This is a genomic window from Kitasatospora sp. NPDC089797 (genome assembly GCF_040684795.1).
Lineage (GTDB): Bacteria > Actinomycetota > Actinomycetes > Streptomycetales > Streptomycetaceae > Kitasatospora.
In genome coordinates this window covers 1-112,171 of the sequence record NZ_JBFBGS010000027.1, presented here as the reverse complement: position 1 = coordinate 112,171, position 112,171 = coordinate 1, and the positions used below count along the sequence as shown (strand labels likewise).

The 112,171-nt window shown below is 74.0% G+C and carries 104 protein-coding genes, 1 pseudogene and 1 riboswitch (1 of these 106 cut by a window edge); of the genes and pseudogenes, 43 read left to right on the top strand and 62 right to left on the bottom strand.

All coding sequences use genetic code 11. From position 1 onward, the window contains the following. Positions 1-57: the 3' end of an MFS transporter gene (locus AB0O91_RS22855; RefSeq protein WP_363436018.1), read on the top strand. The gene continues 1,152 nt to the left of window position 1, outside the view; the window shows 57 of its 1,209 coding nt (coding positions 1,153-1,209); its start codon lies beyond the left edge, outside the window; its stop codon occupies positions 55-57. A gap of 122 nt (positions 58-179) precedes the next feature. On the opposite strand, the gene AB0O91_RS22850 is transcribed toward AB0O91_RS22855, so the two are convergent. From AB0O91_RS22850 to AB0O91_RS22835, 4 genes are all read right to left on the bottom strand, one after another. Then, positions 180-1,169, bottom strand: a complete 990-nt coding sequence (locus AB0O91_RS22850; RefSeq protein WP_363436016.1) for a LacI family DNA-binding transcriptional regulator — start codon at positions 1,167-1,169, stop codon at positions 180-182. A 203-nt stretch (positions 1,170-1,372) separates the two neighbouring features. After that, positions 1,373-1,720, bottom strand: a complete 348-nt coding sequence (locus AB0O91_RS22845; RefSeq protein ID WP_363436015.1) for a DUF4229 domain-containing protein — start codon at positions 1,718-1,720, stop codon at positions 1,373-1,375. Positions 1,721-1,832: 112 nt separating this feature from the next. Then, positions 1,833-2,360 (bottom strand): GNAT family N-acetyltransferase, encoded by a 528-nt coding sequence (locus AB0O91_RS22840; RefSeq protein ID WP_363436013.1) that lies wholly within the window; start codon positions 2,358-2,360, stop codon positions 1,833-1,835. 59 nt (positions 2,361-2,419) lie between these two features. Continuing rightward, on the bottom strand, positions 2,420-3,781 hold the full coding sequence (locus AB0O91_RS22835; protein ID WP_363436011.1) for an MFS transporter: 1,362 nt from the start codon (positions 3,779-3,781) through the stop codon (positions 2,420-2,422). Between the two features lie 137 nt (positions 3,782-3,918). Here AB0O91_RS22835 and AB0O91_RS22830 point away from each other — a divergent pair, with 137 nt between their 5' ends. Then, positions 3,919-4,890 carry a helix-turn-helix domain-containing protein gene (locus AB0O91_RS22830; protein ID WP_363436009.1) on the top strand — a complete coding sequence of 324 codons (972 nt, stop codon included), beginning with the start codon at positions 3,919-3,921 and terminating at the stop codon, positions 4,888-4,890. Positions 4,891-5,470: 580 nt separating this feature from the next. Here AB0O91_RS22830 and AB0O91_RS22825 read toward each other — a convergent pair. After that, the gene (locus tag AB0O91_RS22825) at positions 5,471-5,944 is read right to left on the bottom strand and encodes an ATP-binding protein (protein WP_363436008.1); all 474 of its coding nucleotides are present in this window, start codon (positions 5,942-5,944) and stop codon (positions 5,471-5,473) included. 670 nt (positions 5,945-6,614) lie between these two features. Between AB0O91_RS22825 and AB0O91_RS22820 the strand changes: the two genes are divergently transcribed. Both AB0O91_RS22820 and AB0O91_RS22815 read left to right on the top strand, forming a co-directional pair. Next, positions 6,615-7,196 (top strand): sigma-70 family RNA polymerase sigma factor, encoded by a 582-nt coding sequence (locus AB0O91_RS22820; protein ID WP_363436006.1) that lies wholly within the window; start codon positions 6,615-6,617, stop codon positions 7,194-7,196. Next, positions 7,193-8,512, top strand: coding sequence for a zf-HC2 domain-containing protein (locus AB0O91_RS22815; RefSeq protein WP_363436005.1), 1,320 nt, complete (start codon positions 7,193-7,195; stop codon positions 8,510-8,512). Before AB0O91_RS22820 ends, AB0O91_RS22815 begins: the two co-directional genes overlap by 4 nt. Before the next feature lie 83 nt (positions 8,513-8,595). Here the strand turns inward: AB0O91_RS22815 and purU are convergent, their stop codons facing one another. Together purU and AB0O91_RS22805 are read right to left on the bottom strand one after the other, a co-directional pair. Then, positions 8,596-9,462 (bottom strand): formyltetrahydrofolate deformylase, encoded by an 867-nt coding sequence (gene purU / locus AB0O91_RS22810; protein WP_363436003.1) that lies wholly within the window; start codon positions 9,460-9,462, stop codon positions 8,596-8,598. Positions 9,463-9,683: 221 nt separating this feature from the next. Continuing rightward, positions 9,684-10,199: a hypothetical protein gene (locus AB0O91_RS22805; RefSeq protein ID WP_363436002.1), complete on the bottom strand. Its 516-nt coding sequence runs from the start codon at positions 10,197-10,199 to the stop codon at positions 9,684-9,686. Between the two features lie 174 nt (positions 10,200-10,373). Between AB0O91_RS22805 and AB0O91_RS22800 the strand changes: the two genes are divergently transcribed. Beyond that, positions 10,374-11,675, top strand: coding sequence for an ABC transporter substrate-binding protein (locus AB0O91_RS22800; protein WP_363436000.1), 1,302 nt, complete (start codon positions 10,374-10,376; stop codon positions 11,673-11,675). Positions 11,676-11,731: 56 nt separating this feature from the next. On the opposite strand, the gene AB0O91_RS22795 is transcribed toward AB0O91_RS22800, so the two are convergent. Then, entirely contained in the window at positions 11,732-12,979 is a 1,248-nt protein-coding gene (locus tag AB0O91_RS22795; protein ID WP_363435998.1) for a hypothetical protein, read from the bottom strand. A gap of 164 nt (positions 12,980-13,143) precedes the next feature. Continuing rightward, on the bottom strand, positions 13,144-14,520 hold the full coding sequence (locus AB0O91_RS22790) for a transcriptional regulator (protein WP_363435996.1): 1,377 nt from the start codon (positions 14,518-14,520) through the stop codon (positions 13,144-13,146). A 314-nt stretch (positions 14,521-14,834) separates the two neighbouring features. Between AB0O91_RS22790 and AB0O91_RS22785 the strand changes: the two genes are divergently transcribed. Next, positions 14,835-15,530, top strand: a complete 696-nt coding sequence (locus AB0O91_RS22785) for a bifunctional DNA primase/polymerase (protein WP_363436055.1) — start codon at positions 14,835-14,837, stop codon at positions 15,528-15,530. Between the two features lie 533 nt (positions 15,531-16,063). Here AB0O91_RS22785 and AB0O91_RS22780 read toward each other — a convergent pair. Beyond that, positions 16,064-16,756 (bottom strand): metal-dependent transcriptional regulator, encoded by a 693-nt coding sequence (locus tag AB0O91_RS22780; protein WP_363435994.1) that lies wholly within the window; start codon positions 16,754-16,756, stop codon positions 16,064-16,066. Between the two features lie 221 nt (positions 16,757-16,977). Between AB0O91_RS22780 and AB0O91_RS22775 the strand changes: the two genes are divergently transcribed. The 3 genes from AB0O91_RS22775 (at position 16,978) to AB0O91_RS22765 (ending at position 19,709) form a co-directional block, all read left to right on the top strand. After that, positions 16,978-17,742 (top strand): SIS domain-containing protein, encoded by a 765-nt coding sequence (locus AB0O91_RS22775; protein WP_363435992.1) that lies wholly within the window; start codon positions 16,978-16,980, stop codon positions 17,740-17,742. Between the two features lie 190 nt (positions 17,743-17,932). Next, positions 17,933-18,832 (top strand): DUF4231 domain-containing protein, encoded by a 900-nt coding sequence (locus AB0O91_RS22770; protein ID WP_363435991.1) that lies wholly within the window; start codon positions 17,933-17,935, stop codon positions 18,830-18,832. Between the two features lie 22 nt (positions 18,833-18,854). Then, positions 18,855-19,709, top strand: a complete 855-nt coding sequence (locus AB0O91_RS22765; RefSeq protein WP_363436053.1) for an alpha/beta hydrolase — start codon at positions 18,855-18,857, stop codon at positions 19,707-19,709. 24 nt (positions 19,710-19,733) lie between these two features. Here the strand turns inward: AB0O91_RS22765 and AB0O91_RS22760 are convergent, their stop codons facing one another. The 3 genes from AB0O91_RS22760 to AB0O91_RS22750 all read right to left on the bottom strand — a co-directional run bounded on the left by AB0O91_RS22760 (position 19,734) and on the right by AB0O91_RS22750 (position 26,320). Further along, a complete protein-coding gene (locus AB0O91_RS22760; protein WP_363435990.1) occupies positions 19,734-20,708 on the bottom strand; it encodes a D-glycerate dehydrogenase in 975 nt (324 codons plus the stop codon). Between the two features lie 69 nt (positions 20,709-20,777). Continuing rightward, entirely contained in the window at positions 20,778-24,635 is a 3,858-nt protein-coding gene (fxsT, locus tag AB0O91_RS22755) for an FxSxx-COOH system tetratricopeptide repeat protein (protein ID WP_363436052.1), read from the bottom strand. Between the two features lie 140 nt (positions 24,636-24,775). Beyond that, a complete protein-coding gene (locus AB0O91_RS22750; protein ID WP_363435988.1) occupies positions 24,776-26,320 on the bottom strand; it encodes a TIR-like protein FxsC in 1,545 nt (514 codons plus the stop codon). 199 nt (positions 26,321-26,519) lie between these two features. Between AB0O91_RS22750 and AB0O91_RS22745 the strand changes: the two genes are divergently transcribed. Then, positions 26,520-26,717 (top strand): DUF397 domain-containing protein, encoded by a 198-nt coding sequence (locus AB0O91_RS22745; RefSeq protein WP_363435986.1) that lies wholly within the window; start codon positions 26,520-26,522, stop codon positions 26,715-26,717. Between the two features lie 42 nt (positions 26,718-26,759). On the opposite strand, the gene AB0O91_RS22740 is transcribed toward AB0O91_RS22745, so the two are convergent. Then, positions 26,760-27,734, bottom strand: a complete 975-nt coding sequence (locus tag AB0O91_RS22740) for a YafY family protein (protein ID WP_363435985.1) — start codon at positions 27,732-27,734, stop codon at positions 26,760-26,762. Between the two features lie 56 nt (positions 27,735-27,790). On the opposite strand from AB0O91_RS22740, the gene AB0O91_RS22735 reads away from it, so the two are divergent. Further along, positions 27,791-28,267 carry a hypothetical protein gene (locus tag AB0O91_RS22735; RefSeq protein WP_363435983.1) on the top strand — a complete coding sequence of 159 codons (477 nt, stop codon included), beginning with the start codon at positions 27,791-27,793 and terminating at the stop codon, positions 28,265-28,267. Further along, complete coding sequence (locus tag AB0O91_RS22730; protein WP_363435982.1) at positions 28,264-28,821, top strand: NIPSNAP family protein; 558 nt, start codon at positions 28,264-28,266, stop codon at positions 28,819-28,821. The genes AB0O91_RS22735 and AB0O91_RS22730 overlap by 4 nt, the downstream gene beginning before the upstream one ends. 45 nt (positions 28,822-28,866) lie before the next feature. On the opposite strand, the gene AB0O91_RS22725 is transcribed toward AB0O91_RS22730, so the two are convergent. The 15 genes from AB0O91_RS22725 to pdxH form a co-directional block, all read right to left on the bottom strand. Then, positions 28,867-29,220 carry a hypothetical protein gene (locus AB0O91_RS22725; protein WP_363435980.1) on the bottom strand — a complete coding sequence of 118 codons (354 nt, stop codon included), beginning with the start codon at positions 29,218-29,220 and terminating at the stop codon, positions 28,867-28,869. Positions 29,221-29,294: 74 nt separating this feature from the next. Beyond that, entirely contained in the window at positions 29,295-30,158 is an 864-nt protein-coding gene (locus AB0O91_RS22720; protein WP_363435979.1) for an alpha/beta fold hydrolase, read from the bottom strand. 129 nt (positions 30,159-30,287) lie between these two features. Further along, positions 30,288-30,815 carry a hypothetical protein gene (locus AB0O91_RS22715; protein WP_363435977.1) on the bottom strand — a complete coding sequence of 176 codons (528 nt, stop codon included), beginning with the start codon at positions 30,813-30,815 and terminating at the stop codon, positions 30,288-30,290. Positions 30,816-30,923: 108 nt separating this feature from the next. Beyond that, the gene (locus tag AB0O91_RS22710) at positions 30,924-31,592 is read right to left on the bottom strand and encodes a GDSL-type esterase/lipase family protein (RefSeq protein ID WP_363435976.1); all 669 of its coding nucleotides are present in this window, start codon (positions 31,590-31,592) and stop codon (positions 30,924-30,926) included. Between the two features lie 155 nt (positions 31,593-31,747). Further along, a complete protein-coding gene (locus AB0O91_RS22705) occupies positions 31,748-31,897 on the bottom strand; it encodes a hypothetical protein (RefSeq protein WP_363435974.1) in 150 nt (49 codons plus the stop codon). 161 nt (positions 31,898-32,058) lie between these two features. Beyond that, a complete protein-coding gene (locus tag AB0O91_RS22700; protein WP_363435972.1) occupies positions 32,059-32,589 on the bottom strand; it encodes a GNAT family N-acetyltransferase in 531 nt (176 codons plus the stop codon). A gap of 94 nt (positions 32,590-32,683) precedes the next feature. Further along, on the bottom strand, positions 32,684-33,454 hold the full coding sequence (locus AB0O91_RS22695) for an AAC(3) family N-acetyltransferase (protein WP_363436050.1): 771 nt from the start codon (positions 33,452-33,454) through the stop codon (positions 32,684-32,686). Between the two features lie 66 nt (positions 33,455-33,520). Further along, a complete protein-coding gene (locus tag AB0O91_RS22690; protein WP_363435970.1) occupies positions 33,521-35,908 on the bottom strand; it encodes an FxsB family cyclophane-forming radical SAM/SPASM peptide maturase in 2,388 nt (795 codons plus the stop codon). 71 nt (positions 35,909-35,979) lie between these two features. Continuing rightward, positions 35,980-36,165 (bottom strand): hypothetical protein, encoded by a 186-nt coding sequence (locus AB0O91_RS22685; RefSeq protein WP_363435969.1) that lies wholly within the window; start codon positions 36,163-36,165, stop codon positions 35,980-35,982. A gap of 346 nt (positions 36,166-36,511) precedes the next feature. After that, positions 36,512-37,591, bottom strand: coding sequence for an HEXXH motif-containing putative peptide modification protein (locus tag AB0O91_RS22680; RefSeq protein ID WP_363435967.1), 1,080 nt, complete (start codon positions 37,589-37,591; stop codon positions 36,512-36,514). A gap of 276 nt (positions 37,592-37,867) precedes the next feature. Continuing rightward, the gene (locus AB0O91_RS22675; RefSeq protein WP_363435965.1) at positions 37,868-39,133 is read right to left on the bottom strand and encodes an FxsB family cyclophane-forming radical SAM/SPASM peptide maturase; all 1,266 of its coding nucleotides are present in this window, start codon (positions 39,131-39,133) and stop codon (positions 37,868-37,870) included. A 53-nt stretch (positions 39,134-39,186) separates the two neighbouring features. Continuing rightward, positions 39,187-43,200, bottom strand: a complete 4,014-nt coding sequence (fxsT, locus tag AB0O91_RS22670) for an FxSxx-COOH system tetratricopeptide repeat protein (RefSeq protein ID WP_363435964.1) — start codon at positions 43,198-43,200, stop codon at positions 39,187-39,189. Continuing rightward, the gene (locus tag AB0O91_RS22665) at positions 43,197-44,591 is read right to left on the bottom strand and encodes a TIR-like protein FxsC (protein WP_363435962.1); all 1,395 of its coding nucleotides are present in this window, start codon (positions 44,589-44,591) and stop codon (positions 43,197-43,199) included. The genes fxsT (AB0O91_RS22670) and AB0O91_RS22665 overlap by 4 nt, the downstream gene beginning before the upstream one ends. Before the next feature lie 122 nt (positions 44,592-44,713). Further along, positions 44,714-44,908 (bottom strand): FxSxx-COOH cyclophane-containing RiPP peptide, encoded by a 195-nt coding sequence (gene fxsA / locus AB0O91_RS22660; RefSeq protein ID WP_363435960.1) that lies wholly within the window; start codon positions 44,906-44,908, stop codon positions 44,714-44,716. 132 nt (positions 44,909-45,040) lie between these two features. Then, a complete protein-coding gene (gene pdxH / locus AB0O91_RS22655; protein ID WP_363436048.1) occupies positions 45,041-45,673 on the bottom strand; it encodes a pyridoxamine 5'-phosphate oxidase in 633 nt (210 codons plus the stop codon). 417 nt (positions 45,674-46,090) lie between these two features. Here pdxH and AB0O91_RS22650 point away from each other — a divergent pair, with 417 nt between their 5' ends. After that, positions 46,091-47,191, top strand: coding sequence for a citrate synthase 2 (locus AB0O91_RS22650; RefSeq protein WP_363435959.1), 1,101 nt, complete (start codon positions 46,091-46,093; stop codon positions 47,189-47,191). Between the two features lie 162 nt (positions 47,192-47,353). Then, positions 47,354-48,472 carry a phosphoserine transaminase gene (gene serC, locus AB0O91_RS22645; RefSeq protein ID WP_363435957.1) on the top strand — a complete coding sequence of 373 codons (1,119 nt, stop codon included), beginning with the start codon at positions 47,354-47,356 and terminating at the stop codon, positions 48,470-48,472. A 274-nt stretch (positions 48,473-48,746) separates the two neighbouring features. On the opposite strand, the gene thpR is transcribed toward serC, so the two are convergent. Further along, the gene (gene thpR / locus AB0O91_RS22640; RefSeq protein WP_363435956.1) at positions 48,747-49,361 is read right to left on the bottom strand and encodes an RNA 2',3'-cyclic phosphodiesterase; all 615 of its coding nucleotides are present in this window, start codon (positions 49,359-49,361) and stop codon (positions 48,747-48,749) included. A gap of 46 nt (positions 49,362-49,407) precedes the next feature. On the opposite strand from thpR, the gene AB0O91_RS22635 reads away from it, so the two are divergent. Beyond that, positions 49,408-49,926 (top strand): GNAT family N-acetyltransferase, encoded by a 519-nt coding sequence (locus tag AB0O91_RS22635; protein ID WP_363435954.1) that lies wholly within the window; start codon positions 49,408-49,410, stop codon positions 49,924-49,926. A 200-nt stretch (positions 49,927-50,126) separates the two neighbouring features. Here the strand turns inward: AB0O91_RS22635 and AB0O91_RS22630 are convergent, their stop codons facing one another. Both AB0O91_RS22630 and AB0O91_RS22625 read right to left on the bottom strand, forming a co-directional pair. Continuing rightward, positions 50,127-51,416 carry an MFS transporter gene (locus AB0O91_RS22630; protein ID WP_363436046.1) on the bottom strand — a complete coding sequence of 430 codons (1,290 nt, stop codon included), beginning with the start codon at positions 51,414-51,416 and terminating at the stop codon, positions 50,127-50,129. A gap of 347 nt (positions 51,417-51,763) precedes the next feature. Next, complete coding sequence (locus AB0O91_RS22625) at positions 51,764-52,198, bottom strand: MarR family transcriptional regulator (protein WP_350517158.1); 435 nt, start codon at positions 52,196-52,198, stop codon at positions 51,764-51,766. A gap of 140 nt (positions 52,199-52,338) precedes the next feature. On the opposite strand from AB0O91_RS22625, the gene AB0O91_RS22620 reads away from it, so the two are divergent. Together AB0O91_RS22620 and AB0O91_RS22615 are read left to right on the top strand one after the other, a co-directional pair. Further along, positions 52,339-52,794: a VOC family protein gene (locus AB0O91_RS22620; protein ID WP_363435951.1), complete on the top strand. Its 456-nt coding sequence runs from the start codon at positions 52,339-52,341 to the stop codon at positions 52,792-52,794. A 338-nt stretch (positions 52,795-53,132) separates the two neighbouring features. Then, positions 53,133-53,963 (top strand): MHYT domain-containing protein, encoded by an 831-nt coding sequence (locus AB0O91_RS22615; protein ID WP_363435950.1) that lies wholly within the window; start codon positions 53,133-53,135, stop codon positions 53,961-53,963. Positions 53,964-54,071: 108 nt separating this feature from the next. On the opposite strand, the gene AB0O91_RS22610 is transcribed toward AB0O91_RS22615, so the two are convergent. Together AB0O91_RS22610 and AB0O91_RS22605 are read right to left on the bottom strand one after the other, a co-directional pair. After that, a complete protein-coding gene (locus AB0O91_RS22610; RefSeq protein ID WP_363435948.1) occupies positions 54,072-55,781 on the bottom strand; it encodes a hydrogenase maturation protein in 1,710 nt (569 codons plus the stop codon). A 238-nt stretch (positions 55,782-56,019) separates the two neighbouring features. Further along, on the bottom strand, positions 56,020-56,943 hold the full coding sequence (locus AB0O91_RS22605) for a DUF4231 domain-containing protein (RefSeq protein ID WP_363435947.1): 924 nt from the start codon (positions 56,941-56,943) through the stop codon (positions 56,020-56,022). 131 nt (positions 56,944-57,074) lie between these two features. Between AB0O91_RS22605 and AB0O91_RS22600 the strand changes: the two genes are divergently transcribed. Further along, positions 57,075-57,524 (top strand): VOC family protein, encoded by a 450-nt coding sequence (locus AB0O91_RS22600; RefSeq protein ID WP_363435945.1) that lies wholly within the window; start codon positions 57,075-57,077, stop codon positions 57,522-57,524. A gap of 8 nt (positions 57,525-57,532) precedes the next feature. On the opposite strand, the gene AB0O91_RS22595 is transcribed toward AB0O91_RS22600, so the two are convergent. The 3 genes from AB0O91_RS22595 to AB0O91_RS22585 form a co-directional block, all read right to left on the bottom strand. Further along, positions 57,533-58,798 carry a VanZ family protein gene (locus AB0O91_RS22595; RefSeq protein ID WP_363435944.1) on the bottom strand — a complete coding sequence of 422 codons (1,266 nt, stop codon included), beginning with the start codon at positions 58,796-58,798 and terminating at the stop codon, positions 57,533-57,535. Between the two features lie 79 nt (positions 58,799-58,877). Further along, positions 58,878-59,309 carry a hypothetical protein gene (locus tag AB0O91_RS22590; RefSeq protein WP_363435943.1) on the bottom strand — a complete coding sequence of 144 codons (432 nt, stop codon included), beginning with the start codon at positions 59,307-59,309 and terminating at the stop codon, positions 58,878-58,880. 633 nt (positions 59,310-59,942) lie between these two features. Beyond that, a complete protein-coding gene (locus tag AB0O91_RS22585) occupies positions 59,943-61,403 on the bottom strand; it encodes an NCS2 family permease (RefSeq protein ID WP_363435941.1) in 1,461 nt (486 codons plus the stop codon). Positions 61,404-61,642: 239 nt separating this feature from the next. Here AB0O91_RS22585 and AB0O91_RS22580 point away from each other — a divergent pair, with 239 nt between their 5' ends. The 3 genes from AB0O91_RS22580 to AB0O91_RS22570 all read left to right on the top strand — a co-directional run bounded on the left by AB0O91_RS22580 (position 61,643) and on the right by AB0O91_RS22570 (position 64,819). Continuing rightward, entirely contained in the window at positions 61,643-61,951 is a 309-nt protein-coding gene (locus AB0O91_RS22580; RefSeq protein WP_363435939.1) for a DUF2530 domain-containing protein, read from the top strand. Positions 61,952-62,003: 52 nt separating this feature from the next. Continuing rightward, positions 62,004-64,520 (top strand): HAD-IC family P-type ATPase, encoded by a 2,517-nt coding sequence (locus tag AB0O91_RS22575; protein ID WP_363435938.1) that lies wholly within the window; start codon positions 62,004-62,006, stop codon positions 64,518-64,520. Positions 64,521-64,609: 89 nt separating this feature from the next. Further along, positions 64,610-64,819, top strand: a complete 210-nt coding sequence (locus AB0O91_RS22570; RefSeq protein WP_363435937.1) for a hypothetical protein — start codon at positions 64,610-64,612, stop codon at positions 64,817-64,819. A 30-nt stretch (positions 64,820-64,849) separates the two neighbouring features. Here the strand turns inward: AB0O91_RS22570 and AB0O91_RS22565 are convergent, their stop codons facing one another. After that, complete coding sequence (locus AB0O91_RS22565) at positions 64,850-68,146, bottom strand: molecular chaperone Hsp90 (RefSeq protein ID WP_363435935.1); 3,297 nt, start codon at positions 68,144-68,146, stop codon at positions 64,850-64,852. Between the two features lie 555 nt (positions 68,147-68,701). Continuing rightward, positions 68,702-69,583, bottom strand: coding sequence for a DUF3027 domain-containing protein (locus tag AB0O91_RS22560; protein WP_363435933.1), 882 nt, complete (start codon positions 69,581-69,583; stop codon positions 68,702-68,704). A gap of 664 nt (positions 69,584-70,247) precedes the next feature. Between AB0O91_RS22560 and AB0O91_RS22555 the strand changes: the two genes are divergently transcribed. From AB0O91_RS22555 to AB0O91_RS22540, 4 genes are all read left to right on the top strand, one after another. Next, positions 70,248-71,585, top strand: a complete 1,338-nt coding sequence (locus AB0O91_RS22555; protein WP_363436045.1) for an MFS transporter — start codon at positions 70,248-70,250, stop codon at positions 71,583-71,585. Positions 71,586-71,679: 94 nt separating this feature from the next. Then, complete coding sequence (locus AB0O91_RS22550; RefSeq protein ID WP_363435931.1) at positions 71,680-72,210, top strand: hypothetical protein; 531 nt, start codon at positions 71,680-71,682, stop codon at positions 72,208-72,210. Between the two features lie 10 nt (positions 72,211-72,220). Further along, complete coding sequence (locus AB0O91_RS22545; RefSeq protein ID WP_363435930.1) at positions 72,221-72,973, top strand: futalosine hydrolase; 753 nt, start codon at positions 72,221-72,223, stop codon at positions 72,971-72,973. Then, positions 72,966-73,817, top strand: a complete 852-nt coding sequence (locus tag AB0O91_RS22540; RefSeq protein ID WP_363435928.1) for a 1,4-dihydroxy-6-naphthoate synthase — start codon at positions 72,966-72,968, stop codon at positions 73,815-73,817. The genes AB0O91_RS22545 and AB0O91_RS22540 overlap by 8 nt, the downstream gene beginning before the upstream one ends. 10 nt (positions 73,818-73,827) lie before the next feature. Here the strand turns inward: AB0O91_RS22540 and AB0O91_RS22535 are convergent, their stop codons facing one another. Then, positions 73,828-74,211: a cold-shock protein gene (locus AB0O91_RS22535; RefSeq protein ID WP_363435926.1), complete on the bottom strand. Its 384-nt coding sequence runs from the start codon at positions 74,209-74,211 to the stop codon at positions 73,828-73,830. 500 nt (positions 74,212-74,711) lie between these two features. On the opposite strand from AB0O91_RS22535, the gene AB0O91_RS22530 reads away from it, so the two are divergent. Continuing rightward, complete coding sequence (locus AB0O91_RS22530) at positions 74,712-74,948, top strand: hypothetical protein (protein WP_363435924.1); 237 nt, start codon at positions 74,712-74,714, stop codon at positions 74,946-74,948. Here AB0O91_RS22530 and AB0O91_RS22525 read toward each other — a convergent pair. Beyond that, on the bottom strand, positions 74,945-75,580 hold the full coding sequence (locus AB0O91_RS22525; protein ID WP_363435922.1) for an HAD hydrolase-like protein: 636 nt from the start codon (positions 75,578-75,580) through the stop codon (positions 74,945-74,947). The genes AB0O91_RS22530 and AB0O91_RS22525 overlap by 4 nt on opposite strands. Positions 75,581-75,678: 98 nt before the next feature. On the opposite strand from AB0O91_RS22525, the gene AB0O91_RS22520 reads away from it, so the two are divergent. From AB0O91_RS22520 to AB0O91_RS22505, 4 genes are all read left to right on the top strand, one after another. After that, positions 75,679-76,710, top strand: a complete 1,032-nt coding sequence (locus AB0O91_RS22520) for an iron ABC transporter permease (RefSeq protein ID WP_363435921.1) — start codon at positions 75,679-75,681, stop codon at positions 76,708-76,710. Then, positions 76,707-77,753 carry an iron chelate uptake ABC transporter family permease subunit gene (locus AB0O91_RS22515; protein ID WP_363435920.1) on the top strand — a complete coding sequence of 349 codons (1,047 nt, stop codon included), beginning with the start codon at positions 76,707-76,709 and terminating at the stop codon, positions 77,751-77,753. Before AB0O91_RS22520 ends, AB0O91_RS22515 begins: the two co-directional genes overlap by 4 nt. Continuing rightward, positions 77,753-78,622, top strand: coding sequence for an ABC transporter ATP-binding protein (locus AB0O91_RS22510; RefSeq protein WP_363435918.1), 870 nt, complete (start codon positions 77,753-77,755; stop codon positions 78,620-78,622). The genes AB0O91_RS22515 and AB0O91_RS22510 overlap by 1 nt, the downstream gene beginning before the upstream one ends. A gap of 68 nt (positions 78,623-78,690) precedes the next feature. Next, complete coding sequence (locus AB0O91_RS22505) at positions 78,691-79,674, top strand: iron-siderophore ABC transporter substrate-binding protein (protein WP_363435916.1); 984 nt, start codon at positions 78,691-78,693, stop codon at positions 79,672-79,674. Positions 79,675-79,732: 58 nt separating this feature from the next. On the opposite strand, the gene AB0O91_RS22500 is transcribed toward AB0O91_RS22505, so the two are convergent. Then, on the bottom strand, positions 79,733-80,515 hold the full coding sequence (locus tag AB0O91_RS22500; protein WP_363435914.1) for a helix-turn-helix domain-containing protein: 783 nt from the start codon (positions 80,513-80,515) through the stop codon (positions 79,733-79,735). Between the two features lie 73 nt (positions 80,516-80,588). On the opposite strand from AB0O91_RS22500, the gene AB0O91_RS22495 reads away from it, so the two are divergent. Continuing rightward, positions 80,589-81,185, top strand: coding sequence for a TIGR03086 family metal-binding protein (locus tag AB0O91_RS22495; RefSeq protein WP_363435913.1), 597 nt, complete (start codon positions 80,589-80,591; stop codon positions 81,183-81,185). 129 nt (positions 81,186-81,314) lie between these two features. Here the strand turns inward: AB0O91_RS22495 and AB0O91_RS22490 are convergent, their stop codons facing one another. Then, positions 81,315-82,298 carry a ricin-type beta-trefoil lectin domain protein gene (locus AB0O91_RS22490; RefSeq protein ID WP_363435911.1) on the bottom strand — a complete coding sequence of 328 codons (984 nt, stop codon included), beginning with the start codon at positions 82,296-82,298 and terminating at the stop codon, positions 81,315-81,317. Between the two features lie 163 nt (positions 82,299-82,461). After that, a complete protein-coding gene (locus AB0O91_RS22485) occupies positions 82,462-83,337 on the bottom strand; it encodes a LysR family transcriptional regulator (protein ID WP_363435909.1) in 876 nt (291 codons plus the stop codon). A gap of 71 nt (positions 83,338-83,408) precedes the next feature. Here AB0O91_RS22485 and AB0O91_RS22480 point away from each other — a divergent pair, with 71 nt between their 5' ends. Beyond that, positions 83,409-83,777 carry a nuclear transport factor 2 family protein gene (locus tag AB0O91_RS22480; RefSeq protein WP_363435907.1) on the top strand — a complete coding sequence of 123 codons (369 nt, stop codon included), beginning with the start codon at positions 83,409-83,411 and terminating at the stop codon, positions 83,775-83,777. A gap of 99 nt (positions 83,778-83,876) precedes the next feature. On the opposite strand, the gene AB0O91_RS22475 is transcribed toward AB0O91_RS22480, so the two are convergent. After that, on the bottom strand, positions 83,877-85,016 hold the full coding sequence (locus tag AB0O91_RS22475; protein ID WP_363435906.1) for a serine hydrolase domain-containing protein: 1,140 nt from the start codon (positions 85,014-85,016) through the stop codon (positions 83,877-83,879). Between the two features lie 200 nt (positions 85,017-85,216). Between AB0O91_RS22475 and AB0O91_RS22470 the strand changes: the two genes are divergently transcribed. Further along, a complete protein-coding gene (locus AB0O91_RS22470; protein ID WP_363435904.1) occupies positions 85,217-85,924 on the top strand; it encodes a carbon-nitrogen hydrolase family protein in 708 nt (235 codons plus the stop codon). Between the two features lie 130 nt (positions 85,925-86,054). Here the strand turns inward: AB0O91_RS22470 and AB0O91_RS22465 are convergent, their stop codons facing one another. Beyond that, positions 86,055-87,146 carry an acyl-CoA desaturase gene (locus AB0O91_RS22465; protein ID WP_363435902.1) on the bottom strand — a complete coding sequence of 364 codons (1,092 nt, stop codon included), beginning with the start codon at positions 87,144-87,146 and terminating at the stop codon, positions 86,055-86,057. Positions 87,147-87,253: 107 nt separating this feature from the next. Then, positions 87,254-87,859 carry a TetR family transcriptional regulator C-terminal domain-containing protein gene (locus tag AB0O91_RS22460; RefSeq protein ID WP_363435900.1) on the bottom strand — a complete coding sequence of 202 codons (606 nt, stop codon included), beginning with the start codon at positions 87,857-87,859 and terminating at the stop codon, positions 87,254-87,256. 67 nt (positions 87,860-87,926) lie between these two features. On the opposite strand from AB0O91_RS22460, the gene AB0O91_RS22455 reads away from it, so the two are divergent. Continuing rightward, on the top strand, positions 87,927-88,799 hold the full coding sequence (locus AB0O91_RS22455) for an alpha/beta fold hydrolase (protein WP_363435898.1): 873 nt from the start codon (positions 87,927-87,929) through the stop codon (positions 88,797-88,799). Positions 88,800-88,841: 42 nt separating this feature from the next. Here the strand turns inward: AB0O91_RS22455 and AB0O91_RS22450 are convergent, their stop codons facing one another. Then, the gene (locus tag AB0O91_RS22450) at positions 88,842-89,741 is read right to left on the bottom strand and encodes a hypothetical protein (protein WP_363435896.1); all 900 of its coding nucleotides are present in this window, start codon (positions 89,739-89,741) and stop codon (positions 88,842-88,844) included. Positions 89,742-89,932: 191 nt separating this feature from the next. Between AB0O91_RS22450 and AB0O91_RS22445 the strand changes: the two genes are divergently transcribed. Next, positions 89,933-92,434: a helicase C-terminal domain-containing protein gene (locus AB0O91_RS22445; protein WP_363435894.1), complete on the top strand. Its 2,502-nt coding sequence runs from the start codon at positions 89,933-89,935 to the stop codon at positions 92,432-92,434. Positions 92,435-92,462: 28 nt separating this feature from the next. Here the strand turns inward: AB0O91_RS22445 and AB0O91_RS22440 are convergent, their stop codons facing one another. Continuing rightward, on the bottom strand, positions 92,463-92,714 hold the full coding sequence (locus AB0O91_RS22440) for a hypothetical protein (RefSeq protein WP_363435893.1): 252 nt from the start codon (positions 92,712-92,714) through the stop codon (positions 92,463-92,465). Positions 92,715-92,856: 142 nt separating this feature from the next. On the opposite strand from AB0O91_RS22440, the gene AB0O91_RS22435 reads away from it, so the two are divergent. Beyond that, a complete protein-coding gene (locus tag AB0O91_RS22435; RefSeq protein ID WP_363435891.1) occupies positions 92,857-94,494 on the top strand; it encodes a DNA repair helicase XPB in 1,638 nt (545 codons plus the stop codon). A 6-nt stretch (positions 94,495-94,500) separates the two neighbouring features. Here the strand turns inward: AB0O91_RS22435 and AB0O91_RS22430 are convergent, their stop codons facing one another. Continuing rightward, positions 94,501-94,665, bottom strand: a complete 165-nt coding sequence (locus AB0O91_RS22430) for a hypothetical protein (RefSeq protein WP_363435890.1) — start codon at positions 94,663-94,665, stop codon at positions 94,501-94,503. Between the two features lie 289 nt (positions 94,666-94,954). Between AB0O91_RS22430 and AB0O91_RS22425 the strand changes: the two genes are divergently transcribed. Continuing rightward, a complete protein-coding gene (locus AB0O91_RS22425; RefSeq protein ID WP_363435888.1) occupies positions 94,955-97,036 on the top strand; it encodes an ATP-binding domain-containing protein in 2,082 nt (693 codons plus the stop codon). 76 nt (positions 97,037-97,112) lie between these two features. On the opposite strand, the gene AB0O91_RS22420 is transcribed toward AB0O91_RS22425, so the two are convergent. The 3 genes from AB0O91_RS22420 to AB0O91_RS22410 form a co-directional block, all read right to left on the bottom strand. Further along, a complete protein-coding gene (locus AB0O91_RS22420) occupies positions 97,113-97,799 on the bottom strand; it encodes a copper homeostasis protein CutC (RefSeq protein WP_363435886.1) in 687 nt (228 codons plus the stop codon). 157 nt (positions 97,800-97,956) lie between these two features. Further along, complete coding sequence (locus tag AB0O91_RS22415) at positions 97,957-98,901, bottom strand: hypothetical protein (protein WP_363435884.1); 945 nt, start codon at positions 98,899-98,901, stop codon at positions 97,957-97,959. Beyond that, a complete protein-coding gene (locus AB0O91_RS22410) occupies positions 98,898-99,257 on the bottom strand; it encodes a PadR family transcriptional regulator (protein ID WP_363435882.1) in 360 nt (119 codons plus the stop codon). The genes AB0O91_RS22415 and AB0O91_RS22410 overlap by 4 nt, the downstream gene beginning before the upstream one ends. Before the next feature lie 64 nt (positions 99,258-99,321). Here AB0O91_RS22410 and AB0O91_RS22405 point away from each other — a divergent pair, with 64 nt between their 5' ends. After that, positions 99,322-99,969, top strand: coding sequence for a hypothetical protein (locus tag AB0O91_RS22405; protein WP_363435880.1), 648 nt, complete (start codon positions 99,322-99,324; stop codon positions 99,967-99,969). Here AB0O91_RS22405 and AB0O91_RS22400 read toward each other — a convergent pair. The 6 genes from AB0O91_RS22400 to thrC form a co-directional block, all read right to left on the bottom strand. Then, positions 99,966-100,145 (bottom strand): hypothetical protein, encoded by a 180-nt coding sequence (locus AB0O91_RS22400; RefSeq protein WP_363435878.1) that lies wholly within the window; start codon positions 100,143-100,145, stop codon positions 99,966-99,968. The two genes, AB0O91_RS22405 and AB0O91_RS22400, sit on opposite strands and share 4 nt — an antisense overlap. 9 nt (positions 100,146-100,154) lie before the next feature. Continuing rightward, the gene (locus AB0O91_RS22395) at positions 100,155-100,511 is read right to left on the bottom strand and encodes a hypothetical protein (protein WP_363435876.1); all 357 of its coding nucleotides are present in this window, start codon (positions 100,509-100,511) and stop codon (positions 100,155-100,157) included. A gap of 112 nt (positions 100,512-100,623) precedes the next feature. After that, entirely contained in the window at positions 100,624-102,246 is a 1,623-nt protein-coding gene (groL, locus tag AB0O91_RS22390) for a chaperonin GroEL (RefSeq protein ID WP_363435874.1), read from the bottom strand. A 368-nt stretch (positions 102,247-102,614) separates the two neighbouring features. Beyond that, a complete protein-coding gene (locus AB0O91_RS22385) occupies positions 102,615-102,818 on the bottom strand; it encodes a cold-shock protein (RefSeq protein WP_030289665.1) in 204 nt (67 codons plus the stop codon). A 554-nt stretch (positions 102,819-103,372) separates the two neighbouring features. Further along, positions 103,373-103,651: a MoaD/ThiS family protein gene (locus tag AB0O91_RS22380; RefSeq protein WP_363435872.1), complete on the bottom strand. Its 279-nt coding sequence runs from the start codon at positions 103,649-103,651 to the stop codon at positions 103,373-103,375. Between the two features lie 26 nt (positions 103,652-103,677). After that, positions 103,678-104,973 (bottom strand): threonine synthase, encoded by a 1,296-nt coding sequence (gene thrC / locus AB0O91_RS22375; protein ID WP_363435870.1) that lies wholly within the window; start codon positions 104,971-104,973, stop codon positions 103,678-103,680. Positions 104,974-104,990: 17 nt separating this feature from the next. Continuing rightward, positions 104,991-105,126, bottom strand: a riboswitch (SAM riboswitch). A gap of 149 nt (positions 105,127-105,275) precedes the next feature. Here thrC and AB0O91_RS22370 point away from each other — a divergent pair. Continuing rightward, positions 105,276-106,280, top strand: coding sequence for a glucosyl-3-phosphoglycerate synthase (locus AB0O91_RS22370; RefSeq protein ID WP_363435868.1), 1,005 nt, complete (start codon positions 105,276-105,278; stop codon positions 106,278-106,280). A 49-nt stretch (positions 106,281-106,329) separates the two neighbouring features. Continuing rightward, complete coding sequence (locus AB0O91_RS22365; protein ID WP_363435867.1) at positions 106,330-107,796, top strand: trehalose-6-phosphate synthase; 1,467 nt, start codon at positions 106,330-106,332, stop codon at positions 107,794-107,796. On the opposite strand, the gene otsB is transcribed toward AB0O91_RS22365, so the two are convergent. Both otsB and AB0O91_RS22355 read right to left on the bottom strand, forming a co-directional pair. Beyond that, entirely contained in the window at positions 107,783-108,622 is an 840-nt protein-coding gene (gene otsB, locus AB0O91_RS22360; protein WP_363435865.1) for a trehalose-phosphatase, read from the bottom strand. The genes AB0O91_RS22365 and otsB overlap by 14 nt on opposite strands. Positions 108,623-108,723: 101 nt before the next feature. Continuing rightward, positions 108,724-108,957 carry a DUF3263 domain-containing protein gene (locus AB0O91_RS22355; protein WP_363435863.1) on the bottom strand — a complete coding sequence of 78 codons (234 nt, stop codon included), beginning with the start codon at positions 108,955-108,957 and terminating at the stop codon, positions 108,724-108,726. Positions 108,958-109,050: 93 nt separating this feature from the next. Between AB0O91_RS22355 and AB0O91_RS22350 the strand changes: the two genes are divergently transcribed. Then, positions 109,051-109,401 (top strand): cupin domain-containing protein, encoded by a 351-nt coding sequence (locus AB0O91_RS22350; RefSeq protein ID WP_363435862.1) that lies wholly within the window; start codon positions 109,051-109,053, stop codon positions 109,399-109,401. Positions 109,402-109,423: 22 nt separating this feature from the next. On the opposite strand, the gene AB0O91_RS22345 is transcribed toward AB0O91_RS22350, so the two are convergent. After that, positions 109,424-110,635: an extracellular solute-binding protein gene (locus AB0O91_RS22345; protein ID WP_363435860.1), complete on the bottom strand. Its 1,212-nt coding sequence runs from the start codon at positions 110,633-110,635 to the stop codon at positions 109,424-109,426. Between the two features lie 374 nt (positions 110,636-111,009). Between AB0O91_RS22345 and AB0O91_RS22340 the strand changes: the two genes are divergently transcribed. Continuing rightward, positions 111,010-111,957, top strand: coding sequence for an ROK family protein (locus AB0O91_RS22340; RefSeq protein WP_363435858.1), 948 nt, complete (start codon positions 111,010-111,012; stop codon positions 111,955-111,957). Continuing rightward, positions 111,954-112,171, top strand: a pseudogene (locus AB0O91_RS22335) (N-acetylglucosamine-6-phosphate deacetylase); the annotation flags it as partial. The gene AB0O91_RS22340 and the pseudogene AB0O91_RS22335, both read left to right, overlap by 4 nt.

Below are 112,171 nucleotides of genomic sequence, written 5' to 3'. Positions count from 1 at the left end.
CGCTGGTTCCACGGCGCACCGGTGGCGCCGCTCGCCGAACCCGTCCCGGTGGGCTGAGCGCCCACCCCACAGACGACTGCGCCCGCCGGGGGTCTGGCCGGCGGGCGCAGTCACCCGCGGACAGCGGTCACGCCCGGGACAGCGGTCACACCTGGACGGCAGTCACGCCCGAACGGCAGTCACGCCCGGGCGGTCGAGGAGCGCTGCACCAGCGAGGTGGCCAGCGGCGCGACCGGCGCCACCCGCTCACCGCGCAATAGTCCGGCGAGCGCGGCCGCTCCCGCCCGGCCCAGTTCCTCGCCCGGCAGGTCGACGGTGGTCAGCGGCGGGGCGAGCAGCCCCGCGACCGCGATGTTGTCCATGCCGACCACCGACAGGTCGTCCGGCACCCGCAACCCGCGCTCGGCGGCGGCCTGGTAGACCCCGGAGGCGACCACGTCGTCGTCGCAGATCACCGCCCGCGGACGGTCCGTCCGCTCCAGCAGCTCCCCCGCCGCACTCCGCGCGGCCGTGTACCCCTCGTTCAGGCTCACACCCAACTCCACGACCTCCAGGCCGAGTTCGCGGACGGCCTGCTCGAAGGCGGCCTGCCGGACCCGGAAGGTGTACGCGGCATGGGTGGAGCGCAGGTGCCCGATCCGGCGGTGTCCGAGGGCGGCCAGGTGCTCGACCGCCGCCCGCATCCCGCCGGCCACGTCGAGTTCGACGGTCGGGCGCGCGCGGTCGGTGCCGGGGTCGGCGTCCAGGAAGACCGCGGGGGTGTCCGGCGGCAGTTCGCCGAGCTGGCTGTCGTCCGGGGAGCAGATCAGCAGGCCGTCGAAGCGGCCCGCCGTGGCGGCCTCGGCGAGCGTCCCGCTGCCCCAGCCGGAGCTGACCACGACCGCCAGTCCGTGCCGGCCGGCCTCGTGGTGGACGCCCTCCAGCACCCGGCCGAAGAACGGGCCCTGGAGGTTGGGCACGGCCAGCATGATCATCCCGCTGCGGCCCAGCCGCAGTTGCCGGCCCGCCGCCTGCGGGCGGTAGCCGAGGCTGCGGGCCGCCTCGCGGACCCGGTCCCGGGTCGCCTCGGACACCCGGCGGCCGGCCTCGGCGCCGGAGAAGACCAGGGAGACGGTGGCCTGGGAGACCCCGGCCAGCCGGGCCACGTCCCGCCCGGTGGGCCGGCGCACGGGGGCCGGCCAGGTCCCGGTCGGCCGCCCGGACACCGCCGGACCGACACCGGTCGACGGACCGGCATCGGCCGACGGACCCGCCCCGGTCGACGGACCGCCGCCAGTCGGCGCATCGGCTCCGGCCGACGGATCGGCCCCGGTCGGCAGCTGCGGGTCGGCGGGCGTGGCGGGCACGGCGGGCACGCGGGCGGCGCCGGGGGTCAGTTCTGCTGCCCGGAGGCGGCCGCGCGGGCGGCGTCGTCCACCGCGTCCTCCTCGGCGTTCTGGGCGGCGATCCGCTCCGCGGTGCGGCTGCGCATCCCGGCGACCTTGGTGGAGATCTGCGAGGACATCTCGTCGCGCTGCCTGCTCAGCAGCACGTAGCTGAGCGGCGCGGAGACGACCGCGGCCAGCAGGACGAGGAAGATCACCCCGGCGTCACCGCTCACCGGGATGACCTGGAAGTGCCCGAGCAGCAGGGCCACCAGCAGGCAGCCGAGGAAGATGCTGGCCCGCATGGAGGTGTAGCGGAGCGTGGCGTGCGACTTCTGCGGGCCGTTGCTGCTCACTGGGACACATCCTTCTGGATCGGGCCGGGGACGGGTCTTCCAGTCAAGCATGCCTGACACCCGGCGCGGGTCAGGGGGCCGCCGTCCCCTCCCCGGGGCGCGGCCGGCGGGGTCAGCGCAGGTCGAGCCAGAAGGTGATGTCGTCCCGGTCGTCCCCCGGGGCGACCCGGATCGCGGCCGGCACCCGGCCGACCTCCCGGTAGCCGCAGCGGTGGTAGAAGCGCTCCAGTCCCTGCCCGCCGCGGGCGGTGAGCCGCAGCGACTCCAGGCCCCAGCCGCGGGCGACCCGCGCGGCCTCGGCGAGCAGTTCGGCGCCGTACCCGAGGCCCTGGGCGTCGGGGTGCACCATGACCCGCTTGAGCATCCGCCAGTGCTCCATCAGCTCGAAGCGCATCGAGGCGAAGAACAGCACCCCGACCAGTCGGCCGGTCGCGCTCTCGTGCGCGACCAGCAGCCGGTCGGGGCCGTCGGGGGCGGCTCCGGCGAACTGCCGGTCGGCGGTGGCCCGGACCTGCTCCTCGGTGACCGGGGCCACGAAGCCGACCGCACCGCCGGCGTTGGTCACGTCCGTCCACAACCGGACGACGGCGGTGCGCAGGTCGGAGTCCAGCTTCGGGTCCAGGGTGAAGGTGAGCGCCATGAAGCGGAGCCTAGACCTCCGATCGGACAGCCCCTCGGGGGAGGGCGGGCACCGCCCGGTCAGGAGAGCGCGGGCACCACCCGGCCCGCCGGCCGTCCGCCGCGCAGCGCCAGGCAGAGCCCGACCGCGATCACGCACAGCACCCCGGCGCCGTACCAGGTGAGGTCGTAGTTGCCGAGCGCGTCGCGGGCCAGGCCGGCCAGCCCGGCGACGACGGCGGCGCCGATCTGGTGGGCGGCCAGTACCCAGCCGAAGACGATCGGGGCGTCGTCGCCGAAGTGCCGGCGGCACAGTGCGACGGTCGGCGGCACGGTGGCCACCCAGTCCAGGCCGTAGAAGACGACGAAGGCGAGGATCGGCGGCTGCAGCGAGCCGGCCAGCAACTGCGGCAGCAGGAACAGGGAGAGGCCGCGCAGCCCGTAGTAGACGGTGAGCAGCAGCCGGGAGTCGACCCGGTCGGTGAGCCAGCCGCTGAACACGGTGCCGAGCACGTCGAACAGGCCGATCAGGGCGAGCAGGCTCGCGGCGGTGGTGACGGGCATGCCGTGGTCGTGCGCGGCCGGGATGAAGTGGGTGCCGACCAGGCCGGCGGTGGTGGCGCCGCAGATCGCGAAGGAGCTCGCGAGCAGCCAGAACGGCCGGGTGCGGGCGGCGTCGCGCAGCACCCGCAGGGTGCGGGCGAGGGCGCGGGCGTCCCGCACCGGCGCGGGCGGGGGCTCGGTGGCGCCGTACGGGAGCAGGCCGAGATCGGCGGGGCGCTCGCGCATCAGCAGCAGGACGGGCACGGCGACGGCGCTGGCGGCGAGCGAGACCACGACCACGGCCGAGCGCCAGCCGTGCTGCTCGACCAGCCAGGCGCCGACCGGCAGGAAGACCAGGTTGCCCGCCGCCCCGGCGGCGGTGAGCACGCCGGTGACCAGCCCCTGGCGGGCCTGGAACCAGCGGCCGGTGATGGTGGTGGCGAAGGCGCCGGCCATCGAGCCGCTGCCGAGGCCGACCAGCACGCCCCAGCAGAGGATCAGCTGCCAGGGCTGGCGCATGAGCATGGTCAGGCCGGCCCCCACCGAGATGGTGAGCAGCGCGCAGACCACCACCAGGCGCACGCCGAAACGGTCCATCAGCGCGGCGGCGAAGGGGGCGGTGAGGCCGTAGAGGGTGAGGTTGACGGAGGTGGCGGCGGAGATCGTCGCGAGCGACCAGCCGAACTCGTTGTGCAGGGCGTCCATCATCAGGCTCGGCGTGGAGCGGAAGCCGGCCGAGCCGAGCAGGACGACCAGGGCGACGGCGGCCACCACCCAGGCGTAGTGCACCCGGGGGCGCCCGGGGGCGGGCCGACCGGACGGGGCGTCGGAAGAAGAGGAAGAGGAAGAGGAAGAGGCAGCGGAGGGGGCGGAGGCGGCGAGTCCACGGCGTTCGGTCACGTGGACGAGTCTCCCGAGCCCGCAGCACCCGGACGAGTGGCCTGAATGACCGTTTTCGCAAGGATCGGGCCAAGCACCGACGTATCCTGACCCGGAGCGGCGAACGGGCGGAACGGTCGGGGACGGGACGGAACGGCATGGCGCACCTGGTCGCGGTACTCGCCCTGGAGGGCGTGATCGCCTTCGAACTCGGCATCCCCGCAAGGATCTTCGGCAACGCCAAGGACGACGCCGACCGCCCGCTCTACCAGGTGGCCACCTGCACCCTGGACGGCGGGCCGGTCGCCACCAGCGCCGACTTCCGGATCTCGGTCGACCACGGCCCCGAACTGCTGGAGCGGGCCGACACGGTGGTGGTCCCGGCCAGCCACGACGCCCTCCCGGGCGGCGTGGACGCCCCCTTCACCCCCGAACTGGCCGCCGCGCTGGGGCGGATCCGGCCCGGCGCCCGGGTGATGTCGATCTGCACCGGCTCCTTCCTGCTGGCCGCCGCCGGACTGCTGGACGGCCGCCCGGCCACCACCCACTGGCGCTACACCGAGCTCTTCGCCCGGACGTTCCCCGAGGTCCTGCTCGACCCGGACGTGCTCTACACCGACGACGGCGACGTCCTCACCTCCGGCGGGGTGGCCGCCGGGGTGGACCTCTGCCTGCACGTGGTGCGCCGCGACCACGGCAGCGCGGTGGCCAACGCGGTGGCCCGCAACTGCCTGGTGCCGCCGTGGCGCGACGGCGGCCAGAAGCAGTACGTGGTGGCCCCGAGCCCGGTCGACACCGGCGGCGCCGGCACCGCGGCGGTCCGCGCCTGGGCCCTGGAGCACCTGGACGAACCGCTGCCACTGCGCCAACTCGCCGACCGGGCGGGGATGAGCGTACGGACCTTCACCCGGCGGTTCCGGGAGGAGACCGGCGCGAGCCCCGGCCAGTGGATCACCACCCAGCGCACCGAGCGGGCCCGGCAGTTGCTGGAGCGAACCGACCTGACCATCGACCAGGTCGCCCGGGAGTCCGGCTTCGGCACCGCGGCCTCGCTGCGGCTCCAACTGCGCGGGCGGCTGGCCGTGGCGCCGAGCGCCTACCGGCGCACCTTCCGGACCACCCCGGTCTGAGACCCCGCCCGCCCGCTCCGGGAAGGCCAGGGAGCGCCGGGAAGTGCCGGGGATTCCCATGAAGCTGAGTGGGCCCTGGGAGAAGACTGGCGCCCGGCCGAAAACCGTCCCTCCGGGGCGTCCCGGCGGACGACGGCCGACCGCGTGCGCTCCGAGCGCAGCGTGCCGGGCCGCCGTCCGATCGCGGCGCACGGGCCCTGAACCCGCGCCACTCCCTCCGCACTCGCCGAGGAGCGGGCCGCGCCCGGCCCGCCACGATCCCCCCTGCTGACGCGATCCCCCTGGACAGCAGCACCGTGGCGGCGGACGGAAAGTCCCCTCGGCGTCCCCTCGCAACGGAGCGCCGCACCCAAGCGTGATCAGTCGGATACGTCACGTCAATGGGTAGTCCGAAATTCGGAATGGTTGCGTCAGCTTTCGGCCGGTGATCGCCACCGCCCGTCACAGCACCGGGAACCGGCCCCCGGGACCCGTCCGGCGCCCGTCCGGCACCCGTCCGGAACCCGACCGCCCACCAACGACCCCCGACCGAACCCGACCGAGCCCGACCGGACCCGACCGGGTCCGCCACCGGAAGCCGCTATTGCGCCAAAGCGGCCCAGTCCACACCGGCCAGCGGATCGACCGGGCGGGCCCCGCTGCCGATCTCGCACCAGACCCGCTTGCCCGAGCCGTCCGGGTACCAGCCCCAGCGCTCGCAGAGCAGCTCGACCAGCTCCAGCCCGCGCCCGTTGGTCGCGTCCTCGTCCGGCCCGGCGTGCCGGGGGGCCGGGGCGATCCGGCTCGCGTCGGCCACCTCCACCCGCAGCGGTCCGGGCGGACCGGCCTGCGCGCAGTCCTCGGACACCGGCAGACAGAGTCTCAGCACGGCCGGACAACCCGTGTGCACCACGGCGTTGGTGACCAGTTCGGAGACCACCAGCACCACCGTCTCGGCCATCGGCGCATCCGGGTCGACCCCGTGGTTCAGCAGCCGTGAGCGCACCCACCGGCGGGCCCGGCCGACTTCGGCAGGGTCCGCCCGCACCGCAAGCTGTACCTGAAGAACCTGCACCGCTCCACCACCCGCACTCGCAGTTCGGCCAACGTCCCGATCGGGCCGGATCAGCCGGCCGGCGGGGCCCTCGTCCCGGTTGCCACCCGGGGCTCACCCGGGCGCTCGCCGACCCGTCCGCCCGCGCCACTCGCCCGTGCCAACTCGTCAGTCGCGCACTGGCCGCGACACGAATACGCCTCAGGATGGGTGGGCGGACGGGCCGCAGCAAGCGCTTCGGGCATATTCCGGCGATCGGGGGACGGGGCAGTGCATACTGTCCCGTTCACTCTCACGAGCCTCGCACCGGCACTCGGCCGGCCCGGGCCGACGCCGGTGGGGCGTGTCGGACACGCCCTGGGCGGGAACCTACCGCCGGACACCCCCGACTCCCGGCCCGCCACTCGCGAACCACCCGTGCGACATATGTCCAGGGGTCCTCGAACAGCGGCATCGGCGGACCGTCCCACCAGCGGACCGTCCCACGATGTGACGATCCACAGCCCGCCCCGGCCGAACCGGCCGAACCCCCCGCATCCGCCGAACCGGTCGCAAGCCCGAACCTGCCGAGCCCCTCGCATCCGCCGAACCACGAGACGGCGTTCCGTTCTTGCCGGTTTACCTCCCGCCGCCGACCGACCACGGGATACCGTTGGGTAACGCCAAGGACCGGGCAGGAGGGTGGTTCTCGATGGCCGCCCCGGACCGGATCCCGCGCTGGGACGAGCAGTTGCAGCGACGCATCGCCCGCGGCGAGGAGACGGCGCTCGGCGAGCTCTACGACCGGCTCGCGCCGATGGTGCACGGCCTGGCCGGGCGGATACTCGCCGACCAGGCGGCCGCCGCCCAGCTCACCCGGGAGGTCTTCGCCCACGTCTGGGAGCACCCCGAGGAGTTCGACCCCGCCCAGGGCTCGCTGCGCTCCTGGCTCGGCTCGCTCACCCACCGCCGCGCGGTCGAACGGCTGCGGGACCGGCGCGGCGCCGAACCGGCCCCGGGCCGCGACGGCGGCGCGACCGAGGAGGAGATCCGCGCCGTGGCGACCGCCGCGCGGATGCAGTACGTGGTCGACTCCCTGCCCCAACCCCTGCGTGAGACCATCGCGGTGACGTACTACGACGGCCGCACCTACCAGGAGACGGCCCGGCTGCTCGGCATCAGCGAGCAGGCCGCCAAGCAGCGGATGCGGCTCGGCCTGGAGCTGCTGGCCACCGAACTGGCCGACGAACGCGCCCGGCAGGAGCACGACGGGGATGGGGGCGGGGGCAGGTGAACGGTTCGGGGGCACGGCCCGGCGACCAACGGGGCGAGCGGTACGACGAGCAGGACGACCGACAGCACGACGAACACCACGACGAGCAGCCCGCCGGACAATCCGCCGAGCAGCACGACGCGCTGCGCTCACTGCTCGGCGCGTGGTCGCTCGGCGCCTGCCCGCCGCGCGAGGCCGCCGAGTTGGAGCGGCACCTGCGCGCCTGCCCGGAGTGCGCCGAGGAGGCGGCCCGGCTGCGCGAGGCGGCGGGCTGGCTCTCCCTGGACGAGCCGCTGGACCAGCCCGGTTCGCTGCGCCGGCAGGTGCTGGACTGGTGCCTGTCCCGTCGACCGGCCGAACTGCCCGTCCCCGCCTGGGGAATGCCGTACACGGCGGAGACCGCCAAGCTGGACGCCCTGTTGCGCGACCTCGGCCCGGAGGAGTGGCAGGAGGTGGCCGAACTGCCCTGGCACGGCGGCGCCGAGCGGCTGCGTCCGGCCGAGGTGCTGGGCCGGCTGACGGCGGTGGACGGCGTGCTGGCTCTCGCCCTCGGCCTGCCCGACCCGGTGCCCGGTGCGGGCGGGGCGTCGGTCCCGGCGCGGCGGGTGCCGCCGCAGGAGCCGGCCGGTGTCCCGGCGCCGCGGGTGCCGCCGCAGCGCGGCCGGTACGCGGCCGTGGCGGCGCGGACCGCCCGGCTGCTGGCCGACCAGGCCGGGCTGCCGCCGCAGTCGGTGCGTGCCCGGTGGCGCCAGCAGACCCACGACCTGGTGCGCAGCGCGGCACTGGCCCCGCAGGGCGGCACCCCGGTCGACCTGGGCTTCGCGGTGGTACCGCTGCGGGACGCCTTCGTGGAGCGGGCGTTGGAGTGCTTCGTGCACGGCGAGGACGTGGCCCGCGCGGTCGCCTACCCGTACGCCCCGCCGTCGCCGCGGCACCTGCGGCAGATGGTGGAGCTGGTGGTGCGGCTGCTGCCGGGGGCGCTGGCCGGGCTGCGCGCGGCGCGTCCGGCGCCGGCCGGGGTGCCGGGGACGCCCGGTGGGCCGGCGACCGGGCGGCGGCTGCGGCTGGTGGTGGACGGCCCGGCGGCGGGCGAGTGGCTGGTGCCGCTGGACGCCGGACCGACCGGGCCGGCCGGGTCCGGCGGGTCGGTCGGGTCGACCGCGCCCACCGGTCCGGCCGACGGCGAGCCGGTGGCCTCGATGGTGCTGGACGGCCTGGAGCTGTGCCAGTTGGCGGCCGCGCACCGCGATCCGGACCGGCTGCCGGTGGGCGAGCACGGCGACCGGGCCGCGGTGCGCGAGGTGCTGCACGCGCTGCCCCTGCTGGCGCGCCCCTGACCGCGGGCCCGCCTGCCGCCTCACCGCTTGCTGCCCCACCGCCGGGCGCCCCGGCCGCCCGCCCCCCCCCCGGCGGAGCAGGCCTACGCGAAGACGACCGTCCTGGTCCCGTCGAGCAGCACCCGGTGCTCGCTGTGCCACTTGACCGCGCGGGCCAGCGCCTGGCACTCGACGTCCCGGCCGAGCGCGACCAGCTGGTCCGGGCTGATGTCGTGGGTGACCCGGGCCACCTCCTGCTCGATGATCGGGCCCTCGTCGAGGTCGGCGGTGACGTAGTGGGCGGTGGCGCCGATCAGCTTCACGCCGCGGGCGTGCGCCTGGTGGTACGGCTTGGCGCCCTTGAAGCTCGGCAGGAAGGAGTGGTGGATGTTGATCACGCGGCCGGAGAGCTCGGTGCAGAGCTGGTCGGAGAGCACCTGCATGTAGCGGGCCAGCACGACCAGTTCGACGTTCTCCTTCTCGACCAGGTCGAGCAGCTCCCGCTCGGCCTCGGCCTTGGTGTCCTTGGTGACCGGGATGTGGCGGAACGGGACGCCGTGGCTCTCGGTGAGGTCGCGCAGGTCGGTGTGGTTGGAGACCACCGCTGCGATCTCCACCGGCAGGGCGCCGATCCGGGTGCGGTAGAGCAGGTCGTTCAGGCAGTGCCCGAACTTGCTGACCATGAGGACGATCCGCATCCGCTGCTCGGTGGGGTGGATCTGCCAGTCCATCCCGAAGGAGGCGCCGATCGCGGCGAAGCTGGCGCGCAGCTTGTCGGCGGTGACCGGCTCGGGGGCGGAGAAGTGCACCCGCATGAAGAACAGGCCGGTGTCCCCGTCGCCGAACTGCTGGCTGTCGATGATGTTGCAGCCGGTCATGAAGAGGTAGCTGGAGACCGCGTGGACGATGCCCTGCTTGTCGGGGCAGGACAGCGTGAGGACGTACTGGGCGCTGGCCGGCTGCTGTTCCACTGGGGGTATCCCGTCCTGAGGTCGTGGGCGTGCGCGAGCGGTGGAGCGGTCGCGTGCTGAATGGTCCAGCGTGTCACATTCCGGACGGTCGCCGCCCCGCTGCCCGTACTGCGGGACGGCACCGACCGCCGCCGGGGCGGCTGCGGGCCGGGGGCGCCCGGCCCGCAGCAGGAGCACCGGACCGGGAGTGCCGGGACCGGGGGCGCCCCGCCCCGGGGCCCTCAGACCTGGGTGAGGATGCGCAGCACGTCCAGCGACTTGGGGGCCGCGTCCGGGTCGTCCCCGTCGCCGACCGCCAGGGCGACGTGCGCCTCCCGGGCGGCCCGGACGGTCTCCGGCCAGCCGGGGTGGCCGAGGTAGGCGGAGGCCGGGGCGTCGGCGCCGACCTCGTGCAGCATCTGCACCGCGCGCAGCACCGCGCCGTCCACCAGGGCGGCCTCGGCGGAGTCGCGGAAGATGGTGCCCACGTACTTCTCGGCGGACCAGCGGTCCAGCCAGGTGTCCTCGACCAGCCGGTAGACGGCGTCGGTCACGTCTCCGTAGCCCTCCCGGCCGGAGAGCCAGGCCTCGTGCTGGAAACCGGGGTCGGACAGCATGTGCAGCGCCGAGCGCAGTCGGGCTCGCCAGCGCCACCAGGGCAGGTCGTTGAGCGGCATGCCGCCCATGGTGCTGGAGCGGTGGCCCGGACGAGAAGGGTTTCGGGCGGACCGGTGCGAAGAATCTGTGCTGGCGGACATGGTGAACGATCGTACGTTCCCCGTCCGTTCGTGCTCCACTCGCGATCTACACGCGTCCCGCCCCGGATTTCAGTCGGCGTTTTCCGGGCGTTCGCTTCGCTGCCCTCTCGGCTTGCGGCTCCGGGGCTTGGCTGTCCCCCGGTGCGCCGGATGGCGCCCAGAGAGGGAAGACCGATGACCAGCCGAAGGGACTCCTTCCGGGCCCGTCCCGTGATCGCCGGGCGCCGCCGGCGGCGCCCGATCGCCGCCGCGGCCACCGCCGCGGTGTTGCTCCCCACCCTCTTCTCGGCCTCCGCGTGCGGCGGGTCGGCCGGGGCCTCCGGCAACACCGACGAGCTGACCGTGATGACCTGGGCCCCGTCCGGCACCGGCTCGGCGGACCGCCCCGGCATGACCTCGCTCGCCGAGTCCATCGGCCGGGACGTCAACGTCAAGGGCGGGCTGAACGGGCACCGCCTGCACGTGATCACCTGCAACGAGCACAACACCGCGGACGGGGCCAAGGCCTGCGCCCAGCAGGCGGTGGACGCCAAGGCGGTCGCCGTGCTCGGCTCCTACAGCCAGTGGGGCGACGCCTTCATGCCGGTGCTGGAACGGGCCGGCATCCCGCTGATCGGCGGCTACGGACTGTCCCAGCCCGAGTTCTCCAGCCCGCTGTCCTACCCGGTGGACGGCGGCATGCCCGCGCTGATCGCCGGCAGCGGCCGCCAACTGGTCGACGCCGGCTGCAAGGCCGTCGCACTGATCCGCCCGGACACCCCGGCCGGCGACAACCTGCTCGGCTACCTGGGCAACGCGCTCAAGCCGGCCGGGATCAAGCTGCTGGACGTCAAGGCCCCCGAGCAGTCCTCCGACTACACCCAGGTGGCCCGCAAGGCGATCGGCAGGGACGAGCCGGGCAACTGCCTCACCAGCGCGCTGGCCGCCGAGCCGACCAACAACCTGCTGGACGCCTACCGGCGGCAGAACGCGAGGAACACCCGGATCGCCTCGGTGATCGGCAGCGTCCAGCAGTCGGTGGTCGACTCCACCGGCGGCGACTCCGGCCCGCTGGCCGGCGCGTTCGTGACCAGCTGGTACCCGCCGGAGTCGGCCAAGACCTGGGACGGGCTGCGCGCGGTGGTGCGCTCCCAGGCCACCGACGGGCACAGCATCGACGTCTCCGACCCGGGTGTGCAGACCACCTGGGTCGCCTACGAGGTGTTCCGGGTGGTCGCGGACAAGCTGTCGGCGGCCGGCAAGACGGTCACCGCGAAGACCATCGACGCCCTGCTGGACAGCGGCGAGGGCATCGACGTCGGCCTCACCCCGCCGCTGAACTGGGGCACCACCAACATGCTGCCCAGCACCGAGTCGCCGCGGCTGGTGAACACCTGGGTCACCTACCAGGTGGTCAAGGGCGGCCGGTTGACCCTCCAGCAGCCGGGCTTCGTGGACGTCCGCTGGGTGCTCACCGGGGCCCGGTCACCGAGCTGAGCCGCCCCGGCGCCGGACCAGCCGGACCCGCCGGGGTCACCCGGGTCGCCGGGTCGCTACAGGTCGCCGTCGCCGCGGGTGGGCAGGCCGGTCTGCGCGGCGATCACGCCCCACAGGGTGGCGGCCTGCTTCTTCGCGGTGGTCGCGGTGCCGCTGGCCTGCACGGCGTTCTTGTAGTGCTGGTTGCCGGTGTCCGGCTTCTTCGGGTCGCAGGAGGACTGCGCGTCGGTCGCCCAGGCCGCGTACTCGTCGTCGGCCTGGGCCGAGGCCGTCCAGGCCGCGTTGAGCTGCTCGACCAACTGCTGTCCGCCGGGCAGCTTGTCGGTCTTCAGCTGGCCGAGCTTGGTCTGCAGCTCGCGCCGCTTGCCGGCCGCGGCGGCCAGGGCCTGCTGCGAGTCCGGGAGCTTGTCGCACTTCTGCACCGAGGCGACCGCGGAGACCACCGCGCTGCGGCTGTCGCTCGCGGTGCCCAGCAGGTCGGACAGCGGCTGCGCCTGGGCCTTGACCTCCGGGTCGGCCGCGGCGGCGGTGCCGGAGGCACCGGACGTGCCGGGGGCGGTGCTGCCGGTGGCGGCGACCGGGGCGGTCTTCTGGTCGGCCTTGGTCTTGTCGTCGCCGCCGCCCACCAGCACGGCGACCAGGACGCCGGCGACCGCGAAGGCCGCCACCACGCCGCCGATCACCAGCTTGTTGGACGGCCGGCCGCCGCGGCCGCCGGCCCCGGCCTGGGTGGCGTCCGCGCCCGACCCGTAGCCGTCCTGGCCGTAGCCGTCGGAGCCGTAGCCGTCCTGCCCGTAGCCGTTCTGCGGGTGACCGCCCTGCGGGTAACCGTCCGGCTGGTAGCCGCTCTGCGGGTACGCGTCCGGGCCGTGGCCCGGCGCCGGGTAGCCCGGCTGCTGCGGCTGCGCGGCCTGCGGGTAGCCCGGCTGCTGGCCCGGGTAACCGGGCGCGGCCTGCGGCGGGATCCCGTAGCCGGGCTGCGGGGCCCCGTACCCGCCCTGCGGGTCACCGGCCGGGTAGGGCGGCAGGTGCTGGGTCGCGGGGGCCGGTTCGGCCTGCGCCGGCCCGCCGTAGCCGGGCTGCGGCGGGGCACCCCACGGGGGCTGCTGGGCGGGCACGGCCTGCGGCGGCAGCGCGTGCGCGCCGTCGCCCAGGTACTCGGGCTGGCCGGACGGCTGACCCACCGGCGGCACGGCCGTGGGGCCCTGCGGCTGGCCCGGCTGGCCCTGGGGCTGGCCGGGCTCGGGGCGGAACAGGTCGTCCAGGTTGAAGTCACCCGAGTTGTACGAGCGGCGCTGACTCAACGCGATTCCTCACCTGTGCAGGACCGCGCACAGGCGGCGGACCACATCTCGTCGGTTCTTGGGAGCATCTCAGTTCCTTGGACGTCGCGCCCACGCTACCGGTTCGCCTCACCGGGTGACCACGTGGGCGGGACATTCCCACACGCTCCCTGCACAGACGGACCTCAGGCGGCCTCCGCGTCCGCCCGCGCGTGGAACTCGCGCACCACCCGCTGCTCCCGGTAGGGCTCCAGCCGGCGCCGGAACTCGTCCAGGTACTCCACGCCCCGGTTGGAGCGCAGCCCGCTCAGCAGCCGCACCGCCTGGGTGCCCGTCTCGCAGGCGCGTTCCAGGTCGCGCTGCTGGAGCTGGGCGGTGGCGAGCAGCACCAGGTCCACCGCGCGGCGGCGGACCCGGGTCGGCGGGTGCAGGTCGAGCGCCCGGCGGGCGTAGTGCTCGGCGGGGCCGGCCTGCTCCAGGTCCCGGTGGCAGTGGGCGAGTTCGTCGGCGAGGTAGGCGTCGTCGAAGTGGGCGATCCAGTCCGGATCGTCCTCGGGGCGGCGCTTCTCCATCATCTCCAGCGCCTTGGCCGACACCGCCTCGCAGGAGCGGGCGTCGCCGAGCAGGGCGTGGCCGCGGGCCTCGGCGGCGTAGAACATCGCCATCGCCGTCGGGGTGGCCACCGTCCGGGCGCCCTCCTGGGCGGCGCGGGCGAGCTGGGCGATCTCCCGCGGGTTGCCGAGGGTGGCCGCCAGGTGGCTCATCGAGGCGGCCAGCACGTAGCCGCCGTAGCCGCGGTCGTCGGCGGCCTGGGCCAGCCGCAGGGCCTGGATGTAGTAGCGCTGGGCGAGGCCGGGCTGTCCGGTGTCGACCGCCATGTAGCCGGCCAGCTCGGTCAACCGGGCCACCGCGGCGAACAGTTGGCGGCCGGTCTCCTCCCGGTAGGCGCCGCCGAGCAGGCCGGAGACCACCGAGTTGAGGTAGTGCACGACGACCGGGCGGACGTGTCCGCTGCCGAAGCGGTGGTCCAGGTCGACCAGCATCGCGGTGGTCGCCTTGATCGCGGCCACGTCCGTCGGGCCCACCCGGGGGCCGCCGGCCCGGGCCACCACCGGGTCGGGCGGGGTGATCAGCCAGTCCCGGCTGGGCTCCACCAGCGCCGAGGCGGCGACCGTCGCCCCGGTCAGGAAGTCCCGCCGGCCGACGTCACTGCGCCACAGCTCGCACACCTGCTCCAGGGCCGCGTTGAGGGTCGGCGCGAACTGCAGCCCGATGCCGGAGCTGAGGTTCTTGCCGTCGGCCATGCCGATCTCCTCGACCGACACGCTGCGGCCGAGCTTGCGCCCGAGCGCCTCGGCGATCACGGCCGGCGCCTGACCGCGCGGCTGCTGACCGCGCAGCCAGCGGGCGACGGAGGTCTTGTCGTAGCGCAGGTCCAGCCCGTGCTCCGCGCCGCACAGGTTGACCCTGCGGGCCAGGCCGGCGTTGGAGCAGCTGGCCTCCTGGATCAGTTGCTGCAGGCGCTCGTTGGGCTGTCGTGCGACGAGTGGTCTCGCGGCCATTGGGCTTCGCCTCCCCACACCCTCCGGTCCCGGCCGGCGGGCGACGATGTGCTGATCTGTTGCCGACTGTCCGACCGTCCAAGGAATCTGACACCAGGTTAGCGATCAGCAACGTCAGCGGGATACCCACGGTGACGAACCGCACCCCCCGCGCGCCCTGGGTAATGCATCCGTGCGCCCCCGCTGCGCCTGCCTCCGCCCGCCCCAACTCGCTTGAGTCACCGGTTCGGGTGACATTGCGGGGATGCGGCCGACCGGGGCCCGTCGGGCCGTAACCAGCCTCACACACGGTAGTTGAGCAGCCCGTGGAAGACATCCCCGACGCCCCCGGCCAGGACAAGAACGCCGGCCTGCCCCCGCTGCTGATCGAAGCCGTCGGCTACGCCGAGAACCGCCACTGGGAGGTGGCCCCCGGCGCCTGGCTGATCGACGGCGACGGGCCCGCCCGCTGCTCCTGCGGCGACCCGCGCTGCGCGCAGCCGGGTGCCCACCCGCTGGACGCGGACTGGGCGCGCAAGGCGAGCGCCGGGCCGGGCGCGGTGCGGCGCTGGTGGACCGAGCGGCCGAAGGCCTCGATCCTGCTGCCGACCGGCCGGTCCTTCGACGTCCTGGACGTGCCGGAGACGGCCGGGTGCCTGGCGCTGGCCCGGATGGAGCGGATGGACCTCCAGCTCGGCCCGGTCGTGGTGCTGCCCACCTCGCCCGGGCGGGTCGGGCGACGGCTGCACTTCCTGGTGCTGCCCGGGGTGGCGGCCAAGCTGCCGGAGATGCTCCGCAAGCTCGGCTGGCCGCCCGGGCGGCTGGACCTGGTGGCCCGCGGCGAGGGGGACTGGACGGTCGCCCCGCCCTCGCGGATCGGCTCCACCGGCTACGCCCAGTGGGCCCGCTCCCCCTCCGAGTCCAACCGCTGGCTCCCGGACGCCGCCGAGCTGATCAGCCCGCTGGCGTACGCCTGCGGCCGCGAGTCGCCCGTCCAGACCGTCCAGGCCGCCCAGCCGGCCGGGGTCTGACCCGCCCGGCCCGGCTGTCGCCCGGCCCCCGGAACCTGCCGCCCTGCGCCGATCGGGTGAGGGCGCGCAGCGCGCGACACCACGCGCGCGAGTGACGGGCCTTGTCCCCCACCGGGGACGGGGCCCGTCATACGCATGTGCGGATAAGGCCTCGGTCTACCCGCTGGTCAACCGGGAAAGCCCCTCGTACGAGTGACAGCGCTCAAGGATTGCCATGATCGGCCGAGGGGAGGAATGGCGTTGTGTGGGGACGCCGGAAGGGTCGCTCGGACGGGGAAGCCGGGCGAGGCGGTGGCGGGGTCGGGAGGGAGCGGGAGGGACAGGAGGGGACGGGAGGGAGCCGGGGAGGGCGAGCGGGGCCCGCTGCACGGGGAGCAGCGGGCCTCGCTCGTCGGCGTGTACGGAGCGTGGCGGTCGCCGGACCGGGGCCGGGCGCGCACACCGACGGCGCCGGCCGCCGGCGGGGTCACCGGCGTCCGGCGGGGCCGGGCCCATGAGCCCCGGCCGACGGGTGCGGGCCCCGGCCGGCGGGCTCAGGCCTGGGCGACGAAGACGTGCTGGGCGATGTCCTTGCCCAGCTCCGCCGCGTTGTCCCCGGTGCCGACCAGCACCCCGCCGGCCCCGGCGGTGACCTTGACCGTGGAGCCCGGTCGGATGCCGGCCCGGCGCAGGGTGCTCATCAGCTCGCTGTCGGTCTGGATCGGCTCGCCGATCCGGCGGACCACCACGTCGGCCCCGGCCTCGCCGGGGCGGACGGTGTCCAGCGGGACGAGCGCGGAGTCGAAGCCCTCGCCCTCGGCCTTGGTGTCGCCCAGCTCGTCCAGGCCCGGGATCGGGTTGCCGTACGGGGACTGGGTCGGGTGGCCGAGCATGGCGAGCACCTTGCGCTCGACCGTCTCGCTCATCACGTGCTCCCAGCGGCAGGCCTCCTCGTGGACCTGCTCCCACTCCAGGCCGATCACGTCGACCAGCAGGCACTCGGCGATGCGGTGCTTGCGCATCACCCGCACCGCGAGCCGTCGGCCGTCCTCGGTGAGTTCGAGGTGGCGGTCCCCGGCGACCTGGAGGAGGCCGTCGCGCTCCATCCGGCCGACCGTCTGGCTGACCGTGGGGCCGCTCTGTTCCAGCCGCTCCGCGATCCGGGCACGCATCGGAACGATGCCCTCTTCCTCCAGCTCCAGGATGGTGCGAAGGTACATCTCAGTGGTGTCGATCAGCCCAGACATCGCCGCTGGCTCCGTTCTTCGGTGTCCTCACCGCCAATTCTGACGTACTGCACCGACAAGCGGGCCCGCCCCGGGGTTTCCGGCACCGGTTTTCGTTCCTGTTGACAGCGGTGCCGCCGGGGGGCGACCGTGCTCGCCGTAGCTTTCTCCACTGGCGGCCCGGCCCATCCCGGCCGCCCCACCCGGCCGGCTCCCCCACCGGCAGAGAGCGAAGGCAACCGATGAACGACCTGGTCGGCAGGTACTTCGACGCCGCGATCGCCCACCTGGAGCGGGTCCGCGCGGAGGAGGCCGACACCATCGAGGCGGCGGCCGCCCTGCTGGCCGACGCGATCACCGAGGGTCGCCGGGTCTTCACCTTCGGCGCCGGGCACTCCTCGCTGCCGGCCCAGGACGTGGTCTACCGGGCCGGCGGGCTGGTCCCGATGAACCTGCTGAACGTGCCGGGGATGGCCGGGGTGACGATGATGCCCGCGCCGCTGGCCAGCGCCCTGGAGCGGGTCTCCGGGCTGGCCACCTCGACCCTGGACCTGACCCCGGCGACCAGCGGGGACCTGCTGTTCCTGATCTCGCTCTCCGGCCGCCAGGTGATGCCGGTGGAGCTGGCCCGGTACGCCCGGGACCGCGGGCTGCGGGTGATCGGGGTGACCTCGCTGGCCTACCCGGAGGAGGTGCCCTCCGCGCACCCCTCCGGCAGCTACCTGAAGGACCACTGCGACGTGGTGCTGGACAGCAAGGTCGCGGTCGGCGACGGCGAGCTGACCCACCCGGGGGCGGAGACCTCCTTCGGCCCGGTCTCCACCATCGTCACCAGCGCGCTGATGCAGGCCGTGGTCGCCTCCGCGGTCGGCCGGCTGGCCGACCGGGCCGCCGCCGGGGACGCCCCCGCACCGCCGCTGTTCCGCTCCGGCAACGTCCCGGGGGGCACCGAGTGGAACGCCAAGCAGATGGCCGACAACGCCGAGCGCATCCTCTACACCTACTGAACCGCCGATGACGGTGCGTACCGGTACCGCTACCCGACGTACCGGACAATCCACCGGGCCTTCCCGGCCATTGCGCGCCGCCCCGCCCACCGCCAGGCGTACCGGGAAGCCGCCCGGGGCAGGAGAGCCGAGGGACCGGAGCGACGGGTGGGGGCCGAGCATGGCGTCTGGTGCGGGACGGACCGCTTGGGTGCGCGAGCGGGAGCTGCTGCCCGAGTTCTTCTGGGCCGCCGACGCGGCCTCGCTGCGCGGCCAGCGGCGTTCGGTCCTGCTCTCCGCCTGGGAGCTGGCCCTGCTGCTGGCCGCCGCCGCGACCGGCTCGGCGGACGGCGAACCGTGGGCCTGGTCGGCGGCCGCGGCCTACCTGGGCGCGGTGGCGCTGGCGGTGGTGATCGGCCGGCAGAACCCGCAGGGCCTGTGGTACGAGGGCCGGGCGGCCGCCGAGTCGGTGAAGACGCTGGCCTGGAAGTTCGCCGTGCGGGCGGACGCCTACCAGCCGCCGCCGCGCAGCCTGCCGGACGCCGAGGGGCTGTACCGGTTCCAGTTGGAGCGGGTGCTGGGCGCCTTCCGGCACAGTCCGGTGGCGGTGCCCGCGCACGGGGTGGAGATCACCGAGGCCATGCGCGACCTGCGCGGGCAGCCGCTGGCGGTGCGCCGCGAGGTGTACTTGAACGAGCGGATCCGGGTGCAGCACGAGTGGTACCGGGGCAAGGCCCGCTACTGCGCCCGCGCCGGGTACTGGACCGGCGTGCTGGGCGTGCTGCTGCCGGCCCTGGGCCTGGTGCTGGCGGTGCTGCGGGCGCTCGGCGCGTTCGGCTACGACGCACTGGGCACGGTCTCCGCGGTGGCCGCCTCGGTCACCGCCTGGGCGCAGCTGCGCCAGTACCGCCCGCTGGCCGCCGCCTACGCGCTGGCGGCCGAGGAACTGGAGCTGATCCGCCTCCAACTCGCCCGGCTGGACCTGGAGTCGATGGACGCCGAGGAGATCTGGGCCCGGCTGGCCCGGGACGCCGAGGACGCGGTGTCCCGCGAGCACACCACCTGGCAGGCCCGCCGGGAGGTGCGCACCACCACTGACCGGGAGCACTGAGGAGGAACGCGTGGCGTTACGGATGGTCAAAACGGCGGACGGCCGCGCCCTCGCCGTCGAGTCCCTCGGCGACCCGCGCGGCCGTCCGGTGTTCCTGCTGCACGGCATGCCGGGCAGCCGGGTCGGACCGCATCCGCGCAGCACCGTGCTGTACCGGCTGGGGGTGCGGCTGATCTCGTACGACCGGCCCGGGTACGGCGACTCGACCCGGCTGTTCGGCCGCCGGGTGTCCCACGCGGCGGCCGATGTGCGCACCATCGCCGACGAGTTGGGGCTGGGCGGCTTCGCGGTGCTGGGCCGTTCCGGCGGCGGCCCGCACGCGCTGGCCTGTGCCGCGCTGCTGCCGGAGCGGGTCAGCCGGGTGGCGGTGCTGGTGGGCCTGGCGCCGCGCACCGCGGCCGGTCTGGACTGGTACGCGGGGATGACGCCGTCCAACGTCCGCGCCTACCGGGAGGCGGACCGCGGCCACGGGCGGATCGCCGACGCGATGGAGTTCCGCTCCCGGCAGATCAAGGACGACCCGGTCCGGCTGCTGAACGGGCTGCGCACCGAACTCTCCCCCGCCGACCGGGAGGTGGTGGCGGACAGCGGGCTGCGCGGGATGCTGCAGAGCAACTACCGGGAGGCGTTCCGGCACGGCGCGGACGGCTGGATCGACGACATGCTGGCCTTCACCGCCGACTGGGGCTTCGAGGTCGGCTCGATCGGGGTGCCGACCTGGCTGTGGCACGGCGCGGACGACCAGTTCTCACCGGTCGACCACTCCCGCTGGCTGGCCGACCACATCCCGGGCGCCGAGCTCTTCCTGGAGCCCGGCGCCGCGCACTTCGGGGCGTTCCGGGTGATGACCACCGCCCTGGCCTGGGCGGCCGGTTGACCCCGGACGGGGGTGGGCGGCCGGTCAGCCCCGGACGGGGGTGAGCGGCGCCGAACCGTCCAGCACCGCCAGGATGTTGTCCACCGCCAGGCCGCCCATCGCCTGCCGGGTGTGCACGGTGGCGCTGCCCAGGTGCGGGACGAGCACGGCGCGTTCCTGGGCCAGCAGCGCGGACGGCACGCTGGGCTCGTGCTCGAAGTTGTCGACGGCGGCGGCGAACAGCGCGCCGGACTCCAGCGCGGCGGCCAGCGCCTCCTCGTCCACCACTCCGGCGGTCATGCTGATCACCACGGCCCCGGGCGGCAGCAGGGCGAGCCGGCGGGCGTCCAGCAGGTGCCGGGTCTCCTCGGTGCAGGGGCAGGTGACGACCAGCACGGTGGAGGTGGCGAGCAGTTCCTCCAGCGGCTTCCACTCGGCGCCCTCGGCCTCCTCGGGCGGCAGCGGGCGGCGGTTGTGGTAGCCGACCGGCATCTCGAAGGCGCGGGCCCGGCGGGCCACCGCCTGCCCGATCCGGCCCATGCCGAGCACGCCGAGCGGGGTGCCGGCCAGTTCCAGGCCGAGCAGGAAGTTCGGCCCCCAGGTCCAGGGGGTGCCGGAGCGCAGCAGGCGCTCGCCCTCGCCGAGCCGGCGGACGGCGGCGAGCAGCAGCGCCCAGGTGGTCTCGGCGGTGGCGGTGGTGAGCACCCCGGGGGTGTTGGTGACCACCACGCCGCGTTCGGCGCAGGCGGCGAGGTCGATGTTGTGGTAGCCGACGGCGTGGTTGGCGACGATCTCCAGCTGCGGGCCGGCGGCGTCCAGGAACGCGGCGTCGACCCGGTTGTTCAGGGTGGTGAGCACGGCCCGGCGGCCGCGGACGGCGTCCAGCAGCTCGGCCCGGTCAAGCTCCCGGTCGGTCTCGTTGAGGGTGACGGCGTACCGGTCGGTGAGCCGTGCCAGGACGCCGGGGGCGGGGTGCCGGGTGACCAGGACCGGGGGCGGGGGCGGGGGCGGGGTGCTCATGCGCACCACCCGGTGACTCGCTCGCTGCGCTCGCTCATGGCTCGGCAGCGTACCCCGCCCCCTCCCGGATCACACCGGCTGCGGCTCCAGGTCGCGGTTGATCCGCTTCCAGCCGCGGGCGGCGACCGTGTTGGGGTGCTCCTCGCCGAACTGCCGGATCAGCTCGGAGATCGCCCGGGCGCGCAGTTCGGCGGCCTGGGTGTGCCGGCCGGCCGCGCGCAGGGTGATCGCCAGGTTGGCCTCGCAGGCCACCGCGTCCGGGTGCTGGGCCGAGTAGCGGTCGCACAGCCCGGCGTACGCGGCCCGGCCGAGCCGTTCGGCGACGTCGCTCTGCCCGTCGTCGCCGTAGGCGTTGGCCAGGTTGATCATCGCGTTGAGGGTGTAGGGGTGTTCCGGTCCGACCGATTCGGTCAGGCCGTCCACGGTGAGCCGGCCGCGGTCGATGGCCCCGGGGACGTCGCCGCTGCCGCGCAGGTAGATGCCGAGGTTGTTGGCGCAGGCCAGGGTGAAGGGGTGTTCGTCGCCGAACAGCCGGCGGTGGCCGTCGAAGACGGTGGAACAGAGGTCGCGGGCGGCCTCCTTGTCGCCGAAGGCGCTGTGGTCGGCGGCCAGGTTGAGCGCGCAGGCGAGCGCGTCGGGGGCGTCGGCGCCGTAGCGCTCCAGGTAGCGCTCGTAGGTCTCCTTGGTGATCCGGCGGGCCTCGGCGAGCTGGCCCATCCGGCGCAGCGAGACGGCCAGGGACTTGGCGTTGCGCAGGCTCTCCGGCAGGCCCGGGTCCAGCTGGCCGTCGCCGAAGTCCGTCATCACCTCCTGGAGGAGGTCCACCGAGCCCCGGTAGTCGCCGAGTTCGCGCAGGTCCCGGGCGAGGGCGGACTTGGTGATGAGGGTGTACGGGTGCTTGGGCCCGAGCACGGCGGTGCGCCGGTCCAGGGTCTCCTGGTCGAGTTCGCGGGCGGCCTCGCTCTCGCCGACCAGCCGGTAGTCGATCGCCAGGTTGTTGGCCATCGAGAGGGTGCGCGGGTTGTCGTCCCCGAACAGCTCCCGGAACTGGTCGAGGATCTCCCGGTCGAGGTCGAGCGCGGCCTGGAACTTGCCGAGCGCCCGGCGGTCGGCGCCGAGCGAGCCGGCGGTCATCAGGGTGTACGGGTGGTGTTCGCCGAGCAGCACCCGCTGGCGCTCCAGGGTGGACTCGTCCAGGGACAGCGCCTCGGCGTAACTGCCCTGTGAGCGGAGGACGTTGGCGAGCTGGAAGCGCAGCAGCAGGGTCTGCCGGTCGTCCTCGCCGAGCTTGCGGGTCCATTCGTCGTCGAGGGCGTGGCCGAGGTCGCGGGCGCGGTCGAGCTCGCCGCGCTTCCACAGGTAGCGGACCCGGTCGATGAGCAGCTGGCGGGTGTCGGCCTCGTCGCAGTTGTGCGCCTTGGAGGGCGACAGGTGGGGCCAGATCTCGTCGAAGGCGGGCCAGTTGGCCGGGTCGTCGGTGTCGCCGAGGACGGGCCGGGCGCCGGTGAGGATGCGGTGCACCTCGTGGACGGCGATCTCCTGCTCGTCGTCGGTCATCCCGGCCCGGATCACCGCCTGGACGAGACGGTGCACCTGGAAGCTGTTGCTGCCGGCGTCGACCTTGGCGAGCGCGTACCGGCCGATCGCCTGGATGACCTTGCCGAGCATGAACTTGTCGCTGAGGTCGGCGTCGAACTTCACCAGCGCGCGGATCATCTGGTCGCTGTAGAACAGGTTCATCGAGATCGGCTCGGGCGCGAAGAAGGCGCACAGCTGGAGCAGCCGCACGGCGGCCGGGGACTGCTGGCGCAGCCGTCCGATCGAGACGTTCCAGGTCGCGGCGACCGGGGTGGGGTAGTCGGTGGGGTGGTCGACGGCGAGGGCCCGGGCGGCCTCGGCGTGCAGTTGGGCGACGTAGGTGTCGACCGGGGTGCCGGTGGTGTCCAGCCAGGCGGCGGCGACCTCGACGGCCAGCGGCAGGTCGCCGACGGCCTCGGCGACCCGGTCGGCGTCCGGCCGGGAGAGGCTGCGGGCGCGCCGGCACAGGTGCTCGACGCTCTCGCCGCGGGTGAAGACGTCCACCTCCAGGGCCTCGGCGTGGCCGGTCCAGGCCTGGTTGCGGGAGGTGACCAGGATGTGGCCGGAGCCGCCGGGGAAGAAGCGGCGGATCTCGGCGGGCTCGTCGGCGTTGTCGAAGATCAGCAGCCAGCGCGAGGTGGGCACGCCGCGGCGCAGCGCCTCCCGGGCGGCCTCGGCGGCCTCGGTGACCGAGTCGCCGACCCGCAGGCCCAGCCGGCGGGCGAGTTCGGCGAGTGCCGGGGCGACCAGTTCGGTCTGTTCGGCGTCGATCCACCAGACCAGGTCGTAGTCGGACATGAAGCGGTGGGCGTACTCCAGCGCGACCTGGGTCTTGCCGACGCCGCCGAGCCCGTACAGGGTCTGCGGGGTGGGCAGGACGGCCGCCATGCCGCCGCGCAGCTGGTTGCGCAGCTGCTCCAGGACGGCGGCGCGGCCGGTGAAGGAGGGGTTGCGCGGCGGGACGTCCCAGACCGAGGGCTTGCTGCCGGGGAACCGGGGGCCGCCCGCGGGGGCGTCGTCGAGCACCGTGTCGCCGCGGCCGAGGGCGCGCAGCAGGCTCTGGATGGACTGGTTCTCGTCGCGGCCGACCAGGTCGACCGGGTTGCGGTTGCTGAACGGCGCGGTGAGCCGGACGTCGCCGACGCGCACCGGCAGCAGCTGGCGCCGGGTGCCGGAGGGGTCGGAGTTGACCACCGACTCCCACAGCGCCCGGGCCTGCGGGGAGCGCTGGTAGGCGGGCGAGAGCACGGCGACGGTGCGGAAGGCGGAGTCGATGCCGCGCTCGGTCTCCCCGCGCGGGTCGGTGCCGGCGCTGAGGTCGCGCGGCAGCACCCGGAAGCCGGCCCTGGTCAGCACGGACTCGATCCAGTCCGCCCACATCCGGTCCTCGGGCACGTAGGACAGGTACAGGTCGGCGGGGACGGACGGGCGGCGGCGGGTGAAGGCGTCCACGTAGCGCAGCCGCACCTCCTCGTCGACCGTCGGCAGGCCGCTGACCCGCCCCTCGGTGATCATCGAGGTGAGCCGTTCGCAGGCGGCCAGCATCGAGGTGGGGGTGCCGGTCTGGTCGCCGAAGGTGGCGAGGATCTCCTCGTAGGCGTAGAACGGCCGGTACGGGATCTCCACCGAGCCCCAGTAGCCGGCCAGTTCCTCACCGCTCAGGCCTGCGGGCAGGCCGTCGAAGCGGACCCGGGCGAGGGCCCGGCCGGCGTCCGCCTTCTCCTTCTCGCCCTCGTCGATGCGCATCGGGACGGGCAGGATGCGGATGCCGCGGTCGCGGTAGCGGTCGTGGATGTGCTGGGCGATCCGGGAGGCGCCGTCGATCGACTGGTCGCTGAGGGTGAAGCAGACCACGAGGTCGTCGGGCATCTGGACGGTGCAGATCTCGGCGATGTCGGACAGGCCGGTGCGGGAGTCGATCAGCACGTAGTCGTAGCGCTTGGCCATGTCGGCCTTGAGCGCGTCGAAGAACTGCCCGCCGTCGAAGCGGTCGTAGAAGATGTCCCAGTCGAGGTGGGTGACGGCCTCGGAGTAGTCGCGGTTGAACTGGCCCGCGGAGAGGAAGTCCAGGCTGCCGCCGGACGGGAAGTGCGGCCAGGAGAGGGAGAGCGCGTGCGGGTGCACCCGGGCGAAGTCCAGGTGCCAGCCCTCGGCGTGCTCGACCGGGCGCAGCGCCTCCTCGCGGTACTCGGCGATCAGGTCCATCATCCCGGTGGTGCCGGCGAGGGAGGCCGGGTCGAGGAAGGGGTGGAAGAACTTGGCGAGGCCGGGCGCCTCCAGGTCCCAGTCGACGGTGAGCACCCGGAAGCCGTTGGCGGCCAGGATCCAGGCGGTGTTGGCGAGGGCCATGGTCCGGCCGGTGCCGCCCTTGTACGAGTAGAAGGTGATGATCCGGCCGTTGCGGTCCTGTTCCGCGGCCTGCCGGGCGGCCTCCCGGGCCGCGGCCAGTTCGGCGGCGCCGATGCGGAAGTTCCTGGTGGTGTTGTCGCTCATCGGTTCGGTCCTCCCAAGGGCGCCATCCCGTCATCGGGGTCATCGCCGTCGTCACGGTCGTCGCGGTAGTGGCGGTCGTGCCGGTCTGCGTGGTCCGGATCGTGCTGGTGGTCAGGATCGTGCCCGTGGTCGGGGCCGCGGCGGGGAGCGCGGTCGGGATCTCGGTCGGAGTCGCGGTCGGGGGTGCGGTCGCGGTCGGGGGTGCGGCCGTAGGGGTCCGGTCCGTCCGGCTCGTCCGGTTCGTAGGGCTCCGAGTGGTGCCCACCGAAGCCGTCCGTCCCGTACGCCGCCGGGCCGCGACGGAAGGCCTCCCGCAGGCTCGGCCGGGGCGTGGGCGGTTCCTCCGGTTCGGCTCTGGTGCGGCCCTCGAAGGCGTACTTGGCCTTCATCGCCGCCCGGGGCAGGGCGTCGTCGAAGTCCTCCAGGGTGTTCAGCCCGGTCGGGCCGGTCACCCCGAGGAAGCTGGGCCGGCTGGCGCGCCGGGTGATCCGCAGTATCTGGTCGCTGAGTTCGACGAGCTCGCGGCCGCTGTCGTCGCAGTCCGGGTCGTCGCTGTTCCACGGCTCCAGCACGCTGACCCAGGTGGCGTCGCAGCGGTCGAAGCGGCGGACCAGCTCGCGCCGGTGCGGGTCGCGCAGCGCCCACCGGTCCAGCAGCAGCAGCCCGGGGGCCTCGGCGTTGCCCTCGATGATCGACTCGACCTCTTCGTCGAACTCGTGCACCGTCGGCTGGAACCCCAACTGCCGGGCCAGGCGCACCGCGTGCTGGGCGATCGGCGAACCGGCCGGGCGGTAGGGGTGCCAGTCGGTGCGCCGGGCGCCGTAGAAGTCGGGGTTGCGGTCGGTGGGCAACTCGCCCTGGTGGTAGGCGAGGACGGAGATCCGCAGCTGCTTGGTCGGGGCGGTCACGTTGAAGGCGCTGGGCAGCCCGTTGAACTCCAGCCGGCGCCCGACCGGGATCACCGTCTCCTCCGCCACCTGGACGATCCGCGCCGCCAGCCGGTGCACGGCCAGTTCGTAGGCGGCCCGGAAGTAGCTGAGCTTCATCAGCGCGTACAGGCCCTCGGTGGCGTAGTCGGGCCCGAACCCCGCGTGGTTGAACTGGAGTTCGCTGGCCACCTTGGGCAGCCGGTAGCGGCTCATCGGCGCCCACAGCACCGGGACGATGCCGCTGGTGCGTTCCGCGTCCATGGTCGCCGGGTAGACCGGGCGGCGGGTGAAGGCGTGCCACTCCTGGCCGCACGGGACGCTGTTGAAGTACCGCGGGGAGTACAGCGGCACGAACACCCGGCAGGTCGCCAGTTCCTCGGACAGCCGCTCGGCCCACAACTCGCCCTGGTGCATGGACTCGTCCATGAACCCGACCGGCACCCCGGCCGGAACGGTGGTGAGTTGGAGCACCGCCTCGCACAGGTCGCGGTACAGCTGCCGGACCCAGTGGTTCGGGTCGCCGGCGCCGCGCGCACCGGACTTGGGGGTGTGCGCGTAGGAGAGGAAGAAGTACGGCCGGGCCTCGTCCTCGTCCCAGCCATGGTCGTTCACACGCGCCTCCCCCGGGCCCGTCGGCAACCTGGTTCCCGCAGCCCCCGTGCGGCGGGGTCTCAGTGTAGGAACGACTGACACCCCAATGGAATAGCACAACGACTCGCACGAATTGACATGACCGAAACGATGCCGCCGCCGTACTCGCGGACCAGTACCCTCGTTGCGGCCGCGCCACGCACAACGGGAAGAGGAAGAAATGGACCACCTCACCTGGCAGAAGTCCAGCTTCGTCGAGGACGGGACGAACTACCTGGAGATCGCCTCCGACGGGGACCTGGTCCACATCCGCGAGTCCGACAACCGCGAGCTGGTCGTCACCACCACCCGCGCCAAGCTCAACGCCTGGATCCTGGGCGCCAAGGACGGCGAGTTCGACCACTTCGTCGGGCTCTGAGCGGATCGGTCCGGGTTCTCTCCGGCCGGGGTCCGGACCGGGTCAGTCCGGGTAGCGGGCGGCCAGCGCCCGCACGGTGGCGACGATCCGGTCGCGCAGCTCGGCCGGTTCGAGCACCTCGACCTCGGCGCCGAGGCGCAGGAACTCCCCGTGGGCGTGGTCGATCGACTCGATCGGGATCCGGGCCAGCGTCCAGCCGCCCTCCCCGTCCTTCCCCGCCTCCCCGTCCTCCCCGGCATCCAGGCCCTCCCCGGCGTCCGGGCCCAGGCGCCGGGCGCCCTCCGGGCTGAGCCGCACCAGCGCCTCCCCGGTGTGCAGCCGGGCCCGGAAGTCCGCCAGGTACGCCTGCCAGTACGCGTCCAGCGCGAAGCCGTCGGGCAGGGCGAACTCCTCCTCCAGCACGTGGAGTTCCAGCACCTGGTCGACCCGGTAGGTGCGCACCCCGGACGCCCCGCCGGCCACCAGGTACCAGCGGCCCGCCTTGAGCACCAGCCCGTACGGCTCGACCCGCCGCTCGATCTCCTCCGGCGCCCGCCAGCGCCGGTAGCGCAGCAGCACCGCCCGCCGCTCCCACACCGCCGCGGCGACCGCCGCCAGGTGCGGCGTCCCGTCCGCGCGGCCGTACCAGCCGGGGGCGTCCAGCAGGAAGCGCTCCTGGATCCGTCCGGCGTGCTCGCGCAGTTCGGCGGGGAGCGCGGCCCTCAGTTTGAGCTGGGCGGTGGCGAGCGCCCCGCCGAGGCCGAGGTCGGCGGCGGTGCCGGGGAGCGCGGCGAGGAAGGCGGCCTGCGCCTCGTCGGCGGTCAGCCCGGTGAGGCGGGTGCGGTAGCCGTCGACCAGCCGGTAGCCGCCGGCGTGCCCGGCCTCGCCGTACAGCGGGATGCCGGCGGCGGCGAGCGCCTCGACGTCCCGGTAGACGGTGCGGACGGAGACCTCCAGTTCCTCGGCCAGCTGCCGGGCGGTCAGCCGGCCGCGGTTCTGGAGCAGCAGGAGCAGGGTGACCAGTCGACTCGCGCGCACACCCGGCAGTATCCACTGACAGAGGATGTCAGTGGAGTGCCCCTAGCCTGCACCGCATGAACGACTTCGACTTCCTGCACGGCTCCTGGGACGTGGCCAACCGCCGCCTCAGTGCGCCGCTCACCGGCGGCGGCACCTGGGAGGAGTTCCCCGGCCGCGCCGTGGTCCGGCCGCTGTTCGGGGGCGCGGGCAACATCGACGAGATCCGCTTCCCCACCCTCGACCGCCGGGGCGCCACCCTGCGGCTGTTCGACCACGGGACGCGGCAGTGGTCGATCTTCTGGTCCGACAGCCGCACCGGCCGGCTGGACCCGCCGCTGGTCGGCGGCTTCACCGGGGACCGGGGCGACTTCTACGGCGAGGACGAGCACGCCGGCCACCCGATCCGGGTGCACTTCACCTGGCACCGCCTCGGCCCGGACACCGCCCGCTGGGAGCAGGAGTTCTCCGCCGACGGGGGGCTCGACTGGGAACCGAACTGGACGATGGACTTCACCCGCACCGGCCCGGCCTTCGAGGGGCTGGCGGCATGAGCCTGATCGTCGAACTGCGCCGGTACACCCTGCACCCCGGCGCCCGGGAGACCCTGATCGAGCTGTTCGAGCGCGAGTTCGTGACCGGGCAGGAGGCCGTCGGCATGACCCTCGGCGGCCGCTTCCGCGACCTGGACGACCCGGACCGCTTCGTCTGGCTGCGGGCCTTCCCGTCCATGTCCGAGCGCCGGCGCGCCCTGGAGGCCTTCTACGGCGGCCCGGTCTGGCGGGCGCACCGCGACGCGGCCAACGCCACCATGGTCGACAGCGACGACGTCCTGCTGCTGCGCGGCCCGAACTACCTGCCGCCCGCCGGGGCCCGCGAGGTGCTCGCCACCGTCTGCCATCCGGCCCCGGACGCGGACGCCTTCGACGCCTGGGCCGCCCGCCACCTCGGCGCCGGGCAGGCGCTGCACCGCACCGAGCACGCCGAGAACGACTTCCCGGCACTGCCGGTGCGCACCGGCGAGGACGTCCGGGTCTGGTTCGGCCCGGCCCCGGCACCCCCGCCGGGGGCGTGTCAGCTGCTCCGGCTGGAGCCGGTGACGGGCTGAACCACCGGGCCCGGTTCCCGGTGCGCGGGAAGTCGGCCGGGCCGGTCAGGCCTCCAGGTCGACCGGCGGGCCGTACCAGTACGTCCTTCCCGGCCGCGCGTCCTCCGGTTCGCCCGTGTCCAGGTCGATCTCCGCCCCCGAGGCCGTCCACGCGGCCATCGTGCCGCCCCACCCGGCACAGGCCGAGGCGTAGTCCGGCCGGTACTCGACCCCGCCGGGTGCACCGGGCCGGGACCTGAACACGACCGTCAGCCGCTCCCCCGCGGGCACCTCGTAGCGGCTCCCCATCGGCTCGAACACCACCGTCAGCGGCTCGTCGGCGCCCGCCGCCACCACGACGCGCTCCTCCACGAGCGCCGCCGCCCGGCGTCGCCACCTGTTCCTCGCCCACGTGATCACAGGACCGATTGTGCCGCGGCCGCTGCACAGGAAGTCGGCCGGACCGACTTCCCGTGCAGCGGCAGCCCGAAGGGTCAGGCCCCTTCGGGCAGCAGCGCGGCGACCTCGGCCAGCACCCGGGCCGCCGGGGCCGGGTCGACCAGCCACTTCAGGTGGCTGCCGGGCAGCGTGCGGACGTCGTAGCGGTTGTCCGGCGTCAGGGCGTCGCCCTCGCGGATCATCCGGTCCTGCATGGCGGGCGGGATGCTGGCGTCCTCGGCCAGCCGGACGTACGTCCGGGGGATGCGCCCCCAACTGTCGCGCTGCGCCCGGTCCTCGGGCGTGCCGGTGTCGAGGTTCTCGTCGGGCTGGAAGGTGTTGAGGAAGGCCAGGAACTGCTCGTCCGTCCCGTCCGCCAGGAACGCCGCCTTGAAGCCGGCCAGGACGGCCGGGTCCGCGGTGCGGAAGTTGCAGCGCAGCAGCCCGAGTTCGACCGGGTTGCCGGCGAGCGCCGCCGCCATCGCCGCGGCGTCGACCGTGGCCATCTCGGGCTCGGCGTAGTAGCCGCCGACCGGGAGGTCGACCGGCGCCCAGGCGGAGACGTAGACGATGCGGTCGATCAGATCGGGCCGCCGGTTCGCCGCGACGGTGGCCGTCAGGCCGCCTCGGCTGTGCGAGACCAGGACGACCGGCCCGTTCCGCTTGGCCCGCTCCAGGATCCCGATCAGGTGCGCGACGTTGTCGGCGAGCGTGACGCCCTTGATCACCCCCGGCGCGACGGCGAGTTCGGCGAGGTCCTGCGGCGCCTGGTAGGCCCGCGGGTACGTCGCGGCGAAGCCGTGTCCCGGGAGGTCGACGGCGACCGAGCGGTGCCCGAGCAGACCCAGCTCGGCCTGGAGCGGCGCGAACGAGAAGGAGTTCGCGAAGGCTCCGTGGACCAGTACGAACGTCGGCTGCATCTGTTCCGTCTCCCTGCCCCCAGGGGACGGCATGCGAACGACCGGCCCCGACCTGCGGCCCACCCTACTGACGCAAGATCAACCGCGCCAGGGTCGACGACCCCTCGCCTGCGCACTTCCCTGGGCGACTCACGGACCGACGAGCGCCGCCAGTTCACCGGCCGACTCCGGGGTCAGCCGGTAGAAGCCCTGGAGGCTGACGAACCGTTCGAGCCGCCCGTCCACCACGTACTTGAGGCCGCGGACCCTGCCCCGCTGGTTGCGCCAGGTGAGCTCCCCCAGCCGCTCCCCCGGGATCGGCAGGTCGAAGCGCACCGGCGTCGCGTCCACGTGCACCGCCGTGGCACCGCAGCCGCCCGCGCCGAGGGCCGACCACTCCAGGTGCCCGGGAAAACCCGGGTCGCGCCACGACTCCGGGGCCGCGCCGCAGCAGTCGCCGCGCTCCAGGTCGACCACCCGCATCCGGCTCACCACGAACACCTCGCAGCGGTCGACGTTCAGGGCGTACACCTCGTCCCCGACGCGGGCGCCCGACCAGGCGGGCAGCGACTGGTGCGTCCCGCTGAAGGCGACCGGCGGGCGCTCGCCCTCGCGGCCCGCCTGGCGCAGGGCGCGGCAGGTGTTCTTGGTCCAGAGGACGGTGAAGGCATCGGACATGGCGCCGATCGTAGGAGCGTGGTCCGACAGGCCGGACCCGGATCCCCGCCTCCGTTGTCCGCGCCCCTTCCATCGGTCACGCCGTCACCCCATCGCGTCGTCACCCCGTCACGCGACCAGGCGCAGCCAGGCCGCCGCGAGCGCGGCATGACCGGCGGGGGTCGGGTGGACGCCGTCCGCCGACCAGTGCTCCGGTGTGGCCGTCGCGGCGAGCGCGGCGAACATGCCGTCAGCGGCCAGCAGTTGGGCGCCGTACCGGCCGGCAAGCCGGCGGACGGCCTGGATCTTCGGGTCCAGGTCCGCGCGCCACGCCGCGCGCTCCCGCGCGCCGATGAGCACCGGGCCGACGCCCGCCTCGACGACACCGCCGACCGGCAGCAGGAACGGCTCGATGAGGACCAGTTCCGCGCCCGACTCGGCGAGGGGTGCGAGGAGGCGGTCGTAGCCCGCCTCGAACCGTTCGGCGGAGATCACGTACCCCTGGGGGTCGAGGGTGTGCCAGCCCATGTCGTTGGCCCCGACGAGGACCGACACCACGTCCGGGCGCGCGTCGAGGACGTCCTGCCGCCAACGGGCCTCCAGGTCCATGACCTTGTCGCCCGCGTTCGCGGTGTTGCGCCAGACGACCGGCCGGTCGGGGTGCCGCAGGCCCCACTCGCCCGCCACCCGCAGCGGGTAGCCGGACCCGAGGCCGTCCGCGCTGTCCCGGCGCCCGCAGTCGGTGATCGAGTCACCGGCGAACAGCACGGTGCTTCCCGGCCGGATGGTGATCGTCATGCGGGTGCTCCTCTGGAATCGGGGAAGGGCGAGAGACGGCGCGCTACCTCTCGAAGGTGCCAGGCCGCACTGTCGCCCGACCGGCAGCGCACCGGCAGGCGGCCGTCATCGGGCCGCCGCCAGGCCACCGTCGGACCGCTGTCGCCGGGACCGGCTCAGGAACGTACCCCGGCTGCGGTCAGCCAGTCGTCGATCGGCACCCGGCAGGTGTTGAGGATCCCCGCGACGGTCCGGTACGTGCCCACCAGCGCCAGGGCGATCAGCAGCTCGGGGTGGTGGCCGATGACGGCCGGCACGTCGGGCATCGGGCGCCCGTCCAGCACCTCGGGCCGACCTCCGTGAGCCGATTCATGCCAACGGCAATTCGGGAAGGCCTGGTTCACGGCAACTGCTCCGGCATCACGGCGCGCGCAGGAAGTCGACGGGATCGACTTCCTGCGCGTAGGCAGCGAGCGCCCGGCCCGCCCTAGCGAACCGGCGCCCGCATGCCGAGCCACTGCTCGGCGTCCCAGGCCTCGAAGCGCTCGACCTCCACGAACCCCAGCCTCTCGGCCAGCCGCATCGACGCGACGTTGGCACTCTGCGTGGTGAGCACCACCGGCTCCCCGGGGAGCGCGCCCGCGAGCCAGTCGAGCGCCGCCGTGCACGCCTCGGTGGCGTACCCGCGCCCCCAGGCCCGCGGCAGGAACAGGTAGCCGAGGTCGGCCTTCCCATCGGCCGCCGGGCGCCGGTGGCCCGTCGCCCGCCGCAGCAGCACCTGCCCGATCATCGCGCCGTCGAGCTCGACCACGAAGTTCCCGGGCCACCCCTCGGGCTCCTCGGGCACCACCCGCTCCAACTCGTCCCGCGCCCGGGCACCGCCGAGGTAGGTGTGCACCTCCGGCGAGGCGTGCAGGTCGATGAACGTCGCCCGGTCCCGGGCCTCGGGTACACGGAGCACCAACCGCTCGGTCCTGATCGGTTCGGGCGGCCAGACCACACCTTCAAGATCGTCCATCCGTCTACGCTAACAGCCGCCATCGGACCAACCCACCGGTACCGGAGACGAGTTGAGGAACCCCGGCCACCGGTCGCGCGGCGGACCGCCCGCGCTACCCGCGGCCGCGCAGGAACCCGTCGGCGAGGTCGACGGCCTCCCGGACCGGCACCAGCCGGCAGTCCGCCGCCCCGATCCGCCCGACGCCGACCCCCGCGGCCGCGCCCAGCACCCGCTCCCCCAGTTCGGCGAAGTGCAGGTCGTCCAGGTCCGGGGCCTCGAAGACGGTCCAGCCGTCCGGCCCGACGCAGCGGTACTCCCGCAGCCGCACGTCCGGCTGCCGCAGGTCCGCGAGGTGGAAGGCCGTGAAGCGGGCCATCCCCACCCCGAGCATCAGCGTCCGGCCGTCCAGCTCGTACAGCCGCCCGAGCGGCGAGTCCGGGCCCAGGTGGGAGGTGAGCAGGTGCCGGGCGGTGATCTCGCCCGCCCGCGGCCCGAGCGCCGCCCAGGAGGTCTGCGGGTGGCCGCTGCGCAGGGCGCCGGGCCGGGTCCGGACGGCCTCCGAGAGCGCCCCCATGGTGGGTGAGGCCGGGGTGGTGCGCGGGTCGAACCGCGGCATCCGCGCCCGGTACCCGGCCACCTCCGGCGGCGACATCCCCGCCACCGCGGCCTGGTAGATCCGCGAGGTCGAGGAGTTCTCGGGGGTGGCCGTGTACGCCACCAACGTGCCGTCCGGGCCCAGGACTTCGAGCAGCGCGTCGACCACGCCGCCCGCCCCGCCCGCGACCGGCCCGAGCGCCCGCAGCGACGCCTGGACGTGCAGCACCATGCCCGCCCGGACGCCCAACCGGGCGAACCCGTCGGCGAGATCGGCACCGGAGATCATCGACAACCCCTCCTCCTCGGACCGCACACCCCTACACCCCTACCCGCTGCGCCCCGACCCCGCGCCTCAGACCTCGGCCGGGCTCTCCCGGCGCGCCCGCTCGGCGTCCCGTTCCGCCGCCGCCGGCAGCGCGACGGCGAGCCACGGGGCGACGCTCTCCCCCATGCCCTCCGCGAACCGCAGGCCGAGCCCGGTCAGCGCCCCCGACCCCGCCAGCCGCTCGACGGCCTCCGCCGTGTACCGCCGCCAGAGCGCGAACTGCGCCCGCGCCCGGTCCGCCGCCTCCCCCGCCAGGCCGTCGTACGCGGCCGTCCGGGTGCCCCAGTACTCGGTCACCGCCAGGTGCGCGTACGTGCCCTGGAGCAGGCCCTCCAGCGGGCGCGGATCGGGCCGCCAGGGCGCGAAGTACAACCGGTCGTCGGCCCGGTCGTACAGGTCGAACAGGTCGAGCACCGCCCCGAGCTTCACGTGCTGGAACTCGTGCGCCAGCAGCAGCGCCAGCGTCGGCGCCGTCGCGGGCCGGGCGATGCCCACCGCGCCGTACGCCTGCCGCGCCGCCGAGCTGACGTCCCGCCCGGCCGGCCCCGGCCGCAGCGGGGTGACCGTCCCCAGCCCGGCCCGGATGCCCTCCGCGTAGCCCGGCAGGTCCCGCCCGAGCAGCTCCCAGGCTTCCCGCAACGCGCCCGTCCAACCCAGCAGTTCGGCCTCCGGCAGGCGTTCGGCGACCGGGTGGTCATGGCTGTCCCGCAGCGGGTCGAGGTCCTCCAGCGCGACCGTCCAGCCCCCGGCCAGCCGGACCCGCCGCACCGCCCGGTCCAGCCCGGTGCGGACCGACCCGTCGGCGGCGCGCACGGTCGGCCCGTCCGCCCGCCCGGTCACCACCGCCTCGCCGTCCGGCACCCCGACCCACCCCAGCGTCGGCAGGTACAGCCCCCGACCCCGGGCCGGCACCGCGACCGCGTCCCCCCGCCCGGCCCGCACCGCCGCCGCGGCGGCCAGCGCCGCCATCGGCCCCAGCCCGACCGACAGGTCCCCGGCCAGCCGCCGCGCCGCCCACGCCCGCGCGTACGGATGCCCCAGCACCGCGTCCACCGCCGCCGGTGCCGCCACGTCCAGCTCCGACAACAGCTCCCACGCCTCCGCCCGCCCCTGCCCGGAGGCGTCCCAGGCGGCGGCCAGCATGGCCCGGGTGAGCGAGAGTTGGGACGTCCCGAGCGCGGCGACGGTGTCGGCGCCGCCGTAGCCCCGGGCCAACTCCCCGAGTTGGGCCGGAGTGAGCGGGGCCGACAGCAACGGCTCACCGCCCTGGGCGGGCACCGGGGCCGCCCCGGAGGGCGAGCCGGCGGTCGAACCGCCGCTCCCCGCAATACCGTTGATGAGGGTCATGAGGTCCCCGCAGTAGACGGAGGGATTGTCGAAGGCGTTGTCCGCCCGGTAGCGGTGGGCGTACAGCCCGCCGCCGCAGGCGCGGACCACCGGGCAGGCCCGGCAGGTCGCGCTCAGTCCGGCCAGGCCGGACTGGCGGGCGGCGATGCCGGGGTGCCGGGCGAGGTCGTCGAGGCTGTGCGCGAAAACGTTCATCCCGGTGACGGGCGCACCGTCGTACGCCGTCTTCAGGCTGTCGGCCTGCTCGAAGGTCCCGTCCGTCTCCAGCACCGCGAGGTCCGAGGGCTCCAGCCCGAGCGACTCGGTGAGGCTGGAGAGGCCCCGGACGGTCCGGTGCACGGACTCGAACGTGCGGACGGCGAAGGGCCGCCGGTCCGCCTCCCACAGCCGGTGGACGGCGAGCAGCCAGTCCGCGTACGGCGTGTCCGCGGAGCCGCCCGGAAGCCGCTTCGGCGGCTCCTCCCAGGTGGCGTGCGGGAGCAGGAAGTCCACGGCGGGAGGCTGGAGTTCGGCCAGCGCCCGGTAGACGGCCACCGGGTCGTTCTCGATGTCGATGGTGCACAGCAGCCCGGCGTACAGGTGCCGGTACTCGGGGCGGTTCAGCAGCGCGACCGCGCGCAGGACCTGGGGGTGGCTGCTGCGCCCGTCGGCGAAACGCCGGTGGCGGTCGTTGGCGACCTTGTCGCCGTCCAGCGAGATGCCGACCTTGAGGTCCAGCTCCGCGAACAGCGCGCAGAAGGCCTCGCTGAGCAGCACGCCGTTGGTGTGGATGCGGAGGTCGAGGGAGCAGCCCGGCGGGAGCGCTGCCCGGAGCGCCTCGGCCGCGCGGCGCAACCGGTCCGGGCCGGCGAGCAGGGGTTCTCCCCCGTGCAGGACGACCCGGACGGCGGACAGCCGGTGGGCGACCGCATGCTCGCCGATCCGCTCGGCGGCCTTGGCCAGGATCCCGTCCCCGATGACCTTGGGACGGGAGCGCCAGCTGCTGTCCGCGTGCTCGTAGACGTAGCAGTGGTCGCAGGCGAGGTCGCACCGACTGTGCATCTTGACGACGAATTGCGTCAGGGGCACGGGAATTCGCGTCATCATGGGTGTGGCAGGTTCAGCTCGGCCTGGGTTCCGTTCCGGTGTTCCGGAGCCGGTCAGATCGAGGAGTTGAAGGCCGCGACCGGCACGAGGCCGGATTCCGCGCCGGGGAGGGCGCGCTGCAGCCGAGCGGCGAGTTCCTCCGCCCCCAGGGCGGCGAGCTCGGCGAGGGACGGGCGTTCCGGCGTCTCCTGAGTGTCAGTGAGGTTGCCGGCCGGCCTGGTGCTGATTACCGGAGTCATATTCGTTTCCTTAGGCGCGGTTAGGACCTGCCGAGTCCGGGTAGGTCACCCGGTTGCGACCAATGTAGTGCCCGCGAGGACTCCGCGCGGCACCTTGCCCCCTCAAGTTGGTCTGCCCAGCCAGTCGACGCCGTACCACGGCGCGCGAAAGCCTGAGAATTCACCCGTTCAGCGGTCGCGCGCTTCGCCTTCGCGCCCGCCGAAACGCGTTGACCGGAGCAGGCGTTCGAGCCCTTCGACCGTTCCCGCACGGGCGCACGCCGGGCGCGGCGGTGGCGGCTCCGGGTCTACCGCCGGGGCCGGTGGCACCACCGGCCGTGGGCGGCGACTCCCGGGATCCACCGGCTCAGCCGCCCAGCGCGGCCAGCGCGCGCACCAGCTCCTCGGTGAACTCCACTCCGCGCGGGGTGAGTTCACCACATCCCAGCAGGGTCCCGGCCGCCGTCAGGGTGTGCGCCCGCCATCGGGCGAACTCCCGTTCCGCACGCTCCGGTTCACTCACCCCGGCGGCCGCCTCGGCGGACCAGAACGACGCCACGCCGAGGTGCGCGTACGTCCCCTGGAGCAGCGCCCCGGCCGGGCGCAGGTCGGGGCGCCAGGGGGCGTGGTAGACCGCCGGGCCGTTGGGGCGGTGCAGCGGCACCAGGTCCATCAGGGCGCCGAGTTGGAGGTGCAGGAACTCGTGCACCAGGGCCAGTGCCAGCAGCACCGGATCGGCCGGCAGCGAGGCCGCCACCGTGCCGTACGCCCGCCGGGCGGCGGCGCTGACCGCCGCCCCGTCGGGGGCCGGCCGCAGCGGCACCAGGACGGCCACGCAGGCCGCCACCGCCTCCGCGTGGCGCCGGTGGCGACGCACCAGGACCTCCCAGGCGGCCGCCAACCGCTCCTCCCACGCGCGCAGTTCGGCCGCGGACAGCGGGCCGAGCGGGGGCCTCCCGTAGTCCACCCGGCGCGGCCCGCGGTGGTCGACCAGCGGTGCCCAGCGCAGTCCGTCGCACTCCAGGTCGAGCACCGGCGAGGCGTCGGCCCGCAGGAAGTCGCCCAGCCCGTCCAGCGGCGCCGGCCCGCCGAGCGACAGCGCGCGCAGCCGGTCCGCCGCCCAGGCGTCCAACTCCGGCCGCAGCAGCACCTCTTCCCAGCGGGCCCGGTCGGCCCGCTGGAGCGCGCACACCTCGCCGTACACCGCCCGGTAGCCCTCGTCGTGCGGAGCCGCCCGGCGCAGCGCCAGCAGCAGCAGCGCCCGCTTGCTCAACTGCCCCCCGCGCAGCAGTCGCACGGCCTCCGGACCGCCGCGCGCGCCCGCGATCGCCCGGAAGGTCGCCCGGTCCAGGGCGTGCCGCGGCAGCCCCTCGGCGGCCTGTCCGTCAGCCGAAGACCCGCGCGCGCCCGGCACCCCGGCCGCCACCGCCTCGCCCGTATCCGTCACCGATCCGTCCTCTCCTCGCAGCCCGAACGACCGGACCCCGGTCGGCCCGATCGCCGGGAACCTCGTGCCCGCGGAGCCGCGCACCCCGACCACCGGCGCCCCCGGACCGGACGTGCCGGAGTCCGGAACCGGCCTCGACGCCCACCCGGTCCGCCCACCCGGTCCGCCCGCAGTCTCCCCGCCCGGCGGCGGCTCAGCCGGTCCCCGCCCGCGCATGACCCGGACGGGTGAACCAGGCCCGGCCCACGGCCGCCCGGAGGGCACCCGGTGGCCCCGCTACCGCCGCCGCCCGGCCCCGGCCAGCTCCGCGACCCCGGCCCGCAGTCTCGCCGCGATGTGCCGGATCAGCCGGTCCAGGTCCGCGCAGTACACCGACGGGTGGGCGAACCCCCCTCCGACTCCCCCGTCGAACCTGCCGTCGAGCCCACTGCCGAGCCCGCCGCCGAAGCCTCCGCCGTCCCCGCCGGTGCCCACGTCCCGGCCCTCGTCACCCGCCCAGCGGTGGGCGTAGAGACCCCCGCCGCAGACCCGCACCAGCGGGCAGGCCCCGCACACCGGCCCGAGCCCGGCCAGGCCCCGCTGGCGGGCCCGGAAGGCCGGGTGGACGGCCGCCTCCGCGAAGGCGTGCCGCCACACGTCCAGCCCCGTCCCGGCGGCCCCCTGGTAGGCCACCTTCAGGCTGTCGGCCTGTTCGATCGTGCCGTCCGCCTCGACCACCACCAGGTCCACCGGCGCCAGGCCCACCGACTCGCTGGCCGCCCGCCCGCCGAGCAGCAGCACGGACAGCTCCTCGAACAGCCGCACCCCGGTCTCCCGGTACGGCGCGTCGTACCAGCGGTCGAAGGCGGCGATCAGCCACTCCCCGTACGGCGCCGGCTCGCCCCCCGACGGCGGGCCGAGCGGCAGGCCGCGCCGCACCCCCGCCGGCTGCGCCCGCCAGGTGGCGTGCGGCAGCAGCAGGTCGAGCCGGGGCGGGGCGAACTCCAGCAGCGCCTCGTAGGTGGCGACCGGGTCCGCGGCCAGGTCGACCACGCACAGCAGCCCGGCGAACAGCTCCCGGTGCCGTTCCGAGCCGAGCAGCCGCACCGCCGCGGCGGTCCGCTCCCAGCTGCCCGCCCCGGAGGGCAGCCGCCGGTGCCGGTCGTGGTCGGCCGGCGTGCCGTCCAGCGAGACCGCCACACCGACCCGGTACCGGTGCAGCACGTCGAGCAGCACGGGTTCGTCCAGCAGCCGCAGCCCGTTGGTCTGCAGGGTGAACCGCACCCGCGGCCCGGCTGACGCCAACTCGGCCAGCAGGAAGTCCAGATGGGCCGCTCCGACGAGCAACGGCTCGCCGCCGTGCAGCACCACCGACACCTCGTCGAGCCCCTGCGCGGCGGCGTGCTCGGCGATCCGCCGGGCGGTGCGGCGGACGGTCGCCGGTTCCATCCGCCGCGGCCGGTCGCGCCAGCTCTGGTCGGCGCCCTCGTACATGTAGCAGTAGTCGCAGGCCAGGTTGCAGCGGCTGTGGATCTTCAGCAGGAACTGCCGGAACGGCACCATGCGCGTGAACCTAGCACCGCCCGGCAGGATCGCTGACCGCCCGTCACCGTCCCTCACACGTGCGGAGGCTCCACGTCCGAGTCCAGCCGGGTGCCCGCCTTCACCGCCACCGTGGTCGGGTGCTCCTCCCCCAGCGTGACCCGGGCCCGCCGGATGCAGTCCGCCCGCAGCTCGGCGGCCCGTTCGGTCTCCCCGAGCGCCGCCAGCGTCAGCGACAGGTTGGAGTTGATGCCGATCGAGTCGTAGTGGTCCGGGCCCAGCGTCTCGGTCATCAGCGGCGCGGCCTCCTGCTCCAGTACGAGCGCGGCCCGGGTCTCGCCGCCCAGCACCAGGTCGTTCGCGTGGTTCATCATCGCGATCGGGATGTACAGGTGGTGCGCGCCGAGGGCGGTCCGGAACTGCGCGAGCGTGCGCCCGGACAGCTCGCGCGCCTCCGCGGCCCGCCCGGACAGCCGGAGGTAGACCGAGAGGTTGTTGGCGCCGGCCAGTGTGACCGGGTGGTTCTCGCCCAGGTAGTCGCGGTACCGCGCGAGCGCCCGCTCGGCCAGCGGGATGGCCCGGTCGGTGTCGCCGAGCGCGTTGTAGTCGCTGGCCAGGTTGGTCGCGGCGGCCAGGGTGTCCGGGTGCTCGGGGCCGTTGATGTCCAGGTAGCGCTGGTAGATGTCCTCGTCGATCTCCACCGCCTCCTGGTAGCGCCCGGCCCGGCGCAGCGCCACGGCGAGGTTCTTGCGGGCCCGCAGGGTGTCGGTGTGGTTGTCCCCGATGGTCTGCTGGTAGATCCGGACGGTCTCCTCCAGCAGGTCCAGGGCCTCCCGCAGCCGCCCGGTCTCGCGCAGGTCGCGGGCGTAGTTGGAGGCGGAGGAGAGCGCGTACAGGCTGTGCGCGCCGAGGGCTTCGCGCTGCTGGAGGTAGTTGCTGCGGTGCCGTTCCAGCGCGGCGTAGCGGTCACCGGCCAGGTAGTCGGAGACGGCCAGGTTGTTGGTGATCATCAGGGTGCGCGGGTGGTCCGGCCCGAGGGTGCGCCGGGCGGCGTCCAGGGTCTTCCGGTCGAGCGCCCGGGCCTCGTCGTAGCGGCCGAGGAAGCGCAGGTCGGCGCCGAGGCTGTTGGCGACGGCGAGGGTGTGCGAGTGCTCCGGGCCCAGGGTCGCGGTGAACCGCTCCAGGATGTCCCGGTCGGTCTCGTACGCCTCCTGGAGGGCGCCCTGGGAGCGGCGGATGTTGCTCAGCTGGGTGCGCAGCATCAGCGTCTGGGCGTCGTTGTCGACGTCGAAGTCGGGCCCGCCGTAGCCGTCCTCGCGCCAGTGGTCCAGGGTCCGCTCGGCCAGTTCCCGGCCGGACTCGTGCAGGCTGCGCTTCCACTGGTAGCGGACCGAGTCGATGATCCACTGCCGGACGTCCTCGTCGGCGCTGTCGACGGCGCCGGACGGCCAGAGGTGGGGCAGGAGTTCGGCGTACTCGGCCCAGTTGGTCGGGATGTCCGGGTCGCCGGGGTTGGCGGTGGCCAGCGCCGCGTGCACCACTCCGCGCAGTTCGGCCTGCCGCTCCTCCTCGACCTGGTCCCGCAGCACGGCCTGGACCAGCCGGTGGACCGTGATGGTCTCGCTGCCCTGGTCGGTGCGGGCCAGCCCGAACCGGTTGATGGCCCGCAGGAACTCGCCGATCGCCAGCTTGTCGCGCGGGGCACGCGGGGGCAGCCGCAGGGCGCGGGTGACGGCCCGGCTGTAGAGCAGCTTCATCGGGATGGCGTCCGGGCCGAAGAACGCGCAGATCTCCAGGATCTGGGCGGCCGGGGCGTTCATCCGGCGCAGTTCCTCGACCGAGATGCGCCAGGTGGCGGCGGCGGAGTGCGGGTACTCGGCGGGGCGCAGTCGGGTGCGCTCCAGCATCTCGGTGAGCTCGTCGTCGAGCAGTTCGAGGTAGGTCGCGATCGGCATCGACGTCTCCTGGAGCCAGACGGCGGCCTGGCCGACGGCGAGCGGGAGGTCGCCGAGCCGGTGCGCGACCTGGTCGGCGTCCTCCGGCGAGAGGCCGCTGTTGAAGCGGCGCAGCAGCCGGATGGACTCCTCGCGCAGGAAGACGTCCACCTCGACCAGGCCGGCGTGCCGGGCCCAGCCCTGGTTGCGGGAGGTGATCAGCACGTGCCCGCCGGCGGAGCCGCCGGGCTGCCAGGGGGCGAGTTCCTCGGGGGTGCCGGCGTTGTCGAAGACCAGCAGCCAGCGGCGGTACGGGTGGCCGCGGCGCAGCGCGTCCAGCACCGCGGCGGCGGTGTGCGCGACGTCGTCGCTGGTCGGCACCCCGAGCCGGGGGGCGAGTTCGGCGAGCTTCTGCGGGATGTTGGCGGGCTCCTCGGCGGGCACCCACCAGATCACGTCGTAGGCGGACTTGAAGCGGTGCGCGTACTCGGCGGCGATCTGGGACTTGCCGGCACCGCCGAAGCCGTACAGGACCTGGCTGAGCACGGCGGCGGGGCCGCCGGTGAAGCGGTTGCGGAGCAGTTCCAGCAGTTTGCCCCGGCCGATGAAGGCGGCGTTGCGCGAGGGTGCCTCCTGGACCGGCGGGGCGGTGCCGGGGAAGCGCGCCGGGGCCATGAACTCACCGCTGTCGGAGTCGAACTGGCGGTTGCTGCCGGGCGGCGGGCCGAGCTCGCCGTACAGTTGGGCCTCCGCTCCGGTCGCGGAGGAGCGGATCAGGTCGGGCACCGCCTGTCCGACGAACGGCCGGGGCACCGGCTCGTCCGAGTCCTGCAACCGCAGGCCGACCAACGCCGAAGCACCGGAGGCGAGTTCACGCCCCTGGAGGAGCTGCCAGACCTCGCCGGCCCGGGGCAGCGCGGTGTACTCGGGCGAGAGCAGCGCGAGCAGCCGGCCCTGGCCGTCGAGCGGGCCGGCGACCTCCGGCGGCCGCGGCCCGGGGTGCGGCTCGGCGGCGTTGTGCAGGGAGGTCTGGTAGCCGAACCGGGTGAGGGTGGCGGACGCCCACTCGGCCCACATCCGGTCCTCGGGCGCGTAGCTGACGAAGACCTGGCGGGGCACCGCCCGGGCCGAGCGCAGGTAGGCGGCGTACAGTCGGCGGCGGGCCTCGGAGCCGAGCGGGCGCAGCGAGCGGACCCGCCCGTCGGTGATCCACTCGGCCAGCCGCTCGAAGGCGTTGAGCAGGCTGCGCGCCTCCTGCGGCCGGTCGGCGACGGTGGCCGGCACCTCCTCGTAGGCGTAGAACGGCTTGTACGGCACCTCGACGTCGGCCCAGTAGGCGGCCCTGCGGTCCCCGGGCAGCCAGCGGCCGAGGTAGGGGGCGAACGCGTCGCGGGCGAAGTCCCGGCCGGCTTCGAGGCGTTCCTGTTCGGCGTCCTCGACCCGCATCGGCACCGGCAGCACCCGGATGGCCCGCTCCTCGGCCTCGGCGATGGCCTTGGCGGCGTCCACGCCGCCGCGGATGTTCTGGGCGCTGAAGGTGAAGCAGTCGACCACGGTGTCGGGCATCAGGACGGTGCAGATGCCGGAGGTGTCGCTGACGCCGGTGCGGCTGTCGATGAGCACGTAGTCGTACGCGCGCGCCCAGCGCTCCCGCAGCTCGCGCAGGAACTCGCCGCCCCGGATGTCCCGACCGTGGTAGAAGCTGCGCCAGTTGAAGCTGGTGACGGCGGCCGCGTAGGCGGCGTTCTGCCGGCCGGCGGGCAGGAAGTCGAGCCGGCCGCCGGCCGGTAGGTCGAGGGCGAGGCCGCAGAGGTAGCCGTCCAGCCGTCCGGGTTCGTCCAGCCAGGCTCCCGGGGGGCGGCCGGTCGGGCCGGTGGCGGAGGGCAGCGCCTGCTTGACGTACGAGCGCAGCAGGTCGATCAGGCCGTCCGTGGAGTGCAGTTCGGGGTCGACGAGGAGCGGGTGGTAGTAGCGGTGCAGCCCCGGCGCCTCCAGGTCCCAGTCGACCACCAGGACGCGCAGGCCCCGACTGGCCAGGATCCAGCCCACGTTGGCGAGCGCCATGGTCCGGCCGGTACCGCCCTTGAACGAGTAGAACGTGACGACCGAGCCCGGCCCGCCGCGCCCCGGCTCCGCACCGGGCTCAGTGTTCATCGTCCGTCTCCCCTCGACGGGACAGGGCCGTCGTGGCCGCCCGGGCGCGGCCCGGGTACGTCGTTCGGCGCCGGATCCGGATCACGGCGCGCGGACGGGCTCCGCGGCGGACCGGAGGGACTCGGCGGGCCGGCCGGGATGGCCAGGCCGGGCATCACCGAGCCGCCGCCCGGACCGAAGCCGAAGGCGTCGCCGCCATCGTCCCCCCAATCCAAGTTGTCGTCCATGAGCTTGTTCTGAGCGACCGTCACCATGATGGCGAGGTCGCTGTCGAAGCTCTCCTGGCTCACTTTCACCCGGAACAAGTGCTCCGGATCGCGCCGGCGCAGCCAGTTGCGGCGGAACACTCCGCGCACGCCCGCCCAGGGCGCTTCGCGCTCCCCGTCCGGGTCGCCGCCGCCGATCGGCACCATCACTCCGGTGACCGGGTGGTTCTGGTCGTCGTACTCGCGCAGGGCGCCGCGGTAGCGCTCGTGCCCGGCCGCCCACGGGTCCACCAGCAGGACGCTGACCTGACTGTCCTCCCGGGCCTGGTCGAGCTTCTCGCCGAGCCCGGCGCCGATCTCCTCCAGCGTGGTGGTGTGCCCGGCGTTGGTGATCACCCGCTGGGCGCGGGAGGCCAGCGAGGGCTGGGACGGCGGGTAGAACGGCGCCCAGTGCCAGGGCTTGGCACCGTACCGGCCCTCCGGGTACGAGCCGCCCTCGGCTGCGGCCTCGGAGGCCCGGCCGGCCGCGATGAAGAGCCGCACCATGCCGGGCTCGGCGGCGGGCGCGGGCACGGCCGGCCCGGGGAAGTAGCCGCGGACGGCGTCGAGGTCGAACTCGGGCAGCTCGGCGAGCCGCCGCACGGCCGCGTCCCGGATCCGCCCGGCGACCACCCGGACCACCTGCCGGTAGGCGTCCTGCTGGGCGGTGCGCAGCAGGGCGCGCAGGCCGTGCCGGGCGTAGGCGTCGCCCATGTCCGGCTGGGCCCACTGGATCTTGGTGACCTCGGGGACGAGGTCCCCGTGCGCGACCGGCTCCCAGAGCACCGGGATCAGCGCGGCGACCGGCTCCGCGGTCTCCTCGTGGTGGCGCCGGACCCTGCCCCGGAAGGCGGTCCACTCCTTGCCGCAGTACACGCTCGCGAAGTAGGCCGGCGAGTAGAGCGCGACCATGGTCCGGCTGCGGCCGAGCATCAGGGCCAGCTTGTCCGCCCACTCGTCGCCCAGGCGCAGCCGCTCGGTGTCCCGGAAGGCGAGTTCGTCGGCGTGGACGGCCGAGCCGAGGACGCGCCCGAGTTCGTCCCTCAGGTCGTTGAAGAACTGGTCGACGAAGGCGTCCTCCGCCTCGAAGTCCCGACGCGCGTAGCTGAAGAAGAAGTACGGCCGCTGCTGTTCCCGCTCACTCACCTGTTCCCCCCGACCCCGACGGCGCTGGTCTCATACCCAGCATGTCGTGAACTGCACCAGGAAGGAGGGGAGTTGTCGGATTCTACCGACCCCGGGGGGTTTAGCCGACGGTCAGCGGCGGGTCAGCGAAGTTCGAGCGCCGACTGGAAGGCGGCGAGCGGCTCGGCGCCGGGCGTCAGGGCGTCCGCCACCACCCGGCGCAGCAGGTCCCCGAGGACGGTGTCCGGCAGGGCGTCGAGTTCGTCGAGCGGCAGCGCGGAGACGTCGACCAGGTCAGAGCCGAGTCCAGCAGCGGGTCCCGCACCGGTGACGCTCATCAGTCCCTCACTCGATCGTGCCGGCACAACCGGCTACAGCCCGGAGAAATCACCGACCCAGCTCCGCGACGCGCACATTCTACACAAAACGGTGACGGCCCGTCAGGTACGGCCTGACGCCGCGCCCGCCCGTCACGGGCAGAGGCGCTCCACCCGCCACCCCGTCGGGCCCGCCGGGTCGGCAACGTAGCGCAGCCGGTCGTGCAGGCGGTTCCCGCGCCCCTGCCAGAACTCCACGCTCTCCGGGACGACCCGGTAGCCGCCCCAGAACGGCGGGACGGGGACGCCCTCGCCCTCCGGGTAGCGGCGCTCCAGGTCGGCGTAGCGCTGTTCGAGGACGGCCCGGCTGCCGACCGGGCTGGACTGCTCGCTGGCCCAGGCGCCGAGTTGGGAGCCGTGCGGGCGGGTGCGGAAGTAGGCGGCGGTCTCGTCCCGGCCGACCTTCTCGACCCGGCCCTGGACGATCACCTGGCGGGCCAGCGCGATCCACGGGAAGAGCAGCCCCGCGTACGGGTTGACGGCGAGCTCGGAGCCCTTGCGGGAGCCGTAGTTGGTGAAGAAGACGAAGCCGCGGGCGTCGTAGCCCTTGAGCAGGACGGTGCGCGAGCTGGGCCGCCCCCGGTCGTCGGCGGTGGACAGCACCATGGCGTTGGGCTCCACCACCCCGGCGTCGTCCGCCTCGTGGAACCAGCGGGTGAACTGGCCGATCGGCTCGGGGGCGAGCTGCTCCTCGGCCAGGCCCTCGTGGCTGTAGTGCTTGCGCATCACGGTGAGGTCCGGACCGGGTCGGGCCTCGTCGGCCAGGGACCGGGTGGCGGGGCTCAGCGGCGTCGAGTGGGCGCGTTCCGGGGTCTGCACGCCAACATCATCCCGTACGACAAGCAACGGGCACCGCTACCTCCGGACAAACCCCGGTCGGAGATATGGTGACTCGCCGCCGCTCGGCCGCCCGCCGTACGGGGAATTGTCCGGAAGCGGGCGTTTGGCCCCAGGGGTTTCCGGGGCAGGACCGAGCCCCGGCGGGAACGTCGAACGACCTCACGGGAAACATCACCGCGGTGGTGTATGGCGCAATGCACCCCGTGCCTGTCACTCTGGCACCGAGTGCCAACCACGATTCGGTCACTGGCGTGCCGCCCCACCACGGCGGAGCGCCGATCGCAGAACTGAAGGAGCCGTCGCATGTCCGATTTCGTACCCGGGCTTGAGGGAGTCGTCGCGTTCGAGAGCGAGATCGCCGAGCCCGACCGGGAGGGCGGCGCCCTGCGGTACCGCGGTGTCGACATCGACGACCTCGTCGGCAACGTCTCCTTCGGCCACGTGTGGGGCCTGCTCGTGGACGGCAAGTTCAACCCCGGCCTGCCGGCCGCCGAGCCCTTCCCGATCCCGGTGCACTCCGGCGACATCCGGGTCGACGTCCAGTCCGCGCTCGCCATGCTCGCCCCGGTCTGGGGCCTCAAGCCGCTGCTCGACATCTCCGCCGAGCAGGCCCGCGACGACCTCGCCCGGGCCGCCGTGATGGCGCTGTCCTACGTCGCCCAGTCCGCCCGCGGCCAGGGCCTGCCGATGGTCCCGCAGAGCGAGATCGACAAGGCCGGGACGGTCGTCGAGCGGTTCATGATCCGCTGGCGCGGCGAGCCGGACCCGAAGCACGTCAAGGCCGTCGACGCCTACTGGACCTCGGCCGCCGAGCACGGCATGAACGCCTCCACCTTCACCGCCCGGGTCATCGCCTCCACCGGCGCCGACGTCGCGGCCGCGCTCTCCGGTGCGGTGGGCGCGATGTCCGGCCCGCTGCACGGCGGCGCCCCCTCCCGGGTGCTCGGCATGATCGAGGAGATCGAGCGCACCGGCGACGCCACCGCCTGGGTCAAGAACGCGCTGGACAAGGGCGAGCGCCTGATGGGCTTCGGCCACCGCGTCTACCGCGCCGAGGACCCGCGCGCCCGGGTGCTGCGCCGCACCGCCAAGGAGCTCGGCGCCCCGCGCTTCGAGGTCGCCGAGGCGCTGGAGAAGGCGGCCCTGGAGGAGCTGCACAACCGCCGCCCCGACCGGGTGCTCGCCACCAACGTCGAGTTCTGGGCCGCGATCATGCTGGACTTCGCCGAGGTCCCCGCGCACATGTTCACCTCCATGTTCACCTGTGCGCGCACCGCGGGCTGGTCGGCGCACATCCTGGAGCAGAAGCGCACCGGTCGCCTCGTGCGCCCCTCCGCGCGCTACACGGGCCCCGGCCCGCGCCGCCCCGAGGAGATCGAGGGCTGGGACGCCATCGCCCGCTGAACCCGGTCCGGCGCGCCCGCCCGCGCGCCGGGACACCACCTCTGACCAGCGGGTCCGGCACCGGCCGGGCCCGCCGTCCGGGGCCGCCGAGCGGTCCGGATCACAGTCTCAGCGGGCGGACGACCGTACCCCGGACGATGCCTCAGCCAGTAGGCTGCGCGGGTGGCTCAGATCCAGATCCCCGCTGACATCAAGCCCGCAGACGGCCGTTTCGGCTGCGGACCGTCCAAGGTGCGCCCCGAGGCCCTGAGTGCCCTCGCCGCCACCCAGGCCTCCCTGCTCGGCACCTCGCACCGCCAGGCCCCGGTCAAGAACCTGGTCAAGCGCGTGCGCGAGGGCGTGAGCAGCCTGTTCTCGCTGCCGGACGGCTACCAGGTCGTCCTCGGCAACGGCGGCTCCACCGCCTTCTGGGACATCGCCGCCTTCGGCCTGGTGCGGGAGAAGTCCCAGCACCTGGACTTCGGCGAGTTCTCCTCGAAGTTCGCCTCCTCGGTCAAGGCCGCCCCGTGGCTGGCCGAGCCGACGGTGATCAAGACCGCCCCGGGCACCCACCCGCTGCCGGTCGCCGAGGCCGGCGTGGACGTCTACGGCCTCACCCACAACGAGACCTCGACCGGCGTCGCGATGCCGATCCGGCGCCCGGCCGGCGCCGACCAGGGCTCGCTGGTGCTGGTGGACGCCACCTCGGGCGCCGGCGGCCTGCCGGTCGACATCACCGAGACCGACGTCTACTACTTCGCCCCGCAGAAGTCCTTCGCCTCCGAGGGCGGCCTGTGGCTGGCCACCTTCTCCCCGGCCGCCCTGGAGCGCGCCGCCGAGATCGCCGGCTCCGGACGCTACGTCCCGCCGTTCTTCTCGCTCCCGACGGCCATCGACAACTCGTCGAAGGACCAGACCTACAACACCCCGTCGATCGCCACCCTGTTCCTGCTGGCCGACCAGCTGGAGTGGATCAACGGCAACGGCGGGCTGGACTGGGCCGTCGCCCGAACGGCTGATTCCTCGTCCCGGCTGTACGCCTGGGCCGAGAAGTCCTCGTTCGCCAACCCGTTCGTGGCGAACCCGGCCGAGCGCTCCCAGGTGGTCGGCACCGTCGACTTCGACGAGTCGGTGGACGCCGCCGCGGTCGCCAAGGCACTGCGTGCCAACGGCATCGTGGACACCGAGCCGTACCGCAAGCTGGGCCGCAACCAGCTGCGGATCGCGATGTTCCCGGCGATCGACCCGGCGGACGTCGAGGCCCTGACCCACTGCATCGACTACGTGGTCGAGCAGCTCTGACGGGCTCCGAGCACGGCTGAGGGCCACCGCCTGCGGGCGGTGGCCCTCTCGCCGTTCCGGGGGCGGGCGCCGGTGAACCGGGCGCCGGCGCGCCGGACACCCACGGGCCGCCCGGTCAGGCCGGGGGCGGGCCGGGGCTACTTGCCGGCCAGCGAGCTGATCAGCACGACGACCAGCAGCAGCACCAGGGTGCCGGAGACGATGCGGTTTCGAGTCTTGGGATCCACGGTCATCGAGCGTACCTCCGGCTCACACCGACACGAATCCCAGGCCCTCAGCTCCGGTCGGCCAGCGCCCAGGAGCGCAGCGACGCGTAGTGGGCGAAGCCGCCGCTCAGGTCGCTCCGCATCAGGTGCAGCTCGGCGGCCCGCCACTCCGGCCCCCGGTACGGCGCCAGCGCGGCCGTCAGCCCGTCCAGCTCCGCCTCGGCGGCCCGCCGGGCGGCCCTCGGGACGGCCCGCCGGTGGCCGCCCCGTGAGGAGCCGGCCCGGGCCAGCGTGAGGTGCGGGTGGAAGGCGAGGGCCCCGCCCCCGCCGGCGGGCCTGGCGGTGAACCCGGCGGTGGCCTCGGTCACGGCCTCCGCGAGCCGGCGGATCGCCCGGGTCTGCCCCTCGACCCCGGCCCAGAGCACCCGGTCCCCGAACCGGCCGGAGCCGGCGATCCGCAGCCGGTGCGCCGGCTGGACGGCCGCGACGGCGGCCAGGCCGGCCTCCAGCTCCGGCAGCCGCTCGGCCGGGACCTCGCCGAGGAAGGCCAGGGTCAGGTGCCAGCCCTCGACGGCGGTCCAGCGCAGCCGGTCCGCCCCGGGCAGCCCGCGCACCGGGGCGACGGCCGCGGAGAGCCCCTGCAGCGCCTCGACGGGCGGCAGGACCGCGACGAACAGTCTCATGATCCAATCTTCCCCCGCCCGACGGCACGGTGTAGAACGGTTTTCCATGAAGATCCGCAACGGGGGGCCCGCGGACGTCCCCGACATCCTGTCCCTGCTCGACGGCGCCGTCTCCTGGCTGGCGGCCGGGGAGCGCACCGGCCAATGGGGCGACCAGCCCTTCAGCACCATCCCGGCCCGGGTCGACCAGGTCGCCTCGTACACCGGGGAAGGCTTCCTGGTCCGGCTCGCGGTGGACGAGGAGGGCCGCACGGTCGGCTGCTGCGTACTGGCCGAGCAGCGCGGCAGGTTCGTCCCGCCCTCGAAGGAGCCCGAGCTCTACGTCCGCCTCCTGGTCACCGACCGCACCCGCAAGGGCTCCGGCATCGGCGCCGCGCTGATCGCCGACGCGGTCGAGGAGACCCGCCGCCGCGGCTTCGACCTGCTCCGGGTCGACTGCTACGCCGGCAACGACCGCAAGCTGGTCGGCCAGTACCGGGCGCTCGGGTTCACCGAGACCGAGACCTTCGAGGCCGAGCAGCCGTCCGGCCCGTGGCCCGGCCAGGTGCTGGAGATCCGGCTCTGACCCGCCGCCGGGGCCGCAGCGCCTGAGCCGCGGCCCCGAACCGGCGCGCCCGAACACCGGAGCGCCGGAACACCGGAACGCCCCGAGGAAGGACCTCGGGGCGTTCCGACCATCACCTTCCGACCATCACCTTCCGACCACCGCCCTCCGGCGATCACCTTTCGGCGATCGTCCACCGGCGAACAGTTCCGGACGATCCGTCAGCAGGCCGTCGCCAGCTCGGACTTGCTCGCCCGACCGGCACGCGGCACGACGGCCACCACCCGACCGCCCCGCCCCGGGTGCAGGTCGAACCGCACCCTCAGGTCGGCGCTGCGGGCCAGCACCAGGCCGACCGCGGCAGCCGCCAGCGCGGACACCAGGCCGCAGGCCAGCAGGCCGAGCCGGGGGCCGTACGAGGCGGTCACCCAGCCGACGATCGGGGCGCCGATCGGCGTGCCGCCGGTGAAGACCAGCACCAGCAGGCCCATCACCCGACCGCGCATCTCGGGGTCGGTGGACAGCTGCAGCATGGAGTTGACCGAGGTGTTGAAGCTCAGCCCGAACACCCCGATCAGCGTCAGCAGCAGCGCGAAGGTCCAGTAGTCGGGCGCGAAGGCCGCGACCACCTCCAGCGTGCCGAAGGCCAGCGCCGCGCCGACCAGCCGGCGCAGCCGGGGCGCGCCCCGACGGGCCGCGAGCAGCGCGCCGGCCAGCGAGCCGACCGCCATCGCGGTGTTCAGCAGGCCGTACTGCCCGGCGCCCACCTTGAAGGTGTCGTACGCGAAACCGGACAGCAGGGTCGGGAAGTTGAACCCGAAGGTGCCGATGAAGCCGGCCAGCACCATCGGCCAGAGCAGCTCGGGCCGCTCCTTCACGTACCGCAGGCCCTCGCGCAGCTGGCCCTTCTCCCGGGCGATCGGCTCGGTCGGGCGCAGCTCGGACTCCCGCATCGCGAGCAGTCCGCCGATCACGGCGGCGAAGGACAGCGCGTTGACGGCGAAGGCCCAGCCGCTGCCGACCGCGGCGATCAGCAGGCCCGCGACGGCGGGGCCGACCAGCCGGGCGGTCTGGAAGTTGGCGGCGTTCAGGCTGACGGCGTTGGCGAGGTCCTTGGGGCCGACCATCTCGGAGACGAAGGCCTGCCGGGTCGGGTTGTCGACCACGGTGACCAGGCCGAGCAGCAGGGCGAAGGCGTACACGTAGTACGGGGTGACCACGTCGCCGATGGTCAGCACGGCCAGACCGGCCGCGAGCAGGCCCATCGCGCCCTGGGTGTAGACCAGCAGCCGGCGCTTGGGCATCCGGTCGGCGAGCACGCCGCCGAACAGGCCGAGCAGCAGCATCGGCAGGAACTGCATGGCGGTGGTGATGCCGACCGCGAGCGGGCTGCCGGTGAGGCTGAGGACCAGCCAGTCCTGGGCGATCCGCTGCATCCAGGTCCCGGTGTTGGACACCACCTGGCCGGCGAAGTAGTAGCGGTAGTTGCGAACGCGCAGGGAGGAGAACATCCCCCGGGGCCGGGTGAACTCGGCTCCGGTCGGAGATGCGGCCGAAGGGGTTCGGCGCTGAGCGGCGGGGCCCGCCGCGGTGCGTTCGTCGGGGTCGTCGTCGCCGTTGCCGGGCAGCCCGCTGGGGGCGGGGGCCTGGGCGTCGGCGGCCGCGGTGTCCGCGGCGGGGTCGGTGGTGCGGTCGTCGGTACGGGCGGCGGCGCTGGCTGCGGCCGGCGGTGTCACGGTGGTCTCCCCTCGCGGCGCGACGGCCCTGGCGGTGGCCGTCGCGCTCCTGGTTACGGTGGTCGGTCCTGCGGTGATGCGGTGCTCCTTCTTCTCCCGGCGGCTCGCCGGGGTGGGTGTGCCTAGAGGTGTGCGAGCTTGTAGAGCACGGGTGCGGCCTCCCGGAGGGCGGCCCACTCGTCGTCGTCGAGCCCTTGGGCGAGCTCGGCGAGCCAGGCGTTTCGGCGCCGACGACTCTCCGCGAGGATCGTCTCGGCCTGCTCGGTGCTGCTGACGACCACCTGGCGGCGGTCCTCGGGGTGCGGCTCCCGCCGCACCAGCCCCTTCTCCTCCAGCATCGCGACGATCCTGGTCATCGAGGGAGGCTGCACGTGCTCCTTCCGGGCGAGCTCACCCGGCGTCGCCTTTCCGCACCGGGCGAGGGTGCCCAGCACTCCCATCTCGGTGGGACTCAACGACTCCTCCACCCGCTGGTGTTTGAGTCGTCGGGAGAGGCGCATGGTGGACGACCGCAGCTGAGAGATCGCTGCGAGGTCCTGCTCGGACATCTCGGGCATCTCTTTAGCTTACGTCATTACCCTCGCTAAGGAAAAACGGGTTCCCACCGTGCCGGAGGATCGGGCCGGTGCCATATTGGTCATGGGTGATCGTTCCCACCTCCGGAATCGTCCCCGCCTCCCGGAAGGGCCGACCAGACATGTCCGACCTCGCCTCCGAACCGTCCGCACCGTCGCCGCAGGCCACCGGGCCCACGCCGGACCCGCAGGACGACTCCGGCTTCGCCCGGCTCGCCATGGTCACCATCGACTGCGCCGACCCGGTGGCACTGGCCGCCTTCTACGGCGAGCTGCTCGGCTGGGAGACCCGGCACGTCGACGAGCGCTTCGCGATCCTGGACAACCCGGAGGGCGGCAGCCCGCTGGGCTTCGGGCGGGTGACGGGGTACCGGCCGGAGCCGTGGACGGAGCCGGACGGCAGCAAGCACTTCCACCTCGACTTCTACGTGGACGACCTGGAGGAGTCCACCGCGAAGGCCCTGGCGCTCGGCGCGACCGAGCCCGGCTACCAGCACGGCCGCACCCTCAGGGTGCTGATCGACCCGGCGGGCCACCCGTTCGGCCTCGCCCCGCTGGAGCAGGCGGTCGGGCAGTAACACCCCGCACCCCGCACCCCGCACCCCGACACTCCCGCATCCCCGCATCCCCGCACCCCCGCCCCCCGGGGGGTCATGCGCAGGCGGTGTCAGGGCTTGGTGCCAAGATCTTGCAGGCGACGTAAAGGTCCATGCTGACCTGGGAGTTCACGAAAACCACGAACCTTGTGCGACCGCGCGGCAGTCGTTACTGTCCCCGTTGTCAGGGGCACCACACGCCAGGTCTCCTCTCGATGGCACCCGTTCCGTGCCCCTCCCCCACCTTCCGCCCCCGGCGACCCGGCCTGCCGCGTCCGCCCGAGCCCTGGCGCCCTCAACCCCTCGTCCAGGGAGCTCAATTGGGTGAGATCCACCATGCCGACCACGGCTGGGTGACACCGGCGGTCTCGTACTTCGTCGCCTGCGTGGGCGCCTTCGTCGCCCTGCGCAGCGCCCGCTGGGCACTCGTCTCCGAGGGCCGCACCAGGGTCGTCTGGCTGCTGTTCGCCTCGACCTCGCTCGGGGCCGGCATCTGGTCCATGCACTTCATCGCGATGCTGGGCTTCTCCGTCACCGGCGTCGAGATCAGCTACCAGCCGCTGCTGACCGTGGTCAGCCTGCTGGTCGCCGTCGCGGTGGTCGGCGTCGGCCTGTTCACCGTCGGCTACTGGCGCCGCCGACCCGCCCTGGCCCTGCTGATCGGCGGGCTGACCACCGGCCTCGGCGTCGCCGCGATGCACTACCTGGGCATGGCCGCCATGGTGCTGCCCGGCCACCTCGCCTACGACCGCACCACCGTGGGCCTGTCGGTCGCCATCGCGGTGTTCGCGGCCACGGCCGCGCTCTGGGCCGCACTCAACATCCGGGGCACCCTCGCCGTCCTGGCGGCCGCGCCGGTGATGGGCGTGGCCGTCTGCGCGATGCACTACACCGGGATGGCGGCGCTCTCCGTCCAGCTGGACTTCTCGCACTCCACCCAGGGCGGCGTGATGGCCCTGCAGTTCATCTTCCCGCTCGGGGTCGGGCTGGGCTGCTACGTCTTCTTCGGCTCGCTGGCCTTCGCCGTCTCGCCCAGCAAGCCCTCCACCCAGCCGCTGCTGTCCGGCCCGGCGGCCCCGCTGCCGCCCCGGCCGCCGCGCGTGCCCCCGCAGCGGCGCCGCCCGATGAGCGGCGTCGGCACCCGGCGCTGACGCCGGGCGACGGAAAGACCGACGTCCGGCCGGGTCCCCCACCCCGGCCGGACGTCTGCCGCACCCTGCGGGTGTACGGCCTCGGAGCCGCCCCCGGCAGCGGCCGCCTCAGGGCCGCCCGAGCAGCCCGGTCAGGTGCTCCGGCGTGGCCACCGGGCAGACCTTGCGCACGAAGTCCCGCCGCAGCCCGTGGTACGGCTCGCCCGCCCGGTAGAAGTTGCCGTGCATCCGGCGCAGTTCCTCGGCCCGGTACGCGGCGAGCGGCTTCGCCTCCTCGTCCTCCGCCCGGCGGCGCTTCTTGTCCACCAGCCGCCCGGTGAGCTCCGGCGAGGCGGCCAGCCCGGCGGCCTCCCGGGCCACCCAGCGGCGGAACTCCGCCGCGTCCCCGCCGGCCAGCCGGTCCACCAGGCCGATCCGGCGGGCGTGTTCGGCCCCGACCGGCAGCGCCTCCGTGGTCAGCCGCTCGGCCTGCTCGGCGCCGACCCGGGCCGGCAGGGTGTACGTCCAGTACTCGGAGCCGTACAGGCCCATCAGCCGGTAGTGCGGGTTGAGCACCGCCGAGTCCCGGCACCACACCTCGTCGGCGGCCAGCGCCAGCATCAGGCCGCCGGCCGCCGCGTTCCCGGCCAGCGCGGCGACGGTCAGCTTGTCGCCGGTGGTCAGGACGGCCTCGACCAGGTCGTCCATCGCGTTGATGTTCTCCCAGGACTCCAGGGCCGGGAAGGCCGCGCCCTCGATCACGTTGAGGTGGATCCCGTTGGAGTAGAAGTCCCGGGGCGCACCCAACACCAGTACCGAGGTGGGCCGTTCGGCCGCCGCGCGGTAGGCGGCCAGCAGCCGGCGGCACTGCTCGGTGCTCATCGCCCCGCCCGCGTAACCGAATTCGAGGAACCCGACGTCCCCCTCCTCGCGGTAGCGCAGCTCCGACCAGGTGGCCCGGCAGGCCGCGTCCGCGGGGGTCACCGGGACCTCCCGGACCCGGTGCAGCTCGTCGGCGAGCACCGTCGCGGCCGGCAGCTTGAAGGGGACCGGCCCGCCGGGGGTGCGGCGCGGGCGCAGCTGGGGGATCCAGACCGCGCCGTCCACGGTGGCCCGGCAGATCGCGCCGTCCCGGGTGGCCAGCACCGCGCCGGGCTCCGGGCCGCGCAGCTCGTCCTCGACGTGGCCGCCGTGCAGGAAGAACTCACGGCCGTACAGCTCGTCCAGCACACCGGGTTGGGAGTCGGCGGCGCGCAACTTCCGCAGCACGGTGGCGGTGTCGTCCCGCTGCCAGTCGATCCGGCGGGCCTCCTGCCGGAGCAGCGGCCGCAGTTCGCCGCGCACGTCCGGGCGGGCGTAGTCCAGCGGCTCGGGGCTGAACAGCCCGCCCTCGAAGCGCTGGACGGCCAGCAGGACGGCCTCGACGGCCGCGTCCGCGACCTCGTTCCGGTACAGCTCGCTCTTGCCGCACTCGGGGACGGGGAACTCCACGGACGCCCAGATGTCGCCCGCGTCCATCTCCTCGACGGCCTGGAGCACGGTGACGCCCCAGCGCCGCGCGTCCCCGGTGATCGCCCAGTCGAGCGAGGAGGGGCCACGGTCGCCCTTCGGGCCTGGGTGCACGATCAGCACCGTCCGGGTGGACCAGATGTCCGCCGGGACGGCCCGGGTGAGCATCGGGCAGATGATCAGCTCCGGATCGACCCGGGCCACCGCCTCCCTCATCTGTTCGTCGCCGAGCGCGAGTTGGACGGCGACCTGGTGGCCGCGCTCGCGCAGCTCGGTGTGGACGCGCTGGGTCAGGCTGTTGAACGCGGTGGCGATCAGGAGAATGCGCACAGGGGGCCTCCGGGCAGGGACTGCGGGTCGCGCGGAGGCGATGAAACCACGGCATGGACACGTAATGGTCACGTTCCGTGGCTCGGCGCTCCACTCTCACGCACCCCGCACACCTGTGGCCCCCGCGTGGCCCCGCTTCGCCGGATCTCCCCAGCCCCTCCCCGGAGTTGGCCTGGCGCCGGACACCGCGGACCGCCCTCCCGGATGCCCGCCCCCGGACCCTCCGGAGCCCCGACCGCTACCTCGGGAAGGCCCGGCGGGCCCGCCAGGTGGTGTGCTCGCGGGAGACCGCGTCCTCCGCCTCGGCGGCCAGCCGGGCCCACCGCTCCTCGGCGTCCGGCCCCCTGACGTCGAGGTCGGAGAGCTGGTTTCCGACGTTCTCCAGCTCGCGCGCGGCCATCTGGTACGCGGCGGCCAGCGGGCGCAGTTGCTTGAGCTGGGTCCAGGCGATGATCGAGGCGGCCGCGGCCGAGCTCGCCCCGAAGATGTGCACCTCCAGCGCGCCGGTCGCCTGGGCGATCGCCGCCGCCGCGCCGATGATGATCAGCGTCGCGATGCCGAGGCCCCAGGAGACCGCCTGCGACTCGCAGGACTCGGCCCGGGAGCGGTACCAGGTCCGCTGGCCCTCGACCCGGGTGCGCAGGTAGAGGGTGCGCCGGGCGGTCAGGCTGTCGGCCCGGGCGCGACGCATCTCGTCGGTGATCTCCGGGACGGTGCCGGGCGGCACGATCTCCGGGTCCTCGAAGGCCCGCAGCACGTCCTCGAGCTGGAGCAGGTAGCCGCGGTCGGCGTCCGCCGACTCGGCCTCGCCGCCGAACGGCCGGGCCCGGACGCTGTACTTCCAGGCCAGCGTCTTCACCGACTCGGCCGCCGCCCGCGCCTCGTACCACCGCCCCTGCGGGTTGCTGCGGCGCAGCCGGGACCAGAAGTAGCCGGCGACCAGGAACGCGGCCACCGAGAACAGTGGCTTGATATCGCTGTCTCCGGTGTGGTCCGGCCCGGGCAGCGACCCGATCAGCGCGGCGACCACCAGCATGGCGATCAGTCCGCGGTGCCAGCGCAGCGTCTCGCGCTGTCCGTCCAGTGAGGCCTTGTCCGCCTGCCAGAACAGCTCCGGCAGCAGTCGCGCCTCGACTCCCCCGGGCGGATCCTGTTGCACCATCGGTCGAGTCCCCTCCCCATCTCCGTCCAGGCAGTATTCCCGCCGCCAACTGCACTACACCGGCGCCTTTTTGACACCTTCCCAGCACCTTCCGACCGCTGCTGTCGGTCCGGCCCGGTAGAACCGCCGACATGCCGCTGCACTGGAAACCCGTCATCGACTGCGCCGACCCGCACCGCCAGGCCGCCTTCTGGGGCGCCGCCCTCGACTACACGGTCGAGGACCACGGCCCCCTGATCGCCCGCCTGCTGGAGGCCGGGACGATCACCCAGGACGCCCTCACCGAGACCGACGGCCACCCCGCCTGGCGCACCCTCGCCGCGGTCCGCCACCCCGAGGACCCGTACGACCCGGCCACGGACACCGGCCTCGGCCGGCGCCTCCTCTTCCAGGCCGTCCCGGAGCCCAGGCCCGCCAAGAACCGCCTCCACCTGGACCTCCACCCCGGCCCCGGCGAACGCGCCACCACCGTCGCCCGCCTCCGCACCCTCGGCGCCACCGTCCTGCGCGAGGTCGCCGAGCCCGGCGGCACCTGGACCGTCATGACCGACCCGGAGGGCAACGAGTTCTGCGTCCACTGACCGCGACGTCAGGGCCTCTTGTCCGGCGTCACGATCTCTCCGCTGGTCGCATCCAGAAAAACGCCGAAGGCCTTGGCTCCGGACAGGTTCACGGCCCAGAGCGTACGCCATTGATCGTTGACCTTCTTGACCAGCAGGAAGGCATTCGCGGCCTTCTCTCCGGGATTGGCGATTTCGGCGCCACGTTTTGCTTCATCCATGGATACGGCGACCGGAGCAAGGCCGTCGGGATCCGGCCCAATGAAATCTGAAGCGGCGGCCGACAGAACGCGCCCGGACGCGTCGATGGTGATATCGATACGGAGCGGCATCAGGATGCCGCCGCGAATTCTCCGGTAATTGAACACACGAGCGGGGATCTCACCGGACCCCGGCTGGAGAGTGGGCGTGGCGTCCTTGATCGCATAGGGCCACCACTGCTGCGCGAACGATGACCCGCGCTTCGCCAGATCGTCATCTGCCAGATTTCCCGGCTCGGCATGCATGTCGGCCGATTCGAAGGACAGCAACTGGCTGGTGGGCCACGAGAAGGTGAAGGTTCCACGATCCGTCGTTGAGGTGACGGAAAGTCCGTCCTTGGCCAGGGAGACGTCCTTGATCTGCACCCCTTGACCGAACAGCCTCGCGCCGAGCACCGGCGCGAGATCGGATGGCTTGCGCTTGTTGACGAAGTCGCTCCCGGTCAGAACGTGCAAGGTGCTGACCAGCACAACAGAAAGCACGGCCATCCCCGCCGTGAGCACAAGCGAGCCTCGTACCAGATCGCGCCTGTCGAGCCCGGTGCGAGCCCTCGAGAACCTCAGCCAGCCGACCGCCGCTCCGGAGCCGACAAGCGCCCCAAGAGAGTTTGCCACCATGGTGGACGCATCACAGCCGCGACCGTTGGCCATGATTCCCTGGAATATCTCCGTCGCCACCGCCAGGTTCACACAGGCCGCGAAATTGACCAGTGGCCTGCGAAATGCCAACGCCCCGAAGAGACCGAGCGGAACATACATGACGATATTGAGCAGCCCGGGCGCCGTGGCAAAGATCGATGGAAAGAATCCCGGAGCCCCGACATTGCAGACCCGCTGCGCCGCACCGGGCGTGAGCGATGGCATCGTCACGACGAGCTCGGCGAGAAGAGCCAATCCCCACAGGATGGTAGCTGCGACCGGGAGCACTTTCCTTCTGGCAAGCCAGAAGGATAAGGCGGCGACCGGCAAGGCGAGCGGAATGACAAGAGGGATGAAGTCCACCGAAATTGCATAGGAAATGATCGAGCGGAACATGGCAGCGCCGTTCCTTTGTCGAGAATGCGACGTGCGGGGCAGGAGTGCTTCTCCTGCCCCGCCTGGCCAAGGACTCGAGTCAGCAGATATTCACTGTCCGAGTGACGTAATTCACCCTGTTGTCCCAGTCGAAGAAACCACCCTGGATCGAGCTGCAGTTCGACGGGTACGACTGCTCGCCCCAGTCGAACCCCTTGGTTTCGCCGGCGTTCTGAACGAATGCGCCGTTGTCCCAGTGGGTGTAGTCGTCGCGGAACCAGAACTGGATCTTTACAGAACCCCCGCCCCACTTCTGGTACGAGATTCGCGGATAGGACCGACTTCCCGTGGAACCCCGATACGAATCGCAGAACGTGATGATGCCATTGTCCAGAGATCCATTGCCGCACTGATCGCCGAAGCCGTCGGCAGAAGAAGGGGCGAATGTGGACGGCGAAGCCGCCACGGCCGATGTGGCGCTTGCGAGGGGCAGTAAGGCCACCACCGCAGCGACCGCTGCTTTTTTGATCATGAATACAACCTTTCCCGTTTGTTGTATACGCAGCATTTCAACGCGCCATGGATACTCAAAGGGAAATCGAAGGCGATGGCCTGTTTGCATGCACTCGATGACCTGAAACCGGCCTGCACGACCCCGCTATCGCTGATCTAGCCGGTATTTTTGCACATATTGGAGCATTTGCGCGATTCAATGATTCCCGCCCCTATTGGCCTCGATCGAATCGACATGCCAGACTTTAGCAGGCCTCAACCATACGCAGTGGAAGTTTGGATCATATGGGGAGGATTCTCCAATTGCCCGAGGTCACGGGGGCCTTCCAGGGGAATGCCCTCATCCCATGGACCTCTACTACCTCTCTGTGCCGTTCCGGCACGTCTTCAGTTGCCCCTGATCAGGTCAGAGCCCTACTGCGCAGCCTCGCTCCCGTCGGGGTCGCGGCCGAAGATCCGGCGGAACAGCTCCGCCTCGCTCAGTCCGGCCAGCGGGTCCGCAACACCTGTCGCTCATCGGGGCGGCTGACAGCCGCTGCCCGCACCCGAAGGCTCGCCGAGCCCCACCGGGCAGAAGAGCCCTACCCGAACGAATCGAGCCCTCTCCCGGTCATGGGAGAGGGCTCGATTCGTTGCAGCGCGAGCGATCCGGTCAGAGCAGACCGAAGGCCGGCATCAGGTAGTAGAAGGCGAACACCGTCGCCACCACGTACATCGGGACCGGCACCGAGCGGCCGCGGCCCGCGGCCAGGCGCAGCACGCAGAAGGCGACGAAGCCGAAGCCGATGCCGTTGGTGATGCTGTACGTGAACGGCATCATCACGATGGTCAGGAAGGCCGGGATCGCGATGGTGTAGTCCGCCCAGTCGATCTCCTTGATCGAGTTGGCCAGGATCAGGAAGCCGACCGTGACCAGGGCCGGGGTGGCGGCCTGGGCGGGGACCATGGTGGCGAGCGGGGTGAGGAAGAGCGCCACCACGAAGAGCAGGCCGGTGACGATCGAGGCGAAGCCGGTACGGGCGCCCTCGCCGACGCCGGCCGTGGACTCGACGAAGCAGGTGTTGGCCGAGGCGGAGGTGGCGCCGCCGGCCGCGGTGGCGATGCCGTCGACCATCAGGATCCGGTTGATGCCCGGCAGGTCGCCCTTCTCGTCCAGCAGGTGGGCCTCGTCGGCGACGCCCAGGATGGTGCCCATCGCGTCGAAGAAGCAGGACATCAGCACGGTGAAGACGAAGAGCGCGCCGGTCAGCACGCCGACCTTGTCGAAGCCGCCGAACAGGCTGACCTTCCCGACCAGCCCGAAGTCCGGGGCGGCGACCGGGTTGCCGGGCCAGGCGGGGACGGTGAGGCCCCACTTGAGCGCCGGGACGTCGGCGAACGTGTCGATCAGCACGGCGAGCGCGGTGGAGGCCGCGATGCTGATCAGGATCGCGCCGGGCACCTTGCGGATCACCAGGATCAGGGTCAGCAGCAGGCCGAACACGAAGACCAGCACCGGGAAGCCGAGCAGGTGGCCGTTGCCGCCGAGCTGCAGCGGGACGGTGGTGTGGGCGGCGTCCGGGATGCGGCTGACGAAGCCGGAGTCGACCAGGCCGACCAGGCTGATGAACAGGCCGATGCCGATCGCGATGGCCTTGCGCAGGCCGAGCGGCACGGCGTTCATGACCCGCTCGCGCAGGCCGGTGGCGACCAGCAGCATGATCGCGAAGCCGGCCAGCACCACCATGCCCATGGCGTCCGGCCAGGTCATCTTGGGCGCGAGCTGGAGCGCCACGATGGTGTTGACGCCGAGGCCGGCCGCCAGGCCGATCGGCACGTTGCCGATCACGCCCATCAGCAGGGTGGTGAGGCCCGCGGTCAGGGCGGTGGCGGTGACCAACTGGGCGCTGTCCAGGTGGGCCCCGGTCATGTCCGTGGCGCTGGCCAGGATGATCGGGTTCAGCACCAGGATGTACGCCATGGTGAAGAAGGTGGCGACACCGCCGCGGATCTCGCGCGGCAGGGTGGAGCCGCGCTCGCTGATCTTGAAGTAACGGTCCAGGGCGCCGGAGGGGGGCGTGGGCGCGCTGGGAGCGGGTTCGGGCGACTCGGTGGTCGACTGGACCACAGGCATGCGGGCGTCCTCTGTGGGGGAGCTGAGGAGGAGGGTGGCACCCGGGACGACGGTGGCCGGGCGCAGGGCTTTAAGTATGGTTTCCCGATCGCACACGCGCTATCTTCGCGCGTAGAGCACACACCACCCACGTGGCCGCCGGAGCGCCGCCCACGGGCCACCGGCACGCCGCCCCCGAGCCGCCCACAGGCCCCCCACCTGCTCCCCACCGGACCCCCGCGCACCGTACGCTAGGCCCCATGCCCAAGACGCCGCTGCACCCCTCGCCCCCTCCGCTGGAGGCCAATGACGTCGCCATCGTCGGCGGCGGCACGGTGCTGTGGTTCGTCGCCTTCCTGGCCCTGCTCCCCTTCCAGGGCACCCTCTCCGAGCACGACCACGGCACCTGGCCGTGGATCTGCCTCTCCGGCGGCCTGCTCGGCTTGATCGGCCTCTGGTACTGCCGTGCCCGCCGGGACGCGATCGCCCGCAGCCGCGCCGCCGAGGCCGAGGCCGCGCAGCGCGCCGCCGGGGACGACGGCCAGAACCCGGCCACCCGGTCGGACTGAATAGTCCTTTAGTAGCACGCACCGGACATAAGGCGCCCGTAGAGTCGGTGCCATGACGCAGCCTGCCCAGCCCGCGGAAGAGCAGCCGACCGACGCAGACCGCCCGGACGGCGCGCACCCGCTCGGGCTGCTGCCCGGCCGGCGCGGCGGCCTGACCACCGCCGAGGTGGCCGAGCGGGTGGCGAGCGGACGGGTCAACGACGTCCCGGTCCGGTCCAGCCGCTCCACCCGGGAGATCGTCCGGGCCAACGTCTTCACCCGCTTCAACGCCATCATCGGCATCATGTTCGGGATCATCCTGATCGTCGGACCGCTCCAGGACGGCCTGTTCGGCCTGGTCATCGTGGCCAACACGGCGATCGGCATCATCCAGGAGCTGCGCGCCAAGAAGACCCTGGACAGCCTCGCCCTGATCGGCGAGGCCAGGCCGCAGGTCCGCCGGGACGGCGCCGTCCAGCAGATCGCCGTCTCCGAGATCGTCCTCGACGACACCGTGCTGCTGGGCATCGGCGACAAGGTGATCGTGGACGGCGAGGTCACCGAGGCCGAGGGCCTGGAGATCGACGAGTCACTGCTCACCGGCGAGCCCGACCCCGTCCTCAAGCAGCCCGGCGACCAGGTGATGTCCGGCAGCTTCGTGGTGGCCGGCGCCGGCGCGTTCACCGCCACCCGGGTCGGCCGGGAGGCCTACGCCGCGCAGCTGGCCGAGGAGGCCAGCAAGTTCACCCTGGTGAAGTCGGAGCTGCGCAGCGGCATCAACAGCATCCTGCGGTTCATCACCTACCTGCTGATCCCCACCGCGATCGGCCTGATCATCAGCCAGCTGGCGGTCGAGGGCCGCGACTGGCGCGAGGCCGTCCGCCGGATGGTGGCGGGAATCGTGCCGATGGTCCCCGAGGGCCTGGTGCTGCTGACCTCGGTGGCCTTCGCCATCGGGGTGATCCGGCTGGGCCGCCAGCAGTGCCTGGTCCAGGAGCTCCCGGCGATCGAGGGCCTGGCCCGGGTGGACACCGTCTGCCTGGACAAGACCGGCACCCTCACCGAGGGCGGGATGGACGTGATCGACCTGCGGGTCCTCTCCGACGGCGGGTCCGCCCCGGTCGACAAGGAGACCGTCCAGCAGGCGCTCGCCGTGATGGCCGGGGCCGACGCCCGCCCCAACCCGTCCATGCAGGCCGTGATCGACGCCTACGGACGCGGCGACGGCCGGCCCGACGACGGCTCCCCGCACGGCGACGGCCCGCACGGCGACGGCTCCTCCTCCGGCGGCTCCTCCTCCGGCGACGGCTGGCGGGTGATCGAGGCGATGCCCTTCTCCTCCGCCCGCAAGTGGAGCGGCGTCCAGCTGCTGGAGCCCCAGGGCGGCGAGGCCAGCTGGCTGCTCGGCGCCCCCGACGTCCTGCTGCCCGCCGGGCATCCGGCGCTCGCCGAGGTGGACGAACTGGGCGCCCAGGGCCTGCGGGTGCTGCTGCTCGGCCGCACGCCCGTCCCGCTGGACTCCCCCGACCCGGCCGCCGACCTCACCCCGCTCGCCCTGGTGGTGCTCCAGCAGCGGCTGCGCGCGGACGCGGCCGAGACCCTGCGCTACTTCGAGGGGCAGAACGTCCGGGCGAAGGTGATCTCCGGCGACGCGGCGGTCTCGGTCGGCGCGGTGGCCGCCCACCTCGGGCTGCCCGGCGCGGACCACCCGCTGGACGCCCGCACCCTGCCCCAGGACCCGGAGCAGCTCGCCGACACCGCCGACCGGACCAGCGTCTTCGGCCGGGTCACCCCGCAGCAGAAGCGCCAGCTGGTCGGGGCGCTGCAGTCGCGCGGCCACACGGTGGCGATGACCGGCGACGGCGTGAACGACGTGCTCGCGCTCAAGGACGCCGACATCGGCGTGGCGATGGGCACCGGCTCGGACGCCACCAAGGCGGTCGCCCAGATCGTGCTGCTGAACGACTCCTTCGCGACCCTGCCCTCGGTGGTCGCCGAGGGCCGCCGGGTGATCGGCAACATCGAGCGGGTGGCCGGCCTGTTCCTGGTCAAGACGGTCTACTCGGTGCTGCTGGCACTCCTGGTGATCTTCACCCACTCGCCGTACCCGTTCCTGCCCCGGCACTCCACCGTGCTCTCCACCCTCACCATCGGCGTGCCGGCCTTCTTCCTCGCCCTCGCCCCCAACAACGAACGGGCCCGCACCGGCTTCGTGAAGCGCGTGCTGCGGCTGGCGATCCCCGGCGGAGCGATCGCCGGCACCGGCACCTTCATCGCCTACTCGCTCGCCCGGGCCGACCACGCCACCGACCTCAAGGCCGACACCAGCGTGGCCACCCTGACGCTGTTCCTGATCGCCATCTGGGTGCTCGCCATCGTCGCCCGCCCGTACAACTGGTGGCGCCTGCTGCTGATCGGCACCATGGGCGCCGCGTTCGCGCTGGTGCTGCTGGTCCCGCCGCTGTCCGACTTCTTCCAGCTCCGGCTGGTGGGCCTGCGCGACCCGTGGATCGGCGTCGGCATCGCGGTGCTCTGCGGCATCGCGCTGGAGGTCACCTGGGGCTGGATGAAGCGCCGCGGCATGGAGTGACCCCGGCCCGGGCTCCCGCCCCGCGCGGCGCGCCCGGCGGGAATTGCCAGACACGCCCTAGCATGGCCCCCGAGACGAGGGGGTGCCGCATGGCGCGCAGGGACGGGGATCTGGAGGCGTTCACCGCCTTCCTGGGCGGGCTGCTGGCGGCCGGTCTGACGGCGCTGGTGATGGCGGGCGTCGGCCTGACCGTCCGGCCGACGCCGACGCTGAGGTCGGCGGCGCTGGTGACGCTCGGCGCGGTCTGGCTGACCGTCACCACCACCGTCTACCTGCGGCTCAAGCCGCGCAGCAGGTGACCCGGCGGAGCCGGGCCCGCGCCTCCCGGCCTACCCCTCGAAGTCCCGGGCCGCGGACAGCTCGTAGGCCCGGTCCGGCTCGCTGAGCGCGGCCAGCACCTCGAACCGCCGGTGCCACTGCCCGACCGACCAGGCGAGCCCGGCCGCCAGACCCTCCGGGGTGGCCGCGTGCAGCAGCCCGGGCACCGGCGGGACGTCGAACTCGTCGTCCTCGTCGGCGGCTTCGGCCAGGTCGGGGTCGTACGGCGGCTCCGGGGCATCCGCCTCGCGGTCCCACCGCCAGTCGACCGCGGCCTCGCCGCCGTCCGGGCCGACCACCAGCAGGTCCTCGTGCTCCTCGTAGGCGACCGGGCAGCCGGGCAGCAACTCCCGCACCACCGCCGGGACCCGGTGCAGCACGCCCTCGGAGAGCACTCGGCCGCCCGCCACCTCGCTGGCCAGCGACACGTGCAGCCGCTCGGCGAGGTCCGCCGCGAGCGCCGGGGCGACCGGCAGCAGCGGGTACGGGTGCAGCAGCTGGACCAGGTCGGGGGCGTCGGCGACGACCGCCTCGGTGGCGTCCACCACCACCGTGTGGTCCGGGCGGCGCCCGGTGGACGGGTCCAGCGGCGGCACCGCCCGCACCACGTCCAGCGGTTCGATCCGCTCCCGGTCGATCCGGGCCAACGCACTGTGGATCCCGTGCAGTTGGCGGTGCCCGACCTCGGCGGCCGGGTCGGTCAGCCGGTCCAGCACCTCGTCCGGGCCGTGCACCTCGGCGAGCAGCGCGGCCAGCGTGGTGCGCACCCCGAGGGCGTGCAGGAACTGCTCGTCCAGGCCGGTCCGCGCCTCGTCGTACAGGCCGCGCAGCAGCGGGTCGGCCCCGGCGGCGCGCAGCCCGGCCGGCTCGCGGCCGCCCAGCACCGGGTGGTCCCGCAGCCACCAGGCGGTGTACGGCGGCAGGTCGGCGTAGGTGCCGTCGGGCAGCAGGGTGCGCACCGGGTTGACCACGGCGTCCCGGTACGGCGGGCGGGCCAGCGCGGCCAGCGCCTCCGGCCAGGCGTCGTCGTCCACCAGGTCGAGGTCCCGGACGGCCAGCAGCTCGGCGGCCACAGGCGGGACGCCCACCGCCTCGTCGGCCTGCAGCGCCTCCAGCGCGTCCTCGGCCCACTCGGCGAGGCCGTCCGGCGCCTCGTCCAGCAGCCCGGTGGGGTGGCCGCCGGCGGCCCGGTCGGCGGGGACGGTCGGGTCGAGCCGCTCTAGGTCGTCCGGGTCGAGCACCACGTCCTCGGCCCGCACCAGCACGAAGTCGGCCAGCACGCCGACGGCCGCGAGCACCTCGGGGCCCCAGCGCTCCAGCAGCTCGTCGTCCACCCAGCCGGCGTCCTCCTCGCGCGCGAGCGCGGCGAACGGGCTGCCGGGCAGCACCAGTTCACCCGCCCGGGCGGGCTCGCCCTCGTCGTCCAGCAGCGCCAGCCGGGCCAGCCAGGGGTGCTCGCCCGCCGACGGGCCGGCCGCCTTCACCAACGCCAGTACGGCGTCGGCCAGTTCCAGCGCGGCGTCCAGGTCGTCGTCGGCCAGCTCGTACGAACGGGCCACCGCGGCCCGTACCTCGGGGGTGTCCAGGACGCCCGCCGGGGTGGCGGTGCCGGCCCCCAGCTTGGCGAGCAGCGGGTGGGCCGCCTCCGGGTGGGCCAGGCGCAGGTCGAGCGCGGCGAGCGCCCCGGCCAGCGACTCGGGGTAGCCGGGGAAGGCCGCCCAGTCGGCGTCCTCGGAGGGCAGCAGGACCCGCCGCGGCCCGGTGACCGTCCGCCCGTCGGCGAGCGGCACCGGCAGCGCGCCGAGCGCCTCCGGGTCCGCCGCGCCGAGCGCCGCGTACAGGTTGCGCCACCAGGCCGGATCCCGGTCCAGGCCGCCGAGCTGGTCCACCACCTCGGCCAGCGGCACCCGGCGCACGTTCAGCACCCGCAGCTCGGTGCGGCGCTCCAGGCCGGCCGGCAGCAGCCCGGGGAAGATCGGCACGAGCGCCTCCACCACCGAGCCGTCCGCGCCCTCCAGCAGGGTGGCGTCCCGCGGCCGCAGCGCGGGCGTGCCCTCCTCGACCCCGCCGGGGTGCGGCAGGAACGGCGTGCCGGGCAGCCGGGACAGCACCGCGGCGCGCAGCGCGTTGTCCAGCGCGCCCTGCCCGAGCGGACCGGGGACGAGGCCGAGCGAGCCGAGGTCCGCGCCGCGGGCCCGCAGCAGCTCGGTGTAGCTGTCGGCGGCCCGCTCGGTGAGGAAGTCGGCCAGCGGGCCGGGGGCGATGTGCCGGCGGGTGGGGTCCAGCGGGTAGGAGGCGATCAGCAGCGCGGGCAGGCCGATCGGCTCGTCGCTGGGGGTGGGCGCGTGCAGCACCGGCGCGATGGCGGGCCGCTGCGGGGTCCCGTCCTCCTCGACCGGGACGGCCCAGGTCACCGTCCAGTACGGGCGGGAGCGCTCCTCGGTGGGCCGGTCGGCGAGCAGTCCGGCGTCCAGCCGGCCGGTGGCTCCGGCGGTCTGCCAGAGCGTGCGCCGCGGCCGCCCGTCCCCGTCGTCGGTGACGGTGACCTCGGTGACGCCGTCCGGGCGCGGCTCGGCGGCGCTGCGGGTGAGCGTCCGGGTGCCCTCCGGGGTCTCCACCACGACCTCGGCCAGGCCCGGCAGGGTGAGCAGCAGGGCGTCGTCGATGCCGGTCAGCAGTCGGCGGGTCAGGTCCTCGGCCGCGGCGTCCCGCAGCGGCAGCACGACCACGGTGTCGTAGCCGGCGGGCGCCGGGCCCTCGGCCGCGAACGGGAGCCGCAGCAGCGGCACGTGGCCGTCCCGGCGGCGCAGCTCGTCGGCCAGCGCGGGCTGTGCCTCGGCGAGCGAGCGGGCCTCGCCCAGCGACCAGCGCACCCCGCCCGCGGCCCCGAGCACGGCGGGCTCGTCCGTCACGGCGAGGACGGCCGCGAAGCCGACGCCGAACCGGCCGACCGCGGGCTCCTCACCGCGCTTGGAGGAGGCCCGCAGGGTGGACAGCGACTCGACGGCCGCCGCGTCCAGCGGGGCACCGGTGTTGGCGGCGGCCAGCACGCCGTCGGCCAGGGTCAGCCGCAGCCGCCCGGGCCCGCGCCCGGCCCGGACCGCCGCGTCGGCCGCGTTCTGCGCCAACTCGACCACCAGGCGGTCGCGGTAGCCGCCGAGCGCCAACTCCTCCTCGGCGTTGGCGTCCTCCCGGAACCGGGCCGGCGAGGCGGCCCAGGCGTCCAGCACCCGCCGGCGCAGCGCGGCGCTCCCGAACGGGTCCGCGAGGTGCTCGTCCGTGCCGCTGCCGATGATCCGAGGTTCCACGGGACCTGCCGCCTTCCGCCGCCCTGTACGTCGTAGGGCATTCTTCCCTGCCCCACCGACTGCTCCGGACCACGGCCCGCTCCCCCGGTGCCGGAGCCCGGCCCCGGCCCGGGGAATCCACGGCCGAACACCCGCCGGCGAGCGGCCCGACCGACCGCGACGCACGGTGGACGGAAGCGAAGCGCGGTGGACGGAAGTGACGGGCCGCGGGCGGAAGCGACGGGGCCGTCGGCCGGCGCCCCACCGGGCCGGCCGACGCCCCGCCCCGGCCCCGGGCCGTCCACGGCCGACCGCCCGTCAGCGATCGGCTCCCGACCGCCCGGTCCGGCGCTCCCACCGCCCGGGGGGAGTGCACCGGGCGGGGGCGGGGTGCCGCCGGCCGGCACCCCACAGGCAGGTCCGACGGCACCCCAGGCTGCCGTCCGTGGGCTGGGGGTCCCCACGGACGGCAGGAGGCCGGGGCCCCGCGGCTGGCGGAACCCCCCTGTCCGGTTGAACGCCGCGGCCCGCCCCACCGGTTCAGTGGGACGGGCCGCGGGCGACGACGACGGGGACTCAGGAGTGGCCGAGCTCCTCCGCCGGGGCGTCCGGCTCGACCGAGCCGGAGGCGCGGTCCGGGTGCAGCTGCAGCGGCTCGACCACCAGCTCGTCCAGGATCAGTTCGGACGGCGCCGGCGGGGCCGGGATGACGGCGGCCTCGGAGTGCCCGCCGCAGCCGTACGCGAAGGAGACGATCTGGCCGTCGGCCGGACCGAACTCGTTGCCGCACACGCCGAAGGCCTGTCCGAGCGAGCCGCCGATCGGGATCAGGAAGCCGCAGCTGCCGCACGCCGCCGGGGCGGCCTGGGCCATCGGGGTCTGCGGGCCGTGCGCCTTCTCCCAGCGGTCGGCGGCCAGGTGCAGGCCGAGCCGGGACAGCACCCGGCTGCGGCCCAGGCCGAGTTCCTCGGCGACCGCGTTGATCTGGGCGCGGGCCGGGGCGGGCTGCACGTGCGGGTCGCTGACCAGCACGTCCTCCTCGGCCGCGAGGGCGACCGCGGAGTTCGGCGCGGGCTCGTCGTCGCCGGTCCAGCCGGGCTCCAGGCGCGCGTCGTCGGCCCCGGTGGGCAGCAGGTCGCCGGGGCCCATGTCGCCCGGGCGCAGCCGCTCGCTCCACGGCACCCACTCCGGCGCCAGCACCGCGTCGGAGCCGGGCAGCAGCACGACCTCGTCCAGCGTGACGTTCTTCGCGCGCGGGGCGCGGGCGACGGTGACCGCCCAGTGCCAGCCGCGGTAGGCCGCGTCCAGGCACTCGAAGCTGTGGGTGACGACGCGGTCGGCGTCCGCCTGCACACCCAGGTGCGGCCCGACCGCCTCCGGCCCGACCGCCTCCTCGGCAGCCTGACGGGCGAGTTCGACGGCCTCGGCACAGAGCCGGTCGGGGGTACGGCTTCGCATCGCAGCACTCACGGCGTCGATTCTCTCCCAGTTCTTCTGTCGCCCACGGCGTGTTGCCTTCTCCGTCGCGGCTCGGTAGTCCCTCGTCCATTCTGCGCGACCCGGGGCCGCCGCGGGTACCGACCGCGCCGCTCGTCCGGCCTGCCGACGCCCCGGCACCCCGGCGCGCGGGCCCTGGGGCAGGCTACCCGCCGGTCGGCGCCCCGGCACAGTCCGGGGCGGAGCCGAGCCTTCCGGGGCCGCGCCGAGGGGAGCCGATTCCCGCGTCACCACGGCGAATCTGGGGCAGGATGGGCTTGTGGCGGACCACGACCCGTCGCAGCACGCAGTGCGCGCCTCGCAGGCCGTCGGCCCCGGCGAGGCGGACGCCGCGCCGCGACAGCAGCCTCCCGTCCCCGCTGCGGGCGAACCGCAGCCGGTGGACGGCGGCCGGGCGTCCGCGGCCGTGGACCTGGTCAAGGCCCCCGCCGGGGATCCGGCGGAGCCCGCGGACGCCCCCGCCCCGCCCCCACCCCCGGACGGCGAGGACGCAGGAGACGCAGGCGGGGTCGCGGAGGACGGGCAGGACGCCGAGGCCGGTCCGGACGCGGCGGACGCCCCCGAACCGCACCGCAACTTCCTGGTCCGCACCGCCTCCGCCGCCGGTCTGCGCACCGGCAAGCTGGTGCACGGCACCGGCCGCCGGATCCGCCGCGCCACCTCCGCCGAGGGCGCCGGCGAGTCGGGCCTGGCGAAACTGATCGAACTGCACGCGCTGAACTCCTTCGGCGACATGCTGATCACGATCGCGCTGGCCTCCACCATCTTCTTCTCCGTTCCCACCGGTGAGGCCCGCGGCCGAGTCGCCCTCTACCTGCTGATCACGATGGCCCCGTTCGCCCTGCTGGCCCCGGTGATCGGCCCGCTGCTCGACCGGCTGCCGCACGGCCGCCGGGCGGCCATGGCGATGTCCATGCTGGCCCGGGCCGTCCTGGCCTGGACGATGGCCGGGGTGATCTCCGGCGGCGGCATCGCGCTCTACCCGGAGGCGCTGGGCGTGCTGGTGGCCTCCAAGGCGTACGGGGTGGTGCGCAGCGTCGTGGTGCCCCGGCTGCTGCCGAGCCGGCTGTCCCTGGTGAAGGCGAACTCCCGGGTCACCCTGGCCGGGCTGCTCGCCACCGGAGTGGCGGCCGCGGTGGGCGGGCTGCTGCACCTGATCGGGCCCGGCTGGCCGCTGCGCGGCGCCTTCCTGGTGTTCGTGATCGGCACCCTGATGGCCTTCCACCTGCCGCACACGGTCGACTCGGCGAAGGGCGAGCAGCGGGCCGTGCTGCACGCCGAGGTGCCCGGCGAGGTGCCCGGCAAGGTGTCCGGCGAGGGCGACGGCTCGCACCTGATCCACCACCGGCCGCCGAAGGTGAAGGCCTCGCTGCGCACCGTCGGCCCCTCGGTGGTGCTGGCGCTGCGGGCGATGGCGGGGATGCGCTGGCTGGTCGGCTTCCTGGTCTTCTTCCTGGCCTTCCTGCTGCGCACCGACCCGATCGGCGGCCTCCGGCCGACCCTGGCGCTGGGCCTGGTCGCGCTGGCGGCCGGCACCGGCAACGCGCTGGGCTCGCTGCTCGGCTCCTGGCTGCGAACCCGCGGCCCGGAGGCGACGGTCACCGCGATGCTGCTGCTGGCGACCTGCGTGACGGCCGCGGCGGCGCTCTGGTACGGCGTGGTGACGGTGGTCCTGGTCGCCGGGGTGTCCGGGATGGCGGCCTCCCTGGGCAAGCTGGCACTGGACGCGCTGATCCAGCGGGACGTCCCGGAGGCGGTCCGGACCTCGGCGTTCGCCCGCTCGGAGACGCTGATGCAGATGTCCTGGGTGGCGGGCGGCGGGGTCGGCATCGTGCTCCCGCTGAACGGGGTGCTGGGCCTGTCGATCGCCGCCGGGGTGGTCGGCCTGGTGCTGCTGTGGACGGTCCACTCACTGCTGCGGCTGGGCCTGCGGCGGCACCCGGCCGCTCCCCGGGTGGCCTGAACCCACCTGAACCGGCCCGAACCGGATGCCGTGGCAACACGCGGTGGCCGACCCCCGCGTAGCGTGATCGGCCGGGCCCGGTAGATTCTGCTCCATGAGCCTCAATACCCGTGTCATCGCCGCCCTCGGCGCCGTCGTCGTGGTCGGCGCCGCCACGGTGGGCACCTCCGTCGCGATCGCCGCCGGACAGACCGAGCACAGCTCCCACCGGGCCACCCTGACGGTCGGCACCACCTCGGTCGTCGCGGACCCGCTGTGCTGGAACGACGGCAGCCCGCTGACCGACGACCAGCAGGACAAGTGCCGGGACCAGGCCAACCAGGCCCTGGCGAACGGCAGCCTGCCGCAGTCCGACGTGCGGTCGAGCGACCGGATCGGCGTCGGCGTCAGCCCGAACGTCGCCGAGACCGGCTGGTGGGCCTCCACCAACGGCGGCTCCTCCAGCCAGGGCGGGCAGACCAGCCTGTTCTCGTACGCCAAGGGCCCGACCTACTCCGGCTCCCAGTCCGCGAGCAAGCTGCTGAACTCCAGCGGCAAGACCGTGGTGACGGTGGTCGAGATCGACAAGAAGTCGGAGAGCCCGATCGCCGTCTGGTACTTCCAGATGAACTCCAAGGACAGCTGACGCTCCCGCGATGAGCGCGCACGTCGCCGAGGAGCAGCCGGGCCCGTCCGGGGCCCGGCTGCTCGTCGTCGTCGCGGTGCCCGCCGAGGCCGAGGCGGTGCTGCGCGGCCTCCCGGAGGGCGCTGCCGACCTGCCGCTGCCCGGCGGCACGCTGCACCGCTGCGCGGGCGCGCCGGTGGACGTGCTGGCCGCCGGGGTCGGCCCCGCCGCCGCCGCGGCCGGCACCGCCGCCGCCCTGGCGTCCCACCGGTACGGCCTGGTCGCCTCCGCCGGGATCGCCGGCGGCTTCGCCCCGCACGCGCCGGTCGGCGCCACCGTGCTGGCCGGGGCGATCGTGGCCGCCGACCTCGGCGCCGAGACCCCCGAGGGCTTCGCCGACGTCACCGAGCTGGGCTTCGGCACCGCCCGGCACACCCCACCCCCGGGCCTGGTCGCGCTGGCCGCGCGGGCCCTGGCGGCGCACTCCGTCGAGGCCGTGACCGGCCCGGTGCTGACCGTCTCCACCGTCACCGGCAGCGCCGAGCGGGCCGCCGAGCTGGCCTCCCGTCACCCGGGCGCCGCGGCCGAGGCGATGGAGGGCTTCGGCGTGGCCGAGGCCGCCGCCCGCTTCGGCGTGCCCGCCTTCGAACTGCGCACCGTGTCCAATCCGGTGGGCCCGCGCGACCGGGCCGCCTGGCGGATCGGCGAGGCGCTGGCCGCCCTGGGGCGGGCCTTCGCCGCCCTGCCCGTCCGAGAACTGATCGAGGAGGCCGGCCGTGGCTGAACGGCTGAGCATCGCGTACTCGCCCTGCCCGAACGACACCTTCGTGTTCCACGCCTGGGCACACGGTGAGGTCCCGGGGGCGGACGCCCCCGAGGTGACCTTCGCCGACATCGACATCACCAACGGCCTGGCCGAGCGCGGCGAGCTGGACGTGCTGAAGATCAGCTACGGCGCGCTGCCGTGGGTCCTGGCGGAGTACGCCCTGCTGCCCTGCGGCGGCGCGCTGGGGCGCGGCTGCGGCCCGCTGGTGCTCACCCGGCCGGGCACCGAGTCCGCCGCGGACCTCGCCGGGAAGACCGTCGCGGTGCCCTCCGAGCGCTCCACGGCCTACCTGCTGTTCCGGCTCTGGGCGGCGAAGGCGGTGCCGGGCGGCTTCGGCGAGATCGTCGTCCTGCCGTTCCACGAGATCATGCCCGCCGTCCGGGACGGCCGGGTGGACGCCGGTCTGGTCATCCACGAGGCCCGCTTCACGTACCGGCAGTACGGCCTGCACAGCCTGGCGGACATGGGCGAGGCCTGGGAGCGGGAGACCGGCCTGCCGATCCCGCTGGGCGCCATCGTCGCCCGGCGCTCGCTGGGCGCCGAGCGGCTGCGCGAACTGGCCGACACCATCCGCGCCTCCGTCCGGCAGGCCTGGGCCGACCCGGCGGCCAGCCGCGCGTACGTGCTGGCGCACGCCCAGGAGATGGACCCGGCCGTCGCCGACCAGCACATCGGGCTGTACGTCAACGAGTTCACCGCGGACCTCGGCGAGGAGGGCTACCGGGCCGTCCACGCGCTGCTCACCCGGGCCGCCGCGGAGGGGCTGGTGCCCCCGCTCGACCCGGGTGCGCTCGCGTTCTAGAGCCGGGGGCTCAGACGTCGAACTGGTCGGCCACGGCGCGCAGCAGGCCGGCCAGCTTCTGGCCGGTCGGCTTGGCCGGGTAGCGACCGCGCTGGAGGCCGGGCAGCACCGCGTCCAGGGTGGTGATCAGGTCCTGGACGATCGGCGCCATGTCGTCGGCGCTCCGGCGTTGGGCGGCGGCCACCGACGGCAGTGCGTCCAGCAGCTGCACGGACATCGCCTGGTCCCCGCGATGGCCGGCGACCACGCCGAACTCGACCCGCTGGCCGGGCTTCAGCACGGTGACACCGGCGGGCAGCGCCTTGGTGTGGACGAAGACGTCGCCACCGTCGTCGCGCGACAGGAAGCCGAAGCCCTTCGTCTCGTTGAACCACTTGACCTGGCCGGTGGGCATCTCGAACAGTCCTCGGAGGGGTGTGAGGGATCCCGGCCCTGGCCGGGGATCACTGGGTGGGGTGGGAAGAAGACGGCCGGCCTCGGCTCGGCGCCCGTGGGCGCACTCGGCCGGCGCGTTGTCAGGAGCAGACTAACGGTCCGTCACTGCCTCATCGGCGTTCCGCGATGGGTCCGCGCTCCGAGGCCCGCTCGGGGCGACGGGAGCGCGGGGATCTCACGGGCGCCGGCGACCCGGTACTGGCACGGCCGGGGCGCGGTTCGGCGCAGTCCATCGGCTCACACCCCCGGGTCTGAGGACACGGGACGCCCTGGTGGCGCCCCTCGGCACCCCGTGCATACCCCCGCTCAGCAGGGATCAAAACGCATCGCTGCCGGGAAACTGCGCAACGTGACCGGGCGGCTCCGGTGGGCCGCCCCGGCGGGCGTTCTGCCAGACTGGGTGCCGCAGACCGGGGCCCGCGCGGGGCCGCCCGGCGCAGCACCGAGGAGTGAGCGGCCGTGAGCAGCCAGAGCGCCGAACCCGGCGACGTGTACGTCAAGGCCGGGACGGTCGTCTTCGCCCTGGGCGCGCTCGCCACCCTGGTCACCTTCGTCCCGCTGTTCCTGCACCTGACGCCGCTGCCGACGGCCATGTACTGGCTGAGCATGCTGATGCCGGCCGGGTTCCTGTCCGCGCTGACCGGGCTGTTCCTGAACGCCCGGGCCCAGCGCCGCCGGGTCGAGCCGCAGGTCTAGGCCCCCTGGGCGGCGAGGTGCCGGTCGAGCCACTCCGGGAAGCCGGTGAGGTCGGCCAGCACGACGTCCGCCCCGGCCCCGCGCAGTTCGTCGGCGTCGTACGGGCCGGTGGCCACGGCGACCGCGACGGCGTCCGCGTGCCGGGCGCCCACGATGTCGCCGAGGTGGTCGCCGACGTAGATGCTGGCGCCGTGGGCGCGCAGGGCCTCGCCCTTGCTCTCCGCCCACAGGTCGCCGATCACGGCGTCCGCCGTGAGCCCGGCGTGCTCCAGGTGGAGCCGGGCGTTGGGCTCGTACTTGCCGGTGATCACCGCGATCCGGCCGCCGCGGGCGCGGACCGCCTCGACGGCGGCGTGGGCGCCGGGCAGCGGCACGGTCGGGGCGAAGGCGTGCTCGCGGTAGAGCTCGCGGTAGCGGTTCACGGCCCGCTCCGCCTCGTCCGCCGGGAACCAGTTGCGGATCTCGTCCAGCAGCGGCGGGCCGAGCCGGGTGACCACCAGGTCGGCGTCGACGTAGGTGCCGGTCTCGGCGGACAGCGCCTGGTAGGTGGCGCGGATGCCGGGCCTGGTGTCCAGCAGCGTCATGTCGAGGTCGAAGCCGACGGTGAGCGGGGCGGGCGGAGTCGCGGGCATGCCGCCAGGCTACCCAACGGGCCGCGGCGCGGACGAGGCGATTTGCCCCGCCTCCGAGCCGGAACTTAGGTTTGCCTGAGTTTCCGCGGAGAGGGCTCATGACCGACAGCACCGCACCACCGGGCAAGCGGCGGACACCCCGTCACCGAATACTGTGGCTCGCCGCCGCGTTGGCCGTCCTGGCCGTCGCGGTGCTGCTGAGCCTGGCGGTCGGCAGCCGTACCGTGCCGTTCTCCGAGACGGTCGACGCGCTGCTGCACGGCGGCGGCTCGGCGAACGCCGTGGTGATCCGCGAGCTGCGGCTGCCGCGGACGGTCGTCGGACTGGCCGTCGGCGCGGCGCTCGGGCTGGCCGGCGCCGTCATGCAGGGCCTGACCCGCAACCCGATCGCCGACCCGGGCATCCTCGGGGTCTCGCAGGGCGCGGCGGCGGGCGTGGTGGTCGCCATCTCGGGCTTCGGGATCTCCACCCTCACCGGATACGTCTGGTTCGGCTTCGTGGGCGCCGTGATCGCCACCGTGCTGGTGTACGGCCTGGCCGGGCGCGGCCGGGGCGGGGCCACCCCGATCAAGCTGGCGCTGGCCGGCTCGGCGATGTCCGCGTTCATCGCCTCGCTGAACACCCTGGTGCTGACCACCGACGCGGCCACCATGGACCAGTTCCGGTTCTGGCACGTCGGTTCGCTCTCCGGCCGGACGGCGGACGTGGCCTGGCAGCTGCTGCCCTTCCTGGCCGTCGGCACGCTGCTGGTGGTGTCCGTGGCGCGCGGACTGGACGCGCTGGCGCTCGGCGAGGACACCGCGAAGGGGCTGGGCGCGAAGACCGGTGCGGTGCGGGCGGTCGGTGCGCTCGGCGCGACCGTGCTGACCGGCTCGGCGGTCGCGGCGGCGGGCCCGATCGCCTTCATCGGCCTCGCCGTCCCGCACGCCGCCCGGGCCGTCGCCGGGGCCGACCACCGCTGGGTCCTGGCCTTCTCCGCCGTGCTCGGCCCGGCGCTGCTGCTGCTCGCGGACACCCTCGGGCGGGTGCTGTTCCCGCCCTCGGAGGTCCCGGCGGGCGTGATGACGGCGCTGGTGGGGGTGCCGGTGCTGGTGGCACTGGTCCGGCGCCGGAAGGTGGTGGCGGCATGACCTCGGTCTCCCTGCACGGGTACTCCGTGGTGCGGGCCGGGCGGGCCTCGTTCCTGCTGCACCGGCGGTCGGCGTTCGCGGCCGCGGGTCTGCTGGCGGTGCTGGCGGCGACCGTGGTGGCCTCGCTCTGCTTCGGCGAGTCGACCGTCTCCCCCGGCGAGGTGGTCAAGGTGGTGCTCGGGCAGCCGAGCCCGGACGAGCTGGTGGTCGGTGAGTTCCGGCTGCCCCGGGTGGTGGTCGGACTGCTGGTCGGGGCGGCCCTCGGGCTGGCCGGGGCGCTGATCCAGACCGTCGCCCGCAATCCACTGGCCAGCCCCGACGTGGTGGGCGTGACCTGGGGCGCGACCGCGACCGTGGTCGGGCTGACGGCGTACGGGGTGGTCGGCTCCACCGGTCAGGCGCCGTACGCGGCGGTCGGCGGCGGGCTGACGGCCGGGCTGCTGGTGTACGCGCTGGCGTGGCGGCGCGGGCTGCACGCCCAGCGCTTCGTGCTGATCGGGATCGGGATCAGCGTGGCGCTGTCCTCGCTCACCTCGGTCTTCCTCACCAAGGGCGACGGCTTCCAGGCGCAGGCCGCGAAGGTCTGGATGACCGGCAGTCTGAACGGCGCCGGCTACGACCAGGCCGGCTGGCTGGCCTGGGTGCTGCTCGCCGCCCTGCCGGCCGCGCTGTGGGCGGCCCGCGCCCAGCGGTCGATCTCCTTCGACGACGCGACCGCCGTCGGCCTCGGACTGCGGCTGGACCGGATCCGGCTGGGCATGGCGCTGCTGGGCATCGTGCTGGCCTCCTGTGCGGCCGGGGCCGCCGGGCCGGTGGACTTCGTGGCGCTGATGGCCCCGCAGATCGCGCTGCGGCTGGCCCGGTCGGCGCAGGTCCCGCTGCTGTGTTCGGCGCTGACCGGCGCGCTGGTGGTCGTGCTGGCCGACCTGATCGCCCGGCGGCTGCTGGCCCCGACCGAGCTGCCGGTGGGCGTGGTGACCGGCATGGTCGGCGCGCCGTACCTGATGTGGCTGTTGATCCGATCCCGCCGTGGAGGCTCCTGATGACCGCACACCGCTTGGAGGCCCGGGGCCTCACCCTGGCCTACGAGGCGCGCACGGTCGTCGAGGACCTGGACGTCCGGATCCCGGACGGCCGGGTGACGGTGATCGTCGGCCCGAACGCCTGCGGGAAGTCCACCCTGCTGCGGGCCCTCGGCCGGCTGCTGAAGCCGGTGCGCGGGGCGGTGCTGCTGGACGGCGAGGAGCTGGCGCGGATCCCGACCAAGCGGATCGCCCAGCGGCTCGGCCTGCTGCCGCAGTCGCCGACCGCCCCGGAGGGCATCTCGGTGGCGGACCTGGTCTCGCGCGGCCGCCAGCCGCACCAGAGCTGGTGGCAGCAGTGGTCGCCGGAGGACGAGGCGGCGGTCGCCGAGGCGCTGGAGCGCACCTCCACGGCGGACCTGGCCGAGCGCAGCATGGACGAGCTGTCCGGCGGCCAGCGCCAGCGCGCCTGGATCGCGATGGCGCTCGCCCAGGGCACCGACATCCTGCTGCTGGACGAGCCGACCACCTACCTGGACATCGCCCACCAGGTCGAGGTGCTGGACCTGGTGCGACGGCTGAACGTCGAGCGCGGCCGGACGGTGGTCGCGGTGCTGCACGACCTCAACCAGGCCGCCCGGTACGCCGACCACCTGGTGGCGATGCGGGACGGCCGGGTGGTCGCCCAGGGCGCGCCGCGCGAGGTGGTGACGGCGGAGCTGGTGCGGGAGGTGTTCGGGCTGGAGTCGGTGGTGGTGCCGGACCCGGTGACCGGCACGCCGCTGGTCGTCCCGGGCGCGCCGTGGCGGGCACCGGCGGACGGTGCGGAGGGCGCGGAGGGCACGGACGACCGGGCCGCCGTGGATTCGGTGGACGACGTCAGCGCTTAACAGCCTTTTAGGTCTGATTTCGGACATAATCGACGCGCCCCCGCCGCCGCACCGCCGAGGACCCGCCGATGCCCCGGATCGCCCGCCGCACCTTCCTCGCCGGCCTCGGCGGGGCCGCGCTCACGGCGTGCACCGGCTCCGGCCGCTCCGCGCAGCCGCCGACCACGGACGGCTTCGAGGCGAGCGGCACCCCCTCCCCCACCCCGGTGCCGCCGGTCACGGTGAACGCCGCGACCGGACCGGTGCTGGTGCCGGGCGCGCCGCTGCGGGTGGTCGTGCTGGACACCGACGTGCTGGACTCGTCGCTGACCCTGGGCATCACCCCGCTCGGTGCCGCGCTCCCGGCCGCCGACCGCGGTTTCCCCGCGTACTGGCCGGCCTCCCGGACGGCGGAGATCCGGCGGGTCGGCCCGGCCGGCGCCCCCGACCTGGAGGCCGTCCGGCTGCTGCGGCCGGACCTGATCCTGTCCAACCAGGCCCGCGACGGCGACCGGTACGACCAGCTGCGGGAGATCGCCCCGACCGTGCTCAGCCAGACCACCGGCGCGCCGTGGAAGGCGAACTTCCAGCTGCACGCCCAGGCGCTGAGCCGGGTCGCGGCCGGGGCGGCCTTCGTCGCCGCGTACCAGAAGCACGCCGGGCAGGTGGCCGAGGCGCTGGCGGCGGCGAAGCTGTCGGGGCAGCGGGTGAGCCTGGTGCGGTTCACCGAGGGCGGCGGGATCCGGCTGTTCGGGCGGCAGAGCTTCCCGGGGACGGTGCTCTCCGACGCCCAGGTCGGGCGGCCCGACCCGCAGAACGTCGACCAGTCGGACTTCGAGGTCCCACTGGACCAGATCGGCAGGGCGGACGGCGACCTGCTGCTCTACGCGACGTACGGCGACCCGGCGAAGGCCGGCACCGAGGCGGCGCTGGCGAGCCCGGGCTGGCAGGCGCTCGGGGCGGTCAAGGCGCACCGGGCGTTCCCGGTGGACGACCAGCTGTGGTTCCAGGGGATCGGCTACACCGGCGCCAACTTCATGCTCGACGAGCTCCAGCGCTTCCTCGGGGCGTAGGTCCGCCCCGCCCGGACGGGTCCGGGCGGGGCGGCAGGAGGGCCTCCGGCGGCCCGGGCTACCTCGAACCCGCGTAGCGGGCCGGGGAGGTGCCGACCGCCGCGGTGAAGTCCCGGGTGAGGTGGGCCTGGTCGGCGTAGCCGAGTTCGACGGCGAGCGCGGACAGGTCCAACCGCCCGCCCGCGGCGGCGCGTTCGGCGGCCTCGTGGAGCCGGGCCCGGCGCAGCACCCACTTCGGGGAGGCGCCGACGTACTCGGCGAACAGCCGTTGCAGGCCGCGCACCGTCCGCCCCAGCTCGCGGGCCAGGTCGTCCACCCGGTACAGGTCCGGGGAGCCGGTGATCCGCTCCACCATCGCGGCGACCTGCTCGGCCACCGGGTCCGGCGCGGGCAGCCGGGGGCGGAGGAAGGCGTCGGCCCGCTCGGCGGTCGGCTCGGCGAGGATCCCGGCGTTGCACCGGTCCACCTCGGCGCCGAAGTAGTCGGCGGCGGGGACGGACCGGTCGGCCAGGGCGCTCACCGGGTGTCCGGCGAAGGGCTGGAAGGCTCCGGGGCGGAACCGCGCGCCCAGCACGTGCCCGGCGCCCTCCAGGCGGCGGACGAAGAGCGAGCGGTCCACTCCGTACACCCGGGCCCGCGGGGCCTCGAAGACCAGGTGGACGTTGGGGTGGGCGAGCACCTTCTGCTCGTACGGCGGGTGGCCGGTGACGTCCCAGCGCACCAGCCAGTAGTACTCCACGAAGCGCGCCACGTCGGGCGCCGGCGCGAGCCGGTCCACCCGGATCGACTCGGCGGCCCTGGCGGGGTGGAGCACACCGCGGCCCAGATCTGGAGCGTCCATGGCGGCCAGGCTACGGCCTGCCCGTCGCGTTTCTTCAAGACCGGGCGGGTCGGCCCGGCGCAGGCTGGACGGCATGAACGCGCACCCCTTGCACCCCCTGCACCCCCTGCTCGCCCGGGCCGCCGCCGTCGCGGCCGACGTCGCCGCCGGGGTCCCGGCCGGTCTGCGGCCGGACGCGCCGACGCCCTGCGGGGAGTTCGACACCCGGGAGCTGATCAACCACTGGGTGCTCTACACCTCGCACGGCCTGGAGCACCGGGCCCGGCGGGCCGAACTGCCCGCGGAGCTGATCGACCGGGACTTCACCGCCGACGCCGACTGGCGCCCGGCGTACGCCGCCCAGTTGGAGCGGGCGGTCGCGGCCTGGGCGGACCCGGCGGCCTGGGTGGGGGACGTCGACCTGGGCGGCTCGCCGTTCCCGGCGGTGGGGATCGCCCGGATGCTGGTCCTCGAACTGCTGCTGCACGGCTGGGACGTGGCGCGGGCGACCGGCGGCGAGCTCGCGGTGGACGACGAACTCGCCCTGCTGGTGGAGGAGATCGTGGCCGAGACCGGTGAACTGTTCCGCCGGTACGGGGGTTTCGCGGAGCCGGTCGCCGTGCCGGAGGGCGCCTCGGTGTGGGAGCGCGCGCTGGCCGCCTCGGGGCGCGACCCCCGCTGGAAGGGCTGAGCCCGCCCGGCCGACGGCTTCGGCGGAGCGGGCCCAGGGGGCGGCGGGTCGGGTCGGGGGAGGTGCCTCGGGTCGGGCGAGGTGCCTCGGATCAGCGGTCGTGCGCCGGGTCGGGCGGGGTGCGCCGGATCAGGCGAGGGTGTCGGCGAGCTTGAGGTAGCCGCGCTGGACGATCCACTTCTGGTTGGGGTTGGTGGCGCCGCACTGGTAGATGATCGCGGCGTCGCCGTTGTTGCGGTAGCTGCCGGAGTCCAGGCACATCTCGCGGCCGGTGCCGATGGTGTCCTTGACGACGAGCTGCCCGTCGCGGACCACCCAGCGCTGGTTGGGGTGGTCGAGACAGCTCCAGAGGCGGACCTTGTCGCCGTTGTTGCGGGTGTTCCCGGCGTCCAGGCACTTCTCGGCGCCGGAGCCGATGGTGTCGTCCACCTTCACGTGGTTGTCGTCGACGGTGAACCGCTGGTTGGTGTGGCCCAGGCACTGCCAGTCGCGCACCTGGTCGCCGTTGTTGCGGGTGTTGCCCGCGTCCAGGCAGACCCCGCGGGAGTCCCGGGCGCCGAAGACCGAGGAGGTCCACTTGAGGTTGTCGGAGGAGTTCGCCGCGTCCTTGTAGAGGTACGCGGGGACGCGGGCGGCGCTGGTGTCGCCGCCGCTGTCGAGCACGTAGCCGGTCGCCACGTTGCGGATCTGCCGGGTGGCCTGGTCGTAGGTCCACTTCAGGTTGTCGGACGGGTTGTTGTCGCTGTCCTTGAAGAGGTACGCGGGGACGCGGGTGGCACTGGTGTCGCCGCCGCTGTCGAGCACGTAGCCGGTCGCCACGTTGCGGATCTTCCTGCTGTCCGGGTCGTAGGTGAACTTGAGGTTGGTGGAGGGGTTGGTGGCGTCCTTGAACAGGTACGCGGGGACCCGGGTCGCGCTGGTGTCGCCGCCGCTGTCGAGCACGTAGCCGGTGGCCACGTTGACGATGTAGTCCGGCGCCGAGGCGATCCGCGGCTTCGCGGGGGCGGCCGCGGCGGCGGGCGCGGGCAGTCCGGCGGCCAGCGCGAGCAGCGCGGTCGCGCCGGTCGCACCGACGAAGGCGCCCAGGCGGCGGGGCGTGCGGAGGTCAGACATGGAGGTGTCCTCACCAGGTCAGGGGTTGCGGTCATCACCCGTTCGGCGCAACCGCGGTTCGCAGGCATCCTGCTCGCCCCCGCTCGGCACCGGATACGGATCGCCGCCGATCGCCACCCGTTCGGAGCAGCACACTCACGCGAGTGAGTGAGTCGTATGACGATCAGTCAGCCCGCAGTGCTGCCTCGAGCTTGGCGCGGAGCAGCCGGACGGCCGGGGAGTGCTGGTCGGGGCGGGCGACCAGGCCGAGGCGGGCGTTCGTCCCGGCGTCGGTGATCGGGACGGCCCGCAGGCCCGCGCCCTCGACCGAGGAGGCGCTGAGCACGGCCACCCCCGCGCCGCGCTCGGCCAGCCGCTGCACGGCCACCGGGGAGCTGGCCTCGATGTCCACCCGCGGCACGAGGCCCAGTCGGGCGCAGGAGCGGTCGTAGGCGGCGCGCAGGCCGGTGCCCGGGGAGAGGCAGAGGATCTTCTCGCCGCTCAGGTCGGCGAGGCGCAGCGCGGGCCGGTCCAGGGGGTGACCGGCGGGGACGACGGCGGCGATCGGGTCGTCGACGACGACGGTGACCTCCAGGCCCGGGGAGACCTCCCCCGCGTAGCCGATCAGGGCGAGGTCGAGGGCGCCGGCCAGCACCTGGGCCTGCAGCAGGTCGGAGTGGCCCTCGTGCAGGCTCAGTTCGACGCCCGGGTGGGTGCGGCCGAGGTCGGCGACGGCGTCCAGGAAGGGCGGGATCGAACAGCCCATGATCATGCCGAGCCGGACCCGGCCGCGCACCGCCTCGGCGAACTCGGCGGCGGTGTGCCGGATCGCCTCCAGCGTGGCCAGGGCGCTCCTGGCGAGCCGGAGGACGGCCTCGCCGGCCGGGGTGAGCCGCACCCCGCGGCCGGAGCGGTCGAGCAACTGCTGGCCCAACTCGTGCTCCAGCTTGGCCACTTGGGTGCTGACCCCGGACTGGCTGACGTGCAGCCGGGCGGCCGCGGCCGTGAAGGACCCCTCGTCGACGACGGCGGCGAAGTAGCGCAGCTGATGCGTCTCCATAACCAATGATGATAGCTGGCATCAGATCCATCTGTTGGACGGATGAGGTGAGGGCTCGGGAGGATGGCGGCATGACGACGACGAAGAGTGCGCGCGAGCTGGCCGAGACCTACTTCACCGCCTGGGAGGCGGGCGACTTCGACACCGTCCGTGGCCTGCTGGCCGAGGACGTCGACTTCGTCGGGCCGCTCGGCACGGCGTCGGGGGTCGACGAGGCACTGGGCGGGCTGCGGGGGCTCGGACAGGTGCTGGAGCGGATCGACGTGAAGGCGCGGGTCGCGGACGGGGACGACGTGATCACCTGGTTCGAGCTGTGCACGAGCGTCGCGCCGCCGGCGCCGACGGCGAACTGGATGCACGTGGTGGAGGGCAGGATCGCCAGGATCCGGGTGACCTTCGACCCGCGCGGGATGCTGGCGGGTTTCGAGCAGCGGACCTGAGGAGGGCCGAGGAGGGCCGGCGGGCCCGGGGTGTCGGCCGCCTCCGCGCCCGACACCCCGGCGGCCGGGCCGCGCCTGCCGCGGCCCGGCCACTCGCGCTCACCTGCAGAGCGCCGCGTCCACCGCGTCCGCCACGTGCTGCTTGACCGCTTCCCCCGGCTGCTCGGTCACCGTGACGTTCGCCGCCCGGCCGTCCTCCGTCACCCCGCCCCGGCTCACGAACCCCGGCAGCGTCCCGCCGTGCCCCCAGGAGAGCCCCCCGCACGACAGCGGCCGACTGGCGAGCCCCAGCCCGTACCGCGCCCCCGGCCCCAGGTACTCCGCCGGGACCGTGGTCCGCATCTGGGCGAGCTGGGCCGGGGGCATCAGCTCGCCGCCGACCAGCGCCGCGAAGAACCGGTTCAGGTCCGTGTTCGTCGACACCATCGCCCCGGCCGCCCAGGCCCAGGAGGGGTCCATCTCCGTGATGTCCTGCAACGGGTCGGTCGCCTTGTCCCGGACGAAGCCGTGCGGGTGGCGCTCGTGGATCGTCGTGTCCCCCTGCGCCGGGAAGTACGTGTGCCGCAGGCCCACTCGGTCGATCACCCGCCTGGTGATCTCCTCCCCCAGCGGCCGCCCCGTCACCCGCTGCACGATCAGCCCCGCCACCACGTAGCCCGTGTTGCTGTAGTTCCACCCCTGGCCCGGCGCGAAGTCCGGCTTGTGCGCCAGCGCGAGGTCCAGCAGCTCGCGCGGCTCGAAGTACTGGTCCGGGCCGGACGCGTCCAGGAAGCGCGTGTAGTTCGGCAGCCCGCTGGTGTGCTGGAGCACCTGCCGGACGGTGATCCTCCGCCCGTCGATGCCGTCGCCGTGCACCACGCCCGGCAGGTAGGTGTCCACCGGGGCGTCCAGGTCCACCTTCCCCTCCGCCACCAACTGGAGCACCACGACCGCGACGAAGCTCTTGGTGTTGCTGCCGATCCGGAACTGACCGTCCACCGGCACCTTCGCCCCGGTCGCCGGATCGCCCACGCCCGCGGTGTAGTTGCGGGTGCGGCCGTCCTTGCCCCGGACGGCCGCCAGCGCCCCCGGCACGCCGTCGCCCTTCACCAGGGCGTCCAGCCGCTGCTGCACCACGTCCGCCCCGGCGGGCCGGGGCGGCGCGGCGACGGCGGCCGGGGCGGCGATCACGCCGACCGAGAGGGCCACGGCCGCGGCCAGGGTTCCACGTCGAAAACGGTGCTGCGCGGGAGAGTTCACGGGGCGCCTCCTCAGGCGGGACGTACACGGATGGCCGACTCCCACCAGCACACCATCCGTTCGCGCCGTCTGCCGTCGCCAGTAAGGACGATCACCCTGCGCCGCAATCGTCCTGACGGCGTATCGGCGACCCTGAGCACCCCCGGAGGCGCCGGAAAACCGGAAGTCGACCGGACCGACTTCCTGCGATGCTGGGCGCCATGAAGATCGCCGCCGCCCAACTGTCCTGCGTCCCCGCCGACATCCCCGCGAACGCCCGGCAGCTCGTCGGCCTCGCCGACCGGGCCCGCGCCGAGGGCGCCGAGCTGATCGTCCTCCCCGAGCTGGCGCTGACCGGCTACGAACTCGGGGCGCTGGCCGCCGATCCCCGGCTCTGGACGGACCCGGACGACACCCGCCTGGACGACCTCCGCTCCACCGGCATCGCCGTCGTCGTCAACTGCGCCGTCCCGGCCGCCGGCCCCCGGCCCGCGATCGGCAGCCATGTCTACGGGCCCGACGGCGAGTTGATCACCACCTACCTCAAGCAGCACCTCTACGAGAACGAGCAGGGCGTCTTCACCCCCGGCGACCGGGACGGCCGCTTCGAACTCGGCGGCCACCGCTTCGCCCTCGCCACCTGCTACGACAACCACTTCCCCGAGCTCACCGACCGGGGCGCCGCCGACGGCTGCGACATCCACCTCGCCAGCTCCCTCTACGGCACCGGCGACGGCGTCCACGAGCGGGCCACCGTGTACCCGGGCATCGCCCGGCGGACCGGGATGCCCGTCGTCCTGGCCAACCACGTCGGCCCGGCCGGCCCCTGGACCGGCTGCGGCGGTGCGGCGCTCTGGGCCCCCGACGGCACCCTGCTCGCCGAGGCCGACGACCGCACCACCACCGTCGCCGTCGCGGAGGTCGGCTGACTCCCCGCACCCGCCGGGGCGGACACCGGAGCGGGCGGAGTGGGAAGTCGACCCCGCCGACTTCCCGCTCCGCCCGCTCCATCTGCTCCGCCTGCTCGACCCGCCCCGCCCACGCTGTCCGCAGGGCCGTTCAGCCGCCCGAACGGATCGGCTCGCCGGTCCGGTGCAGGTGGGTCAGGATCTCGCGGTACGAGCGGAGCAGCCCGACCTCGTAGTACGGGATGCCCTTCTCCGCACAGAACTCCCGGGTGATCCGGGCCGCCCGCCCGAGCGCGGGGGTCGGCATGCTGGGGAAGAGGTGGTGCTCCACCTGGTAGTTGAGGCCGCCCATCACCGCGTCCAGGAACGCGTTGCCGCGCACGTTGCGCGAGGTGAGCACCTGGCGGCGCAGGAAGTCGAGCCGCATCTCCGGCGTCACCATCAGCATGCCCTTGTGGTTCGGGGCGAAGACGCAGCCCAGGTGGAGGCCGAGCAGCGCCTGGTGCACGGCGAGGAAGGCGACCGCCTTGCCGACCGGCAGCGCGGCGAACACCAGCCCGAAGTAGGCCGCGAAGTGGACCACCAGCAGGGTGCCCTCCAGCAGCGGCCGCTTCACCGCGGGCCCGCGCAGCGCCCGGAAGCTGTTGAAGCTGAGGTTGAGGCCCTCCAGCAGGAGCAGCGGGAAGAACAGGAACGCCTGCCGGCGGCCGATGAACCGGGCCAGGCCGCTCGCCTGCCGGGCCTGCCGCTGGGACCACACCACGAGGTCGGGCGCGACGTCCGGGTCCCGGGTCTCGTGGTTCGGGTTGGCGTGGTGGCGGGTGTGTTTGTTCACCCACCAGCCGTAGCTCATGCCCATCAGCAGGTTGGCGGCGATCCGGCCGCCGATCTCGCTCGGCAGGCGCCGACCGAACACCTGACGATGCGCCAGATCGTGGGACAGCAGGCCGATCTGGGTGAAGACGACGGACATCCCGGCGGCCAGGCCGAGTTGCCACCAGGTGTCGCCGAGGGCGAACAGCGCGTACCAGCCGCCGAGGAAGGCGGCGAGCACCAGGCCGGCCCGGGCGGCGTAGTAGCCGGGGCGCCGGTCGAGCAGGCCGGCGGCGGCGATCCGGCGGCTCAGCCGGGCGAAGTCGCTGCCGCCGGGCCCCGGTTGCGGGGCGGGGGCGGGGGCGGTGACGGGAGCGGCGACGGGGGCGGCGGCCGGGGCCTCGATCATCGTCACGGGCTGTGTGGGCATGCCCCGAGTCTGCTGCGCGGGGCGGGCCGCCGGAACGGGGAAAGCACCCCACCCGTACGGGTGTTAACCCCCGCCCCAGGAGGGGCGCCGGCGGGCCCGGGCCCGGCTCACCGGCCGCGCGGGGGCAGGAACAGCCCGTCCAGGTGGTGGTCCAGGACCGCCTGCGCCTGCTCGCCGGTGCGCTGGCCGCCGAGCACGCTGGAGCCGAGCCCGTTGACCATCGCCAGCAGTCCGGCCGCGGCCATCTCGACGTCCCGCTCCGGCGCGATCCCGCCGGCCTGCTGGGCCGCGCGCAACTGCTTGACCAGGAAGCCCTCCAGCACGACCGGCGGCTGGGCGGCCTGCCGCTCCAGCACCTCGGGGTCGCTGAGCACCAGGGCGTAGTAGGCCGCGTACGTCCTGGTGATCCGGCGGCTCTCGGCGTCCGTCGGCAGGATGCAGGACAGGATCGCGGTGACCACCTCGCGGGGGTCCCGGGCCTCGCCGATCCAGCGCTGCATCCGGGCCTGGAGCTGGGTGCCGAGCCTCGCCAGGGCGTCCAGCAGCAGGCCCTGCTTGGTCGTGAAGTAGTACTGGACGAGCCGCAGCGAGACGCCCGCCTCGGTCGCGACCGCCCGCATGCTGGCCGACTGCAGGCCCTCGGTGTCGGCGATCCGCAGCAGCGCCTCGGCGATCTGCCGACGGCGCTCCTCATGGTCGGCCTTCTCGGCCACAGGCCCTCCCGCACGTCTCCCGCACTCTGTTGGTACATACGTATCATGCATGTGATACACCTGTACCATGCGAATCAGCGAGTTCACCGACGGCACGGCCGAAGCCCGCTTCCGCACCGCCTACGAGCACGCGCTCAGCCGGCTCTGGCCCGGCCCGCGCACGGCGCTCGACGTCCCCACCCGCTTCGGCACCACCCGCGTCCAGCGCACCGGCCCCGCCCACGGACGGCCGGTCGTCCTGCTCCCCGGCTCCGGCGGCAACGCCCTGATGTGGCACGCCTACGTCGAACGGCTCGCCGAACACCACCCCGTCATCGCCGTGGACACCGTCGGGGAACCGGGCGCCAGCGTGCAGACCGCCCCGATCGGGGACGGCGACGACGCCGCCGACTGGCTGGAGGAGCTCCTCGCCGCCCTCGACGTCCCGGCCGCCCACGTGGTCGGCTGCTCCTACGGCGGCTGGATCGCCCTCCGGCACCAGATCCGCCACCCCGGGCGGACCACCGGGCTCACCCTGGTCGACCCGGCCGGTCTCGCCGACGTCGGCCGACGCTTCTACGCCTGGATCATCCTCGGCGGCCTCGCCGCCCTGGCCCCGCGCGCACTCCGGCCCCGACTGGCCCGGGCCGTCGGCAACAGCGCCGTCCTGGAGACCGAGCTGATGACCCTGATGCGCGCCTCCACCGGCTTCCGCCGCCGACTGCCGCCCGCCACCACCCTCGACGACGTCGAACTCGGCCGGCTGAGCACCCCCGCGCTCTTCCTGCTCGGCGAGCGCAGCGCGCTGCACGACGCCCGGGCCGTCTCCGAACGGCTGCACCGGCTCGTTCCGACCGCCCGGGTCGAGGTCGTCCCCGGCGCCGGCCACGCGCTGCCCACCGACGACCCGGCCGCCGTCCTCGCCGGGATCCTCAGCATGCAGACCGCCCAGGGGAGTTGACCTGCGGGCGGCGCAGGAGCCGCCCCCGGTGCGGTCCCGGCCCTACGGCATCGGACGACGGCGCATGCTCAGCAGCAACAGCACCACCGCCGTCGCCACCGCGGCGGTCCGCAGCACGCCCGGCGCCATCGACCAGCTGAACTGCCCCAGCGGGGAGCCGGTCTGCACCCCGGCCCCGCCGGCACCCCCGCCACCGGCCTGCTTGGCGTGCTGCATCGCCAGCAGGGCGGTCGCGCTCATCGTGATCAGCGGGACCCCGAGGATCACGAACTTCCTGGTCAGATCGGAGAGTTGACGGGACAGATAACCGAGCCCCCAACCAGCCAGGATGGCCGGGAAGAAGCCGGACACCGCGCCGCCGACCAGCAGCCCGCAGGACAACAGGATCAGCGGGGACGGCCTACGGACCCCCTTCGCCGCGCCCTTGTCCGCCCCCTTGACCTTGCCCGCGCCCTTTCCCGCGGCGCCCGGCCCGGCGACGGGCGCGCCCTTCGCCTTCCGCTGCTTCTTCGGCCGCGCCCCCGCCGGATCCACCGGCGGCGGCTGCGCGGCCGGCTCCTCCTCCGCCGCGCGCTGCTCGGGAATCGGCTTCTGCGCGGCCTGCGGGGTGTCCGAGAAGTCGAGCATCGTCATGGTCCACGGGCTCGAACTCTGCACCGTCGGCGCGGGGATCGCCTCCGAACCCTCCCCGGGCCCGGCGACACCGGGCAGGTCCAGCGACACGTTCGGAATGGCGCTCCCCGTCATGGCGGCGGAGGCCGCGGCCGGACCGGCCGCCGAGCCGTACACGCTGTCCTCCGGCTCCGGGGACGGCTCCGGGGACGGGGACGGCTCCGGGGACGGGGACGGTGACGCGGCCGGAGCCGACGGGACGGCCGGTTCCGGAGCCCCCGCCCGCTCGCTCCACGGCCCGCTCTTGCGCCACCACTCGCCGTCCGTCATCACCGACACCCCGCCTCGCCCACGCCGTCCGCGGAACCGCGGCGACCGCCCTCGCCGGTGACGCTACCCACCGTGCCCCGCCTGCGCGAGTCCCGCGCCCGTCCGTCCCGCGCGCGTCCCGGACGCGTGCGGGCCGGACCGCCGCTCGCACCAGCGCCCCACCGTCCGCGCACCCGACTAACCTAGGTCGAATGACCACACAGCAGGGCCCTCAGCGCCAGAGCAGGACGCCCGCCGGCCCGCGCACCCTCGCCGAGGAGCTGCGCGCCCGCCCCGACGACGCGCTCGCCGCCCTGCTCCGCTCCCGCCCCGACCTGCTGAACCCCGTCCCCGGCGACCTCACCCAGCTGTCCGCCCGACTGTCCTCGCGCGCCTCCGCGCTGCGCGCCCTGGAGCGGCTCGACCGGTTCACCCTCCAGGTCGCCGAGGCGCTGGCGACCGCCCCCGACGGCACCGGCCTGACCACCGTGCGCACCCTGCTGACCGGCCCGGCCAAGGTCAAGCCGCACCCCGGCGCCACCCCGCTCACCCCGGCCGACCGCTCCGCCGTCGCCGCCGCCCTCCCCCGCGCGATCGCCGTCCTGCGCGACCGGGCGCTGCTCTGGGGCCCCGACAACGGCCTGCGACTGGTGCTCGCGGTCCGCGAGGCACTCGCCCCGACCGCCGCCAACCCCGGCCGCACCGGCCTCGGCCCGACCCTCGCCGACGCCACCACCGGCATGTCCCCGGCCCGGCTCCAGCAGTTGCTCGCCTCCGCCGGGCAGCCCGCCACCCCGGACCCGGTCACTGCGGTCGCCGCGCTGACCGCCCTGCTCACCGACCGCACCCGCTGCGCCGCGCTGCTGGACACCGCCCCCGAGCCGGCCCGGCGACTGCTGGACCGGCTGGTCTGGGGCCCGCCCACCGGCACCGTCCCGGACGCCACCCGCCCGGTCACCGCCGAGGACGCCCAGAGCCCGGTCGAGTGGCTGCTGGCCCGCGGCCTGCTGCTGCCGACCAGCCCGGGCAGCGTCGTCCTGCCCCGCGAGCTGGCCCTGCACCTGCGCGGCGGCCGCACCCACCGCACCGTCGAACCGCTCCAGCCCGAACCGGCGCCCGCCGCCGCCCCGCGCGACCCCCAGGTCGTGGACCGCGCCGCGGCCGGCCAGGCGCACACCGCCGTCAAGACCGTCGAGGAGCTGCTGGAGGCCTGGGGCCTCACCCCGCCGCCCACCCTGCGGGCCGGCGGCCTCGGCGTACGGGACCTCAAGCGCGCCGCCCAGACCCTGGAGAGCACCGAGCAGCAGGCCGCGTTCTGGATCGAACTCGCCTACACCGCAGGCCTGGTGGCCCCCGACGGGGAGGCCGACGAGTGCTGGGCGCCGACCCCGGGGTACGACAGCTGGCAGCAACTGGACACCGCCGAGCGCTGGTCCGTGCTGGCCGGCGCCTGGTTGGCCGCCACCCGCGTCCCCGCACTCACCGGCACCCCGGACGGCAAGGGCAAGCCGCGCGCCGCCCTCGGCCCCGAACTCGACCGCACCCTCGCCCCCTCCGTGCGCCGCGCCGCCCTCGCCCTGCTCGCCGAACTCCCGCCCGGCACCCCGGCCACCGCCGAGGAACTGCTGCCCACCCTGCGCTGGCAGCGCCCGCTGCGCGGTGGCCCCACCAACCCCGACGGTCACGAGCTGCGCGACGACCTCACCGCCTGGACGCTCGCCGAGGCCGAACTGCTCGGCGTCACCGGCCGCGGCGCCCTGGCCGCCCCCGCCCGCGCCCTGCTCACCGCCGAGGGCGACCCGGCCGAGGTGCTCGCCCCGCTGCTGCCGCAGCCGCTGGACCACGTGATCCTCCAGCCGGACCTCACCGCGATCGCCCCCGGCCCGCTGCTCCCCCCGCTCGCCCAGGCACTCGCGCTCTGCGCCGACATCGAGTCCAAGGGCGGCGCCACCGTCTACCGCTTCACCCCGACATCCGTGCGCCGCGCCCTGGACGCCGGCCGCACCGCCGCCGACCTCCAGACCTTCCTGGCCCAGCACAGCCGCACGCCCGTCCCCCAGCCGCTCGCCTACCTGATCGACGACGTCGCCCGCCGGCACGGCATCCTGCGGGTCGGCGCCGCCTCCTCGTACCTGCGCTGCGACGACCCGTCGCTGCTGGGCGAGGTGCTCGCCGACCGCCGCGCCGCCGACCTGCGGCTCCGACTGCTCGCCCCCACCGTCCTCGCCGCCCAGGCCGCCCCGGACGTCCTGCTCGCCGCCCTGCGCACGATGGGCTACGCCCCGGCCGCCGAGTCCGCCGAGGGCGACGTGCTGATCACCCGCCCGGACAGCCACCGCACCCCGCCCCGCACCCCCCCCACGCCCGTCCCCGACGGCCCGCCCAGCCCCGACGACGTCCTGCTCGCCGCCGCCGTCAAGGCCGTCCGGGCCGGCGACCGGGCCGCCACCGCCACCCGGCGCGAACCGGCCCCCGACCCGCGCCAACTCCCCCGCACGGCCGCCGCCGAGACCCTCGCCGCCCTCCAGACCGCCGTCCTGCTCGGCGAACGGATGTGGATCGGCTACCTCAACGCCGAGGGCATCGCCAGCCAGCGGATCATCGACCCGGTCAGGGTCGAAGGCGGCTTCGTCACCGCCTTCGACCACCACGCGGACGAGCTCCGCACCTTCGCCCTCCACCGCATCACCGGCGTCGCCGAACTCGACGAGTGACGGGCGGCGGGCGGCGGGCGGCGGGGCCTCAGTGCCCCTGCGACTCCTTCATCTTCTCCTTGACGGCCTTGTCCGCCAGACTGCCGATCTCCCCCTGCCCGACCGGCAGCGAGCCGCCGCCGACCTGGTCGGCGATCAGGAATCCGGGGGCGGCCAGCAGGCCGCCGGGCCCCTCGCCGATCCCGGCGAGGGCGTGGGCCGAGCCGGCCGAGGAGGCGGTGGCCGCGAAGGCCGTGCCCATCAGGGCGAGGGCGGTCAGAACGCGCTTCGAGTTCTTCATGCCCGGCCCAACGAGCGAGCACGGACCGTGGTCACTCGAAGCGGCCTCCCGCGCACCGCCCGGGATGAGCGACACTGGAGGGTCTGCGTCAGACCCAGTCAGGCAGCCAGTCAGCCTGTCAGCCAGTGGAGGGCTCCCCCGCGTGAACGACGGACCGCTCATCGTCCAGAGCGACAAAACTCTTCTCCTGGAGATCGATCACCCCAAGGCCGCCGACTGCCGCCGCGCCATCGCCCCGTTCGCCGAGCTGGAGCGGGCGCCCGAGCACGTGCACACCTACCGGGTGACGCCGCTGGGGCTGTGGAACGCACGGGCGGCGGGCCACGACGCCGAGCAGGTGGTCGACGCCCTGGTGACCTACTCGCGCTACCCGGTGCCGCACGCGCTGCTGGTGGACGTGGCGGACACCATGGGCCGCTACGGGCGGCTCCAGCTCAGCAAGCACCCCGTCCACGGGCTGGTGCTGACCACCACCGACCGCCCGGTGCTGGAGGAGGTGCTGCGCTCGAAGAAGATCATCCCGCTGGTCGGCGCCCGGGTCGACCCGGACACCGTGGTGGTGCACCCCTCCGAGCGCGGGCAGATCAAGCAGGTGCTGCTCAAACTCGGCTGGCCCGCCGAGGACTTCGCCGGCTACGTGGACGGCGAGGCGCACCCGATCGAGCTGGAGCAGGACGGCTGGCAGCTGCGCCCGTACCAGGCGCAGGCCGTCGAGGGCTTCTGGCACGGCGGCTCCGGCGTGGTCGTGCTGCCCTGTGGCGCCGGCAAGACGCTGGTCGGCGCCGCCGCGATGGCGCACGCCAAGTCGACCACGCTGATCCTGGTCACCAACACCGTCTCGGCCCGCCAGTGGAAGCACGAGCTGGTCAAGCGGACCTCGCTGACCGAGGACGAGATCGGCGAGTACAGCGGGACGAAGAAGGAGATCCGCCCGGTCACCATCGCCACGTACCAGGTGATGACCACCAAGCGGAAGGGCGTCTACGCGCACCTGGAGCTGTTCGACGCCCGCAACTGGGGCCTGGTCGTCTACGACGAGGTGCACCTGCTGCCCGCGCCGGTGTTCAAGTTCACCGCCGACCTCCAGGCCCGCCGCCGGCTCGGTCTGACCGCCACCCTGGTGCGCGAGGACGGCCGCGAGGGCGACGTGTTCAGCCTGATCGGCCCGAAGCGCTTCGACGCCCCCTGGAAGGAGATCGAGGCGCAGGGCTACATCGCGCCCGCCGACTGCTGCGAGGTCCGGGTCACCCTGACCGACTCCGAGCGGCTCTCCTACGCGACCGCCGAGCCGGAGGAGCGCTACCGCTTCTGCGCGACCACGGCGACCAAGCGGCGGGTGGTGGAGGCGCTGGTCAAGAAGCACGAGAAGGACCAGACGCTGATCATCGGCCAGTACATCGACCAGCTGGACGAGCTCGGCGAGGCCCTGGACGCCCCCGTGATCAAGGGCGAGACCAGCAACGCCCAGCGCGAGAAGCTCTTCGACGCCTTCCGGAACAAGGAGATCGGCGTCCTGGTGGTCTCCAAGGTCGCGAACTTCTCGATCGACCTGCCCGAGGCGACGGTGGCCATCCAGGTCTCCGGGACCTTCGGCTCCCGCCAGGAGGAGGCCCAGCGCCTCGGCCGCGTCCTGCGCCCCAAGGCGGACGGCCACTCGGCGCACTTCTACTCGGTGGTCGCCCGCGACACCGTGGACCAGGACTTCGCCGCCCACCGGCAGCGCTTCCTGGCCGAGCAGGGCTACGCGTACCGGATCATCGACGCGGACGACGTGCTGTAGGCAGGGCTAGTACCGGACACCGTCGCGCCCGAGGAAGATCACCCGCGCGGCGGTGTCCAGGACGATCCCGACGTTGCGCACGGCGGCGCTCAGCGGATTGCGGTGGTGGCGGCCCTGGACGGCGGTCGCGCCGGCCGGGCCCGAACGGGGGGTGGGGGTTTCGCTGCTCATGTCTTCCACGGTAGGCACCCGACCGGCCCACGGCATCACTCCAAAGGCCGCATCCACCGAGGCGGCCGTCCTCCTTCAGGTGTACCGGCAGCCCTGAGACCTGCGGGGCTGGAACCCCGAGGCCGACGGGTCTAAGATCGTCCGTCTGCCCCCTCCCGAACCGTGGTACCTGCTGACGTCCGCAGGCAGCCGGGGGAGGCGCCGACCGCACGGCAACCGGCCGGCTGTACCCACCGTGAGCTCCATCGATCCGCTGCGCCCGCCTCCGGGGCAGCCGGGAAGGTTCGCTGTGCCCGCCACCCCCACCACCGACCCGCTCCAGCGCGAACGCGACCACCTGGCCGCCTCCCGGTCCGCGCTGCGGGCGATGCGCGAGGACGTCCAGTCCCTCGACATCCGCGACGTGACCGGCTCCTGGGTCACCGCCGTCGTCCTCCAGAACCAGATCGAGGCCAGGATCGCCGCCCTGGCCGACCTCTCCGACACCCCGCTGTTCTTCGGCCGCCTCGACTACCTGCACGCGGTCAGCGAGGAACTGAGCGAGGGCGGAGGAGGAGAGAACTTCTACATCGGCCGCCGGCACGTCCACGACGCCGACGGCGACCCGATGGTGATCGACTGGCGCGCGCCGGTCTCCCAGCCGTTCTACCGGGCCAGCCGGACCGAGCCGATGGACGTCGAGCGCCGCCGCCGCTTCGGCTACACCGGCGGCGAACTCACCGCCTACGAGGACGAGCACCTCACCGACCCGGCCGAGACGGACACCGCCTCCGCGCTGCTCGCCGCCGAGATCGAGAAGCCCCGCGTCGGCCCGATGCGCGACATCGTCGCCACCATCCAGCCCGAGCAGGACGAGATCGTCCGCTCCGACGTCACGGGCACCATCTGCGTCCAGGGGGCGCCCGGCACCGGGAAGACCGCCGTCGGCCTGCACCGCGTCGCGTACCTGCTGTACGCCCACCGGGAGCGGCTGGCCCGTACCGGCACCCTGGTGATCGGCCCGAACAACGCCTTCCTCTCCTACATCGAGCAGGTCCTCCCGGCGCTCGGCGAGCTGGAGGTCGGCCAGGCCACCGTGCAGCAGCTGGTCGCCCATGTCGAGGTGCGGGCCGAGGACGACCCGCAGGCGGCCCGGCTGAAGGGCGACGCCCGGATGGCCGAGGTGCTGCGCCGGGCCGTCCGGGCGGGCATCGCGCTGCCCACCGAGCCCTGCATGGTGGTCCGCGGCTCCCGCCGCTGGCGCGTGCCGGTGTACGAACTGGTCGAGATCATCGAGGAGTTGAAGAGCCGCGAGATCCGCTACGGCGCCGCCCGGGACGCCCTGCCGCAGCGCATCGCGCACGCCGTACTGCTGAAGATGGAGCAGGGCGGCGAGGCCCCGGACGACCGGGTCCAGGACGCGGTGGCCCGCAACGCCGCGGTCAAGGCCGTGGTCAAGGAGTGCTGGCCGGCCGTCGACCCGGCCAAGCTGGTGCTGCGGCTGCTCTCCGACCCGGAGTTCCTGGCCGGGTGCGCGGAGGGCGTGCTGACCGCCGAGGAGCAGCGGGCGGTGCTCCGGCCCAAGCCGGACCGCTCGGTGCGGACCGCCCGCTGGACCCCGGCCGACGCCGTCCTGGTGGACGAGGCGACCGACCTGGTGCAGCGCACCCCCTCGCTCGGCCACGTGGTCCTGGACGAGGCCCAGGACCTCTCGCCGATGCAGTACCGGGCCGTCGGCCGCCGCTGCACCACCGGCTCGGCCACCGTCCTCGGCGACCTCGCCCAGGGCACCACCCCCTGGGCGACGGCCAGTTGGCCCGAGGCGCTGCACCACCTGGGCAAGCCGGAGGCGCACATCGAGGAGCTGACCAAGGGCTTCCGGGTGCCCGAGGAGGTCATCGTGTACGCCTCCCGGCTGCTGCCCGCGATCGCCCCGGGCCTGGCCCCGGCCAGTTCGGTCCGCGACGCGCCCGGCTCGCTGGAGGTCCGCCGGATCGAGGAGGGCCGGGACTGGGCGGAGTCCGTGCTGGCGGCCTGCCGTCGGGCGCTGGAGCACGAGGGCTCGACCGGCCTGATCGCCGCCGACGCCCGGATCCCGGACCTCGGCGACCTGCTCACGGCCGCCGGACTGCCGTACCTCTCCCCCGGCACCGAGACCAGCGCCGACGCCCGGCTGACCCTCGTCCCGGCCTCGCTGGCCAAGGGCCTGGAGTACGACTACGTGGTGCTGGACGAGCCGGCCGCGGTGGTCGCCGGGGAGCCGGACGAGCGGACCGGCCTGCGCCGCCTGTACGTGGCGCTCACCCGCGCCGTCTCCGGGCTCACCGTGCTGCACCGCGAGCCGCTGCCCGAGCAGCTCGCGCGCGGCGCGTCGGACCCGGTCCGGGCCTGATCCGACACCGCCCAGCGGACCGGCCCGGGAACGCGAAGGGCCGGCCCCGTCGAACGGGACCGGCCCCCACCGCGGTTCACGCGTCGATCTGTGCCCGCCACTCGGCGACCTTGGCCGCGTCGACCGGCGTGCGCCAGCCGTCGACCCGCACCGCGCCGCCGACGTGGAAGGCGTCGAAGCCCTCCGCCCGCAGCTCCTTGAGGTGCTCGGCCCGCAGGCCGCCGCCGATCAGGATCCGCTGGGTGTAGCCGGGCTCGCCGGTCCGGGCCAGCTCGGCGGCCAGCACCTCGCGGCCCGCGTCCACCCCGGCGGCCGCGCCGGAGGTGAGGAAGGTGTCCAGCCCGGGCAGCGCGCCGACGGCGGCGCGCAGGGCGGCCCGGTCGGCGCTGTGGTCGATCGCCCGGTGGAAGGTCCAGCGGCAGCCGGCGACGGCCTCGGCGACGGCCGTCGTGGCGGCCAGGTCGACGGCGCCCGCGGCGTCCAGGAAGCCGAGGACGAACTCCTCGGCGCCCTCGGCCCGCAGGGCGGCGGCCCGGGCGCACAGCTCGTCCAGGTCGCCGGGCGCGAAGCCGTCCCGGATCCGGAGCATGACCCGCAGCGGGAGGTCGACGGCGGCGCGGATCCGGGCGAAGTCCTCGACGGAGGGGGTGAGTCCGTCGGCGGCCATGTCGGTGACCAGTTCGAGCCGGTCGGCGCCGCCCGACTCGGCAGCCTGGGCGTCCTGGGGCGTCAGCGCGATGACTTCGAAAATTGGTCTAGACATATCAGATAGCCTGCCACATCGCCCCGCCCCCGGCGAGACCGCACCCGCCCCCGGCCGCCGACCGGGGGACGGTCGCCGAGCGGGGGCGGGGTGCTCTCCGGGGGCGGGGTGCCCTCCGGCGGCCGGGTGCCGACCGGGGACGGGTGTCGACCGGCCCTCAGGCCATCAGCCGTCCGGAGGACCGGGCCCGGTCGTGCCGCTGGCCCACCAGGACCAGCGCGGCCGCCAGCGCGAAGGTGATCACGGCCATCGGCAGCAGCCGGTAGGCCCCGCCCTCCTGCTGCCACAGCCCGTGCAGGTTGACGCTGAACGCCCACGGCAGCAGGGCCAGCCCCGGAACCGCCGCCAGGTACCAGCCGCGCACCACCGACAGCACCATCAGCAGCGGGACGGCCACCATCAGCGCCCGCCACGGCGCGGCCAGCTCGAACCAGCTGGTGTAGACGTTGTCCGAGAACGCCGCCACCGGCGTCAGCACCGCCGCCGCCAGCAGCAGACCGCGCTCCCGCCAACCGGGCGCCGGCAGCGCGTCCCTCGGCGCGGCCAGCAGCACCAGCGCCCAGAGCACGAACGGGCCGTCCCACTGGAAGGCGTAGAGGAAGTCCCAGAGCGGCTGGGCGGCGCCCGGATCGGCCGCCGCCCAGGCCAGGTCCAGCGCCGCCGCCAGCGCCGACACCCCGGCCAGCAGCTTGGCCGCCGACCACTGGCCGAACAGCGCCGCGACACCGGAGAGCATCGCCGTCGCCAGCAGCGCCCAGTAGACCAGGAAGTGCAGCGGACCCCACCCGCCGTGCGGCGTACCGGCCTCCAGGTGACGCAGCAGCGTCTCGCCGGCCGCCAGCCCACCGGCCGCCCCGGCCACCAGCGGAGCGGCCAGCGTCGCCAGCCGTCCGCCCCGGGACGTCGAGGTCAGCCCGGTCCGCATCCGCAGCCCGTAGGCGCCCAGGTCGAACAGCTCCCGGACGGTGGCGACCGGGCCCGCGCCCTCCGTGGTGTCGGCGAAGACGTCGACCAGCTCGTCGCCCCGCTCGCGGCGGTAGCGCCCCGGGTAGAGCGCCAGCGCGGTCCGCACCGCCACGGTCGAACCCGTGCTCATGCTCATGCGAAGGAACCCCCGATCCTCGGGCTGACCGCCGGGAAGGCGGCCGACAGCCGCCGCTCGGCCTCCGTGGCCACCGCCCGCAGCCGCTCGGCCTCGGTGGCCAGCGCGCCGCGGCCGGCGTCGGTCAGCGCGTAACTGCGCCGGGCCCGGCCGTCCACGACCTCCTCGGCGGCGACCTCGATCAGGCCCTGGGACAGCAGCCGGTCGAGCGCGCCGTAGAGCGTGCCGGTGCGCATCTTGACCCGGCCGTCCGAGATCGCGGCGATCTCCTGGATGAGCGCGTAGCCGTGCCGCGGGGCATCGGCCAGCGCGGTGAGCAGAAGCAGCGTCGGCTCCTGCATGGAGCGTTCTGTCATACGCCTACATATATCGCCGAACGGCACATCCCGTCCACCGGAACGACCCGCCAGAATGTGTCCCATGCCGACCGAGGACCTGCTCGCCGCCTGGACCGCCCTGCTGCACCGCTGCGGCACCGCCGACGACCCCGCGCCGTACGGCCGCGAACTGCTGCGCCGCTGGTCCGAGCCGCAGCGCCGCTACCACACCGCCGACCACCTGCGCGCGGTGCTCGGCCACGTCGACGCCCTGGCCGGGCACGCCGCCGACCCGGACACCGTCCGGCTCGCCGCCTGGTTCCACGACGCCGTGTACCGGCCCGACCGCACCGAGAACGAGGAGCGCAGCGCCGCCCTGGCCGTCCGCGCGCTGACCGCCGCCGGTCTGCCCGCCGGGCGGGTCGCCGAGGTCGAACGCCTGGTCCTGCTCACCGTCACCCACGACCCGGCCCCCGGCGACCGCGACGGCGAGGTGCTCTGCGACGCCGACCTCGCCGTGCTCGGCGGCACCCCGGAGGCCTACGCCGGGTACGCGGCCGCCGTCCGGGAGGAGTACGGCTTCGTCCCGGAGCCGGCCTTCCGGACCGGCCGGGCGGCCGTCCTGAGCGGGCTCCTGGCGCTCCCGGCGCTCTACCGCACCCCCGCCGCCCGCGAGCGCTTCACAGAGGCGGCCCGCACCAACCTGACCGTCGAACTCGACGGCCTCCAGGACCCGTCGGCGACCGTCTAGGACCCGGCCCGCCGGGCCAGCACCCGGTCCGCGGCCGCGAATCCGGCCATCACGGAAGGCATCCGCCCCACCACGGCCCACCAGTCGTCCTGACCGGCCCCCGTCGCCTCGACCACGGCCCACCACAGCCCGAGGCCGCAACAGCCGCCCACCACACCCCACACCCAGCGCCCCATGCACGGACCCTAGATCAGCTCCCCGACCGCCGCCACCACCGCGCCCTGCTTGCCGCACACCCAGTGCGGCTCCGGCCCCAACTCCGGCTCCACGCCGAGCGCGTGCGGGTCCCCGTCGGCGGCGCAGGCGGCGCACAGCGGCCACCGCCCGTACGCCTCCAGCAGCGCGTCCTGGACGTCCTGGGCGACCAGCCCGAGCACGTAGTCGGTGCCGTCCGGCCACTGCTCCAGCCACCAGCGGCGGTGGGTGACGGCCTGCTCCACCAGCGAGACGACGGCGGCGTCCGCCACGTCCCGTGCGGTGAGGTCGGCCAGGATCAGCGCCCGCGCGTTGTGCAGGGCGGTCTCGATGTCGTCGGAAGCCATCCGTCCATTCTCCGCGGAAAGGCCCGAAGGCCGAAACGCCGCGTGGGCGGCCCCCCGAAGGGGACCGCCCACGCGGACGGGGATCGACGATCCGATCGGAGACCGATCAGGATCAGAAGTCCATGTCACCGCCCGGCATGCCGCCGCCGGCGGCCGCGGCGGCCTTCTCCGGCTTGTCGGCGATGACGGCCTCGGTGGTGAGGAACAGCGCCGCGATGGAGGCGGCGTTCTGCAGCGCGGAGCGGGTGACCTTGGCCGGGTCGATGATGCCCGCGGCGACCAGGTCGACGTACTCGTTGGTGGCGGCGTTCAGGCCGTGACCGGCGGGGAGGTTGCGCACCTTCTCCACCACGACGCCGCCCTCGAGGCCGGCGTTGGTCGCGATCTGCTTGATCGGGGCCTCCAGCGCGACCTTGACGATGTTGGCACCGGTGGCCTCGTCGCCGTCCAGCTCCAGCTTGTCGAAGGCGATACCGGCCTGCAGCAGGGCGACGCCACCACCGGCGACGATGCCCTCCTCGACGGCGGCCTTGGCGTTGCGGACGGCGTCCTCGATGCGGTGCTTGCGCTCCTTGAGCTCCACCTCGGTGGCCGCGCCGGCCTTGATGACGGCCACGCCGCCGGCCAGCTTGGCGAGGCGCTCCTGGAGCTTCTCGCGGTCGTAGTCCGAGTCGCTGTTCTCGATCTCGGCGCGGATCTGGTTCACCCGACCGGCGACCTGCTCGCTGTCGCCGCCACCGTCGACGATGGTGGTCTCGTCCTTGGTGATGACCACCTTGCGGGCGGTGCCCAGCAGGTCGATGCCGGCGTTCTCGAGCTTGAGGCCGACCTCCTCGGAGATCACGGTGCCACCGGTGAGGATGGCGATGTCGCCGAGCATGGCCTTGCGGCGGTCGCCGAAGCCCGGGGCCTTGACGGCGACGGACTTGAAGGTGCCGCGGATCTTGTTCACGACCAGGGTCGACAGGGCCTCGCCCTCGACGTCCTCGGCGATGATGACGAGCGGCTTGCCGCTCTGCATGACCTTCTCCAGCAGCGGGAGGAGGTCCTTGACCGAGCCGATCTTGGAGTTGGCGATGAGGATGTACGGGTCCTCGAAGGTCGCCTCCATGCGCTCCAGGTCGGTGGCGAAGTAGGCGGAGATGTAGCCCTTGTCGAAGCGCATGCCCTCGGTGAGCTCGAGCTCCAGACCGAAGGTGTTGCTCTCCTCGACGGTGATGACGCCTTCCTTGCCGACCTTGTCCATGGCCTCGGCGATGAGCTCGCCGATCTGGGTGTCAGCGGCGGAGATGGAGGCGGTGGAGGCGATCTGCTCCTTGGTCTCCACGTCCTTGGCCTGGGCCAGCAGCTGGTCCGAGACGGCGGCGACGGCCTTCTCGATGCCGCGCTTCAGGGCCATCGGGTTGGCGCCGGCGGCGACGTTGCGCAGACCCTCGCGAACCAGGGCCTGGGCGAGCACGGTGGCGGTGGTGGTGCCGTCGCCCGCGACGTCGTCCGTCTTCTTGGCGACCTCCTTGACGAGCTCCGCACCGATCTTCTCGTACGGGTCCTCGAGCTCGATCTCCTTGGCGATGGAGACACCGTCGTTGGTGATCGTGGGGGCGCCCCACTTCTTCTCCAGCACGACGTTGCGGCCCTTGGGGCCGAGCGTGACCTTCACTGCGTCGGCGAGCTGGTTCATGCCACGCTCAAGGCCGCGGCGAGCTTCCTCATCAAAGGCGATGATCTTGGCCATCAGAAGTGGTCCTCCGGGACACGGTCGACTGCTCGGACCAAGGGGTGCCCGCGACGGACGGCCCTGGTGCGCGGAGGTCCATTCCCCTACCGCTCCCGGGGGCCTCACCGACCCGGTCCGCTGTCACTCTCACACTGTGAGTGCTAACGCCAATGATTAGCACTCCGGGTGGTCGAGTGCAAGCCCAATCGGCAACCCGCGAGCCGTTCCCCGGGCCCGCACCGGGCCCGCACCGGGCCCGCACCGGGCCCCGGCCGGGGCGCCGCGGGAACGCGAACGGGCCCGTACGACACATGTCGTACGGGCCCGTCGCGAAGCGAGAGGTCCACCAGCAGTGGGCCGCGCCGAGCTCCTGGAGCCGGAAGGGGTCAGACCGCCGCGCGGACCATGTCCGCCTGCGGGCCCTTCTGTCCCTGGGAGATCTCGAACTCGACCCGCTGGCCCTCCTCGAGGGTGCGGTAGCCGTCCATCTGGATCGCGCTGTAGTGGACGAAGACGTCCGCACCACCGTCGACCGCGATGAAGCCGTAGCCCTTCTCCGCGTTGAACCACTTGACGGTGCCCTGAGCCATTCCGAACTCCCCTAGTGCTGTGCTGGCCCTTCACGGTCCCGCAGGTCGCGGGCCCGGGTCTGGTTTTGAAGGCCGGCCCGGGGAACCCCCCCTGGGCGCAGCCGTGCACGCCGTAATCCCCCGCACCCGGGACGCCGGGCGGCTTCCGTGAGCGGTTGATTACGTCGACCGCCGCTGAATGTATCCGGATCGACGCCCTCTGCAACAGGGTCAGCCGCCGGGAATTCCAGGGGTCCATCAAGAGACAACAGCGAACAAACCGGGAGGAAATCGGCATTACGCGCCGGACATAGCGGACGAATTACTCAAATGCCTGCAGGAATTCTGACATCTGCCTGACATGTTTCCCGGCCCGGCGCCCCGGCCGGTCCCAGCGGCCGGACGACCTCCGGCGACGCACCCCGTCCGCCGGGAGCGGAGCCCTGTTCCCAGCAGAGCCACACTCTACTCCGACTCGACCCGGAATATTCCCGCCGAAATGCAGGCGGCCGCCCGCACCCACGGAGAGTCGAATTCCGTGCGTACGGGCGGCGCGGGGAAAGGGACGGGACGGCTCAGCAGCCGCCGGCCACCGCCGGAATGATCGAGATGCCGGCGCCGTCCGCGATCTCGGTCGCCAGGCCCTCGGCGAACCGCACGTCGTCGTCGTTCACGTACACGTTGACGAAGCGGCGCAGCTTGCCGGTGTCGTCCAGGATGCGGGCCGAGATGCCCGCGTGGTTCAGCTCCAGGTCGGCGATGACCTCGGCCAGGGTGGCGCCCTCGGCGGTCACCTCGGCGGCGCCGCCGGTGTAGGTGCGCAGGATGGTGGGGATGCGGACGTTGGCGCTCATGGCTCTCCTTGCGGGGTGGGGGTGGTTCAGGCGGACGCGAGGCCGGCCGCGTGGAAGGCGTCCAGCGTCGGGCGGATGACGGCGGTCATCCCGGCCTCGGAGACGGCGTCCAGGGTCTTCAGGCCGTCGCCGGTGTTGATCGCCACGGTCTCCTTGGCCGGGTCGAGCTGGCCCGTCTCGACCAACTTCTTCAGCACCCCGACGGTCACCCCGCCCGCGGTCTCGGCGAAGATGCCCTCGGTGCGGGCCAGCAGCCGGATCGCCGCCACCACCTCCGCGTCCGTGACGTCCTCGACCGCGCCGCCGGTGCGGCGGGCGATGTCCAGCACGTACGGGCCGTCCGCGGGGTTGCCGATCGCCAGCGACTTGGCGATGGTGTCCGGCTTCACCGGCTTGATCACGTCCCGCCCGGCCTTGAACGCCGCCGACACCGGCGAGCAGCCCTCCGCCTGGGCGCCGAAGATCCGGTACGGCCGGTCCTCCACCAGCCCCAGCTTGATCAGCTCCTGCAGCCCCTTGTCGATCTTCGTCAGCTGGGAGCCGGAGGCGATCGGGATGACGATCTGCTCCGGCAGGCGCCAGCCCAGCTGCTCGCAGATCTCGTACGCCAGCGTCTTGGACCCCTCGCCGTAGTACGGCCGCAGGTTGACGTTGACGAAGCCCCAGCCCTCGCCGGCCGAGTCCCCGATCAGCTCCGAGCAGAAGCGGTTCACGTCGTCGTAGGTGCCCTCGATGCCGACCAGCTCGCCGCCGTACACCCCGGCCATCACGACCTTGCCCTGCTCCAGGTCGTGCGGGATGAAGACGCAGGAGCGGAACCCGGCCCGGGCCGCCGCCGCCCCCACCGCGCCGGCCAGGTTGCCGGTGGAGGAGCAGGACAGCGTGGTGTAGCCGAACGCCCGGGCCGCCTCGATCGCGCAGGCCACCACCCGGTCCTTGAACGAGTGGGTGGGGTTGCCGGAGTCGTCCTTGATGTGCAGCTGGGCGGTGAAACCGAGCTCACGGCCCAGGTTGTCCGCCTTCACCAGCGGGGTCCACCCGGGGTTGAGGTTCGGCTTGGACGCCACGTCGGCGGGCACCGGCAGCAGCGGCGCGTAGCGCCAGATGGACGCCGGCCCGGACTCGATCCGCTTGCGCAGTTCCTCGGCGCGCTCGCTGCCGAACTCGTAGGCGATCTCCAGCGGACCGAAGCACTCCAGGCAGGCGAAGCTGGGGCCGAGCGGGAAGCGGGTACCGCACTCCCGACAGGACAGCGCGACGGCGGGGCCCAGGTCGACGGAAACGGATGCGGCACCAGAAGGAGTCGTCGCAGTGATAGCCATGATGGCGGAGGCCTCTCTCCTCATCTTCCCCGCGGCGCGGTCGCGCCACAGGCCGGAATTGGCACCTGTCCCGCCGGGGCCTGTCGACGACAGCCGAGCGAGAAGGTTGCCGGGACGTCAACGGGCCGTTCCCTCAGTCCCTCTGGATGAGCTTGTGAAATTGTGGTGGTGCTCAACGGCGACCCCGACGTGCAAAGGTCCGACCGCTGTACGAAGACTGTATCCGAAGGCGTCAAGCCTGAACGGGACCGTCCGCCAAGCGAGATGACCCGTTCCACCCCGATCCGCCGAGGAGAGTCACCGTGCCCGCCGAACCGACCCCCGCGCTCCTCCCGCAGGCGGCGTCCTGGCTCCGCCGCCGCTCGTGGACCGCGGCCGACCGGCCGGTGCACACCCTGCTGGAGGCCAAGCGGCGCACCGGCCGCACCGTCAGCGTCGTCCTGCCGGCCCTCGACGAGGAGGCCACCGTCGGCGACATCGTCCGCACCGTCCGCCGGGAGCTGATGGAGCGGATCCCGCTGGTCGACGAACTCGTCGTGGTCGACTCCGGCTCCACCGACGCCACCGCCGAGATCGCCGCCGCGGCCGGCGCCCGGGTGGAGCACCGCGACGCCGTGCTGCCCCGGCTGCCCGCCGTCCCCGGCAAGGGCGAGGTGCTCTGGCGCTCCCTACTGGTCACCCGCGGCGACATCGTCTGCTTCGTGGACGCGGACCTGCGCGAGTTCGACCCGGCCTTCGTCTCCGGCATCGTCGGCCCGCTGCTCACCGACGAACACCTCCAGCTGGTCAAGGCCATGTACGACCGCCCGCTGGAGACCGAGAGCGGGGCGGTCGTCCCGGCCGGCGGCGGCCGGGTCACCGAACTCGTCGCCCGCCCGCTGCTCAACCTCCACTGGCCGGAACTCGCCGGTTTCGTCCAGCCCCTCGGCGGCGAGTACGCGGCCCGCCGCTCCCTGCTCGAACGGCTGCCCTTCCCCACCGGGTACGGCGTCGAGCTCGGCCTCCTGGTCGACGCCCTGGAGCTGGTCGGGCTGGACGCCCTGGCCCAGGTCGACGTCGGCGTCCGGCACCACCGCCACCAGGACGGCCAGGCCCTCGGCCGGATGGCCGCCACCATCTACCGCACCGCGCTGGAACGCCTCGACCGCGCCCACCGCCTCAAGGCCTCCGCCGACCTGGTGCACCCCCACCTCACCCAGTTCACCCGCGACCCGGAATCCCGCGCCTTCACCGCCCACACCCACCCCGTCACGGCCCTGGAACGCCCCCCGATGCACACCCTCCCCGAGTACGCCACCCGCCACTGACGGCCCCCGCAGGGGTTTGCCACCCCGGCACCACGGCAACATCCCAACCATGGGCGATCTCACGACCGAATGTTCGAGTGCGACCGGCACCGCCCCCGTGCTGGTGGCCTCCAACCGGGGACCGGTGTCCTTCAGCACGGCCGACGACGGCACGCTGACCCTGCGCCGCGGCGGCGGCGGCCTGGTCTCCGGCCTCTCCGCGATCGACGACCCCGACGCCGTCTGGGTCTGCGCCGCCCTGAACGACGCCGACCGCAGAGCCGCCCGGGAGGCCCCCGCCGGCCGCCTGGACCGGGCCGGGCACGACGTCGGCGGCCAGGCCGTCCGGATGCTCGACATCGACCCGGAGACCTTCGCCCGCGCCTACAACGGCGTCGCCAACTCCACCCTCTGGTTCGTCCACCACCTGCTCTACGCGACCCCCACCGCGCCCTCCTTCGACGCCGGCTTCCGCACCGAGTGGGCCGCCTACCAGGCCTACAACACCGCCTTCGCGGACGCCCTGGCCGCCGAGGCCGCCCCCGGCGCCGCCGTCCTGGTGCAGGACTACCACCTCTCGCTCACCCCGGCCCTGCTCCGGGCGGCCCGCCCCGACCTGCGGATCGGCCACTTCTCGCACACCCCGTGGGCCCCGCCCGAGTACTACCGGCTGCTCCCCGACGACGTCGCCCGGGCCGTGCTGACCGGCATCCTCGGCGCCGACCGGGCCGGCTTCCTCACCGAGCGCTGGGCCCGCGCCTTCGCCGCCTGCTGCGCGGACCTCCTCGGCGCCACCGTCGACCACGAGGCGCTCACCGTCACGCACGACGGCCGCACCACCCGGCTCGGCGTCCACGCCCTCGGCGCCGACGCCGACTTCCTGCGCGAGCGCGCCCACCGCCCGGACGTGGACGAGCGCCTCGCCGCCCTGCGCGCCGCCGTCGGCGACCGGAGCACCGTCGTCCGGGTGGACCGCACCGAGCTGAGCAAGAACATCGTCCGCGGCCTCCAGGCCTACCGGCACCTGCTCCGCACCCGCCCCGAGTGGCACGACCGGGTGGTCCACATCGCCTTCGCCTACCCGTCCCGCACCGACCTCGCCGAGTACCGCGACTACACGGCCGCGGTCCGGCGCCTCGCCGAGGAGATCGACGCGGAGTTCGCCACCCCCGGCTGGAAACCGCTGATCCTGCACGTCGACGACGACTTCCCGCGGTCCCTGGCCGCCTACCGGCTGGCCGACGTGGCCCTGGTCAACCCGATCCGGGACGGCATGAACCTGGTCGCCAAGGAGGTCCCGGTGGTCTCCGACCGGGGCTGCGCCCTGGTCCTCTCCCGCGAGGCCGGCGCCCACAGCGAGCTCGGGGACGACGCCCTCACCGTCAACCCCTACGACGTGATCGCCACCGCCGAGGCCCTGCACGCCGGCCTCACCATGAGCCCGGAGGAGCGCGCCGACCGCACCAAACGGCTCGCCGCCGCGGCCACCGCGCTCCCTCCGCAGCAGTGGTTCCTGGACCAGCTCAACGCGCTCTGAGCTCCTCCCCCAGCGCCGTCAGCAGCGCGACCACGCCCTCGGGCCCGTCGACCACCAGATCCGCCCGGTCGGCGAGCTCGCGCACCGGCGCGTCCCCCACCGCCCCGGCGCACACCAGCAGCCCGGCCAGGCCCTCGCCGCGCAGCTTCTCCACCGCCGCGAAGGCCGCCACGTCCCCCAGGTCGTCCCCCGCGTAGAGCACCGACCGGGCCCCGCGCTCCCGCAGGAAGCCGGTCAGCGCGGCCCCCTTGTCCACCCCCGGCGGCCGCAGCTCCAGCACCAGCCGCCCGGGCTCCACCACCAGCCCGTGCTCGGCGGCCAGCTCCCCGACCGGCGCCCGCAGCAGCTCCAGCGCGCGCTCCGGCGCCCCGGTCCGCCGGGTGTGCACCGCCACCGAGCGCCCCTTGTCCTCCACCCACGTCCCCTCGGGCGCCCCGGCCCGCGCCAGCACCCCCGGCAGCGCGGCCCGCACCCGCCCGACGCCCGGGTGCACCTCCGGCGCCGTCACCACGCCCGCCTCCCAGCGCTCGGCCCCGTAGTGCCCCAGCACCACCAGCCCGGGCACCGCGGCGAAGCCTCCGTACTCCGCCGCCAGCCCGGCGGGCCGCCCGGTCACCACCACCACGGCCCCCAGCACGGACGCCAGCCCGCGCAGGGCCGCCACCGCCCCGGGGTGCGCCCGCGCCCGCGAGGGATCCGCCACGATCGGCGCCAGCGTCCCGTCGAAGTCCAGGGCGACCACCGCGTCCCCGGGCGACGTCAGGATCGCCCGCAGCCCGTCCCGCCCGGCTCCGGTGGCCGGTACAACCATCTCTTCAAGACCCATGAGGAGGCCATACCCCGGCCCCGGAACCCGCTACCCCGTCAGTGTTCCGCCCGCCGGAATCAGCGCGCGTCCGGCCGGGGTCAGCGCGCGTCCGGCCGGGGTCAGCGCGCGTCCCGCCGGGCCTGCCGGACCCGCCGCAGCCGGTTGACCAGCACCGGCGCGAAGGCCAGCGCCTCCTCCCGGTCCAGCAGCGCGTTCAGCAGCTGGTAGTACCGCGTCGAGGAGAGCCCCAGCTCCTCCCGGATGGCCCGCTCCTTGGCCCCCGCCGTCCGCCACTGCCGCCCCTCCAGCGCCAGCACCGACCGGTCCCGCTCGTTCAGCTCACCCACGCGCACACCTCCTGCGAACGACGAAGTGTCATTCTCGGGCCCGCCCCCGACACACTCTGCCCCCCACCCCGGCGGGCCCGCCCGACTAGCGTCGCTCCCATGACCACGCCGAGCTTCACCGTCCACGTCCCGACCGCCGACCTCGAACCCGAGCCGCTCGACCCGTCCCAGATCGTCTCCGGCACCCCGGAGGTCACCGGGAGGGTCCTCGCCGAGTCCCCCGACGGCCGCCAGCTGCGCGGCATCTGGCAGATCACCCCGGGCGTGGTCACCGACGTCGAGGCCGACGAGGTGTTCACGGTGCTGAGCGGCCGGGCCACCATCGAGATCGAGGGCGGCGACACGCTGACCGTCGGCCCCGGCGACTGCGCCGTCCTGCGCGCGGGCGACCGCACCACCTGGACGGTCCACGAGACCCTCCGCAAGGTCTACGCGATCACGCTCCCCTGACCCCGCGGGGCGGGCCCGGGTCCTACTGCTTGCGGACCCGGGCCGCCTCCTTCACGGCCGCGTCCTGCAGCCCGCCGAGCACCTGCTTCGGGTCCCCGGTCACCGCCTGGCCGATCCCGGCCTTGATCCGGTTGCTGACCTCGCCCCAGGCCGGGTCCCCGAACGGGTAGAAGCTCGCGTTGGTCAGCCCGACCGCGAACTGCTTGAGGTCCTCGTGCTTCGGGTCGGAGGCCATCTGGTTGAAGGCGTCCTGGGTCACCGGCAGCAGGTTGTACTGCTCGTCGAACTTCAGCTGGTTGTCCTTCGAGTAGACGAAGGACAGGAACTTCTTGATCTCGTCCTTGTGGCCGTTGGCCTTGAACGCCATCATCCAGTCCGCGACCCCGAGGCTCCCGGTCTTCCCGACGCCGTCCTTCTTCGGGATCGCCGCCGTCCCGAACTCGACCTTCGCGGCGGCGGCCATCCGCAGCAGCGTCGGGTGCCCGTTCAGCATCGCGACCTTCCCGGCGGCGAAGTCCTGGAACACCGGCGTGCGGTTCATCTTGCCCGGCTCCGGGTACGTCAGCCCGGTGTTGACCAGGTTGTTCTTCAGCCAGCTGAAGGTCGCCTGGTTCTGCTCGCTGTCGATCGTGTAGTTGCCGACGTCGTCGGAGAGCGAGCCGCCGCCGCTCAGCGTCCACAGCATCGACTCGGCCGGCGCCTCCTCGGGCCCGAGCGGGAGCCCGTACGGGGTCACCCCCGGCACCTTGGCCTTGATCTTCTCGGCCGCGGCCTTCAGCTCGTTCCAGGTGGTCGGCGGCTGGGTGACGCCCGCCTGACGGAAGATCGCCTTGTTGTAGAAGAGCACCCGGGAGGAGGACACGAACGGGATCCCGTACTGGGTGCCGATGACCTGCCCGGCGTGCGAGAAGTTGTCCATGAACTTGGCCTGGGTGTCCATCGAGAGCACGTCGGCGGCCGAGTACAGCCGGTCCGCCGCGACCTGCTCGGCGAACCCGCCGGTCTGCAGCAGGTCCGGCGACTTCCCGGCCGCGATCATGTCGTCGACCTTCTTGCCGATGTCGGTCCAACTGTCGACCTCGACCTGGACCTTGATGCCGGGGTTGGCCGCCTCGAAGGCCTTGGCGACCTCGTCCCAGTAGTGCTTGGAGCTGGTGTCGACGTTCTCCCCGTAGTCCGCGGCGACCAGTTTGAGCGTGACCGGCCCGTCGCCCTGTCCGCTGCACGCGCTCACCGCGGTGAGCGTCAGCACTCCGGCCAGCGCCGTTCCGAGCACACGGGTGGAAACGTGGGCGCGCCTGTCCAACGCGGGTACCGCCTTCGGGGGGAACTACGGCCGGACGGGGGCATCCGGCTGGGGGGAGCGCCACACTGCCAAATCGCCCGTCCACTGGTCCACACCACTCGGCCCCGGCCGTCGAGTAGTTACCGAAGTGCCCCGGTCCGTTGCACGATGCGCAACAACAGGTGTACGCGACCCCGCGTCCGGCCCCCCGGCACAAAGCCCCGCACACCCCCTCAGCCGAGACAAAGCTCACCCAGTATGGACCAGACCAATCCGACAACTGGACTAGACCTCTTCGACCAGACCAAGGGAAACTGTCCTCCGTGAAGCACGTCATCGCACTCGATGTAGGCGGCACCGGCATGAAGGCCGCGCTGCTCGCCCAGGACGGCTCCGTGCTGTTCGAAGCACGCCGACCGACCGGGCGGGAGCACGGCACCGACGCCGTCGTCGCCGCCATCCTCGACTTCGCCGCCGACCTGGCCGACGAGGGCCGGGACCGCTTCGGCCGCGCCCCGGCCGCGGCCGGGGTGGCCGTCCCCGGCACGATCGACGAGAAGAACGGGATCGCGGTCTTCTCCGCCAACCTCGGCTGGCGCGACCTCCCGCTGCGCAAGCTGCTGGGCGAGCGCCTCGCCACCCCCGGCGGCCCCGCGATGCCGGTGGCGCTCGGCCACGACGTGCGGTCCGGCGGCCTCGCCGAGGGCCGGATCGGGGCCGGCCGGGGCGTCGACCGCTTCCTGTTCATCGCCCTGGGCACCGGCATCGCCGGCGCCATCGGCATCGACGGCCGGATCGAGGCCGGCGCACACGGCTACGGCGGCGAGATCGGCCACGTCGTGGTGCGCCCCGGCGGGCCGCAGTGCGGCTGCGGCGCCCGCGGCTGCCTGGAGACGCTGGCCTCCGCCTCCGCCGTCTCCCGCGTCTGGGCCGAGGCCAGCGGCGACCCCGACGCCGACGCGGCATCCTGCGCCGCCGCGGTGGACGCCGGGGACGACCGCGCCCGCGCCGTCTGGCAGGACGCGGTCGACGCGCTGGCCGACGGCATCGTGCTCGCCCAGAGCCTGCTCGACCCGTCCACCGTCATCGTCGGCGGCGGGCTGGCCGAGGCCGGCGACACGCTCTTCACCCCGCTGCGCGCGGCGGTCACCGAGCGCCTGACCTTCCAGATGCCCCCGAAGGTCGTACCCGCCATGCTCAAAGACACCGCCGCGTCCCTGGGCGCGGGCCTGCTCGCCTGGGATCTGCTCTCGATGGAGGTGACCGCGTGACCACCGCGGACCGTGACCGTACCGCCCTGTCCGGTGCCCGGCTGGTGCTGCCCGGCGGCGTCGTCGAGGGCGACCGGATCGCCGTCGAGGGCGAGCGCATCGCCGGCTTCGGCGGCGCCGCCGAGCCCGGCGACCTCGACCTGACCGGCCACACCGTCGTGCCCGGCTTCGTCGACCTGCACGTGCACGGCGGCGGCGGCGCCTCCTACGCCTC

Bases quoted from the DNA above. Each gene is read 5' to 3' on its own strand.
- AB0O91_RS22840 (WP_363436013.1), bottom strand. From the start codon at position 2,360: ATGGCGCTCACCTTCACCCTGGACCCGAAGCTGGACTCCGACCTGCGC.
- AB0O91_RS22830 (WP_363436009.1), top strand. From the start codon at position 3,919: ATGGCGCACCTGGTCGCGGTACTCGCCCTGGAGGGCGTGATCGCCTTC.
- AB0O91_RS22820 (WP_363436006.1), top strand. From the start codon at position 6,615: ATGGCCGCCCCGGACCGGATCCCGCGCTGGGACGAGCAGTTGCAGCGA.
- AB0O91_RS22805 (WP_363436002.1), bottom strand. From the start codon at position 10,199: ATGTCCGCCAGCACAGATTCTTCGCACCGGTCCGCCCGAAACCCTTCT.
- AB0O91_RS22800 (WP_363436000.1), top strand. From the start codon at position 10,374: ATGACCAGCCGAAGGGACTCCTTCCGGGCCCGTCCCGTGATCGCCGGG.
- AB0O91_RS22790 (WP_363435996.1), bottom strand. From the start codon at position 14,520: ATGGCCGCGAGACCACTCGTCGCACGACAGCCCAACGAGCGCCTGCAG.
- AB0O91_RS22780 (WP_363435994.1), bottom strand. From the start codon at position 16,756: ATGTCTGGGCTGATCGACACCACTGAGATGTACCTTCGCACCATCCTG.
- AB0O91_RS22775 (WP_363435992.1), top strand. From the start codon at position 16,978: ATGAACGACCTGGTCGGCAGGTACTTCGACGCCGCGATCGCCCACCTG.
- AB0O91_RS22765 (WP_363436053.1), top strand. From the start codon at position 18,855: ATGGTCAAAACGGCGGACGGCCGCGCCCTCGCCGTCGAGTCCCTCGGC.
- AB0O91_RS22760 (WP_363435990.1), bottom strand. From the start codon at position 20,708: ATGAGCACCCCGCCCCCGCCCCCGCCCCCGGTCCTGGTCACCCGGCAC.
- fxsT (WP_363436052.1), bottom strand. From the start codon at position 24,635: ATGGCCCTCGCCAACACCGCCTGGATCCTGGCCGCCAACGGCTTCCGG.
- AB0O91_RS22745 (WP_363435986.1), top strand. From the start codon at position 26,520: ATGGACCACCTCACCTGGCAGAAGTCCAGCTTCGTCGAGGACGGGACG.
- AB0O91_RS22735 (WP_363435983.1), top strand. From the start codon at position 27,791: ATGAACGACTTCGACTTCCTGCACGGCTCCTGGGACGTGGCCAACCGC.
- AB0O91_RS22730 (WP_363435982.1), top strand. From the start codon at position 28,264: ATGAGCCTGATCGTCGAACTGCGCCGGTACACCCTGCACCCCGGCGCC.
- AB0O91_RS22720 (WP_363435979.1), bottom strand. From the start codon at position 30,158: ATGCAGCCGACGTTCGTACTGGTCCACGGAGCCTTCGCGAACTCCTTC.
- AB0O91_RS22715 (WP_363435977.1), bottom strand. From the start codon at position 30,815: ATGTCCGATGCCTTCACCGTCCTCTGGACCAAGAACACCTGCCGCGCC.
- AB0O91_RS22710 (WP_363435976.1), bottom strand. From the start codon at position 31,592: ATGACGATCACCATCCGGCCGGGAAGCACCGTGCTGTTCGCCGGTGAC.
- AB0O91_RS22705 (WP_363435974.1), bottom strand. From the start codon at position 31,897: ATGCCCGACGTGCCGGCCGTCATCGGCCACCACCCCGAGCTGCTGATC.
- AB0O91_RS22700 (WP_363435972.1), bottom strand. From the start codon at position 32,589: ATGGACGATCTTGAAGGTGTGGTCTGGCCGCCCGAACCGATCAGGACC.
- AB0O91_RS22695 (WP_363436050.1), bottom strand. From the start codon at position 33,454: ATGATCTCCGGTGCCGATCTCGCCGACGGGTTCGCCCGGTTGGGCGTC.
- AB0O91_RS22685 (WP_363435969.1), bottom strand. From the start codon at position 36,165: ATGACTCCGGTAATCAGCACCAGGCCGGCCGGCAACCTCACTGACACT.
- AB0O91_RS22675 (WP_363435965.1), bottom strand. From the start codon at position 39,133: ATGGTGCCGTTCCGGCAGTTCCTGCTGAAGATCCACAGCCGCTGCAAC.
- fxsT (WP_363435964.1), bottom strand. From the start codon at position 43,200: ATGAACACTGAGCCCGGTGCGGAGCCGGGGCGCGGCGGGCCGGGCTCG.
- fxsA (WP_363435960.1), bottom strand. From the start codon at position 44,908: ATGAGCGTCACCGGTGCGGGACCCGCTGCTGGACTCGGCTCTGACCTG.
- pdxH (WP_363436048.1), bottom strand. From the start codon at position 45,673: ATGCGCAAGCACTACAGCCACGAGGGCCTGGCCGAGGAGCAGCTCGCC.
- AB0O91_RS22650 (WP_363435959.1), top strand. From the start codon at position 46,091: ATGTCCGATTTCGTACCCGGGCTTGAGGGAGTCGTCGCGTTCGAGAGC.
- thpR (WP_363435956.1), bottom strand. From the start codon at position 49,361: ATGAGACTGTTCGTCGCGGTCCTGCCGCCCGTCGAGGCGCTGCAGGGG.
- AB0O91_RS22635 (WP_363435954.1), top strand. From the start codon at position 49,408: ATGAAGATCCGCAACGGGGGGCCCGCGGACGTCCCCGACATCCTGTCC.
- AB0O91_RS22630 (WP_363436046.1), bottom strand. From the start codon at position 51,416: ATGTTCTCCTCCCTGCGCGTTCGCAACTACCGCTACTACTTCGCCGGC.
- AB0O91_RS22625 (WP_350517158.1), bottom strand. From the start codon at position 52,198: ATGCCCGAGATGTCCGAGCAGGACCTCGCAGCGATCTCTCAGCTGCGG.
- AB0O91_RS22620 (WP_363435951.1), top strand. From the start codon at position 52,339: ATGTCCGACCTCGCCTCCGAACCGTCCGCACCGTCGCCGCAGGCCACC.
- AB0O91_RS22605 (WP_363435947.1), bottom strand. From the start codon at position 56,943: ATGGTGCAACAGGATCCGCCCGGGGGAGTCGAGGCGCGACTGCTGCCG.
- AB0O91_RS22600 (WP_363435945.1), top strand. From the start codon at position 57,075: ATGCCGCTGCACTGGAAACCCGTCATCGACTGCGCCGACCCGCACCGC.
- AB0O91_RS22595 (WP_363435944.1), bottom strand. From the start codon at position 58,798: ATGTTCCGCTCGATCATTTCCTATGCAATTTCGGTGGACTTCATCCCT.
- AB0O91_RS22590 (WP_363435943.1), bottom strand. From the start codon at position 59,309: ATGATCAAAAAAGCAGCGGTCGCTGCGGTGGTGGCCTTACTGCCCCTC.
- AB0O91_RS22585 (WP_363435941.1), bottom strand. From the start codon at position 61,403: ATGCCTGTGGTCCAGTCGACCACCGAGTCGCCCGAACCCGCTCCCAGC.
- AB0O91_RS22580 (WP_363435939.1), top strand. From the start codon at position 61,643: ATGCCCAAGACGCCGCTGCACCCCTCGCCCCCTCCGCTGGAGGCCAAT.
- AB0O91_RS22575 (WP_363435938.1), top strand. From the start codon at position 62,004: ATGACGCAGCCTGCCCAGCCCGCGGAAGAGCAGCCGACCGACGCAGAC.
- AB0O91_RS22570 (WP_363435937.1), top strand. From the start codon at position 64,610: ATGGCGCGCAGGGACGGGGATCTGGAGGCGTTCACCGCCTTCCTGGGC.
- AB0O91_RS22560 (WP_363435933.1), bottom strand. From the start codon at position 69,583: ATGCGAAGCCGTACCCCCGACCGGCTCTGTGCCGAGGCCGTCGAACTC.
- AB0O91_RS22550 (WP_363435931.1), top strand. From the start codon at position 71,680: ATGAGCCTCAATACCCGTGTCATCGCCGCCCTCGGCGCCGTCGTCGTG.
- AB0O91_RS22545 (WP_363435930.1), top strand. From the start codon at position 72,221: ATGAGCGCGCACGTCGCCGAGGAGCAGCCGGGCCCGTCCGGGGCCCGG.
- AB0O91_RS22535 (WP_363435926.1), bottom strand. From the start codon at position 74,211: ATGCCCACCGGCCAGGTCAAGTGGTTCAACGAGACGAAGGGCTTCGGC.
- AB0O91_RS22525 (WP_363435922.1), bottom strand. From the start codon at position 75,580: ATGCCCGCGACTCCGCCCGCCCCGCTCACCGTCGGCTTCGACCTCGAC.
- AB0O91_RS22520 (WP_363435921.1), top strand. From the start codon at position 75,679: ATGACCGACAGCACCGCACCACCGGGCAAGCGGCGGACACCCCGTCAC.
- AB0O91_RS22515 (WP_363435920.1), top strand. From the start codon at position 76,707: ATGACCTCGGTCTCCCTGCACGGGTACTCCGTGGTGCGGGCCGGGCGG.
- AB0O91_RS22510 (WP_363435918.1), top strand. From the start codon at position 77,753: ATGACCGCACACCGCTTGGAGGCCCGGGGCCTCACCCTGGCCTACGAG.
- AB0O91_RS22505 (WP_363435916.1), top strand. From the start codon at position 78,691: ATGCCCCGGATCGCCCGCCGCACCTTCCTCGCCGGCCTCGGCGGGGCC.
- AB0O91_RS22500 (WP_363435914.1), bottom strand. From the start codon at position 80,515: ATGGACGCTCCAGATCTGGGCCGCGGTGTGCTCCACCCCGCCAGGGCC.
- AB0O91_RS22495 (WP_363435913.1), top strand. From the start codon at position 80,589: ATGAACGCGCACCCCTTGCACCCCCTGCACCCCCTGCTCGCCCGGGCC.
- AB0O91_RS22490 (WP_363435911.1), bottom strand. From the start codon at position 82,298: ATGTCTGACCTCCGCACGCCCCGCCGCCTGGGCGCCTTCGTCGGTGCG.
- AB0O91_RS22485 (WP_363435909.1), bottom strand. From the start codon at position 83,337: ATGGAGACGCATCAGCTGCGCTACTTCGCCGCCGTCGTCGACGAGGGG.
- AB0O91_RS22480 (WP_363435907.1), top strand. From the start codon at position 83,409: ATGACGACGACGAAGAGTGCGCGCGAGCTGGCCGAGACCTACTTCACC.
- AB0O91_RS22470 (WP_363435904.1), top strand. From the start codon at position 85,217: ATGAAGATCGCCGCCGCCCAACTGTCCTGCGTCCCCGCCGACATCCCC.
- AB0O91_RS22465 (WP_363435902.1), bottom strand. From the start codon at position 87,146: ATGCCCACACAGCCCGTGACGATGATCGAGGCCCCGGCCGCCGCCCCC.
- AB0O91_RS22455 (WP_363435898.1), top strand. From the start codon at position 87,927: ATGCGAATCAGCGAGTTCACCGACGGCACGGCCGAAGCCCGCTTCCGC.
- AB0O91_RS22450 (WP_363435896.1), bottom strand. From the start codon at position 89,741: ATGACGGACGGCGAGTGGTGGCGCAAGAGCGGGCCGTGGAGCGAGCGG.
- AB0O91_RS22445 (WP_363435894.1), top strand. From the start codon at position 89,933: ATGACCACACAGCAGGGCCCTCAGCGCCAGAGCAGGACGCCCGCCGGC.
- AB0O91_RS22440 (WP_363435893.1), bottom strand. From the start codon at position 92,714: ATGAAGAACTCGAAGCGCGTTCTGACCGCCCTCGCCCTGATGGGCACG.
- AB0O91_RS22430 (WP_363435890.1), bottom strand. From the start codon at position 94,665: ATGAGCAGCGAAACCCCCACCCCCCGTTCGGGCCCGGCCGGCGCGACC.
- AB0O91_RS22420 (WP_363435886.1), bottom strand. From the start codon at position 97,799: ATGTCTAGACCAATTTTCGAAGTCATCGCGCTGACGCCCCAGGACGCC.
- AB0O91_RS22415 (WP_363435884.1), bottom strand. From the start codon at position 98,901: ATGAGCATGAGCACGGGTTCGACCGTGGCGGTGCGGACCGCGCTGGCG.
- AB0O91_RS22410 (WP_363435882.1), bottom strand. From the start codon at position 99,257: ATGACAGAACGCTCCATGCAGGAGCCGACGCTGCTTCTGCTCACCGCG.
- AB0O91_RS22405 (WP_363435880.1), top strand. From the start codon at position 99,322: ATGCCGACCGAGGACCTGCTCGCCGCCTGGACCGCCCTGCTGCACCGC.
- AB0O91_RS22400 (WP_363435878.1), bottom strand. From the start codon at position 100,145: ATGGGGCGCTGGGTGTGGGGTGTGGTGGGCGGCTGTTGCGGCCTCGGG.
- AB0O91_RS22395 (WP_363435876.1), bottom strand. From the start codon at position 100,511: ATGGCTTCCGACGACATCGAGACCGCCCTGCACAACGCGCGGGCGCTG.
- groL (WP_363435874.1), bottom strand. From the start codon at position 102,246: ATGGCCAAGATCATCGCCTTTGATGAGGAAGCTCGCCGCGGCCTTGAG.
- AB0O91_RS22385 (WP_030289665.1), bottom strand. From the start codon at position 102,818: ATGGCTCAGGGCACCGTCAAGTGGTTCAACGCGGAGAAGGGCTACGGC.
- AB0O91_RS22380 (WP_363435872.1), bottom strand. From the start codon at position 103,651: ATGAGCGCCAACGTCCGCATCCCCACCATCCTGCGCACCTACACCGGC.
- thrC (WP_363435870.1), bottom strand. From the start codon at position 104,973: ATGGCTATCACTGCGACGACTCCTTCTGGTGCCGCATCCGTTTCCGTC.
- AB0O91_RS22365 (WP_363435867.1), top strand. From the start codon at position 106,330: ATGGGCGATCTCACGACCGAATGTTCGAGTGCGACCGGCACCGCCCCC.
- otsB (WP_363435865.1), bottom strand. From the start codon at position 108,622: ATGGGTCTTGAAGAGATGGTTGTACCGGCCACCGGAGCCGGGCGGGAC.
- AB0O91_RS22350 (WP_363435862.1), top strand. From the start codon at position 109,051: ATGACCACGCCGAGCTTCACCGTCCACGTCCCGACCGCCGACCTCGAA.